The 115,343-nt window shown below is 39.6% G+C and carries 108 protein-coding genes and 1 riboswitch (2 of these 109 only partly in view); of the genes, 48 read left to right on the top strand and 60 right to left on the bottom strand.

Going from position 1 to position 115,343, the window contains the following annotated elements; translation table 11 throughout:
* Positions 1 to 385, top strand: the final stretch of a protein-coding gene (locus H9L23_RS21155; protein WP_187592187.1) for a bestrophin family protein. The gene continues 506 nt to the left of window position 1, outside the view; 385 of the gene's 891 nt are visible here — the last part of the coding sequence; its start codon lies beyond the left edge, outside the window; its stop codon occupies positions 383 to 385.
* A 144-nt stretch (positions 386 to 529) separates the two neighbouring features.
* Here H9L23_RS21155 and H9L23_RS21150 read toward each other — a convergent pair whose 3' ends face one another.
* The 4 genes from H9L23_RS21150 to H9L23_RS21135 form a co-directional block, all read right to left on the bottom strand.
* Positions 530 to 1,072 (bottom strand): TlpA family protein disulfide reductase, encoded by a 543-nt coding sequence (locus H9L23_RS21150; RefSeq protein ID WP_187592186.1) that lies wholly within the window; start codon positions 1,070 to 1,072, stop codon positions 530 to 532.
* 68 nt (positions 1,073 to 1,140) lie between these two features.
* Positions 1,141 to 2,427, bottom strand: coding sequence for a hypothetical protein (locus H9L23_RS21145; RefSeq protein WP_246474755.1), 1,287 nt, complete (start codon positions 2,425 to 2,427; stop codon positions 1,141 to 1,143).
* A 154-nt stretch (positions 2,428 to 2,581) separates the two neighbouring features.
* The gene (locus tag H9L23_RS21140) at positions 2,582 to 3,109 is read right to left on the bottom strand and encodes a hypothetical protein (protein WP_246474754.1); all 528 of its coding nucleotides are present in this window, start codon (positions 3,107 to 3,109) and stop codon (positions 2,582 to 2,584) included.
* Positions 3,102 to 3,659: an RNA polymerase sigma factor gene (locus H9L23_RS21135; RefSeq protein ID WP_187592185.1), complete on the bottom strand. Its 558-nt coding sequence runs from the start codon at positions 3,657 to 3,659 to the stop codon at positions 3,102 to 3,104. Before H9L23_RS21135 ends, H9L23_RS21140 begins: the two co-directional genes overlap by 8 nt.
* A gap of 547 nt (positions 3,660 to 4,206) precedes the next feature.
* Here H9L23_RS21135 and H9L23_RS21130 point away from each other — a divergent pair.
* From H9L23_RS21130 to H9L23_RS21115, 4 genes are all read left to right on the top strand, one after another.
* Positions 4,207 to 4,611 (top strand): hypothetical protein, encoded by a 405-nt coding sequence (locus tag H9L23_RS21130; RefSeq protein WP_187592184.1) that lies wholly within the window; start codon positions 4,207 to 4,209, stop codon positions 4,609 to 4,611.
* 12 nt (positions 4,612 to 4,623) lie between these two features.
* The gene (locus H9L23_RS21125) at positions 4,624 to 5,208 is read left to right on the top strand and encodes a DUF6882 domain-containing protein (RefSeq protein ID WP_223191004.1); all 585 of its coding nucleotides are present in this window, start codon (positions 4,624 to 4,626) and stop codon (positions 5,206 to 5,208) included.
* A 104-nt stretch (positions 5,209 to 5,312) separates the two neighbouring features.
* A complete protein-coding gene (locus H9L23_RS21120; RefSeq protein WP_187592183.1) occupies positions 5,313 to 5,537 on the top strand; it encodes a DUF2798 domain-containing protein in 225 nt (74 codons plus the stop codon).
* Between the two features lie 32 nt (positions 5,538 to 5,569).
* The gene (locus H9L23_RS21115; RefSeq protein WP_187592182.1) at positions 5,570 to 6,139 is read left to right on the top strand and encodes a Crp/Fnr family transcriptional regulator; all 570 of its coding nucleotides are present in this window, start codon (positions 5,570 to 5,572) and stop codon (positions 6,137 to 6,139) included.
* A gap of 32 nt (positions 6,140 to 6,171) precedes the next feature.
* On the opposite strand, the gene H9L23_RS21110 is transcribed toward H9L23_RS21115, so the two are convergent.
* Positions 6,172 to 6,528, bottom strand: coding sequence for a helix-turn-helix domain-containing protein (locus H9L23_RS21110; protein WP_187592181.1), 357 nt, complete (start codon positions 6,526 to 6,528; stop codon positions 6,172 to 6,174).
* Positions 6,529 to 6,530: 2 nt separating this feature from the next.
* Entirely contained in the window at positions 6,531 to 6,860 is a 330-nt protein-coding gene (locus H9L23_RS21105; RefSeq protein ID WP_187592180.1) for a type II toxin-antitoxin system HigB family toxin, read from the bottom strand.
* Between the two features lie 135 nt (positions 6,861 to 6,995).
* Here H9L23_RS21105 and aspS point away from each other — a divergent pair, with 135 nt between their 5' ends.
* Positions 6,996 to 8,741 (top strand): aspartate--tRNA ligase, encoded by a 1,746-nt coding sequence (aspS, locus tag H9L23_RS21100; RefSeq protein WP_187592179.1) that lies wholly within the window; start codon positions 6,996 to 6,998, stop codon positions 8,739 to 8,741.
* 216 nt (positions 8,742 to 8,957) lie between these two features.
* Here the strand turns inward: aspS and H9L23_RS21095 are convergent, their stop codons facing one another.
* From H9L23_RS21095 to H9L23_RS21065, 7 genes are all read right to left on the bottom strand, one after another.
* Positions 8,958 to 9,395, bottom strand: coding sequence for a hypothetical protein (locus H9L23_RS21095; protein ID WP_187592178.1), 438 nt, complete (start codon positions 9,393 to 9,395; stop codon positions 8,958 to 8,960).
* The gene (locus tag H9L23_RS21090; RefSeq protein ID WP_025142263.1) at positions 9,382 to 9,759 is read right to left on the bottom strand and encodes a phage holin family protein; all 378 of its coding nucleotides are present in this window, start codon (positions 9,757 to 9,759) and stop codon (positions 9,382 to 9,384) included. Before H9L23_RS21090 ends, H9L23_RS21095 begins: the two co-directional genes overlap by 14 nt.
* Positions 9,760 to 9,813: 54 nt before the next feature.
* Positions 9,814 to 10,080: a YtxH domain-containing protein gene (locus H9L23_RS21085; protein ID WP_025142262.1), complete on the bottom strand. Its 267-nt coding sequence runs from the start codon at positions 10,078 to 10,080 to the stop codon at positions 9,814 to 9,816.
* 71 nt (positions 10,081 to 10,151) lie between these two features.
* Positions 10,152 to 11,201, bottom strand: coding sequence for an AI-2E family transporter (locus H9L23_RS21080; protein ID WP_187592177.1), 1,050 nt, complete (start codon positions 11,199 to 11,201; stop codon positions 10,152 to 10,154).
* Between the two features lie 38 nt (positions 11,202 to 11,239).
* Positions 11,240 to 12,682: a sigma-54-dependent transcriptional regulator gene (locus H9L23_RS21075; protein ID WP_187592176.1), complete on the bottom strand. Its 1,443-nt coding sequence runs from the start codon at positions 12,680 to 12,682 to the stop codon at positions 11,240 to 11,242.
* Between the two features lie 168 nt (positions 12,683 to 12,850).
* Positions 12,851 to 13,630 (bottom strand): enoyl-CoA hydratase/isomerase family protein, encoded by a 780-nt coding sequence (locus H9L23_RS21070; protein WP_187592175.1) that lies wholly within the window; start codon positions 13,628 to 13,630, stop codon positions 12,851 to 12,853.
* A gap of 3 nt (positions 13,631 to 13,633) precedes the next feature.
* Positions 13,634 to 14,053: a cobalamin B12-binding domain-containing protein gene (locus H9L23_RS21065; RefSeq protein WP_187592174.1), complete on the bottom strand. Its 420-nt coding sequence runs from the start codon at positions 14,051 to 14,053 to the stop codon at positions 13,634 to 13,636.
* A 247-nt stretch (positions 14,054 to 14,300) separates the two neighbouring features.
* Here H9L23_RS21065 and H9L23_RS21060 point away from each other — a divergent pair, with 247 nt between their 5' ends.
* Positions 14,301 to 15,956, top strand: coding sequence for a glutamine--tRNA ligase/YqeY domain fusion protein (locus tag H9L23_RS21060; RefSeq protein WP_187592173.1), 1,656 nt, complete (start codon positions 14,301 to 14,303; stop codon positions 15,954 to 15,956).
* A gap of 295 nt (positions 15,957 to 16,251) precedes the next feature.
* Here the strand turns inward: H9L23_RS21060 and H9L23_RS21055 are convergent, their stop codons facing one another.
* Positions 16,252 to 17,088: an N-acetylmuramoyl-L-alanine amidase gene (locus H9L23_RS21055; RefSeq protein WP_187592172.1), complete on the bottom strand. Its 837-nt coding sequence runs from the start codon at positions 17,086 to 17,088 to the stop codon at positions 16,252 to 16,254.
* Positions 17,089 to 17,202: 114 nt separating this feature from the next.
* Here H9L23_RS21055 and H9L23_RS21050 point away from each other — a divergent pair, with 114 nt between their 5' ends.
* Positions 17,203 to 18,885, top strand: coding sequence for a dipeptidyl-peptidase 3 family protein (locus H9L23_RS21050; protein ID WP_187592171.1), 1,683 nt, complete (start codon positions 17,203 to 17,205; stop codon positions 18,883 to 18,885).
* Positions 18,886 to 19,370: 485 nt separating this feature from the next.
* On the top strand, positions 19,371 to 21,815 hold the full coding sequence (locus H9L23_RS21045; RefSeq protein WP_187592170.1) for an outer membrane beta-barrel protein: 2,445 nt from the start codon (positions 19,371 to 19,373) through the stop codon (positions 21,813 to 21,815).
* A gap of 131 nt (positions 21,816 to 21,946) precedes the next feature.
* Here the strand turns inward: H9L23_RS21045 and H9L23_RS21040 are convergent, their stop codons facing one another.
* The 6 genes from H9L23_RS21040 to H9L23_RS21015 form a co-directional block, all read right to left on the bottom strand.
* Positions 21,947 to 22,441 carry a GNAT family N-acetyltransferase gene (locus tag H9L23_RS21040; protein WP_187592169.1) on the bottom strand — a complete coding sequence of 165 codons (495 nt, stop codon included), beginning with the start codon at positions 22,439 to 22,441 and terminating at the stop codon, positions 21,947 to 21,949.
* Positions 22,438 to 22,998, bottom strand: coding sequence for a thiamine pyrophosphokinase (locus H9L23_RS21035; RefSeq protein WP_187592168.1), 561 nt, complete (start codon positions 22,996 to 22,998; stop codon positions 22,438 to 22,440). Before H9L23_RS21035 ends, H9L23_RS21040 begins: the two co-directional genes overlap by 4 nt.
* A gap of 63 nt (positions 22,999 to 23,061) precedes the next feature.
* Positions 23,062 to 24,354, bottom strand: a complete 1,293-nt coding sequence (locus H9L23_RS21030) for a hypothetical protein (protein ID WP_187592167.1) — start codon at positions 24,352 to 24,354, stop codon at positions 23,062 to 23,064.
* Between the two features lie 59 nt (positions 24,355 to 24,413).
* A complete protein-coding gene (locus tag H9L23_RS21025) occupies positions 24,414 to 25,058 on the bottom strand; it encodes a thiamine phosphate synthase (RefSeq protein WP_187592166.1) in 645 nt (214 codons plus the stop codon).
* A 112-nt stretch (positions 25,059 to 25,170) separates the two neighbouring features.
* Positions 25,171 to 27,615, bottom strand: coding sequence for a TonB-dependent receptor (locus H9L23_RS21020; protein WP_317175266.1), 2,445 nt, complete (start codon positions 27,613 to 27,615; stop codon positions 25,171 to 25,173).
* Between the two features lie 1,014 nt (positions 27,616 to 28,629).
* Positions 28,630 to 29,160 (bottom strand): AAA family ATPase, encoded by a 531-nt coding sequence (locus H9L23_RS21015; protein WP_187592165.1) that lies wholly within the window; start codon positions 29,158 to 29,160, stop codon positions 28,630 to 28,632.
* A 435-nt stretch (positions 29,161 to 29,595) separates the two neighbouring features.
* Here H9L23_RS21015 and H9L23_RS21010 point away from each other — a divergent pair, with 435 nt between their 5' ends.
* Entirely contained in the window at positions 29,596 to 29,913 is a 318-nt protein-coding gene (locus H9L23_RS21010; RefSeq protein WP_187592164.1) for a carboxypeptidase regulatory-like domain-containing protein, read from the top strand.
* 212 nt (positions 29,914 to 30,125) lie between these two features.
* Positions 30,126 to 32,963 carry a carbamoyl-phosphate synthase large subunit gene (carB, locus tag H9L23_RS21005; protein WP_187592163.1) on the top strand — a complete coding sequence of 946 codons (2,838 nt, stop codon included), beginning with the start codon at positions 30,126 to 30,128 and terminating at the stop codon, positions 32,961 to 32,963.
* 170 nt (positions 32,964 to 33,133) lie between these two features.
* Here carB and H9L23_RS21000 read toward each other — a convergent pair whose 3' ends face one another.
* Positions 33,134 to 34,441 (bottom strand): M20/M25/M40 family metallo-hydrolase, encoded by a 1,308-nt coding sequence (locus H9L23_RS21000; protein WP_187592162.1) that lies wholly within the window; start codon positions 34,439 to 34,441, stop codon positions 33,134 to 33,136.
* 247 nt (positions 34,442 to 34,688) lie between these two features.
* Positions 34,689 to 35,813 carry a DUF4407 domain-containing protein gene (locus tag H9L23_RS20995; RefSeq protein WP_187592161.1) on the bottom strand — a complete coding sequence of 375 codons (1,125 nt, stop codon included), beginning with the start codon at positions 35,811 to 35,813 and terminating at the stop codon, positions 34,689 to 34,691.
* Positions 35,814 to 35,941: 128 nt separating this feature from the next.
* Between H9L23_RS20995 and H9L23_RS20990 the strand changes: the two genes are divergently transcribed.
* Both H9L23_RS20990 and H9L23_RS26445 read left to right on the top strand, forming a co-directional pair.
* Positions 35,942 to 36,259 (top strand): rhodanese-like domain-containing protein, encoded by a 318-nt coding sequence (locus H9L23_RS20990; protein ID WP_025142242.1) that lies wholly within the window; start codon positions 35,942 to 35,944, stop codon positions 36,257 to 36,259.
* Between the two features lie 125 nt (positions 36,260 to 36,384).
* Positions 36,385 to 36,582, top strand: coding sequence for a DUF6358 family protein (locus H9L23_RS26445; protein ID WP_223191003.1), 198 nt, complete (start codon positions 36,385 to 36,387; stop codon positions 36,580 to 36,582).
* Here H9L23_RS26445 and H9L23_RS20985 read toward each other — a convergent pair.
* The gene (locus tag H9L23_RS20985; protein WP_187592160.1) at positions 36,560 to 37,591 is read right to left on the bottom strand and encodes a dipeptide epimerase; all 1,032 of its coding nucleotides are present in this window, start codon (positions 37,589 to 37,591) and stop codon (positions 36,560 to 36,562) included. The genes H9L23_RS26445 and H9L23_RS20985 overlap by 23 nt on opposite strands.
* Before the next feature lie 78 nt (positions 37,592 to 37,669).
* Between H9L23_RS20985 and H9L23_RS20980 the strand changes: the two genes are divergently transcribed.
* A complete protein-coding gene (locus H9L23_RS20980) occupies positions 37,670 to 38,806 on the top strand; it encodes a hypothetical protein (protein WP_187592159.1) in 1,137 nt (378 codons plus the stop codon).
* A 161-nt stretch (positions 38,807 to 38,967) separates the two neighbouring features.
* Positions 38,968 to 39,951: a hypothetical protein gene (locus tag H9L23_RS20975; protein ID WP_187592158.1), complete on the top strand. Its 984-nt coding sequence runs from the start codon at positions 38,968 to 38,970 to the stop codon at positions 39,949 to 39,951.
* 302 nt (positions 39,952 to 40,253) lie between these two features.
* Here the strand turns inward: H9L23_RS20975 and H9L23_RS20970 are convergent, their stop codons facing one another.
* From H9L23_RS20970 to H9L23_RS20960, 3 genes are read right to left on the bottom strand one after another with little or no spacing between them, the layout of a single operon-like run.
* Entirely contained in the window at positions 40,254 to 40,856 is a 603-nt protein-coding gene (locus H9L23_RS20970) for a rhomboid family intramembrane serine protease (RefSeq protein WP_187592157.1), read from the bottom strand.
* Between the two features lie 5 nt (positions 40,857 to 40,861).
* On the bottom strand, positions 40,862 to 42,601 hold the full coding sequence (locus tag H9L23_RS20965; RefSeq protein ID WP_187592156.1) for a M14 family zinc carboxypeptidase: 1,740 nt from the start codon (positions 42,599 to 42,601) through the stop codon (positions 40,862 to 40,864).
* Between the two features lie 30 nt (positions 42,602 to 42,631).
* Positions 42,632 to 43,273 carry a hypothetical protein gene (locus H9L23_RS20960; RefSeq protein WP_246474753.1) on the bottom strand — a complete coding sequence of 214 codons (642 nt, stop codon included), beginning with the start codon at positions 43,271 to 43,273 and terminating at the stop codon, positions 42,632 to 42,634.
* Between the two features lie 149 nt (positions 43,274 to 43,422).
* Here H9L23_RS20960 and pepT point away from each other — a divergent pair, with 149 nt between their 5' ends.
* From pepT to H9L23_RS20945, 3 genes are all read left to right on the top strand, one after another.
* The gene (gene pepT, locus H9L23_RS20955; protein ID WP_187592155.1) at positions 43,423 to 44,676 is read left to right on the top strand and encodes a peptidase T; all 1,254 of its coding nucleotides are present in this window, start codon (positions 43,423 to 43,425) and stop codon (positions 44,674 to 44,676) included.
* Between the two features lie 196 nt (positions 44,677 to 44,872).
* Complete coding sequence (locus tag H9L23_RS20950; RefSeq protein WP_187592154.1) at positions 44,873 to 45,739, top strand: aldose 1-epimerase family protein; 867 nt, start codon at positions 44,873 to 44,875, stop codon at positions 45,737 to 45,739.
* Positions 45,740 to 45,833: 94 nt separating this feature from the next.
* Positions 45,834 to 46,265 carry a DoxX family membrane protein gene (locus H9L23_RS20945; protein ID WP_187592153.1) on the top strand — a complete coding sequence of 144 codons (432 nt, stop codon included), beginning with the start codon at positions 45,834 to 45,836 and terminating at the stop codon, positions 46,263 to 46,265.
* 158 nt (positions 46,266 to 46,423) lie between these two features.
* Here H9L23_RS20945 and H9L23_RS20940 read toward each other — a convergent pair whose 3' ends face one another.
* Positions 46,424 to 46,990, bottom strand: coding sequence for a Crp/Fnr family transcriptional regulator (locus H9L23_RS20940; RefSeq protein WP_187592152.1), 567 nt, complete (start codon positions 46,988 to 46,990; stop codon positions 46,424 to 46,426).
* Positions 46,991 to 47,166: 176 nt separating this feature from the next.
* Between H9L23_RS20940 and H9L23_RS20935 the strand changes: the two genes are divergently transcribed.
* Positions 47,167 to 47,829: a DUF1349 domain-containing protein gene (locus H9L23_RS20935; protein ID WP_187592151.1), complete on the top strand. Its 663-nt coding sequence runs from the start codon at positions 47,167 to 47,169 to the stop codon at positions 47,827 to 47,829.
* Positions 47,830 to 48,032: 203 nt separating this feature from the next.
* Here H9L23_RS20935 and H9L23_RS20930 read toward each other — a convergent pair whose 3' ends face one another.
* Positions 48,033 to 49,331 (bottom strand): leucine-rich repeat-containing protein kinase family protein, encoded by a 1,299-nt coding sequence (locus H9L23_RS20930; protein ID WP_187592150.1) that lies wholly within the window; start codon positions 49,329 to 49,331, stop codon positions 48,033 to 48,035.
* Positions 49,332 to 49,889: 558 nt separating this feature from the next.
* Positions 49,890 to 49,978, top strand: a riboswitch (TPP riboswitch).
* Between the two features lie 64 nt (positions 49,979 to 50,042).
* Here H9L23_RS20930 and thiS point away from each other — a divergent pair.
* The 7 genes from thiS (at position 50,043) to moeB (ending at position 56,443) form a co-directional block, all read left to right on the top strand.
* Positions 50,043 to 50,261: a sulfur carrier protein ThiS gene (gene thiS / locus H9L23_RS20925; protein ID WP_187592149.1), complete on the top strand. Its 219-nt coding sequence runs from the start codon at positions 50,043 to 50,045 to the stop codon at positions 50,259 to 50,261.
* 124 nt (positions 50,262 to 50,385) lie between these two features.
* Entirely contained in the window at positions 50,386 to 52,269 is a 1,884-nt protein-coding gene (gene thiC, locus H9L23_RS20920; protein WP_187592148.1) for a phosphomethylpyrimidine synthase ThiC, read from the top strand.
* A gap of 6 nt (positions 52,270 to 52,275) precedes the next feature.
* Complete coding sequence (locus H9L23_RS20915; RefSeq protein WP_187592147.1) at positions 52,276 to 52,884, top strand: thiamine phosphate synthase; 609 nt, start codon at positions 52,276 to 52,278, stop codon at positions 52,882 to 52,884.
* A 2-nt stretch (positions 52,885 to 52,886) separates the two neighbouring features.
* Positions 52,887 to 53,522, top strand: coding sequence for a thiamine phosphate synthase (locus tag H9L23_RS20910; protein WP_187592146.1), 636 nt, complete (start codon positions 52,887 to 52,889; stop codon positions 53,520 to 53,522).
* 11 nt (positions 53,523 to 53,533) lie between these two features.
* Positions 53,534 to 54,304, top strand: coding sequence for a thiazole synthase (locus H9L23_RS20905; protein ID WP_187592145.1), 771 nt, complete (start codon positions 53,534 to 53,536; stop codon positions 54,302 to 54,304).
* Entirely contained in the window at positions 54,291 to 55,415 is a 1,125-nt protein-coding gene (thiH, locus tag H9L23_RS20900) for a 2-iminoacetate synthase ThiH (RefSeq protein ID WP_187592144.1), read from the top strand. The genes H9L23_RS20905 and thiH overlap by 14 nt, the downstream gene beginning before the upstream one ends.
* Complete coding sequence (gene moeB, locus H9L23_RS20895) at positions 55,409 to 56,443, top strand: HesA/MoeB/ThiF family protein (RefSeq protein WP_187592143.1); 1,035 nt, start codon at positions 55,409 to 55,411, stop codon at positions 56,441 to 56,443. Before thiH ends, moeB begins: the two co-directional genes overlap by 7 nt.
* 60 nt (positions 56,444 to 56,503) lie before the next feature.
* Here moeB and H9L23_RS20890 read toward each other — a convergent pair whose 3' ends face one another.
* From H9L23_RS20890 to H9L23_RS20815, 16 genes are all read right to left on the bottom strand, one after another.
* Positions 56,504 to 56,872, bottom strand: coding sequence for a hypothetical protein (locus tag H9L23_RS20890; RefSeq protein WP_187592142.1), 369 nt, complete (start codon positions 56,870 to 56,872; stop codon positions 56,504 to 56,506).
* Between the two features lie 51 nt (positions 56,873 to 56,923).
* Positions 56,924 to 57,097: a hypothetical protein gene (locus H9L23_RS20885; protein WP_187592141.1), complete on the bottom strand. Its 174-nt coding sequence runs from the start codon at positions 57,095 to 57,097 to the stop codon at positions 56,924 to 56,926.
* Between the two features lies 1 nt (position 57,098).
* Positions 57,099 to 59,303, bottom strand: coding sequence for a peptidase domain-containing ABC transporter (locus H9L23_RS20880; RefSeq protein ID WP_187592140.1), 2,205 nt, complete (start codon positions 59,301 to 59,303; stop codon positions 57,099 to 57,101).
* A 16-nt stretch (positions 59,304 to 59,319) separates the two neighbouring features.
* Entirely contained in the window at positions 59,320 to 60,273 is a 954-nt protein-coding gene (locus H9L23_RS20875) for an LLM class flavin-dependent oxidoreductase (protein WP_187592139.1), read from the bottom strand.
* 12 nt (positions 60,274 to 60,285) lie between these two features.
* The gene (locus tag H9L23_RS20870; RefSeq protein ID WP_187592138.1) at positions 60,286 to 61,533 is read right to left on the bottom strand and encodes a lanthionine synthetase LanC family protein; all 1,248 of its coding nucleotides are present in this window, start codon (positions 61,531 to 61,533) and stop codon (positions 60,286 to 60,288) included.
* On the bottom strand, positions 61,530 to 64,637 hold the full coding sequence (locus tag H9L23_RS20865; RefSeq protein ID WP_187592137.1) for a lantibiotic dehydratase: 3,108 nt from the start codon (positions 64,635 to 64,637) through the stop codon (positions 61,530 to 61,532). The genes H9L23_RS20870 and H9L23_RS20865 overlap by 4 nt, the downstream gene beginning before the upstream one ends.
* Positions 64,638 to 64,647: 10 nt before the next feature.
* Positions 64,648 to 67,068 carry an outer membrane beta-barrel family protein gene (locus H9L23_RS20860; protein ID WP_187592136.1) on the bottom strand — a complete coding sequence of 807 codons (2,421 nt, stop codon included), beginning with the start codon at positions 67,066 to 67,068 and terminating at the stop codon, positions 64,648 to 64,650.
* An 80-nt stretch (positions 67,069 to 67,148) separates the two neighbouring features.
* Positions 67,149 to 67,382: a class I lanthipeptide gene (locus tag H9L23_RS20855; RefSeq protein WP_187592135.1), complete on the bottom strand. Its 234-nt coding sequence runs from the start codon at positions 67,380 to 67,382 to the stop codon at positions 67,149 to 67,151.
* Positions 67,383 to 67,412: 30 nt separating this feature from the next.
* Positions 67,413 to 67,643, bottom strand: a complete 231-nt coding sequence (locus H9L23_RS20850) for a class I lanthipeptide (RefSeq protein WP_187592134.1) — start codon at positions 67,641 to 67,643, stop codon at positions 67,413 to 67,415.
* A 35-nt stretch (positions 67,644 to 67,678) separates the two neighbouring features.
* Entirely contained in the window at positions 67,679 to 67,909 is a 231-nt protein-coding gene (locus tag H9L23_RS20845) for a class I lanthipeptide (RefSeq protein WP_187592133.1), read from the bottom strand.
* 24 nt (positions 67,910 to 67,933) lie between these two features.
* Entirely contained in the window at positions 67,934 to 68,167 is a 234-nt protein-coding gene (locus tag H9L23_RS20840) for a class I lanthipeptide (RefSeq protein ID WP_187592132.1), read from the bottom strand.
* 49 nt (positions 68,168 to 68,216) lie between these two features.
* Positions 68,217 to 68,450, bottom strand: coding sequence for a class I lanthipeptide (locus H9L23_RS20835; protein WP_187592131.1), 234 nt, complete (start codon positions 68,448 to 68,450; stop codon positions 68,217 to 68,219).
* Positions 68,451 to 68,476: 26 nt separating this feature from the next.
* Positions 68,477 to 68,707 carry a class I lanthipeptide gene (locus H9L23_RS20830; protein WP_187592130.1) on the bottom strand — a complete coding sequence of 77 codons (231 nt, stop codon included), beginning with the start codon at positions 68,705 to 68,707 and terminating at the stop codon, positions 68,477 to 68,479.
* 26 nt (positions 68,708 to 68,733) lie between these two features.
* The gene (locus H9L23_RS20825) at positions 68,734 to 68,967 is read right to left on the bottom strand and encodes a class I lanthipeptide (RefSeq protein WP_187592129.1); all 234 of its coding nucleotides are present in this window, start codon (positions 68,965 to 68,967) and stop codon (positions 68,734 to 68,736) included.
* Positions 68,968 to 69,175: 208 nt separating this feature from the next.
* A complete protein-coding gene (locus H9L23_RS20820) occupies positions 69,176 to 69,394 on the bottom strand; it encodes a hypothetical protein (protein ID WP_187592128.1) in 219 nt (72 codons plus the stop codon).
* A gap of 2 nt (positions 69,395 to 69,396) precedes the next feature.
* The gene (locus tag H9L23_RS20815; RefSeq protein ID WP_187592127.1) at positions 69,397 to 69,552 is read right to left on the bottom strand and encodes a hypothetical protein; all 156 of its coding nucleotides are present in this window, start codon (positions 69,550 to 69,552) and stop codon (positions 69,397 to 69,399) included.
* 173 nt (positions 69,553 to 69,725) lie between these two features.
* On the opposite strand from H9L23_RS20815, the gene H9L23_RS20810 reads away from it, so the two are divergent.
* A complete protein-coding gene (locus tag H9L23_RS20810; RefSeq protein ID WP_187592126.1) occupies positions 69,726 to 70,760 on the top strand; it encodes a sensor histidine kinase in 1,035 nt (344 codons plus the stop codon).
* Positions 70,747 to 71,484: a LytR/AlgR family response regulator transcription factor gene (locus tag H9L23_RS20805; RefSeq protein ID WP_187592125.1), complete on the top strand. Its 738-nt coding sequence runs from the start codon at positions 70,747 to 70,749 to the stop codon at positions 71,482 to 71,484. Before H9L23_RS20810 ends, H9L23_RS20805 begins: the two co-directional genes overlap by 14 nt.
* Here H9L23_RS20805 and H9L23_RS20800 read toward each other — a convergent pair whose 3' ends face one another.
* Positions 71,485 to 74,385 (bottom strand): lantibiotic dehydratase, encoded by a 2,901-nt coding sequence (locus H9L23_RS20800; protein ID WP_187592124.1) that lies wholly within the window; start codon positions 74,383 to 74,385, stop codon positions 71,485 to 71,487.
* Positions 74,386 to 74,885: 500 nt separating this feature from the next.
* Between H9L23_RS20800 and H9L23_RS20795 the strand changes: the two genes are divergently transcribed.
* Positions 74,886 to 75,437 (top strand): hypothetical protein, encoded by a 552-nt coding sequence (locus H9L23_RS20795; protein WP_187592123.1) that lies wholly within the window; start codon positions 74,886 to 74,888, stop codon positions 75,435 to 75,437.
* A gap of 53 nt (positions 75,438 to 75,490) precedes the next feature.
* Here H9L23_RS20795 and H9L23_RS20790 read toward each other — a convergent pair whose 3' ends face one another.
* Entirely contained in the window at positions 75,491 to 76,528 is a 1,038-nt protein-coding gene (locus H9L23_RS20790; RefSeq protein WP_187592122.1) for a hypothetical protein, read from the bottom strand.
* A 378-nt stretch (positions 76,529 to 76,906) separates the two neighbouring features.
* On the opposite strand from H9L23_RS20790, the gene H9L23_RS20785 reads away from it, so the two are divergent.
* The 15 genes from H9L23_RS20785 to H9L23_RS20715 all read left to right on the top strand — a co-directional run bounded on the left by H9L23_RS20785 (position 76,907) and on the right by H9L23_RS20715 (position 92,273).
* Positions 76,907 to 77,104, top strand: coding sequence for a hypothetical protein (locus H9L23_RS20785; protein WP_187592121.1), 198 nt, complete (start codon positions 76,907 to 76,909; stop codon positions 77,102 to 77,104).
* Positions 77,105 to 77,176: 72 nt separating this feature from the next.
* The gene (locus H9L23_RS20780) at positions 77,177 to 78,823 is read left to right on the top strand and encodes a tetratricopeptide repeat-containing sensor histidine kinase (RefSeq protein WP_223191002.1); all 1,647 of its coding nucleotides are present in this window, start codon (positions 77,177 to 77,179) and stop codon (positions 78,821 to 78,823) included.
* 11 nt (positions 78,824 to 78,834) lie between these two features.
* Positions 78,835 to 79,500, top strand: coding sequence for a response regulator (locus H9L23_RS20775; protein WP_187592120.1), 666 nt, complete (start codon positions 78,835 to 78,837; stop codon positions 79,498 to 79,500).
* 1,091 nt (positions 79,501 to 80,591) lie between these two features.
* The gene (locus tag H9L23_RS20770) at positions 80,592 to 80,924 is read left to right on the top strand and encodes a YegP family protein (protein ID WP_187592119.1); all 333 of its coding nucleotides are present in this window, start codon (positions 80,592 to 80,594) and stop codon (positions 80,922 to 80,924) included.
* An 11-nt stretch (positions 80,925 to 80,935) separates the two neighbouring features.
* On the top strand, positions 80,936 to 82,000 hold the full coding sequence (locus H9L23_RS20765) for a type I restriction endonuclease (protein ID WP_187592118.1): 1,065 nt from the start codon (positions 80,936 to 80,938) through the stop codon (positions 81,998 to 82,000).
* A 497-nt stretch (positions 82,001 to 82,497) separates the two neighbouring features.
* A complete protein-coding gene (locus tag H9L23_RS20760; RefSeq protein ID WP_187592117.1) occupies positions 82,498 to 82,827 on the top strand; it encodes a hypothetical protein in 330 nt (109 codons plus the stop codon).
* 516 nt (positions 82,828 to 83,343) lie between these two features.
* Positions 83,344 to 83,796, top strand: a complete 453-nt coding sequence (locus tag H9L23_RS20755; RefSeq protein WP_223191001.1) for a DUF6804 family protein — start codon at positions 83,344 to 83,346, stop codon at positions 83,794 to 83,796.
* Between the two features lie 32 nt (positions 83,797 to 83,828).
* On the top strand, positions 83,829 to 85,160 hold the full coding sequence (locus tag H9L23_RS20750) for a beta-carotene 15,15'-monooxygenase (RefSeq protein WP_187592116.1): 1,332 nt from the start codon (positions 83,829 to 83,831) through the stop codon (positions 85,158 to 85,160).
* Positions 85,161 to 85,172: 12 nt separating this feature from the next.
* Positions 85,173 to 86,018, top strand: coding sequence for a hypothetical protein (locus H9L23_RS20745; RefSeq protein ID WP_187592115.1), 846 nt, complete (start codon positions 85,173 to 85,175; stop codon positions 86,016 to 86,018).
* A 59-nt stretch (positions 86,019 to 86,077) separates the two neighbouring features.
* Positions 86,078 to 86,290: a hypothetical protein gene (locus H9L23_RS20740; protein WP_187592114.1), complete on the top strand. Its 213-nt coding sequence runs from the start codon at positions 86,078 to 86,080 to the stop codon at positions 86,288 to 86,290.
* On the top strand, positions 86,272 to 86,796 hold the full coding sequence (locus H9L23_RS20735) for a thermonuclease family protein (protein WP_187592113.1): 525 nt from the start codon (positions 86,272 to 86,274) through the stop codon (positions 86,794 to 86,796). Before H9L23_RS20740 ends, H9L23_RS20735 begins: the two co-directional genes overlap by 19 nt.
* A gap of 246 nt (positions 86,797 to 87,042) precedes the next feature.
* Positions 87,043 to 87,864 carry a hypothetical protein gene (locus tag H9L23_RS20730; protein ID WP_187592112.1) on the top strand — a complete coding sequence of 274 codons (822 nt, stop codon included), beginning with the start codon at positions 87,043 to 87,045 and terminating at the stop codon, positions 87,862 to 87,864.
* Positions 87,857 to 88,303, top strand: a complete 447-nt coding sequence (locus tag H9L23_RS20725) for a hypothetical protein (protein ID WP_187592111.1) — start codon at positions 87,857 to 87,859, stop codon at positions 88,301 to 88,303. Before H9L23_RS20730 ends, H9L23_RS20725 begins: the two co-directional genes overlap by 8 nt.
* 24 nt (positions 88,304 to 88,327) lie before the next feature.
* A complete protein-coding gene (locus tag H9L23_RS20720; protein WP_187592110.1) occupies positions 88,328 to 89,119 on the top strand; it encodes a hypothetical protein in 792 nt (263 codons plus the stop codon).
* A 1-nt stretch (position 89,120) separates the two neighbouring features.
* Entirely contained in the window at positions 89,121 to 92,273 is a 3,153-nt protein-coding gene (locus tag H9L23_RS20715) for a DEAD/DEAH box helicase (RefSeq protein WP_187592109.1), read from the top strand.
* Between the two features lie 183 nt (positions 92,274 to 92,456).
* Here H9L23_RS20715 and H9L23_RS20710 read toward each other — a convergent pair whose 3' ends face one another.
* Complete coding sequence (locus tag H9L23_RS20710) at positions 92,457 to 93,479, bottom strand: MrcB family domain-containing protein (protein ID WP_187592108.1); 1,023 nt, start codon at positions 93,477 to 93,479, stop codon at positions 92,457 to 92,459.
* Positions 93,480 to 93,701: 222 nt separating this feature from the next.
* On the opposite strand from H9L23_RS20710, the gene H9L23_RS27140 reads away from it, so the two are divergent.
* The 3 genes from H9L23_RS27140 (at position 93,702) to H9L23_RS20695 (ending at position 95,739) form a co-directional block, all read left to right on the top strand.
* Positions 93,702 to 93,845, top strand: coding sequence for a YegP family protein (locus H9L23_RS27140; RefSeq protein ID WP_187595543.1), 144 nt, complete (start codon positions 93,702 to 93,704; stop codon positions 93,843 to 93,845).
* 566 nt (positions 93,846 to 94,411) lie between these two features.
* Positions 94,412 to 94,690 carry a helix-turn-helix domain-containing protein gene (locus tag H9L23_RS20700; RefSeq protein WP_025142201.1) on the top strand — a complete coding sequence of 93 codons (279 nt, stop codon included), beginning with the start codon at positions 94,412 to 94,414 and terminating at the stop codon, positions 94,688 to 94,690.
* 404 nt (positions 94,691 to 95,094) lie between these two features.
* Positions 95,095 to 95,739 (top strand): DUF6266 family protein, encoded by a 645-nt coding sequence (locus H9L23_RS20695; protein WP_187592107.1) that lies wholly within the window; start codon positions 95,095 to 95,097, stop codon positions 95,737 to 95,739.
* An 880-nt stretch (positions 95,740 to 96,619) separates the two neighbouring features.
* Here H9L23_RS20695 and H9L23_RS20690 read toward each other — a convergent pair.
* The 13 genes from H9L23_RS20690 to H9L23_RS20630 form a co-directional block, all read right to left on the bottom strand.
* On the bottom strand, positions 96,620 to 97,330 hold the full coding sequence (locus H9L23_RS20690) for an OmpA family protein (protein ID WP_187592106.1): 711 nt from the start codon (positions 97,328 to 97,330) through the stop codon (positions 96,620 to 96,622).
* 11 nt (positions 97,331 to 97,341) lie between these two features.
* Positions 97,342 to 97,995: a TerD family protein gene (locus tag H9L23_RS20685; protein ID WP_187592105.1), complete on the bottom strand. Its 654-nt coding sequence runs from the start codon at positions 97,993 to 97,995 to the stop codon at positions 97,342 to 97,344.
* Entirely contained in the window at positions 97,995 to 98,561 is a 567-nt protein-coding gene (locus tag H9L23_RS20680) for a TerD family protein (RefSeq protein ID WP_187592104.1), read from the bottom strand. The genes H9L23_RS20685 and H9L23_RS20680 overlap by 1 nt, the downstream gene beginning before the upstream one ends.
* 27 nt (positions 98,562 to 98,588) lie before the next feature.
* Positions 98,589 to 99,875, bottom strand: coding sequence for a hypothetical protein (locus H9L23_RS20675; RefSeq protein WP_187592103.1), 1,287 nt, complete (start codon positions 99,873 to 99,875; stop codon positions 98,589 to 98,591).
* Positions 99,875 to 103,783, bottom strand: coding sequence for a hypothetical protein (locus tag H9L23_RS20670; protein WP_187592102.1), 3,909 nt, complete (start codon positions 103,781 to 103,783; stop codon positions 99,875 to 99,877). Before H9L23_RS20670 ends, H9L23_RS20675 begins: the two co-directional genes overlap by 1 nt.
* 6 nt (positions 103,784 to 103,789) lie before the next feature.
* On the bottom strand, positions 103,790 to 105,433 hold the full coding sequence (locus H9L23_RS20665; RefSeq protein ID WP_187592101.1) for a hypothetical protein: 1,644 nt from the start codon (positions 105,431 to 105,433) through the stop codon (positions 103,790 to 103,792).
* An 18-nt stretch (positions 105,434 to 105,451) separates the two neighbouring features.
* A complete protein-coding gene (locus H9L23_RS20660) occupies positions 105,452 to 105,790 on the bottom strand; it encodes a hypothetical protein (RefSeq protein WP_025142192.1) in 339 nt (112 codons plus the stop codon).
* Positions 105,791 to 105,818: 28 nt separating this feature from the next.
* Entirely contained in the window at positions 105,819 to 107,357 is a 1,539-nt protein-coding gene (locus H9L23_RS20655; RefSeq protein WP_187592100.1) for a hypothetical protein, read from the bottom strand.
* Between the two features lie 1,109 nt (positions 107,358 to 108,466).
* The gene (locus H9L23_RS20650) at positions 108,467 to 108,931 is read right to left on the bottom strand and encodes an SRPBCC family protein (protein WP_187592099.1); all 465 of its coding nucleotides are present in this window, start codon (positions 108,929 to 108,931) and stop codon (positions 108,467 to 108,469) included.
* A 1,041-nt stretch (positions 108,932 to 109,972) separates the two neighbouring features.
* A complete protein-coding gene (locus H9L23_RS20645) occupies positions 109,973 to 110,896 on the bottom strand; it encodes a TIGR01777 family oxidoreductase (protein WP_187592098.1) in 924 nt (307 codons plus the stop codon).
* A gap of 4 nt (positions 110,897 to 110,900) precedes the next feature.
* A complete protein-coding gene (locus H9L23_RS20640) occupies positions 110,901 to 111,716 on the bottom strand; it encodes a DUF393 domain-containing protein (RefSeq protein WP_187592097.1) in 816 nt (271 codons plus the stop codon).
* 173 nt (positions 111,717 to 111,889) lie between these two features.
* Entirely contained in the window at positions 111,890 to 112,396 is a 507-nt protein-coding gene (locus tag H9L23_RS20635; RefSeq protein WP_187592096.1) for a GbsR/MarR family transcriptional regulator, read from the bottom strand.
* A gap of 69 nt (positions 112,397 to 112,465) precedes the next feature.
* The gene (locus tag H9L23_RS20630) at positions 112,466 to 113,545 is read right to left on the bottom strand and encodes an alginate lyase family protein (protein ID WP_187592095.1); all 1,080 of its coding nucleotides are present in this window, start codon (positions 113,543 to 113,545) and stop codon (positions 112,466 to 112,468) included.
* 129 nt (positions 113,546 to 113,674) lie between these two features.
* Here H9L23_RS20630 and H9L23_RS20625 point away from each other — a divergent pair, with 129 nt between their 5' ends.
* Positions 113,675 to 115,343, top strand: the 5' portion of a protein-coding gene (locus H9L23_RS20625) for a YfhO family protein (RefSeq protein ID WP_187592094.1). The gene runs 827 nt beyond the window's last position; 1,669 of the gene's 2,496 nt are visible here — the first part of the coding sequence; the start codon lies at positions 113,675 to 113,677; the stop codon falls past the right edge of the window.

The following is a 115,343-nucleotide window of genomic DNA, read 5'->3' as shown; positions in this document are numbered from 1 at the left end:
TGGTTTCCGCTTTATAGAAATTAACGAAATGCTGACCCGTTTTTCTGATTCGATGGGGATGAGTGAGCGGATTAAAAACACGATATTTCCAACAACCTATACTTATTTAACCAAGGTGTTTATCTGGCTGTTTGTGGTTACTTTTACCCTTGTAATCAGTCAGGATGCCGGACCTGCAGCCATATTTTTGGGCTGGCTGATCGGTTTCGTTTTTGTATCTACACAGATTAATGGAATGAGTTTGGTTAATCCTTTCGAAAATAATTCGGCAGGTGTTCCGCTTAACCAGATCACCAGGACTATCGAAATCAATCTTTTACAGATGTTGGAAGAAGATGATATTCCCGAGCCTGTTAAGCCCATAAATGAAGAATACGTACTTTAAGCTTTTGCTGTTTTCTTACCTTTAAAGATTACAATAATCGCGGTCAGAACGGCTTTGGGGTAAACCAATTGTATTATATCAATAAATTGGTAAGGATATTTGTCCTGATCCATGGCCTGTGTCCTCACGGGCCATTAAAACCTATCAAATCCCTAACTCAGCCTTTAATTTTTCTTCAAAAAGGACCGATTTCGCTTTAAACTGAGGATCTGTAAACGAAATATTGGCCGTAGCATAAATGATTTTTCCATCCTTGCCAACCAAAATATTCGATGGAAAACCGTGATTGATGTTTAACCTGCGGATTTCATCCTTGCTCAACGATACAATCTCATATTTGTAGCCACTCTTTTTCTGAAAAAGTTTAGCGTTTGCAGGGAGATCGTGTGTAATGCCTATAAACCTTACACCATTTTTGCCATATTTTATTTGTAGTTTATTTAATTCTGGCATTTCGGCAATACACGGTGGGCATTTTTCGAACCAAAAGTTAATCACTGTTACCTGATTTTTTAAATCAGCACTGCTGAATGCTTTTTTGTTAACGGTTAAACCTTTAAAATCCGGCAGCTCTTTGCCTGCTAAATCTTCGAAAAAGGTTTCCTGTGTGGCCCACTTAACTTGTGCCTCTTGGGCCAATACCGGTAAAGCAAAAACAGAAAGCAGAATAATAAGGTAAATTTTCATCTGCAATAAATATAAAAAAAGTCCTACCAATACGGCAGGACTTTATAATTTGTTTGGTTTGAAAACGCTTATTTAAAGGTAACGGCTCCATATTCGGTTTTAACCGACACCGTTGAAGCTCCTCCGCTACCAATCTTGCCCGAATATTTTTTGGTTTCATCATCCTTGCTTACAGTGGTCGATGTTACGTTTGAGCCATATTTAAAGCCAGCATAAGAGGTAGAAACATTAAAAGTTCCATTATATCGATCTGCAAAACCAAGGCTTACACCTACATATTCTCCACCGAAGCTGAAATTTCTGCAGGATGGTGTAATTTCGTTTACACTTAGCCGGTTGTAATCCATATTGATATTCGCATCACCATTTAAGGTGCCTAAAGTAACATTAGAATATTCTGCATTTACCGCAATTTTACCGGCTGAAGCAATATTTAAGTCGCCATAAGCTTGCTTGGCAACCGTATTTCCCCTAACGGTATTGATGTTTACTTTTGCATATTCCGAATTTAAAAGTAAGTTGCCGCCAATAGTACCAATGGTTAAACCCTTACCATACTGCACTTTAATATCGGCTGATTTTCTAATCGTATTAATGTTTACCGCAACATATTCTGCATCAAGCTCTAAAGTGCCAACAGCCCCAATTGTAACCGGACCATTATATTCGTGTTTTACTACGGCTGCATTAAGGTCTTGAATATCACATTTACCATACTGTACATTAATGTAGTTGTTGGTATTGCTTAGATTACCTGCAACCAGATTTCCATACTCTACTTTTAAAGAAGTTGGGCCAGCAAAGTTGCCCATTTCTACATTGCCATACTGTTGAGAAACGGTTAGGGGATTTACTGCAGGCATGTATACCGTATAAATTACTTTAATTTCTCTTCTCCAGGTGGTTACCCCGTTTTTAACACTGCGGCCATAACGTCCGTTCCTATCGCCCATGTTGGTTTTAACAGAAACTACATCTCCATTTTTAGTGGCGTCGATATTCACACCGTCAATCAACCTTTGTACATCGCTATCCGAATTGCTGTAAACTTTAATATCTACATCAACCTTTACTTCTTTCCTATCCCAGGTTTTAATGGTGATTGATCCGTATTGGTTGTTTAAATTAACCTTATCGTTATTGTCTACACTAAAACTCTTGCTATAAGACTTAGAACGTTCAGCGTCGCTTCCTGTTTGTGTTGATTTGGAATAGCTGACCATTGCCAATGAAGTAGGTTGAGCAGAAGCTTCTGCAACTGCTTTTTCAGCTGGACTATTTAGCGCAATTTCTTGCGCATTGGTTTCTACGGCGATTAAAGCCATAAAGGCCAGAAATATTTTTATTGTTTTCATGTTGTTAATTGTTAAACATTTAATGGCTTAAAACCTGCCGGCTGGTAATAAGAAATGTAAATGTGGTGAGCGTATCCTCCTGGTATCAAGTAGCGCGAATCGGGTATCAAAACTGATTCTGCCATTATTTAATTTCGCTTTTGCTGCTTTAAACTTAAATCTGGTTAACCCTTTTATAATCGTCAACCTGGTTAATAATTAATAATTGTTGCTTTAATAACTGTAGCTGTATTTCGCGGTTTTTAACCATGGCCTTTACCACAAAAGTTTGGTTGGGCGAGGTTGGCAGCTCTGCTTTTAACCTTTCATAATCTTCATCAAGTTTTCTCAGGTCGGCAGTAAATTTTTTGTACAATTCAGGGTTTGCCGAGGCAAAAATGGCCAAACTGTCTCTTTTTTCGGTAATCAATCCCGCAAAGTGGACTTCTTTTTTTGCATAAGAAGCACTAACGTCGGCTATTTCTAAATCTTTGTTTTGTAACCTTCCGGCGTACAGCCAAACTAAACCGAAAACCACTACGATGGCTGCTGCTGCACTCATCCATAAGTAGAGCTTTACAGGTTTTTTTTTCTTTTTTGTGTCTAATTCCTGTTCAATTTTTGCCCAAAGCCCCGCTGATGGCTCCATAATATCAAAAGCCTTGCGGTTATCCTTTACAAAGGTTTCTAATCTATTATTCATCTCTCATCCCTTTCTGTTCTAAAATACTTTTTAATTTCTTTTTTGCCCTCATGTACTGTGTACGACTGGTGTTTTCACTTATTTTTAAAATGTGTGCAATCTCTTCATGGTCGTAACCCTCTAAAAGGTATAAACTCAATACTACCCTGTAACCATCTGGCAATTGGGTAATGGCCTGTCTTATTTCATCGGCCTGCAACCGCATCTCACTGTCATCAAAACTATCTTCGTCCGATACTTCCGATATTTCATCCGTACTTACAAATTCCATCTTGCGTTTACGCAGGTAATTGATGGATTTATTAATCACAATCTGCTTTAGCCAAAGCCCGAAGGTGGTTTCCTGCCTAAAATCAACAATTCTGGTAAAAGCATCCAAAAATGCTTCCTGTAAAACATCTTCAGCCTCTTCCTCATAATTTAAAATGCGCAGTGCCACATTATACATGGCCTTTGCATACAGCTTGTACAATTCAAACTGTGCTGCGCGGCTGCCCTGCATGCATTTTTTTACGAGTTCCAGGTTTTTATCGATGTATACGGCTTCCAAAATTTCGAATATTCTGATTATAAGACATGGGGGATTTTAAAACGTTGCATCAAGGTAGAAAAAAAGTTTAGAAATATGTTAAACTAGTATTAAGATTAGAATCAGCTGTGGTTGTTGTGCTTAGAGATGATGTATATCGCTAATATCAAATGCTGCCTTTTCGTTTCCAGAATATGAAAAATATTTTATGATTAATAGGAAATGAGTGGTTCTGTGCTTTTGGCATTTTCAGCCCTGCTTTCCCTCCAGCCAATTTGAAGGAAATTGGCGTCCGTCCAATCAGGTTTATTTAACCTGGGCCAGTGCAGGAAAGCCAAACCGCTGTTAACTAAACCCGAAAAAAGCGTGCATCCCGATTTTTTCCAATCGGGATAAAGCGGATGGCGGGACTACAGCACCTGTGAAACGCTACCCTTTCATTTCCAAAACCTAAAAATAATTATACTCAATACAAAACAAGCAGTTTCACATTCTAACATTTGTGGAAAATCAGCTCCCTAATCATCATAAATTTGAAAACCCTGATACAAACCATTAACTTCATGCCATGGAAACCGATTTAATTATTTCAGCAATTAACGAGCTACACCAAAAAGCAAACCTGGCCTTAGAGAATAAAGATGCAACCGCGTATGCAGCCATGTTTGATGATGGTTTAAACTTTACTCCGTATGAAAAACCAAACATAAACAAACGCGATTTTACCATCGATTTAAAAAAATATTTGAGCGGGATTAAAGAAATCCATTCCAGTTATTACCGGATAAAGTCATCTATGGAAGATGATGTTTTTACCGAAAAAATTGCCCGTAAATCGGTTCTTTTAAAACCTAAAATGCTCATTTTATCTAAAAAACAGACCATCCAGACGGAAGAAATATACCACTGGAAAAATATTAAAGGAGAATGGAAGGTAATTGCTCTTGAAATTGTGCTGGAAGAAAAATACTAAATCTTCGTTTATATGCTAAGACAATTAAGTTTTTATATCGCAATACTTACAATGTTTTTTGCAAGTTGTAATAATAGATCTACTTCGAAAAAAATTAATCTCTTAGATACAGTTTCATTCGAACAGCTTTCCAAAATTTCATGCGAATATCTTAAAAAACAGCAAGCATATTGTGAAGAGAAATATAGAATTGGCCAATATGAAAGATGGGATTATGATCAGTCAACAGGTAAACTCATATTTAGTAGTAAGGGGATACAGAAACTTATTATTGACTATGAAGAGGTGGGGTCTGTTTCTTTAAAATCTAATACCTGGTTGTGGGCCTGGGATAATTCTTACATAGAAGAAAAAGTAAAAAAAGATATAATAAAAGTTAGAGGGTACGGTATTAAAAGAGGTTTTGAAAGTCTATTAAATGCTAAATGGTCTGCTGATATAGTAGATGGCTGGGATATGGCAGCAATTTCTGCATATATTTTAAAAGCTAAAGGTGTTTATAGAGTCCCGGGGCGGGATAATAAATTATTTTCATTTATGCTGTTCAAAAAGATTACAGTTATAGATTCTTTACCCCAAAAAGAAATTGTAAAATAAATATTGAACCTATATCTTAAATTTAAGGCTTCTTATTTTTTTGACCTAAATCAAAGGTTAGGCCTTTTAATACCTGCATTTTTGCAGTATTAGAAAAACATAAAATGAAAAAAGAACACTTTAGATACATCAATACCTTGTTTGTGGTAATCCCCATGACTTTAATTATGGCTTTTGTAGGTTTAATGCGCAATTATGGTTTTGGCGAAGATTGGGTTTTGAAATTTTTAAAAGCATGGAGTGTAATGTTGCCGGTAGCCTATTTTGCTGCCTTTATCATTATCCCCAACGCAAGGAAGCTGGCCGAAAAAATCACTTCGAAAACCTAAACATGATTATATTTGGTTAAGCCTAAATTTAAATGCACAAACAGCTTTCAGATTATATAAGAGAAAAAATCACAATCAGCGATCCGGATATGGAGACTGCATTCTCTTTTTTCAAAATAATGGAAGTGAAGAAGAATGAAGTCCTGATTAGTCCGGGCGAAACAAGCCAACGGATTTATTTTGTCGGCAAAGGCTGTTTGCGGATTTTTTTCTTAACTGAAGGTGGTACCGAAGCCACCAGGCATTTTGCTTTCGAAAACCAGTTTGCCACTGCTTTGGTCAGTTTCATTACCAACGAAACTTCAAAAGAATTTGTGCAGGCGATAGAAGATACCGAACTGTATTACATTTCGCAGGCCGACTTTTATTACCTGCTTAAAATTATTCCCCAATGGGAGAAACTTTACCGGCATTACCTAGAGTATGCCTACGTAACCAATACCAACAGGCTGATGTCGTTTATTACGCTCGATGCCACTGAACGTTACCGCCAGCTGCTGGCTCAAAACCCAAACGTGGTGATGCGTATGCCGAACAAAATGGTTGCCTCTTATCTGAATATTTCTCAGGAAACGCTGAGCAGGTTGAAATCAAAAGCCTAGTTGTATGATGTGCTATTATTTCTGCAAAATATTTATGCAGAATGAAGAAATACGTCAGATGGAATGCTAAAATAGTTTTTAAGTTTTTGAGCCATCTTTAAAGTGATATCTCTTTTTCCTGATAGTACGGCAGATACATGTCCCTTGCTTCCGATTAGGGGTTCTAAATCTTTAGCTTTTATCCCCATTTCCTTCATTTTATATTTAATTACTTCTAAGGCATCTAATTCTGGTAGTTGATAATTTTTTTCATCAAAATCTTTTATCAGAACAAGTAATAATTCTAGCTCATCACTTTCAGGTGTGTTCGGTGTGGCATGAAAAATTTCCATCAATCTCATTGATGCTTTATTATAATCGGTTTCGTTTTTTAATATTTTCCAGTTCATCGTTATAGATCATTATCCGTTAAAATTCTAGTATCAAAGGCAATTGTTTCAACATCGATTTTATCATATTCCTTGTGTGTTCCAAACCAGATCACATAACAAGCCTGTTGTATAAAATTTACAGACACTACCAATCTAAAATCGTTGCCTTTAATGTTAAAGATAACCCGGTTGTTTGCTACAATACTTGCATTACCATATACATTTTTAAGCTGATTAAAATTATCGAATCGTATCTTGCTAAATTCATGAAACCAAACTAATAATGGCACTTCTGCTAAAGGGTAAGCTTTAACATAATACAAAATAGTTTTCTTCACTAAAATTTTCATTATCCAAATGTAACCAAAAGTTTTCAAAATGCAAACTTTTATAATTGCTGAAATACCTACTTCAAAAACCTTCAGCTATAGTGCCAACTTTAAAACAAAATCGGTATTTTTGCCGCTCAATTTAGATTACTATATATGTTAAGAACAGTAACTTGTGGTGCATTAAACCTAAACAACTTAGGCGAAAGTGTTACGCTATGTGGTTGGGTACAAAAATCAAGAGATTTGGGCGGTATGACTTTTATCGACATCCGCGATCGTTATGGTATTACCCAGTTGGTTTTTAACATGGACGATAATAAAGGGCTTTGCGAAACTGCGCGTACTTTGGGCCGTGAGTTTGTAATCAAAACGGTTGGTACGGTCGTAGAAAGAAGCAACAAAAATCCTAAAATGTCAACCGGTGATGTAGAGATTAAAGTTTCTGCTTTAGAGATTTTAAACGCTGCAAAGTTACCTCCGTTTATGATCGATGATGAAACAGATGGTGGTGATGAGTTGCGTATGAAATACCGCTATCTTGATTTACGTCGTAACCCGGTACGTAATAACCTGGTGTTGCGTCATAAAATGGCACAATCGGTTCGTCGTTATTTAGATGCTTTAGATTTTATCGAGGTAGAAACACCTGTATTAATTAAATCAACACCAGAAGGTGCAAGGGATTTCGTAGTGCCTAGCCGAATGAACGAAGGCGAGTTTTATGCTTTGCCTCAATCTCCGCAAACCTTTAAACAATTGTTGATGGTTTCTGGATTTGACCGCTATTTCCAGATTGTAAAATGTTTCAGGGATGAAGATTTAAGGGCCGATCGTCAGCCGGAGTTTACGCAGATTGACTGCGAAATGTCGTTCATTGAGCAGGAAGACATATTAAATACTTTTGAAGGATTGATCCGTACTTTATTTAAAGAAGTACGCAATTACGATTTACCAGAAGTACCGCGTATGCAATATGCAGATGCAATGCGTTTATACGGTTCTGATAAGCCGGATACCCGTTTCGAAATGCAGTTTGTTGAGCTTAACGATTTGGTAAAAGGAAAAGGTTTCCCGGTGTTTGATAACGCTGAATTAGTGGTAGGTATCAATGCAAAAGGCGCTGCAAGTTATACCCGTAAGCAATTAGATGAGTTGACTGATTTCATTAAACGTCCACAGATTGGTGCTACAGGTTTAATTTATGCCCGTCATAACGATGATGGAACGATTAAATCATCGGTAGATAAGTTCTTTAACGAAGAAGACCTTAAACAATGGAGCGAGGCTTTCGGAACAGAAAAAGGCGATTTATTGTTAATTTTAGCGGGTTCTACTGATAAAGTACGTAAACAGTTAAATGAGCTTCGTTTAGAAATGGGTAACCGTTTGGGTTTACGTGATAAAAATACATTTTCGGCCCTTTGGGTATTGGATTTCCCGCTTTTAGAATGGGATGAAGAAACTGAACGCTATCATGCCATGCATCACCCGTTCACTTCGCCAAAACCAGAAGATATTGCCTTATTAGATACTGATCCTAAAAATGTGCGTGCCAATGCTTACGATATGGTAATCAATGGAACCGAAGTTGGTGGCGGATCTATCCGTATCCACGACCGTGCTTTGCAGGCGTTAATGTTCAAACATTTAGGCTTCAGTGCAGAAGAGGCGCAAAAGCAATTTGGTTTCTTAATGGATGCTTTCGAATTCGGTGCACCTCCACATGGTGGTATTGCTTTCGGTTTCGACCGTTTAACTTCAATTTTTGCTGGTTTGGATTCTATCCGCGATGTAATTGCTTTCCCTAAAAATAACTCAGGCAGGGATGTAATGATCGATAGTCCGAGCACGATTGACGAGAAACAATTGAAAGAATTGAAAATTAAAACGGATTTGTAGGTTCATTAGTTCACTGGCCAGTGGTTCATTAGTCATTGGTCATTAGTTCATTAGGCTGGGAGCAGAATACTTAGTTTGCTAAAGGCTAATGATGAATAGCCATGATTTATAAATACTTAATCAACATGAAAAAGCCTCAGAATTTTTAAATCCTGAGGCTTTTTTATTTAAGGTCATTTTGGCATTTTGCTCACTAATGACTAATTAACTATTGAACTAATACGTTTCACTATCTGGCGGGATGCCATAATCAATAAACTTCTTATCCTTTTTTTCTTTCTTTTTGCCAAACCAGCCTTTAACAGAGTTAAAAATGGCCGACAAATGTTCTGCATCTAACGATTTACCTACTTTGCCTGAAACCAGTCCAACAGCAGCTTTGGTTAAAAAGCCAGCACCTCTGAATATCGTTTTATTCATAAATATTGGCAAAAGCAATGACATAGCCGTGCCGCTGATGTTTAGCTTTTCGTCGGCTTTGAACAAGTTATTAGGCGTAGCATACTTTTTAATCAGTGCGCCAAGCGTAAACTGTTTAAAGAAAGTTTTAGTGTCCGATTTAAGCATATTCTGCTTAAGTGTATACTCAACCTTAAGTTCTAGTTTTCTGGCTTGCAGGTCGCTTAGGTTTCGAATGTCTTTATAGCTTCTCATCTTCCTCCTTATCTGCAAGTTTATCAAAGTATTTTCTAATCGCTACATTAATAATTGCTTTTTCAATGTATTTATCCTTGGTTAAATAAACGATTATGGCCAGTAAAATATAGAACAATGAAACACAACCAAAGCCTCCTGCATAACTGCCCAAAACGCTCGAAAGGTATAGTGCCAATGTTACTGACCCAAATAAAAAGGCCAAAATAAAGCAAACAATAACAGCGGTACTGGTTACCAGGTCGGCAAAAATTTTGGATGCTTTTTCTACAATATAAAGTCTGGTATACTCTACCCTGGCCTCTAAAAAGCCTTTAGCATCGTCTACAAGATCTTCAATACTTTTATCTTTATTCTCCTGCATAATTCAGATGAGATTTAACCGGGCAAAATACCCGGTTATGCAATATTTTATTTATTAAGCGTGTTCTACGTCGTCGCTGTATTCTTCTTCTACGCTTCTCAATTTGGTTTTGATAGAGCTTACCACTTTATCTTTGAGGCTGGCCAGGTTGTTAATTTCATCAGCAGCTTTATCTTTGATAGAATCGCCCAGATCTTTTAACGATTGGCTTAATTTATCGCGTGTTTCATCACCTTTATCTGGTGCGAACAAAATTCCTAGGGCTGCACCGGCAGCTAGTCCAGCTAAAAGGGCAACTACAACTTTTGAGTTATCATTCATAATCAATGTATTTTAAGGGTTAACAATTATGTACAATATAAAACTACTACATTATTTATTGCTAAGCTATATTATAACTCGTTATGCTCATTATTTGTTTTAATTCTTTCCAATCTTTCTGATGCGAGCGTACTGGTTTCGTAAATTTTAATGAGCAAAATAAAATAAGATAATAGCAGCGGGCCAAAAACAAGGCCCAATATTCCGAATAAAGGAATACCAATAATTACGCCAATTACTGTAATAATGGGGTGAATATTTCCAACTTTTTTCGCAATCATGAACCGGAGCACGTTATCGATGTTAATAATCACCACGAAACCAAAAATAAGCATGGCCCATCCGGCAAAATTATTACCATTTGCAATCTGCAAAATGGCAGCTGGTACAAAAATAACAGGAGGGCCCAAAACAGGAACAAAGGAAATAAATGTGGTTATAACGCCCCAAAAAATGGGGTCTTTATACCCTAAAACATAAAAGGAAAGGCCCACCAACGAGCCCTGTACCAAACAGATCAATCCCTGGCCCAAAACATTGGCATAAGTGGTGTTGCGCATTTCATCGCCAAAACGAAGTGCATTCTGTTCTCTAAACGGAGCATATTTGATTAAAGAAAATTCGAATTTTTTCCGCTCGATCAACATAAAATAGAGTAAAAAGTACATCACCAGTAAACTTAGTACAATATTTACTGCACTTGATATTAGCGAGGGGAAAAGCTGCGTTGCCCAGTTCCCCAGTCTGTTCATACCATCCTGGATGAGCTCCTGGTTGATTTTAATAGGGATAAGGTGCTGTAATTTGACCAAAAGGTTTTTAAAAAAGATCTCGTTGCTTCGCAGTTCCGATATTTTGCTGATTACCATGCTGCTAAGGGCATAAAATGGTAGTACAATCAAAATGATGCTAATGGTAATGAGGAAAATGGCCACTAATCTTTTATTCCATCCCTTATTTTCGGCCAGGTGGATATAAGCAGGCCTCATAATGGTGTACAATACCAAAGTGCTCAGGATGGCACTAAAAATACTCTGCAACGAATAGGCAATTAAAACTCCAAGCGCAATAATGATAACAAGGTTAATGTTGTTACGCTGTTTATAAGAAAATACTGACATAATTCGGGATGCTTGGGATTATTCTTTAAAATGCTAAATCAGCCCATTTTGTTTTGTCGATTTTCAATTTGCTGTTCTTCGTTAAGGTTAATGGCCTTTATTTTATTGTAAAGTGTTTTTCTGTCGATCTTCAATATTCTCGAAGCCTTTGCTTTATTAAAGTTAACTTCCCTTAAAACAGTTAAAATTACAGTGTATTCTGCTTCTTTAGTCGTTTTTTTGAGGTCTTGGGCATTATTTCCCGATTTTTTTAGAACTGGCAATTTTTTTTCGCGGTGAAGGATTTTAGCAGAACTTACTTTTTCAAATTCCAGTGGCAAGGCAGCTATTTCAATCTGATGCCCGTTGGTGAGTAAAGCGACCCGCCTGATTACATTTTTGAGTTCGCGTACATTACCCGGCCAGTTGTAATTTAAAAAACAATCTTTAACCTCTTTAGAAAAAGAGATGATGTTTTTGTTAAGTTCTTCATTTGCTTCTGCCAGGAAAAAGTCTGCGAAAACGAGGATGTCTTCGCTTCTGTCTTTTAAAGAAGGAACATTGATCGAAAATTCGTTAAAACGGTGGTATAAATCCTCCCTGAATGTTCCTTTTTGTATACAATTTTCGAGGTTTTCATTGGTCGCAATAATAATCCTCACGTCGAGGTTGATTTCTTTTGTGCTGCCTACCCGTTTAATTTTACGCTCCTGTACGGCCCTGAGTAAAATGGCCTGGGTTTCGTATGATAGGTTGGCTACTTCATCCAGAAACAAGGTGCCCCCGTTGGCCTGTTCAAAATGCCCAATCTTCGTGGATAACGCCCCTGTAAATGATCCTTTTTCATGTCCGAAAAATTCGCTTACAGCCAGTTCTTTGCTTAAAGAGCCGCAGTCCATAGCCACAAATGGTGCGTTTTTACGTAAACTGTTTAAGTGAATGGTTTTGGCCACACATTCTTTCCCGGTGCCGCTTTTGCCATGTAAAATGATGCTGTAATTGGTTGGTGCAACCAGGTTAATCTGTTCTAAAAGTTTTATAGAAGGTTTGCTATTGCCTTCAATATACTTAGGGAAATTAGGTATTTCGGGAATATTTGCAGCTTTATGATTGGTATGATGGTGCTTTTTTAATGCTCTTTGGGTTTCCAGCGCCTTGTTTACGGTATTCAGGATCTCATCCGGATAAAGCGGTTTAACAATGTAATCGTAAGCGCCAAGTTTAATCAGCTCTACAGCAAGCCTGATATCCGAATAACCAGTAATAATGAAAACACCTGTGTTTGGGTAATTTTCTTTAACATATTTTAAAATTTCCCTGCCATCCGTATCATCAAGGCGATAGTCGCATAAAATAAGGTCGAACTTTTCAATGCTCAATATTTCTACTGCTGCAGTGCCTGTTGTAGTATTGGAAACCTCGTATCCGTTTTTAGTAAGGAATTTGGAGAGTAATAAACCGATGTTTATTTCATCGTCGATTATAAGTATTTTGTTTTTCATCAATAGGATTTTTTATTGCTAAAAGAACCCTAAATAATTTAGTAGGATGAGTCAAAAATATTTAGAATTATGCATTTTGAACCCTGCATAATTACTAAAAAATTATGATAGTGGGAAATATTTTCTACACTTTTGATTTTTTAAAATAGAATTAATACTACAGGGCTGTTAATGCCCTGTAAAATTGGCTTTTCTTTTTTCTACAAACGCGTTAACGCCTTCCTTAAAATCGGCAGTTTCAAAGCATTTACCAAAAGCTTCAATTTCTGTAGCATAACCATTAACATCATTTAAAGATGCAATTACTGATTTTATAGCGGCAGAAATGGCTAATGGGGCACGTTGCTTAACAACATTAAGGATTTCTTCTGCTTTGCCAATTAAATCTGGTTGTGGAACAACATGGTTTACCAGTCCAATTTTTTCCGCTTCTACAGCCGTAACCATGTTAGCCGTTGCAATAAGTTCAATCGCCTTTCCTTTTCCAACCAGCTGCGTTAAGCGCTGGGTACCACCATAACCTGGAATTAAACCCAAGGTAACTTCCGGCAGGCCCAATTTTGCGTTATCGGATGCGATACGGATGTGACAGGCCATGGCAAGTTCCAATCCGCCGCCCAATGCGAATCCATTAATTGCCGCTATAAATAGTTTTGGCGAATTTTCGATGGCGTTAAATACCTCGTCTTGTCCGCGTTTTGCCAGTTCTTCTCCTTGTTTGCCACTATAATCTGCAAATTCTTTGATGTCTGCCCCAGCAACAAAAGCTTTTTCGCCTGCCCCGGTTAAAATAACGCCTCTTACTTCAGCGGTTTTGCCTGCATAAGCAATTACGTCGGCCAGTTCGGTCAAAGTATCTTTGTTTAATGCATTAAGCGATTTTTCGCGGTTAATGGTAATGTATAAAATGTTTGCTTTTACTTCTGTGATTAAATTCTGGTATGCCATAGCTTAAAAATTTCTGTTTTCAGTAACCCAATTTTGAATATATTCTACAATACTTGCCATTGTTGTGCCCGGAGGAAATAATTCTCCAACACCCAGTTCGGCAAGTTTTAAACGGTCGGCCTCTGGAATGATCCCTCCTCCGGTTAACAACACATCATCCATCTGTTTTTCTTTCATAAAATGGATTATTTTTGGAAAAACCGTCATGTGGGCACCCGAGAGTATAGAAATACCAATAGCGTCAACGTCTTCCTGGAGGGCCGTATTTACCACCATTTCTGGCGTTTGGCGAAGGCCGGTGTAAATCACTTCCATACCGGCATCGCGTAGAGAGGTTGCGATTACCTTAGCGCCCCTGTCGTGGCCATCTAAACCAACTTTAGCCACTAAAACGCGTATAGGCCGATTTAATATTTTGCTCATAAATGAATATTAAGTTGCTGTAAATGTATTGATTTTATTGACGAATAGAGAAATTAGATCATGGTTGACGGTTCATAGCCGGGGCTTTTACCCACAGGGTGATGAGAAATAATTATCCACAGCCATTTATCCACTCAACAAAGTAATTCAAATGCATCTAAATATTAACTGTGCGCTAATAAACCGTTAATCATTGCATAAATACGCTCAATCTTTTTACATTTGCATTCCTAATTTACAGGTTTTTATGAGTGAAGAGAAGTCATTGAACTTTATTGAAGAAATTGTTGAGAACGACTTAAATAGTGGTAAGTATGAAACTTTGGTTACGCGTTTTCCACCGGAGCCTAATGGTTATCTGCACATCGGCCACGCGAAAGCAATATGCTTAAATTTCGGACTAACACAAAAATACGGCGGTTACACCAACCTGCGTTTTGATGATACCAATCCGGTAACGGAGAAAACAGAATACGTTAACAGCCAGCAGGAAGATATCAGGTGGTTGGGTTTTAACTGGAAAAATGAATTGTACGCATCAGATTATTTTGATGAGCTTTATGGTTTTGCCGTAAAACTGATTGAAAAAGGTTTGGCTTATGTGGATGAAAGTTCTGCAGATGAAATTGCTGCTTTAAAAGGCACACCTACTGAACCTGGTCAGGATAGCCCATACCGTAACCGTACTGTTGAAGAGAACCTCGACATTTTTACCAAAATGAAAAATGGCGAATTTGCCGATGGTGCTTATATTTTACGGGCTAAAATCGATATGGCCAGTCCGAATATGTTGATGCGCGATCCGATTATTTACCGCATTAAACATGCCGAGCATCACCGTACCGGCAACAAATGGTGCATTTACCCGATGTACGATTTTGCCCACGGACAAAGTGATAGTATTGAAAACATCACCCACTCGATTTGTACTTTAGAATATGTTTCGCACCGCGAACTCTACGATTGGTTTATCGAAAAGTTAGAGATTTTCCCTTCGAAACAATACGAATTTGCCCGTTTAAATCTTACCAGCACGGTGATGAGTAAACGTAAGCTGTTACAATTGGTTAATGAAAACCTGGTAAATGGCTGGGACGATCCACGCATGCCTACCATTTCGGGCTTGCGCAGAAGAGGATTTACGCCAAAAAGTATCCGTAAGTTCTGTGAGCGCATCGGTATCGCCAAACGCGAAAATTTAATCGAGTTGAGTTTGTTGGAGTTCTGTATCCGTGAGGACCTGAATAAAACGGCTAATCGTGTAATGGCAGTTTTAGATCCTATCAAGCTGGTAATTACCAACTACGAAAAAGGAACGGAAGATTTAATCGGCGAAAACAATCCGGAGGCAGAAGACGGAGGAGGTACACGTGTAATTCCTTTTAGCAATGAACTTTGGATCGAGCGCGAAGATTTTATGGAAGTGCCGGCAAAAAAATGGTTCCGTTTGGCGCCAGGTGCAATGGTACGCCTAAAATTTGCTTACATCGTGAAGTGTGAAGATTTTGTGAAAGATGAAAACGGAAATGTTACCGAAATCCGTTGTACTTATATTCCGGAATCGAAAAGCGGAAGTGATACCAGCGGTATCAACGTTAAAGGAACCATTCACTGGGTAAGTGCACCACATGCTAAAACCGCAGAAATCCGTTTGTACGACCGTTTATTTACTTCGGAAACACCTGATGCAGAAGAAGGCGACTTTAAAGATTATTTAAATCCTGAGAGTTTAACGGTTCTACCTAATGCTTATATCGAACCTGCTTTAGCAGATGCCGATTTAGAAGGCCGTTACCAGTTTATCCGTAAAGGTTATTTCTGTTTGGATAAAGATTCTACTGCTGATAGATTGGTTTTCAATAGAACGGTAACACTGAAAGATACATTTAAGAAGCCAAACTAGTTTTTACCTTTTTGGCCACTGATAGGCACAGATGAACACAGATTAATGTGATTTGTCTGTGCTTTTTTGTTATTTAGGTTAATCGGTTAATTGTTTGAATTGGTTAACTGGGTAGGTTCATTCGTCATAAGCCATTGGTTCATTGGTAGGTTGTAACGCCAGATAATTCCATCATCCATTTTACATCTTCCATCATGAGCCCCAATGAAGCGACACAAATTTGCCTACCAGGGTGTTTTGCATCTAAGCTTCGGACCTCCGTTCTCTGACTTTCGGACTTATTTACGCTATCTGCTTAATACTTCGTATACACATTATACAATACCAAAATATCCACTGGTGTTAAAGTTGGCGTAATATCACTCTGTATAAAATGGATTTTAAAAGCTGTAATTGCTGCGGGCAGGTTGCTGGTGTCGTAACCGATGTATTTTAAAGCCATTTCTGTATTAAAATCCAATGGTGGGTTTTTCAGCACATCATCATACCAATAACCGAAACCTTTATCGGCCAGTTTTTTCCAGGGGAAGTTTTTCGGATCGTTTTTGCGTTTAGGTGCAATATCAGCATGACCGATAAAATTTGCTGTCGGGATGTTATAGGTTTTCTTTAAGGTAGCCAATAACTTCAGCAAACTATTAATCTGCGCATCAGGCCAAGGGTCTGTTAATCCGTTGTTATCCAGTTCAATACCTATCGATGAAGAATTGAGGTCGGTATCTTTGCCCCATTTGCTTATTCCGGCGTGGTTGGCACGGAGGTAATCGTTAACCATGTGTACCACTTTACCATCTCTACTCACAACATAATGCGCACTGGTACCTGCTTTGGTAGAGAAAAATGTTTTGATGGTTTGTGCCAGACTATCCTGTGCCGTATGGTGGATTACCACAAAATTAGGCTTACGTATCCCAAAATTTACAGAACCAACCCAGGTTTGATTTGTTGCTTCTAATGAATCGTAAAGCTGACCTGCCGGAGGAGTTGTACTGATTATTTTCGAAAAATCTTTTGCCTTTTCTTTATATATTTTTTCTGTTGCAGCGTATTTATTGGTACTGCAGGCTGATAAAACGAGTACGAACGATAAAGTAAAAAAGGCTGATGATTTTGATAATCTGGAAAATAACATGGGCATGAATTGTTAGCAAGTTGAAGTTACAAAGTTATGCTAAACTTCAGGCAATGCATCAAACTTTATACAAAGCTTTCAAAATTTACTAATTTAGCACCGATATACTCTAATATGAAGAATTTATACAAATCAACCCTGATTTTCTCTGTACTGGCTATTGCGGCCGGATCGATCTCATCCTGCACAGGGGATAATAAGCCTGCCGATGGAAAGACTACCGCAACCGTACAAAAAGATAGTTTAACCAATTATGTTGCACAGCGTTTGGCCATTTACGAAAGGGTTAAATTGACTACCAATATCAATCAATTAAGTGTTAACGACCGTAAAATTTTGCCTTTATTAATCCAGGCGGCAGAAATTATGGACGAATTGTATTGGAAACAGGCCTATCCGCAAAGGGATAGCTTACTGGCTACCATTAAAGATGAAAAAACACGCGACTTTTTAAATATTAACTATGGTCCATGGGATAGGTTAAATAATGATAAAGCTTTTGTTGAAGGTGTGGGTGTTAAACCTGAAGGGGCATCATTTTATCCTTATGGAATTACAAAAGAGGCAATTGAGAAATCTGATCTTGCCGATAAATTTGGGGCTTATTCTGTGGTTCAGAAAGACAGCGCAGGCAAATTAACTACCGTTCCTTACCACGTTTTATTTGCTTCAGAATTACAGAAAGTAAGTTCTCTTTTAAAACAGGCTGCTTTGATTACCGAAGATGCAGGTTTGAAAAAATATTTAAACTTAAGAGCCGATGCGCTGGTTACGGATAATTTTACTGCCAGCGATTACGCCTGGCTGGATATGAAAACCAACGGTTTGGATATCATTATCGGCCCGATTGAAAACTACGAGGATAAACTTTTTAATGCCCGGACCAGTTATGAGGCTTATGTTTTAATTAAAGATAAAGAGTGGAGCAAGCGTTTGGCCAAATATGTAAAAATGTTGCCGGAGTTACAGAAAAACCTGCCTGTTGCAGCTAAATATAAAACCGAAACCCCGGGAACAGATTCTGAGCTGAATGCCTATGATGTGGTTTATTATGCGGGAGACTGTAATGCGGGATCGAAAACTATTGCTGTAAACCTTCCGAATGATGAGAAAATACAACAGGAAAAAGGTACCCGCCGTTCGCAGTTAAAAAATGCGATGCAAGCTAAATTTGACAAAATTTTAGTGCCTATTTCGAAAGAATTAATAGATGCAGATCAACAGCAGTACATTAAATTCGATGCTTTTTTTGCCAATGTGATGTTTCACGAAGTAGCACACGGTTTAGGGATTAAAAAAACCATTACAGGAAAAGGATTTGTGCGTGCCTCCTTAAAAGAGCAATACAGCTGGTTAGAAGAAGGTAAAGCTGATATTTTAGGTTTGTACATGGTAACTGGTTTGCTTAAAAAAGGCGAATTGAAAGGTGATATTAAAGATTATTACACCACATTTATGGCGGGCATTTTACGCTCGGTACGTTTTGGTGTTTCTGAAGCACATGGAAAAGCCAATATGCAATGTTTTAACTATTTCCAGGAAAAAGGTGCTTTTGAACGTACTGCTAAAGGTACTTACAAAGTTAATTTCGAAAAATTTGCAACTGCCATGAACGATTTAAGTGCATTTATCATCACACTACAAGGTAATGGCGATAAAGTTGCGGTAGAAAAGGCACAAAAAGAAAAAGCAATTATACATCCGGAACTTCAAACCGATCTTGACCGTTTAACAAAAAAGAATATCCCGGTTGATGTTGTTTTTGAACAAGGAGTTGATGTACTTGGAGTAAAATAGAAATTCTTACTCGAAAAAAAAGGCCATAGGTATGCAGATGTAAACTTGTTGATCTGTGGCTTTTTTTACTTGGTTCATTTGTTCATTTGCCATTAGTTCATTGGTAACTGCAACTTAGCCAATGGTTCATTTGTTCACTGGTCATTTAGTTAATTGTTTAAACTGGTTAATTGGCATGATTCAGATTTGAGTATTGCCAATTGCCAACTGAAAACTTCTTAGTGTCTTCGTGCCTTTGTGGTGAAAAGATCGTTCATTAGTAACTGCGAACTTCTAACTCTAAACTTCGGTCATCGGACCTCTGACTCCGGACTTTTTCAAAATCCTTGTAACCTTTTCAAAAAACGGTCGTCTTACCTATAACTAAAGAATAGAAACCTTTCGTTTCTGAACTAAACTAAAATATCGGGCTTTAATGAGAAAATGCATAAACATGTGTTATGGAAATCTTTTTGCCTAATTTTTTTACCATAATAAAACCGAGAATGAAAATATTATACGCGATATCACTTTCCTTAAGCCTCTTTTTAACCGCTTCAACGGCTTTTGCACAAACCAATCCTAAGCCAAACATCAGCGGGGTAATTTTAGATGAGAATAAAAAACCTGCCGATTATGTTACCGTTGTACTTTTCAAATCGGCTGATTCGAGCATCGTTAAAACGGCTTTTACTGATCCGAACGGAACTTTTGGTTTTACCGTGACGAATAAAGGAAGCTACTTTTACAAAGCCAGTAATATGGGCTATAAAACCTTTAAGAGCAAAATCATTGTTTTAACGGAAGATAATCAAAAGGTAGATTTAGGTTCGGCACAGCTTGTTGCAACTGCACAGAATTTAAAAGAAGTGAGTGTGGCGGTAACCAAACCATTGATCGAAAGAAAAATGGATAAGATCGTAATGAATGTTTCTAACAGTGCAATCATGACGGGTTCTACTGCGCTCGAGGTGTTGCAAAAAGCGCCTGGTGTAACTGTCGATCAGAATGATAAAATATCGATGATGGGCAAACAGGGTGTACTGATCCAGCTTGATGGAAAACAGACTTACATGAGCAGTGCCGATGTGGCCAACCTGCTCCGTAACATGCAAAGTTCGGAAATTGAAAGCATTGAGTTGATCACCAATCCTTCCTCCAAATACGATGCTTCTGGTAATTCGGGGATCATCAATATAAAAACCAAAAAAAGCAAAAATGGTGGTACAAATGGTAGTATAAATGGAACGGCTGGTTACGGTAAAAATTTTAGGGGTAACGCGGGCTTAAATCTTAACCATAGAACACAAAAACTGAATATTTTTGGTAACTACAATTATGGTAAAAATGAACGTGAAAACCAGATTGATATCGATCGGATTTCTAACGGTAAAACAAAGGATACCTATTTTATGCAGGTGGGCAGCAGTCTTAGAAAGCAACAGAACAACAACTTCAAGGCTGGTTTAGATTATTTTATCGATAAAAACAATACCATTGGTGTATTGGTAAACGGTTACTTTAACCACGGTACAGAGGCCTCGGTAAATAATACGTTAATAGGCCCGTCATTTCAAAAAACAGATTCTATATTGATTTCGAATACGTTGCAAACCAATAAGTATAACAATCTTTCTTATAACTTAAACTATAAATCGGTTCTAGATACTGCCGGGTCGGAAATTTCGGCCGATGTAGATTATTCAAGATACAATGGAAATGATGGATCGAAATATGATAACGATTATCTGTTCGCAAATGGTGACAGGATGCGCCCTATTGTTCACACCAGAAACAACACGCCTTCTGTTATAGATATTAAAGCTTTTAAGGTTGATTATAATGTTGCATTGAGCAAAACGGTTAAACTTGAAGCAGGTGTTAAAAGCAGCTGGGTTAAAACCAATAACGATCTACAAGCGGAAGAATTTGTAAACAATAACTGGCAGAACGATGTACGCCGGAGCAACCAGTTTATTTACGATGAAAATGTAAACGCAGCCTATACCAATTTAAACAAGCAGTTTAAAAATACCAGTGTACAAGTTGGTTTAAGGGTAGAACAAACCAATTCGAAAGGGAATTTAATTACCACAAATACTGTTGTTGAGCGGAGTTACTGGGATTTCTTTCCAACGTTGTTTGTTCAGCAGAACCTTTCGAAAAACAACCAGCTGGGTTTCTCTTACAGTAGAAGGATCGATCGTCCGAGTTACGATGCCTTAAATCCTTTTGTGTATTACCTGGATCAATATACCTATAACAAGGGTAACCCCTTTTTGAACCCACAGTATACTAACAATTTCGAAGTGAGTTATACTTTGTTACAAAAATACATGATATCTATTGGTTATAGCAGGGTTAACGACGTTATTATGGAGGTACTTTTGCCAGATACTGCTCAAAAAGCTTTATATCAAACTAATGCTAACATTGCCAGAAATATCAGTTATAATGCCAATTTGAATATACCCGTTCAGGTTACCAAATGGTGGCAGATGAATAATAATTTAAATGTTTTCTACCTGAGTTTCCAGGCACCAGATTTGGCTGGGAATGAATTAAAAACAGCAAAAACATCTTTTCAGTTTAAAACCCAACAAACCTTTACCATTATGAGTGGTTTTACTGCAGAACTGAATGGTAGTTACGAATCGCCTCTTTACTACGGTACTTTTGCCATCAGGCCCCGCTATTCCATTGATGCTGGTTTAAGCAAAGCATTATTTAATAAAAAAGCGAGTTTGAAACTGGCTTTATCTGATGTGTTTAATACCTATAAAACCAATTTATCGAGCATATACTCTGGTTTAACATACGAAGTGCGCCAAAAGAACGAAAGTCAGATCGGTAGGATCAGTTTCACTTACCGTTTTGGTAAAAACGAGATTAAACCAGCACGCCGCCGCTCAACAGGTACTGAAGCTGAGCAGGGAAGGATGAAGAATTAGTAAGGTAGTTAATGCGATGATCGTCATTCTCGCACAGGCGGGAATCTTAATACAATAAGCTTTAAGATTCCCAATTAACCCGATAGCTATCGGGTTGGGAATGACGATCCGACTATATCCGTCGTCAGAAATTAAAACTTATATTCCATTACATAATCGTCCATAAAATAACCCTCGCCGATATCAAGTTTTACCGATTCTTTAATGGTAAAACCTCCTTTTAGGTAGAAGTCTTTGGCTTTATTATGTTTATTGACATTAAGTTGTAGCGCACTTCCGCCGGCATCTTTTACCTGGTTAAATACCTCGTTAATCAAAATTTTGCCTACGCCTTTACCGTGAGCAGAAGGCAACACATAAAGTTTGTGCAGTTTGTATATCCGCTCTTCATGCCCGGTGATAGAATAACCTGCAAAACCGAATTGATTTTCACCTTCTTCGGCAATCAGGAAAATATGTCCCTCCATCAATTGTTTCAAGAGTTCGCCCCGGTTATACATTTTATCCAGCATGTAATCAATCTGTGCCTGCCCGATGATATCAAGATAAGTTGATGGCCAGGTTGCTGCAGCAATATCCCTGATGATTTCTAAATCTTCTTCTTTTGCTTTTCTAAGGGTAATCATATCGGTTCGCTGATAAAAATAGGTTGTCCGGAAAATGTAAATTCTACAAAACCGTCGTTAACCACTTTAAAAATTTCGTCTTCATCCTGCATCAGGTTAGTTACTTCTAAATATCGGTTTCCGTGAATCAAAAATTCACTTCCTGCTGGTTTCCAAACGGAAAAACCCGATTTGATGGGGTAATGTTTGGCCATTTCAGTAAATACGACAATATTGATTTTATCTTCAAAACCTGCGTATTTTTCTAAGTCGAATTTTCGCGTAATTACGTTTACGGCAGGATATTTCTCTTCGTAGAGGTAATTAATCGCCACCATTAGCGCATCAACCGGACCCTGGATTACTTTAGTGTTTTCCTGTGTTTCAGTTTGTGTTCCGTTTACCAGAACATCAACTTTTAAACCCAGCGATAAGATTTTATCGTAGTTTTCTGCATTGACCAAAAGCGTAGGACTCCATTCTAACAGCTGACCTAAAAGCTCTTCGTTAAAATTTCCAAGCTCTTCTATAAATAAAGCTGGCTCTTGTTTTTCTTTTACAATATGGTGTGAAGACATACTGCGAATATATAAATTTCACATTAAGTAGCATGCATGAAGAATCAGCTCCAGGTAAAATGATTATCGGTTGTAAGGATATTCATTTACCCAGTGGAAGCCTCTGTTAATGAGCCTGAAATCTTTGAGGTCTTTCTTTTTAAAACTCACCGAGATAGAATCTTTATCTCTCAAACCAGAAATAACAAGTTTGTCTTTCCCGATCACATTATAGTTTAGCACATATTTCAATGAATCTTTAGCCGTTGATTTCAATACCAGTTCTTTCTTTTTTTTGTTAAATACAGTGGTGAAATTGGTGGTGCTGTCATTCATTTTTTTAACCCTCGCATATCCTTCATAACTGATGATCATCTGTTTCCAACGGGTACTGTCGGTAGTTAATGGCGGTAAGGTTGTGCCTTTAAGCCTCATGCTTTCTACATTATAAATGCCATATAAAAATGGTTTTGGGGCTGCACTGCCATAAGTTTTTCTTTGCTGCATGACTGTGTATAGCAAGAAAACAACTGAAGCTGTGATGTACAGGTATTTTACGCCATAAGCCGAAATATAAAGCCATCGCTTTTTAAATGTTGGGCGGTACATCTGATCAAGCTGTTGGCTTTCGTATTTAATAAAGAAACGGTATAGTTTAAAGAAATGGGGTGCCAAAATAAAGAGACTCATTACTACCAGTGCTGTAGAGAGTAGTTTTACAGGAACATCGAAAAAATAATTCATCGACATTACATGGGCGGTTGCGGCTAATGAAAGCAAGGCACCAACAATTACTGTTCTGCGGAAAAACAATAAAACGGCAGAAACTTCTACAATTCCCATAAAGAGGTTGTAGCCTTTAGAGAAACCGAGGAAAGTCCATGCCAGGCCCATTGGTGAGGCATCACCAAAAGGTTGAAGTAGCCTGTTTAGTGAAGGATCGGGAAACTGGAGCTTGATTACTTTTACTGCACCATATAATAATAAGGTAAAGCCCAGGTAAAACCTTACCAATACCACCAGCCAATAATAGGCTGCGTTGTAGCTTTTACGTTTGCGATCTAAAACCGACCAGATGATACAGCCTATTACTGAAATGAGAAACATAAAAAGCAGCAATACCCAATCGTAAGAAGTATCGCCACTACCATTGGTGTGGATGCTAAAATCGTAATTGTAATGAATAATGTGTTTGGAAAACCAGGGAATAAAATCGTGCAGCAGTATGCCAGGCAACTGCAGTACACTCGACAGCACCATGAAAGCACCGTTATTGTTCAGGATAATAAAAAGCGATAATAACAGAAAAAAGAACCTAAAGGAAACTTTTTTATAAATATTCCAGGGAGAGTTGGTTTGAAGCGCGTTATCAGACATATTGGTTTGGGTTTACACCAAAACTAAAAATTATCTAATGGGCATCAAACTATAAAATGTTAATTAACAGCACTTTCTTTAACTAAACTGTAAAAATCTTGATAGGCTTCTATAAAATCATCAGCGAAATTAACCGCTCCGGAAACGGCTATTCCATAAATACCGGTCTGCATTAAAGCCTCTACGTCGTAAATTTTGATGCCTCCTACCGCTAATACGGGGAGCTCAATAGCTTTGTTCTGCAATTCCTTTACGGTATGGTTGTAAGCTTGGATATCTATAAGCGCATAATTGTTGGCTTTGGTTTCGCTTACTGCATACGGACCATAACCGGCATAATCAGCACCTTCGCTGGCCAGCCTGATTAAATTTTCGATGGTATTTGCCGAGCCGCCCAATGTGATGTCATTGCCCACCAATTTGCGCAGGGCGATAAAATCAGCATCCATATCCTCGATGTGAAAACCCTGTATATCTGCCTTTCCGTTTAAATGAACATGATCGGTAACGATTAAAGTGCTGCCCCAATCATCGCAGATCTCTGCAATGGCATTGATGTCCTGCAGCAGCTCTTCATCCGTTTTACTCAAACAACGGTATTGGATCCATTTTGCACCCGCCTCGCAGGCTTGCTGCGCCTGTTCTATGTGGCTTAGGTGTGGAATATCGTGTGTGATGTACTGAAATTTTTCTATGTACTTCATTAGGATTTGTAAGATTAAAGGATTTTATGATCAGAGGGGCAAGATAAACAAAATCGCCATTGAGCGATGATCTTCCAATGGCGATTTTAATGATTTTTAGCTTTGGTCTTTCTTAAAACTTAACGTTGAGGCTTAGCAAAAAGTTGGTGCCTGCCTGTGGGTAAAAAAAGTTTTCGGTTATTCTGCTCCCTCCAGATTGGTAACCATAAGTATAACCGTTGCTTTCGTATTTTTTGTCTAAAATGTTATTGACCAATAAACCAAGGTTAATATTTTTAACGCCGGCAAATTTAAAATCGTAGCCTAAACGGGCATTATTTACCCAGTACCCGTTAATGGTTCTATCATTGTTTTGCGTATTGTCTAAATACTGTTTGCTAACATATTTGCTTTGTAAAGCGATAGCAAAGCCACTGATAGGTTTATATACCACCTCGCCAAAAAGTACCGTATTTGGAGAAAACGAAATGTCGGTAAGATTATAGTCGTTTACTACCTGTCCGCCGTTATCGTAATCATCGTAATATTCGGTAAAGTTTTTGATTTTGTTACGGCTAAACGCAGCATTGACATTTACAATAAACTGTTTGCTAATGGTATAAGAACCATCCAGCTCTACCCCTAAACGATAACTCTTGTCTACATTCTGGCGGAAGTTTCCACCAACATCGTTTATTTTTCCAGTTACCACCAACTGGTTTTTATAGAACATGCCATACGCATTGGCACCAATATTAAATTGATCATTTTTAAAACGGTAACCTAATTCTACATCGTTCAGGCGCTCCGGTTTAGGGGTAACACCTACTGTTGCATCGGTATAATCGTCGCGGTTAGGCTCTTTGTTGGCCACACTGAACGATGCATACACATTGCTCTGCGGATTGATAAAATAGGTTGCGCCAAATTTAGGATTAAAGAAATTTAGGGTTTGGTTAATGGCCAGCGTATTCAATTTGTTTTCTGTTCCGGCAATATCATAATACACACGGCGGTATTGCAGATCCGCAAATAAGCTTAGGGCTTCAACCGGACTGTAGTTTACCTTACCATAAACGTTAAAATCGGTTTTGAAACCATCGTTATCGTAATAATGCCTGTCAATGTTCCCATTTGAAGCATATTGTGCCCAGATTACCTGCCCAAAATGTGCACCTTTATATTCGTTGTAAGCACCGCCCAAAGTAAAGTTTAAATTCTTTTCGGGTACATAATTAAAGGCATAGGTAACTCCATAAAAATCATTATCTAACCAACGGCGGCGAATTAAATCGGTATTGGTAACCGGAGTTCCTCCTGGAATAACAACCGGATTTAAGCCATAAGCGGCCAATTTATCCTGTACCCTGTATTCTTCATAATAACCTTCTCCTTTAGTATAGTGTAAGGCGCCATTAAAAGAAAACTGATCAGAGAACTGTCTGGCATAAATTAACTGATAGTGGTTCTGTGTATAATTATCCGTCTGGTTATTATAAAGGAAACTATTGTAAGTTCTGCCCGAGTTTAAAAGGTTTGCTGCATCTTCGGTACTTAGTTCGTTTCTGGCGATATAGGCATTCATCCCGGCCGCATCATTTTCTAAACGTGATTGCGGGATTCCGTTCCACGATTGATAGGTTTTCTCATTTCCCGAAAAAACGTTTACACGCAATAAATCTTTATTTCCATGGTAGGCACCAGATAGAAAATACGATTTTAGTAAAGATGATCCGCGGTCTACATAACCATCAGAACTAATTCTTGATAAACGCCCGTCAAAACTAAAACGGTTATTAATTAAACCCGTACCAACCTTTACCGTATTTTTCCAGGTGTTGAAACTGCCATAAGTGCTGTTTACTTCTGCATAGGGTCCTGTTTCGCTGGCAGTAGTTTGGATGTTCAAACTCGCGCCAAATGCACCTGCCCCATTGGTTGAAGTACCTACGCCACGCTGGATCTGCACATTATCAACCGAAGAGGCAAAATCGGGCATGTTAACATAAAATGTTCCCTGGCTTTCGCTATCATTGATTGGAATGCCGTTAACTGTAACGTTGATCCTGCTGTTATCGCTCCCGCGAATACGGATTCCGGTATAACCCACACCAGCACCGGCATCGGAGTTGACCACCACCCCAGGCGTATTTTGCAGGATAAAAGGCAGATCCTGTCCGAAATTATTCTGCTGGATTTCCTCTTTACTAATATTTTTATAAGTAGTTGCAGATTTGTCTGTGGCGCGGGTTGCACGCACAATTACCTCGTCAGCTAAGAAATTTTGTAGCGACAAACTGAAGTCCAGGGTTGTGTTCTGTGTAAGTTCTACCGTTTTTTCTGTGGATTTATAGCCAACATAACTTACAACGATGGTATATTTTCCGTTCGATAAGTTTGTAATGGTGTAGTTTCCGCTGGCATCACTTACAACCGCTGTTTTTTGATTTCTCAATTTAACAGTAGCGCCAGGGAGTGCCTGCTGGTTTTGATCGGTTATTTTGCCTGTAACCGAAAACTGTGCCGATGCAAAGAACGGTAGCATTGCAACAAGTGCTGCAAAAAGTAAATTTTTCAATGTTTTTGTTTTTAGTTAAACCCATCGGAAAAGGGGCTTCCCCGATTTCAGTTAAACTTCCATAACTCCAATCCCTACGCCGGCATTACCCGGATCAGGTGCATTCGAGGTTGATGGCTGGAGGGTTTTAAGGCTGATGGGGTTTACCCTCTACCTTTTTTTACCTTCTGCCTTTTACCTCAAAATGGGTATGATCTCAGCCTGTTTTTGTGTTTATTTAAACAAGGCACCCCTAATGATGTGGCAAATGTAGAAAATCTTTGGCAATTCGAACGGTTTTTGCTGTATTGTGTGGCAAATGAGCAAAAATTGACAGTGGAATTGGAAAATTTGTTGTGTTTTAGATTTTGAAAATGAAAGGTTCTGTGTTTTTGGTATTTTCAGTCCCGCTTTACGTTCCAAGTCCTCTCCCGATGAAAAATCGGGACCCGGTCTTTTCACTTTATCCGATAGCTATCGGATTGGTTTTAGGTGGGCCAGGCTGGTAGAAATATTAACGGATAATCACCAAACGTTCCTACGGAACGATAAATGCCAATTATGCAATTGGCTACCCATGAAGCGTCCCGTTGGGACGGCAAAGAAAATTATATAACAGATTAACCCATAGATTATCTCTTACAAGATGAATTGGCTATGGAATGGTACCGGATAGAGCATTCACAGATCGTCCCAACTGGCAATGTCATTAAGTTGAAGTTTTTGACCACAGATAAACATGGATTTTTACATTTGTGTATATCCTTTTTATCTGTTGTTAAATTATTTTCATCCGTGCCGTCCCATCGGGACGCCACTTGGGTAGAAAAAAAAATGTTAGTTTTTTTTTCGTTCCGTAGGAACGTTTCGTGTTTTGGCATCAGGGTAACAAACCCCTGTTTAATAAACCCGACAGCAGCGAACACGAATCCCGATTTTTCATCGGATGAAGTAAAGCGAATGGCGGGACTGCCGGCGGCCAAAAGCTACTGACAATTATTTTCAAAAAAAAATGAAAGTATCCTTTTTGATTTCCTATCTGCTCGAAAAATCATCAATCGCTTTAATGGCATTTTCTATTCTTTCATCACCCGATCCACCAATAACTTTATAATTGGCATTAAGCGCCTGCAGTTCCCTGTGCCAAACCTGCATAAAATATTCACGTTTATCAGGGAAATCACGCAGCGGATCATCCTGCCAGGGTAAATCGATGTCCATTAGCAGGTAAAGGTCGTACGGCCTTTCAGGCAAAGCATCGAGCACCACCTTTGGTGTTTCGCCAAGCACTTCATCGCTCCAGATTTTTACGGTAATAAAAGTGGTATCGCAGATGATAAAATCGCTTTCAGTTACAGCTAAAATAGCATCTTCGAGCGCAACCTGCCCGTAATACATATTTTCTTCATCCTGCAGCGTATAATCCGTAACCAGGTTTTCGCAATAATAACGGGCATATTCTGGCACCCACGAAACTTTATAATGTTTTGCCAACAACTGAGATAGGGTAGATTTTCCCGTACTTTCCGGGCCAACGATAGCGATCTTTTTAATATTTTTATTCACGATAAAATTTTCTGAATACAATCAAATGTAAAGGAAAAAGCCTTAAAAGAAAAAATCCGGTTGAGGAGGGCTCCTCTAACCGGATAATAAACCAAACAAACTATTTATGAAGAAATCCTCATGGCGGGTAACTAATCCGCGGAGGAAGCTTTAGATCATTGTCTAAAGTATATACAAAACGCATATATGTTCTGCTTATTACAACATTATTGCCAATATTCCGATCATCACAACTTCGTGACTTAATTCTGACGCGTGAGGCTATTTTCTGTGAAATCTTTTAACACTAATTAACATTTGCGGTAATATTGTACATATTGATTTTACATCCGTGTATAATTTATAGTACATTATATGTTTTGGGTGTTCATTATTTAAAACTATTTGTACAAAATGGTGTTATTTATTTCGGACATTACACTAAAACGGTATACCATGAAAAAATTATGTGTTGTATTATCATTGGTAATTGTATTTGCTTTAGGCGCCATTGCCTTTACAAATATTAAACTGGGCGGAATAATCGGAAAAATAAGTCCTGCTGATGCCGCTTCCTCTATCACGCTTGTAGCTGCAACAGACACGCTTAGAGCTGAAGTAAATCAGGGCGTTTTTACTTTTACCAACCTTAAACAAGGCGTTTATAATGTAGTTATAAAAGCCAATGCGCCGTATAAAGATACTGTGATAGAAAAGGTTGCCGTAAAAGATAGTGCCACTACCGATTTAGGCGAAATTAAATTGCAACAGTAGTGAATTTTACAAAAGAAAAATCTAAAAAGGGGGTTCAATAAATCCTCTTTTTTATTTTAAAAAAATCAGCTTAAAATCCCTCTAAAGATGTATCTTTGCATCCCGACAGAACAGTTGGGATTTTTCTTCTTACAAGCACAAAATCTCGTTGCTTTCAGGGTATTTAAAATACCCAAATACTTTAGAATTTTAATTATTGTTTAAGCTTTATCATGCCTAAAGACACTTCCATCCGCTCAGTACTGATTATAGGATCTGGACCAATTATCATTGGCCAAGCCTGTGAATTTGATTACTCGGGTTCGCAAGCGGCCCTTTCTTTAAAAGAAGAAGGGATTACCGTTTCCATTATCAACTCCAATCCGGCTACCATCATGACGGATAAGGTTATTGGTGACCATGTTTACCTGCGCCCGTTAACTGTTGATTCAATAGAGGTTATTTTACAAGAGCACATCGACTCTGCAGATTTACCTAGAATTGATGCGGTACTTCCTACAATGGGAGGGCAAACTGCACTAAACCTTTGTAAAGAAGCAGAAGAACGTGGTGTTTGGGAAAAATACGGTGTTAAAGTAGTTGGTGTAGATGTTGCTGCGATCGAAAAAACAGAAAACCGTGAAGCTTTCCGCCAGTTAATGGTTGATATCGGTGTAGGTGTTGCAGAATCGAAAATTGCCAACTCATTTTTAGAAGGTAAAGAAGCCGCACAAGAAATCGGCTATCCATTGGTTATCCGCCCATCATATACCTTAGGTGGTTCTGGTGGTGGTTTTGTGCACAAGAAAGAAGAATTCGATGCGGCGTTAAAACGCGGTTTAGAGGCTTCGCCAACACACGAAGTATTGGTAGAGAAAGCAGTTTTAGGCTGGAAAGAATATGAGCTGGAGTTGTTAAGAGATAGCAACGATAACGTAATCATTATTTGTTCGATCGAAAACTTTGACCCGATGGGTATCCATACGGGAGATTCGATTACCGTTGCACCTGCAATGACCTTATCTGATCGTTGCTACCAGGAAATGCGTAACCAGGCGATTAAAATGATGCGTGCAATTGGTAATTTTGCAGGTGGCTGTAACGTTCAGTTCTCAGTTAACCCTGCAAATGACGAGATTATCGCCATCGAAATTAACCCGCGTGTATCGCGTTCATCAGCATTGGCAAGTAAGGCAACCGGTTATCCAATTGCAAAAATTGCGGCTAAACTAGCTATCGGTTATAACCTGGATGAAATTGAAAACCAGATTACCAAAACCACTTCAGCCTATTTCGAGCCTACTTTAGATTATGTGATCGTTAAAGTACCACGTTGGAACTTCGATAAATTTAAAGGTGCGAACAAAGAACTTGGCTTACAGATGAAATCTGTTGGTGAGGTAATGGCCATCGGTCGTACTTTCATTGAAGCGCTACAAAAAGCTTGTCAGAGTTTAGAGATTAACCGTGCAGGTTTAGGTGCAGATGGCAGACAGGTTCGCAATATTGAAGAAATTATGGATGGTTTGGAGCATGCTTCATGGAACCGTTTGTTCTTAATAAAAGATGCCATGGTAATGGGTGTGCCTTTGGAGTCGATCCGTAAGGTAACCAAAATAGATAAATGGTTCTTAAACCAGATTCAGGAGCTTGTATTGCTTGAAACTGAATTAAAAAGATACTCTTTAAATAACATCCCTCAGGATTTCTTCGTAACGCTTAAACAAAAAGGTTTCTCTGATATTCAGATTGCCTGGTTGTTAGGGAACGTTACCGAGGATGAAGTGTACGATCGCCGTAAGGCTTTAGGCATTAACAGGGTGTATAAAATGGTTGATACCTGCGCAGCAGAGTTTCCGGCTAAAACACCATACTACTACTCTACTTTCGAAGAAGAGAACGAGTCGAAACCATCAGACAAGAAAAAAGTAATTGTATTGGGTTCTGGTCCTAACCGTATTGGTCAGGGTATTGAATTCGATTACTCTTGTGTACACGGTTTATTGGCCGCAAAAGAATCGGGTTTCGAAGCGATCATGATCAACTGTAATCCTGAAACAGTTTCTACAGACTTTAACATGGCCGATAAGTTATACTTCGAGCCGGTGTTTTGGGAACATGTGCGCGAAATTATCGAGCTGGAGAAACCAGAAGGTGTAATCGTTCAGTTAGGTGGACAAACCGCCTTGAAAATGGCTGAAAAATTAACCGAAAAAGGAATCAAAATTATCGGAACATCTTTCGAGAACATGGACATCGCTGAAGACCGTGGACGTTTCTCTGACCTGTTGAAAGAATTAGATATTCCTTATCCAAAATATGGAGTTGCAGAAAACGCTGAAGAAGCAATCGTTGTAGCAAACGAGGTAGGTTATCCGGTATTGGTTCGTCCGAGTTACGTATTGGGCGGACAAGGGATGAGCATTGTAATCAACGATGAAGACCTTGAAAAAGCAGTAGTAAAATTACTGGGCGATTTACCGGGCAACCGCGTATTGATCGACCACTTTTTAGATAGAGCAGAAGAAGCAGAATCTGATTCAATTTCTGATGGTGACGATGTTCACATTGTAGGTATGATGGAACACATTGAGCCTGCAGGTATCCACTCAGGAGATTCGTTCGCAGTATTGCCAACCTTTAGCTTACCAGAAACGGTAACTAAGGCGATGGAAGAGTACTCGATCAAAATTGCAAAAGCTTTAGATGTACGCGGATTGTTAAATATCCAGTTTGCCATTAAAGATGAGAAGGTGTATGTAATCGAAGCCAACCCAAGGGCATCACGTACGGTTCCGTTCATTGCAAAAGCTTACGATGTACCTTATATCAATATCGCGGCTAAAATCATGTTAGGCGTAGCAAAACTGAAAGATTTCACAATCGTGCGCAAGCTAAAAGGTTATGCGATTAAAGAACCGGTTTTCTCTTACGAGAAATTCCCTGAAGTAGCGAAAGAATTAGGTCCTGAAATGAAATCTACAGGTGAGGCGATCCGTTTCATTAAAGATTTGGAAGATCCTTATTTCCGCAAGCTTTACAAAGACAAATCGATGTACCTGAGCAAGTAATCTGCTTACGAAGGTTTATAAATAGCAATGGCCAGTGATTTTTCACTGGCCATTTTTTATAATATTGTATTTGGCGGCTCGTCATTCCCAACTCGATTGGGAATCTTAAAGCTTACTGCATTACGATTCCCGCCTGCGCGGGAATGACGACCGTTTTATAACTGCCCCTTTTATTGCTTCAACTTCGGAATCCTGGTTGGTGTATCAGCCCCGTTTACGATGGTAACAGCGCTTTTAGCAATGGCTTTAATGGTAGAAAGAATATTTTCAACGTCCAATGAACTGTATTCGTCTTTCACACTGTGGTACAATTTATCGATATCGATTTTATCGGTACTGATGGTGTGTGCAGGAACACCTAAAGCCGCTAAAGTAGCATTGTCGCTTCTATAAAATAAGTTCTGATCTGGATATGGATCCGGGTGGAAAGTAAATTCGGTTCCAGCCAGGTTTTTCTGTAATATCTTTCCGAAATCAGATCTTTCGTAACCAGTAATAAAGGCTGTGTTTTTGCCAAATTTAGAGTCTTTACCGATCATTTCGATATTAAACATAGCCACAACATCATCAGGATTTAATTTTTCTGAGAAATACCTTGCGCCAAAACCACCAATTTCTTCTGCTGTAAAAGCAACGAAGATCAGAGTACGCTCGTTATTTTTTTGTGCTTTGTAATATTTTGCCAGTGCAATCATCGCTGTAGTACCCGATGCATCATCATCGGCGCCGTTAGCAATACTGTCGCCTTCTACAGGTTTTAAGAAACCTAAATGATCATAGTGACCAGAGAAAACCACAATTTCTTTGGCTTTAGATTTACCTGGAATTACACCAGCCACATTGAACAAGGGCATTTGAGTTACCTTGCTTTTAAAAGTAGCCGAAAAATCTGTTGCGGCATCTTTACCTAAAACAAAAACCTGTACAGCACTTGTGGTTGCCCTTACATCTTTTTCATCAACAGTTGCGGGTTTACCGAAATAACTTCTGTAACGGTTAAAAAGATCAGCAAATTTGCTGTCTACCAATACAATCTGATTCTTCCCGGCACCCATCATTGTTCTTAATTGAGCTACAAAAGGTTTCTCAGGATCTAATTTAACAACGATGGTATTCGATTTATCAAGTGTAACACTTTCCGCAGTTACGCCCGAAACAATTAAATTTTCTGGTGCAATTTCTTGCCCATCTATTTTAACACTGGTACTTTGATTGGCAACCTGGTATTTATTAAAAGTCTGGCGGAATGTTTTTTCACCTGTTAAGGGCTGCAGACCGATTTTTTTAAATTCTGATTCAATAAATGTCGCTGCTTTATCAATGCCTGGGGTAAATGTTGCACGCCCCTGCATATCATCTGCACTTAAAGTTTTAATCAGGTGATCGGTGTATTCACGGGTGATGATTTTATCAATGTTTTGCGCTTTAAGCTGCAAACTTGCCATCCCGACAAGGGTAAAGAGGAATATTTTCTTCATATAATAAGTTATAGAGGGTGAATTTAGGGAAAATTAAGGTTTTTGACTGATAGTTCTGCGATTTTTAGTGATGATTTATTGGTTAATGGTTTGATGGTTTTTTTGTTCATGTTATGATTGCTCATGGTTAATAGCTAATGGTTTATTGTGTATTGCTTTTGGCCATGATCTATGATCCATCTAACCATGAACTGTTTAATTATGGATCATTCGCTACCTCATCCCTCTTACATTATCCATCTTCCATCTACTCCCCGTCCCAATCGTATTTCTCCAGATCGCGGTAAGCTTTTCCTTTTATAATTTCTTTTTTCTTGGTTGATTCGGAATCGACCCTGGTTTCGTGAATATTATCAGCTACTTCGAAATGAAAATCCTTGTCCTTTTTAGAGTGATAGATCGCCACCTCATCACCATCCGATATGGCGTAATCATAAGGTCCGCGGGCACTCATTAGTTTTACAAACACCGGCAAACATTCGAAGAAAATAAACAGTAGCCCGATAAAAGTAACTGCAATGGCCGTATTGTTATCGCTGGTGCCATCTACATTAAATTTAAGCTGACCTAAAGCCCAGTTGCGGTCGGCAAAACCTGCAATATCCGATAAGCTATCTAACTGTTTCTTAGTATATAGTTTTTCGGTAAACAAACCATCAAACTCTTTGCGCTTATCAACAAAACTTTCTGATTTATTGATGGCAGCTTTTAACGAATCAAGCTCGGTTGTACGCTGTGTAATTTCGGCTTCTTTACGTTTGGCATAAGGTCCATAACCCATTACCCCTGATGTTTCGGTGGTTTTATTGCCAAAAATCTCAAAATTCAGCTTTTGTCTGTCGGCTTTAATGCCTTTTTCGAGCGAATCTCTGGTCGCTTTCTGTAGGTTTAACCTGCCAAATTCTACCTGGTATTTCTTCTCGAAAGCTTTGTTTAAGGTATCAATTTTAGCGCGCTGCCCATTCAGGTAACTTACTTTTAAACGTTCTTTGATTTCTTTATCGAAGATTTTCAGCTCGATTGGCCGCGATATTACCATACCGATCATAATGGCCAGTAAAATACGTGGTGTAGCCTGTAGCAACTGTTTATTGGTGCTTGCACTTTTATTGATACTCGAAACGATGTAACGGTCCATATTAAAGATGGCTGCACCCCATAAAAAGCCAAAAACAATGGCGAAAATTACGGCCAGATCGGCACCTTTAAATACAAAATACATGGCATAACCGCCAGAAAGTGCGGCAAATAAACCCGTGAAGAAGATTGTGGCACCAATGCCGGTATATTTATTTTGTTCCGAAGGGTATTTTTCCAGCGTTGGGATGTGCGCACCAGAGCAAAACCAAAAGAAACGGTTCAGGTTGTCCATTTGTAACTATTTATATTTAAACGCCTAAGGGTTTCAGTTGTTACAGTTTTGCGCAAAATTTTATGGCATTTTTTTGATGGGGAGTGTAAAGCTGATTTTCCTATATTTGCATAAATACATTTAATAAAATGAAAGAAATATCGGTACAAGAACTAAAAGAGAAAATCGATAACAAAGAAGATTTTCAGTTAATTGATGTCCGCGAAACGTTCGAATATGAAGTTTCCAATCTTGACGGGGAAAATATTCCTTTAGGAGGGATTTTAATCGAGGCCGACAAGGTTGCTAAAGATAAACCGGTAATTATTCAGTGCCGTAGCGGAAAAAGAAGCGCAGCAGCTGTAATGCAGTTAGAGCAACAATACGGATTTGACAATCTTTATAATTTAAAAGGCGGCATTTTAGCCTGGCAAGAAGCTTTTGATCCGAATATGCAGGTATATTAAAATAATTATTGAATTTTGAATGAGAGGATGAATGAATTAGTTTAAGCTAATCTCATTCACTCATTCAAAACTCATTCATTCTATCATTTAATTCTTCACTCATTCTATCATTCAATCCTTCTATTGTGGGTAAAAAATTTGCTTTAAATATCTTCTATAACCTGGCCATTATCCTTTCTATTTTTGGATTGGTTTGGTGTTATAATAATCATAAATATATTCCCGCCGCATTTTTAGTTGGCGTGGCCTGCTGTTTATTTTATTTTAAGTATCAGTTAACTAAAGAGCTTAGAAAAAGCTTTAAAGAAAAAGATCCGAAGTAATACCTTCCAGTCCTAAACCGGGTAAATTTTTGAGGATATATTTTCCGTTCTCAAAAGCCGGATCGGTAAATGGATTATTTTTAGTGAGCCAGGGTCCGTCTAAATCAGCCCAATTACATAATGGCGCTAAAGCTGCTGCGGCTAAAGTTGCGCAGCTGGTTTCACTCATGCAGCCAATCAGCACTTTCATGCCAAAAGATCGGGCTTTTAAAATCATCTGGTGACCTTCGTACATGCCACAGCTTTTCATCAGCTTTACATTAATGCCGTGGTAAGCGCCTCTTAATTTATCCATATCTGCTAAACGCTGCACCGCTTCATCTGCCAGTAAGGGAATCGGACTACGTTCGGTTAACCAGGCATTTCCATCCAGGTTGCTTTTATCCATGGGCTGCTCAATTAATACCACGCCTTGGTTATGCAGCCAATAAATTAAATCGATTGCTTTTATTTTATCGGTCCAGCCCTGGTTTGCATCCACATAAAGCGGTACGCTCGTCATGCTGCGGATGGTTTCAATAATTTCCTGGTCGTTATCCCTGCCCAGCTTCACTTTGATCACTTTAAATGCTTCGGCATCTTTCAGTTTTTCGCGGATTACTTCCGGTGTATCAATCCCGATAGTATAAGAGGTTACTGGCATTTTTGCCGGATCGGCACCATAAATTTTGTAACAGGGTTTATTTAAAAGCTTGCCCTGAATGTCATTAAGCGCAATATCAATGGCTGCTTTAATGGCCGGTTGACCAGGAGCAAGGCTATCTAAATAAGCGATAATTTCTTCAAAGTTGAATGGGAACTGGATTTTATCCCAGTTTACCAGTTTAAGAAAACTGTTCGCACTTTCATAGCTTTCGCCCATATATGGCACCATAGAGGCTTCGCCATAACCCGCAACGCCTTCATGTTCAATCTTTAATAACATTAAAGGTGTACTGGTTCGGGTAAATTTCGAAATTGAAAAAGGATGTTTTAACGCTAATTCAAATTGCTTGCAACTAATTTTCATTATCAATCGTCTTCTAAATAAATGAGGTAATTGTCGTCTTACAAATTATCTTTGTTTATTAACGCAAATATTCCTGCCATGAAAAACATTTCAAGATTACGGTATTTTATTTATTTATCCTTAATAATTATTGGAGGATGTACCACAGGGAAAAAAGCCTTGCAAAAAGGTGATTATGATGCTTCGGTTGAAAAATCGGTAAGCAGGTTGCAAAATTCGCCAAAAAACAGCGAGGCAATGGAAGTGTTGAAAACCGCATACGGACTGGCTTTGCAGGATCATTTGCGGAAAATTGAAGAAGCCAAAATGTCGAACGATTTATTCAGATGGGAATCGGTGATGTACGATTATCAAAAAATAAATCAACTGGCAGATGATATCAATAGCTGTCCGGCCTGTTTGGCCATTGTTCCAAATCCTTCAAAGTACATTGCCGAACTGGCTGATAGTAAATATAATGCTGCTGGCGCGAGGTATAGCTCTGGTTTAGGCTTTTTAAGGGAAAACAACCGTCAGGCAGCTAAAAAAGCATATTACGAGTTTGAGAAAACACTAAATCTTCAGCCTAACTATAAAGATGCCAAAGCCAAAATGGAAGATGCTTATTGGGCAGCAGTAACAAGGGTTGTGGTGCAGCCAATTATCGTAAACAGTGGCATGTACAAATTAAGCGCTGATTATTTTCAACAGCAGATCGATCAGTATATCGCAAAATACTCGAGAAATAAGTTTGTGATTTTTTACGGGGAAGAACAGGCTACCAGTCAAAAAGTTGTTCCCGATCAGGTACTAAGTTTGAACTTCGATGATTTTGTAGTTGGACAGACTTATGTAAAGGAAAGGGTTGAAAAACTAAAACGGGATAGCGTAGTGATCGGTGAAACCCGTGATAAAAAACCGGTTTATGGTACGGTAAAAGCCACCTTAAGCATTTTTGAAAAGAACATTTCCTCTTCAGGCTTACTGGATATGAGCATTACCGATTGGAAAACAAGAAAACTGGTACGCCAGCAGAAATTTCCTGGTACTTATATTTGGAGGGATAGCTGGGCCAGTTATAAAGGCGATGACAGGGCTTTAAGTAACCAGCAATTGGCCATCACCAGAAGAAAAGAACAATTGCCTCCACCGCCAAGTGCATTGTTTTTAGAATTTACCAAGCCGATTTATAACCAGTTGGTAGATGATATTGGGTATTATTATAATAATTACTAACCACCTCACCCTATTAGCGAATGTGGTTTCACTTGCTGCAGTAACGTCCCTCTCCTGAAGGAGAGGGAGACATTGGACATTGCAATACCATTCACGTAAATAGGGTGAGGTTGTAATCCCTGCGTTAAAATAAAACATCGTTGCTTAGCCCTAAAAATATAATGGCTAATATTGCAGTGATGAATACCGGCTTATACAATCCTTTCCAGAATTTCGATTTTTTATATAAAACCTGCTTTTTAAGCGGAAAAACCTTTAATTCACCAGTTATTCAGGTGCCTTTACTCCCGAAATGGTTGTTGGAGCAGGCGGGTTTAAGCGGCGAAGAGCAGATCCAGTTTTTGGATGAAAGCATCCGTTCATACAACACCCTGGTGATTCCGGTAAACAGCGAGGTAAATGAGCAGTTTTTAAATCCCCTGGAAGATAAGATCGAAGCGGCATTTGCAAAGGGTTATGATGCGGTTTCTACACTGCCCGAACTGGATCTTTTTAACTGGATCGGTAAGTTCTTATATGGTTTTGTATACATCGAAATGCATTCGGCTTTGCGCAAAGAAATGACCGCTGATGGTTTGAATATGTCGCAATCGTTAATGATGAAATTTGCCAACCTGAATTTCATGATGCAGAACCTGTACACCAGTTTGGAGTTTGAAGATTTCTCGCCATGGTCTATCACGATAGTAAAGTTAGAAAATGGAGAAACGCCATTTAGCTTTCGCGATGAAATTAATACGCTGACTTTCTCACTAAAAATGAAGGATTTTGGCATTATCGCCTGCCTGCAGGATAATGGCACCAATAAACGTTATCATCAGGACATTATCAGCGAAGTAAAAGGTAAATCTTTAACTGCAGAACAGTTTGAGGAACTAAGTGCCCGTTTTTATTATTCGGCCTACCTTTTTAACCGTTTACCCGAATATACGTTTATGCCTGTTGAAGGGACTATTTATATTGAAGCAATGCCTCTACGTGGCAACATGACCAAACCGCTTTTTGATGTTTGGCAAAATAAAATTTATGCGCAGGTACTGGAGAATTTCTGGAAACCCTGGGGATATGTGGTTTTCGAGATTATTAAAAATCCTGATGAGCCGATGAGTTTCTTTGAGAAACCTTATTTGCCTACAGCGGGGTAGTTTTTTGCGTACCATCATTCCCAGAGGTCAGTTTTTTTGTAAAAACAGAGGAGTTTAAATCATAGATTTTTCTAAGGATGTCGTCATTGCGAAGCCGATTTTTCATTGGCTGAAGCAATCTTTATCGCAACTTGGAAAGATTGCTTCGTCGTTCCTCCTCGCAATGACGCCCGATTTTTTGGAATCCGTCATTCTTAACTTGATTGGGAATCTTAAACCGAAAAATGTTATTGTATGTTGCATTAGGATTCCCGTTTTCACGGGAATGACGATTCTTCCCAATTGATATTACCTCCCGCCTGTTAAAACATGGCAATAAAATTCTGTAAAATACCCGGAACGAAAATAATGGTAAAAATCAATCCGGTTAGCGCTCCGAAAAAGTGTGCATCGTGGTTGATGCCATCTCTGGAGTTTCTAGAGGCGTAGTAGCAGTATACAAGATATAGTATTCCGAAAATATAGGCAGGAATATCGAATGGGATGAAAAGTATTCTTATTCCACTTTTCGGACTAAACAAAATAAAGCTGAAAAGTACAGCACTAATTGCTCCTGATGCACCTAAACTATTGTAATTAAAATTTTCCTTGTATTTAAATATCGTTGGTACATCACTGAGGATGAGCGCCAAAATGTAAAGCAAACCGAACAAGAAACTGCCCATTAGCCGTTCTAAAGTAAAAGCAAATGCAACGAAAGTAAACATGTTGAAGAAAAGGTGCATCCAATCGGCATGTATTAGTCCGCTTGTTATCACTGTCCAAACCTTGTGGCCTCTTGATACGCTATACGGATGCAGCATAAACTTTCCATAAATCGAATGATCGTAGAAAGCGTAAAGACTGGTAATAATGGTAAAAACGAAGATTAAGGATGCAACTGGTGCGATATTGAAGTATTCCATTAGTGCTATTTTAAATCAAGTTTTACGTCTGTAACCAAACGGGCAACCGGATATCTGTTATGTGTTTTTTCGTAATAATCAGAATTTTTATACACAAAATCAAGTTGTGCAGCACCATTCTTTGCAAATTCAGGATCAGATGACTTTTTAGCTTCCAGTTTACTTTTCAGTTCCGGGTTGTTTTTGAGCAGTTCTGTTGCGGTATCTTCAAATACATAAGCCGAATAATGCTCTTTCATATCCAGAATAGAATCGAAAAAATTCCAGTTGAAATAAGAATCGGTGGCCTGAGGTTCCAGTGTTTCTATAATATAACGGTTAACAGGCTGGTTAGTGTACACCACAAAGTCGCCGGCATAATACTGGAGGTTCTGTTTTACGGTATTCAATTTTACGGCCGAATGCAGGTAATGTCCTTCGTAAGGTCTTGTGCCTGTTTTAAAATCTCCGATATAATAACTTTCTACCACAATTTTCTGATCGGCTTTTAATTCGCTGATTTTAACATTGTTCAGTTTAAGCAGGGCAATTACACGGTCCCAGGCTTTTGGAATAATATAAGCAACCGGTTTCTGAACAGAAACTGCTGGCTCGAATTTATTCCATTCTTTTATGGTTTTGGTGTAAGGCTTGCTACGGTCGTAATATAAACGGTCGGCACCGCTTACTGTACTGGGTTTTTGTCCGGCCTCAAAACCTTTAAAGGTTAAATCGTTTACTTCTGTTTTATTTAATTTCCATTCTAAAGGAAATTCCTTTTGCGCAGCAACAGCTTCATCGGCTTTACTTTTATTCTCGCCGATAATTTTGGCATCTCGTTCAACAATCCTGATGTAGCTTTCCAGAAGTTTATAAGTGGCATCCACACGCAAATCATACGATTTTAGCATGTGCGTTTCAGGCATAAAGCCAATGGTATTATGAAGTGTGGTATAACCTGTTGAGTAACGCGGAGGATCAATAAATCCGGTTATTCCGGTTTCCGGGGTTTCGCCGATCGAGTTTACATAAGGAATCATCGGATAACCTGCTTTGTCCATGTCTCCGTAAAGATCAGGTACAAGGGTTTTGGTTAAATAGCCAGCAAGTATAGGGTTCAACTTATCCTTTTGCGTCGGAATAAGCGTCATCACATATTGATAATCGGCACCATTACTGGTGTGTGTATCTACAAAAATTTCGGGCTGCCATGTATTAAAAATAAGTTGAAATGCCGCCGAATTTTTCGAGTCAGTTTTAATAAAATCGCGGTTCAGGTCGAGGTTTTTGCTGTTGCCCCTAAATCCGTAAGCAACTGGTCCGTTTTGGTTGGCTCTCGAAGTACCAGTACGGTTAAAGCTTCCGTCTATATTATAAAGCGGAATAATGCAGATGACCACATCTTTTGGGAGTTTACCCGCTTTAAGCAGGTCGCGGGCCAGCATCATCGAAGCATCTACTCCTTCTGGTTCGCCCGGGTGGATCCCGTTATTAATCAATAAGATTCTTTTATTGCTTTTTCGGATCTGCACCGGATCGAAAACCTTATCGCGTGATAAAACTAATACATGCAAAGGTTCTCCGAAATCTGTACTTCCATAGGTAAGTAGCCTGGCTTCCGGGTGATTTTTAGCCAGGTTTTCGTAATAAGATATTGCTGCAGTGTAGGTTGTGGTTTCGGTTTTGCCGCTTAATTCGAAAGGTGTTTTTTGTGCGATGGCTTTTAGCCTCATCGATAGCAAACATAACACAAAGAGTTTTCTCATGCCTTAAAGCTAAGAAATGAAATGCTGTTATTAAAGTGTTTTACGATAAGATTTAATCCTTCCCAACATGTATTTAAAGCCTATGGTATAGGAGTTATAAACATCAGGGGAATAGTTTTTAAATTTCGTGCTCGAGTCGTTATAACCATCCAAACCTTCTCCAAAAGTGAAGTTCGATTGTGCATTGATGTTGATGATATACCGCATGTAACCGTAACCATCGTTGATGAAATAGTTAAAGCCGAAGTTTAAAGGAACTGCCATGTTCAGGCTTTTGTCAACACCAGGAAAAGGGCCATAACCAGGATCATATTGCGCCCAGCTAGGCTTATACCTTACAATGTCGGTAATGTTATTGTTGATTACGCCAATACCCAATCCCAGGTACAGGCCGCGGATGTTGTATAAAAATTCACTTTTATCATAATCCACGATTTCGCCAAGCATTAATTTTACATTCGCGGTAATGGAAGTATATTTGTTTACAAACTGGCGGTTATGCGGATCGGTTTCAATGTTACCACCCTGAACCATTCCATACTGCCCCTCGAGTCCTATTGTTACAAATGGGGTGATATGATAATCGAATACGCCATAAGCTGTGTAACCAAAACTTCCTTTGTAAACGTCGGTATAAGATTTGTTCACTCCACCACCAAAACCGTACGACATTTTAAAATAGTTTGACTGGGCAAAAGAAAAACTTCCAATAAAAACAAGCAAAAGGGTTATATAAGTAGCTCTCAGCAAATTAAAAATCATATCGTTTTTTTACAAAAATAATATGTTTATCGAATATCTATAACTTTTACCTTTGAATTATGAGCACATACAGCAACTTTAACAAAACCTTAGAACAGCGTTTTATCAAATATGCAAAAATTGATACGCAATCGGATCCAGATTCTCCTACTTGCCCTTCAACTTCAAAGCAAAAGAATTTAGGAAGAGAATTGGTACAGGAATTATTGGAAATCGGTGTTTCTGATGCAGAAATGGACGATAATGGCTATGTGTATGGCACTATTCCTTCAAATTCGGATAAACAATTGCCTGTGATTTTTTTCTGCTCGCACATGGATACTTCGCCGGATTGTAGCGGTGAAAATGTGAAACCGATTATTCATGACAAATATCAAGGGCAGGATTTGATCTTACCCGACGATCCTAAAATTGTAATCAAAATGGCCGATCATAAAGATCTGAAGCACCAGATTGGCAATGATATTATTACTGCCAGCGGAACCACTTTGTTGGGCGCAGATAATAAAGCAGGTTTAGCCGAAATTATGGAAGCCGCGGCTTTTTTTATGAAAAATCCTGGTGTAAAACACGGAACCATTAAAGTGTTTTTCACCCCTGATGAAGAGATTGGCCGGGGGGTAGATAAAGCAAATCTAAAAAAACTAGGTGCCGATTTCGGTTATACCATTGATGGTGAAACACTGGGCTCTATTGAAGATGAAACATTTTCTGCAGATGGTGCCACCCTTAAAATTTATGGCGTAAGTACCCATCCGGGCTTTGCAAAAGGAAAAATGGAAAGCGCCATTAAAATCCTCGCAGAAATTTTAGACACCTTGCCAAAAGATACGCTTACACCTGAAGCTACGCACCAAAAAGAAGGTTTTATCCATCCGGTAAGCATGCATGGGCAGGTAGAGGAAGCTGAAGCACAGTTTATCATCCGCGATTTTACAAATGAAAAACTTGCTGCACACGGACAGTTTTTAGAAGAAACAGTAAAACAGGTAATGGCGAAATATCCAAAATCGAGCTATACTTTAGAAATTAAAGCCCAATACCGGAATATGAAAGAGGTGCTTGATCAGCATCCAAAAATTGTACAATATGGAATTCAAGCCATTGAGCGTGCAGGTGTGGTTGCCAAGCAGCAAAGTATTCGTGGCGGTACCGATGGATCGAGATTATCGTATATGGGCCTACCTTGTCCGAATATTTTTGCAGGAGAACACGCTTTTCACAGTAAACAAGAATGGGTAAGCGTGCAGGATATGGAAAAAGCAGTACAAACGATTATTAATATTGCATGTATCTGGGAAGAGAAGGGTTAGTTAGTTTTGAGTTGGGAGTCATCATTCGCTTTAAACTCAAAACGCTCGATTTATAGAATGTTTATTCAAATAAGGATACCGTTCTAGGGCGTAATGAACTCCAAACACTCAACTCTGAACTCCCAACTGAAACAGGATTCATTTTTTAATAAAAAACATATCTTTCCGAACATCTTTTTCCTAATTTAGATTGCAAATGATTACTCTCGAAAACGACTATATAAAAGTTAGCCTGGCGGCTAAAGGCGCAGAACTTCAAGGCTTATTTAGCAAAGAAACAGGATTGGAATATTTATGGAATGCCAATCCTAAATATTGGGCAAAGCATAGTCCCGTTCTATTTCCTATTGTAGGTTCCTTAAAAAACAACAGTTTTAAATATCAGGGTAAAAACTATGAATTGCCAAGGCATGGTTTCGCGCGCGATCATGTTTTTAATTTCGAAAAAATAAGTGAAACTGAAGCAGTTTTTACTTTGACGCAAACGGATGAAACCTTAAAAATTTATCCATTTTATTTTGGATTGAAGCTGAAATATCAATTGATAGACCGCAAGCTGAACTTAACTTACGAAGTAATTAATACCGGTACCGAAGAACTTCTGTTTTCTTTAGGGGCACACCCTGCATTTGCAGTTCCTAATACACCTGATACGGTTTACGAAGATTATTACCTTGCCTTTAATACCGACGAGAAATTAACATATTGGAAGCTGGATGATGGTTTAGTAGCAGATGAAACCGAGAGCATTGAGTTGAGTTATCATAAATTAAACCTTAAACACGACCTTTTCTACAATGATGCATTGGTGTTTAAAACGCTGCAAAGCAACTGTATCAGTTTATTGAATACCAAAAATGATTACGGTCTTCACTTTCATTTTGAAGATTTTCCATTCTTTGGGATATGGGCTGCTACCGATGCACCTTTTGTATGTTTAGAGCCCTGGTGCGGTGTGGCCGATGGCGTTAACCACAATCAGGAACTGGAACATAAAGAAGGTATTGTTAAGTTGGCTTTAGGCGAAAAGTGGTCGAGGTTTTGGGAAGTAGAATGTTTTTAGGCTGATTTTTCGAAATAGCTCATTTCTTAATCTGGTTTAAGAAAGTTGTGATAGATAGGTGCTAAATTGCGGATATCCTATTCACTTAAACAAGATGAAAAACACACCACATTTTGCACAATTATTTCTTAGGCTCGCTTTGGGCGTAGGTTTTATCCTTCCTGTTATGGACCGCTTTGGCTGGCTCGGAGCTCCAGGTTCTCCAACTGTGGGCTGGGGCAACTGGTCGATATTTGTAGATTACACCCATTCTCTCATGCCTTATTTAAGCCGTACATTGGCCAATGTTATGGGCATTATTGCCACCGCTGGCGAATTGATTTTCGGGTTATTGCTCATTATTGGTTATAAAATTAAACTGGCCGCTATAGGTAGTTTTTTACTTACGCTTGCCTTTGCCTTATCGATGTTGATTTTTGCGAATTACAGGGCGCCCTTTAATTATTCGGTTTTCGTGGTAAGTGCTTCTAGTTTAGTGTTGGCAAGCTTGCCAGGCTATAAGTTGAGTGTAGATAGCGATAAATAAGAGTTTTTAACCACAGATGTACACAGATAAATACAGATTTTGGAGTTGATCTGATCATTGGAGCAGCGCTAAGAGAATCTCTATTATACACCCAACTCTGTGTACTCCGCGCCTTTTTTCTGTGGTCTTTGTGGTAAAAAAGCCAAAGCACAGAAATTTTAAAGCGATAACCTGCTCAAAGTTTCCCTGGTTACCCCCAGATAAGAAGCTATAAGGGTTTTCGAAATCCGTTTCTGTAAAGATGGGTATTGGTTACGCCATTGTTTGTAACGCTCGCCTGCATTATTGCTCAATAAGGCCAGTACCCGTTTTTGCAAGGCCATATTCCCCGTAGTATATTTTTTTCTAAAGAAATATTCCATTTTCCGGGATGAGGCGCAAAGCTTTTCTTTATTCTCAAAAGAGATGGAAAGCGTTTCAGTGTCTTCAATGCAATCTACATTTAAAGTTGCCGGCATGCCCGTGTTAAAAGCATTCGGATCGGAAAACCACCACTCTTCCATTGCCAGTTGTAAAATATATTCTTTGCCCTCATGGTCGGTATAAGAAGATTTTACAATGCCTTTCACTACAAAATGTTCCTGACTGGCAACATCTCCTGCCTGAATAATGTACTGGTGCTTTTTGTATTTCCGTTTGGTGAAAAAAGATCGGGCATATTCAAACTCCTCATCTGTTAAACAAACGATCTGATGAATGTGCGCTCTTAAAAAATTTGTTTCCATGTTTCTCTGATACCAAAGGTAATATTTAATGAAGATTTATAATACTGGTACAATTGCTACCCAATACAGGCGTGACAATCATCACATAAAAATAGTGATGTATGTCCTTTCCAAAAGTTTAACCCTGCATTATGTTTGCAGTACACAAACACACAATAACCAACTATAACACACAAATGAAACTTAAATTACTCACCTTAATTGCCATCCTATCTTACTTTATTTCTCAAAAAGCAAATGCCCAGAGCCTGGCTAAAATGAACTGGTTTAATGAACCAGATAAATGGGAAATTAAAGATAAAAATACCTTTAGCATGTTTGTTCCGGCTAAAACCGATTACTGGCGCATTTCGCATTATGGTTTCACAGTTGACGATGCTCCTTTTTACTATGCCACTTATGGGGGAGAGTTTGAAGTGAAGGTAAAAATTACCGGAAATTATGTAACCACTTTCGATCAGATGGGGCTGATGCTCCGCATAAATGAGGAAGAATGGATTAAAGCCGGAGTAGAATTTGTTAATGGAAAACAAAATGTAAGTGCTGTTGTAACGCATAAAACCAGCGACTGGAGCGTGGTAGAACTTGAAAAGGCACCAGCATCAATATGGATGAAAGCCGTTAGAAAACTGGATGCAGTAGAAATTTTCTACTCTTTAGACGATAAAAAATATACCATGATCCGTACCTGTTATTTTAAAGATAATGCGCCGGTGATGGTAGGTCTGGTAGCCGCCTGTCCTGATGGTAAGGGTTTTAACGCCACTTTTGAAAATTTCAAAGTAACAACTACTCCCGATCAACGCAGGTTGGATTGGGCCAAAAAACAGCAGAATTAATCTAGGTTTTTTGGCTAGCGAGATCGTCATTGCGAAGCCAATTTTTCATTGGATGAAGCAATCTTTAATGCAAAGTGCTAAAGGCATGAGAGATTGCTTCGTCATTCCCAACCCGATAGCTATCGGGTTGATTGGGAATCTTAATGTAAAATGCTTTAAGATTCCCGCCTGCGCAAGAATGACGACCTTTCTAGCAATTGTAATTAAATCTGAGCCAACTGATCAACTAATTCATTAAAACCCGGTCGCTCTAAAGGCACTGGAACCAAACAGGCATCCCTAAGTTCGCTTACCGTTTTATACACTTCCTCACCAACTTCTTCATCTTTTAAAGAAAGCAAATCATCGAGCAGATAACCATAAGCACTTACTTCAATCCGCTCCAGTGCCTGCGCCGTTTTAGCTGTGTTATCGTAAAAACTAGCCGCGCCAAAATCGCCAAATAAAGTACTGCCATCCTCATCAATTAACGTATTGTGTGCATATAAATCGCCATGCATAATGCCCGCTTCATGTAATTGAGCCGCTAAGGAAGCAATGGTTTTAGCGATACTGATGATCTGTTTTTCAGAAAGTTTCCGATCAGCAGGAAAAACATCCCTGGTGCAGCTTTCTAAACTTGGTGGATTGCCGAGATTGTAAAAATGATGCGGAATTAAATCCATCACCAGTCCTTTTTTATCTTCCGGATGGAAGGCAATCTGTCCGATCAGGTTGACTAAACCCGGGTGATAACCGGCAGCAATATAAGCTGTCATTTCATCTTCTGGCAAACCGTCGCTGGTTACATTGCCCTTAAATATTTTAACTGCTACTTCGCTGGTTTCTTCTCCAATGGTTCTGTTGGCTTTCGAAATCACGCCCGAAGCACCTTCTCCCAACAAATGGCTGATTTCTAAATCATGCCAGTTGATCAATGAAAGGGTTTCGACAGCAGTCGTTTTGCTAAAATTATTCCCTGAAAATGCAATCCACGAAAGTTTTGGCAGTTGCGTAATCCATTGAGGCAATTCGTGCAGTTTATTGGCTGCAATGCGTAAAAGTGCTAAATTATGGCAATTGATCAATTCTTCGGGCAGTATGGATAAACGGTTACCTGAAAGCATCAGTTTTTGCATCTTTTTGCAAAGGCCAATTTCCTTAGGCAGTTCAGCAATGTTGTTATTTGTTAAAATTAACCAGCGTAAATTCGGGTTGATCGACTTCGGAGGTACGATTTCAATCCGGTTAGATTTAAAACCGACAATATCCAGTAGAGGGCAATCGGCCAGTACTTCTGGTAAAACTGTGAAAAGATTTTCAGAACAGAAAAAAATCCTCAACTTTTTTAACCGGCCAAAATCTGTAGGCAATGAACTTAATTTGTTAAATGATAAATCCAGCACTTCCAGGGTATCGGCCAGCTCGAATATTTCCTTCGGAAATTCGGTCAGGTCTTCGGAAAGTTTTAACGATACCGCGCCCTTTATTTCGCCACTTTTTAGTGCTAACAGGTTTTGCATAGGTGTACTGGGTTTTATAATTTGGAACGAAGATAAGGCTATATATTTATTTTAAAGATGAATGGTATGTTCAACCTGTACCTGGTTTAGAAAATATTCATCATGTGATATAACCAGAAGCGTTCCCTGATATTCGTTAATGGTAGGCTCATCCAATATAATCAGATCGGGCGATTGGTTGCTGATGGGTTACATTTTATCCAAAAACATTGGAGAGAAATAACTTGTTTGTGAGGTATCGTCATCTCGACCGCAGTGGAGAGATCTTTTAACATAGTCCAAAGATTTCTCCGTTTCGCTGCGCTTCAGTCGAAATGACGCCCCGATTTTTTGAAATCAGTAATTCAACGAAGGATCTTTATTCAACAGATTTTGGTTCTGTATTGCATCGGTTAAAGATTTGCTTCGCAGAGCCTCCGGGTTCTTCACTGCGTTCGGAATGACAAAAGTGGTATTAGTAATCCTAATACAGTTATAAACTATGTTGTTAAATTTAATATATAGATTTTATCTATATCAATTTTTATTTGCATTAGAAATTTAATCGCATATATTTACAAAAAACTTTAGGGGTGCCTACGTGCTGAGAAATACCCTTTGAACCTGATGCAGTTAGTACTGCCGAAGGGAAAAGTGAAAGCAATCTAATATTGCTGTCTTTTCGATCTCCATTTTGGGGCAATCTCTATAGTTTTTCCAATTTTTTAAAATATGGAAGTAACTATCAACAATCAAAACTACCTGCTCAACGAGGCCTGTTCCATCGAACAGATGCTTGCTGCTGTCATTTCAACCGAGACGAATGGCCTTGCCATTGCCGTTAACCAAACCATCATTTCCAAATCTGTTTGGGATACGCATGTATTAAACCCAGGCGATCAGGTTATACTCATTAAAGCCACTCAGGGGGGTGATAGAAGGATTGAATGAGAGAATTTTGAATGATGGAATGGGAGATACTTTACATTCAATTCCCTCAATCACTCATTCATTCAGTCGCTCACTCATTCATTCCCTCATTCTCTCCTTCAATAAATCAATCATTCATCTTAATATGAAACAAGAAAAAACACCAAACCAGGAAGTCATCAGCCGTAGTCCGTTTCCGGCTTCACGCAAAATATTTGTGCCTGGAAAAATCCACGATATCCAGGTGGCCATGCGCGAAATCAGTTTAACCGAAACTAAAATTCACAACGGATTTGGCCTGACCGAACCCAATCCACCCGTAACCGTGTACGATACCAGTGGCCCTTATACCGACCCAAATGCGGTTATTGATGTACGGAAAGGAATTCCCAGGCTAAGGGAACAATGGATTAAAGACAGGCAGGATGTTACGCAGCTTGATCAGTTATCTTCTGCTTACGGGCAACAACGCCTTGCAGATGACAAACTTGATGCTTTGCGTTTTAATTATATCAATAAACCTTATAAAGCCCAGCCGGGTGCCAATGTATCGCAGATGCATTATGCTAAAAAAGGCATCATTACGGCCGAAATGGAATACATTGCCATCAGGGAAAACCAGCAGATCGAACTGTTAAATGCTCAATTGGGCGATCAGCACGAGGTAATGAATCACCAGCATCAGGGTAATAGTTTTGGTGCCAATACTCCAAGGGGATACATTACGCCAGAATTTGTACGGGATGAAGTGGCCGCCGGACGTGCGGTAATCCCTTGCAACATTAACCACCCTGAACTCGAACCGATGATTATCGGCCGTAATTTCCTGGTGAAAATCAATGCCAATATTGGTAATTCCGCGGTTACCTCTACCATCGAAGAAGAAGTAGAAAAAGCTGTTTGGGCCTGCCGTTGGGGTGCAGATACCATTATGGACCTTTCTACGGGAAAAAACATTCACGAAACCCGCGAATGGATTATCCGCAATTCACCAGTACCCATCGGTACCGTTCCGATTTATCAGGCTTTGGAGAAAGTAAATGGCAAAGCCGAAGACCTGACCTGGGAAATCTTCCGCGATACACTGATAGAGCAGGCTGAGCAAGGTGTAGATTATTTTACAATCCATGCGGGGGTACTGCTCCGTTATGTGCCATTAACCGCTAAAAGAATTACCGGAATTGTTTCGCGTGGCGGATCGATTATGGCTAAATGGTGCCTTGCCCATCATAAGGAAAACTTCCTTTATACCCATTTTGAGGAAATCTGTGAGATCATGAAAGCTTACGATGTGGCTTTTTCTTTAGGTGATGGTTTAAGGCCTGGCTGTATTGCCGATGCCAACGATGCCGCGCAGTTTTCGGAGCTTGAAACCTTGGGCGAACTGACCAAAATTGCCTGGAAACATGATGTACAGACCATTATCGAAGGACCTGGTCACGTGCCAATGCACCTCATCAAAGCCAATATGGAGAAGCAGCTTGAACATTGTTCGGAAGCTCCTTTTTACACTTTAGGACCCCTGACTACTGACATTGCGCCGGGTTATGATCACATTACCTCGGCCATTGGTGCGGCTATGATCGGTTGGTTTGGAACGGCCATGCTGTGTTATGTTACTCCAAAAGAACATTTGGGTTTACCGAATAAAAAAGATGTGAAAGATGGTGTAATTACCTATAAAATTGCCGCACATGCCGCCGATCTGGCTAAAGGTCACCCAGGCGCGCAATACCGCGATAATGCTTTGAGTAAAGCGAGGTTCGAATTTAGGTGGGAAGACCAGTTTAATTTATCGCTCGATCCGGATACGGCAAAAGAATTTCATGATGAAACCCTGCCTGCAGAAGGTGCCAAGATTGCGCATTTCTGTTCGATGTGCGGGCCAAATTTCTGCTCGATGAAAATTACACAGGATGTGCGCGAGTATGCTGCAAAACAAGGTGTAGCTGCAGATGAGGCTTTAGCCAAAGGCATGGAGGAAAAATCGAAAGAGTTTACCGAAAAAGGAAGCGAAATTTATTCTTAGCCAGTTATGGAACTGATTGTAATAGCAAAGCCAACGGTTTTTAAAGAAGAAAGTAACCTGATCAACCAGCTTTTCGAAGCTGGTTTACAGGTTTTTCACCTGCGCAAAGAAAATGTTGATAAGGTAGCATACCAGAAAATTATTGACGGCATTTTGCCTGAGTATCATCCGCGTATTGCTCTGCATCATTTCCATTCGCTGGCTAACGATTACAATATCCATCGGATCCACCACACCGAAAATTTCAGGAAGGAAAGGAATAATGGGAAACTGCCAGAAAATAAGACCTACAGCACTTCCATCCATCATTTGGCTGATATGGAACAGATTGGGCAATACGATTACAGTTTCTTTGGTCCGGTGTACAATAGCCTGTCTAAGCCTGGTTATCAGGGCGTAATTCCGTCAGATTTCCGTTTGGAGAAAAAACAAGCCGCCCCGAAAATCATTGCCCTTGGCGGTATCAGTTTAACCGAAATCGACCAGGTTAAAGCAATGAATTTCGATGGCGTTGCACTATTGGGTAGCATCTGGAATGATCCTTCCCAGTCTGTAACTACTTTTAAAAAAGCACATGCAAAATGCCTTGCTTATGCTCAAAATTTAACAATATAACCATGATTCAGCCCTTACAATATATCTCGCAAGCCCCTAAAACAGGTACGCATATCGACGCCATTAAGCAGGTGCTAGAGGCCGGTGGAAAGTGGATCCAGCTCCGCATAAAAAACCAGGCCGAAGCCGAAATCCTGCCTTTTGCAAAAGCTGCGCAGGCCTTATGCGAAAGTTATGGTGCCAAACTCATTATAAACGATTATCCGCACCTGGCCAAAGCCGTAAATAGTTATGGCGTGCATTTGGGGCTGCAGGATATGCCTGTTCTGGAAGCCAGAAAAATTATCGGCAAACACCAGATCATCGGAGGTACCGCAAATACTTTCGAACATATCCGGCAAAGGGTAGCTGAAGGAGCCGATTATATCGGTTTGGGCCCATTCAGGTTTACCCGTACAAAAGAAAACCTGAGTCCGATTGTGGGTTTGGAAGGTTACCAGAAGTTAATGGAAAAAGTGAGGAAAGCAGGAATAAGTATTCCCATTATCGCCATTGGCGGCATTGAAGCAGCAGATATTCCGGCTATACTCGAAACCGGAATTTACGGAATTGCCATCTCGGCAGCGCTCACCAACCAAACACAAACGGCTGCGGTTCTTGAAGAAATCAGCAGTAAATTCAGTATTCATTCGATTTAAAAATTAAAGATATGTTAACCATAGCAGATCAAACCTTTAGCTCCCGCCTTTTTACCGGAACCGGCAAATTCAGTTCAGCAAAAGAAATGGAAAGCGCCTTAATCGCCTCGGCCTCCGAACTAGTTACCGTAGCGCTTAAACGTGTAGATTTAAAAGGAAAAGACGACGATATCCTCCATCACCTTAAATATCCGCATATTAATTTATTGCCCAATACGTCTGGTGTGCGTAATGCAAAAGAAGCCGTTTTTGCCGCCCAACTGGCACGCGAAGCCTTAGAAACCAATTGGATCAAACTGGAAATCCACCCCGATCCGAAATACCTCATGCCCGACCCGATTGAGACCTTAAAAGCCACTGAAGAACTGGTTAAACTCGGTTTTGTGGTGCTGCCTTATATCCATGCCGATCCGGTATTATGTAAACGTTTGGAAGATGTGGGTACCGCAGCGGTGATGCCATTAGGCTCCCCAATTGGCAGTAATAAGGGATTAAGAACGATCGATTTTTTAGAGATTATCATTAGCCAGAGCCGGGTGCCGGTAATTGTGGATGCAGGTATTGGAGCGCCATCTGATGCGGCTAAAGCCATGGAAATCGGTGCCGATGCCGTTTTGGTGAATACTGCCATTGCCATAGCTAAAGATCCGACCAATATGGCCATTGCCTTTAAGATGGCTGTAGAAGCTGGTAGAATGGCTTTCGAATCTAAATTAGGCGCGCAAACACATTATGCTGCGGCAAGCAGTCCACTAACCGCATTTTTAGATGAAGAGTTTTAACGAAATAATCGAATCCTACAATTGGGACGATACCAAAGCCAGTATTTATGATAAAACGGCTGATGATGTTGAAAGAGCTTTGAGCAATCCACAGCGGAATCTGGAGGATTTTAAAGCGCTGATTTCTCCCGCAGCATTGCCTTATCTTGAGGACATGGCGCAGATCAGTCAGCGTTTAACTTTAGACCGTTTTGGCCGCGTGATCCAGATGTACATTCCGCTTTACCTCTCCAACGAGTGTAATAATATATGTACCTATTGTGGTTTCAGTTACGACAATAAGGTAAGGCGCAGAACGCTCAATCCGATGGAAATTATGCAGGAAGTGGCCGTGATTAAAGGTATGGGCTACGATCATGTATTATTGGTAACAGGTGAAGCTAACCAAACGGTACATACCGATTATTTTAAAAAAGTATTGGACCTGATCAGTCCGCATTTTGCCCATATTTCGATGGAAGTGCAGCCGCTGGATGTAGCCGATTATGAAACCCTGATTCCGCATGGCTTGAATACCGTGTTGGTTTATCAGGAAACCTATCACCAGGACGATTACCGTAAACACCACCCTAAAGGCAAAAAATCAAACTTTCTATACCGTCTAGAAACTCCCGATCGCTTGGGGCAGGCAGGCATCCATAAAATGGGATTGGGTGTGCTGATTGGCCTGGAAGACTGGCGGACTGATTCATTTTTTACGGCCCTGCACCTATCCTATCTTGAAAAACAATATTGGCAGAGTAAATTCAGTATCTCTTTCCCAAGGTTACGCCCTTTTAGTGGTGGTTTGGAGCCAAAAGTGGTGATGAATGATAAAGAATTGGTCCAACTGATTTGTGCATACCGCTTATTTAACAGCGAAGTAGAACTCTCTATTTCTACCCGCGAAACGCAGGCATTCAGAAATCAGGTAATTAAATTGGGGATCACGGCCATTAGTGCGGGTTCTAAAACCAATCCGGGTGGTTACGAAGTAGAGCCTCAATCCTTAGAGCAGTTCGAAATATCGGATGAACGTTCGGCACAGGAAATTGCAGCGATGATTAGAAAACAAGGTTACGAACCGATTTGGAAAGATTGGGATATGAGTTTGATCAGTAAATCATGTTAATAAAAGAAGAACTGAGCCGCTATAACAGGCAGATGATTTTGCCCGAATTAGGTTTAAAAGGGCAAGAAAAGTTAAAAGCCGCCAAATTATTGATCATTGGTGCCGGCGGATTAGGCTGTCCTGTATTGCAATATTTGGCCGCAGCCGGTGTCGGAACAATCGGAATTGTAGATGATGATGTGGTAGAACTGAGCAACCTGCACCGGCAGATTTTATATAACCATACCGATATCGGTCTATCGAAAGCAAAAACTGCTGCAACAAAACTCAAGTTACTTAATCCGTATATGGATTTCACTGCTTATCACGAACGTTTTACCGCTGATAATGCGATCGCTATTTGCCAGAATTATGAGCTGGTGATCGATTGTTCGGATAATTTTACCACCCGTTACCTGGTTAACGATACCTGTGTGAGTTTAGAAAAAACACTCATTTTCGGCTCCATTTTACAGTTTGAAGGTCAGGTTGCGGTATTTAACCATCATGGAGGGCCAAATTACCGGGATCTTTATCCTGTACCCCCAACTGAAAACATTACCTGTGTAGAGGGCGGAGTAATAGGAATTTTGCCTGGAATAATCGGGTTATATATGGCCAACGAAGCGATTAAATTAATCTGTGGCATTGGCCAAACCCTTTCAGGAAAATTAATGACCATCGACGCATTGAACAATACGGTACTCGTATTCAAAATTGCGCAAGAAAAACAACCGGAAATGGTTAAAAAAGAGGTTATAATTGAAACTACGAAAGAAATTGATAAAATAACTTTAGATCAATGGCTTTCTGAATCTCCTGATGAAATTTTTCTGATCGATGTACGAGAAGATTATGAACACGAGGAAGGGAACATTGGTGGAATGAATATTTCCTTATATGAATTAACAGCTTCTCTTGAAACCATTCCAAAGAATAAAAAACTGGTGTGTTATTGCCAAACCGGGCAACGGAGCAAAATGGCAGTGCAATTATTGGAAGAGGTTTACAAAGGGGAAGTGTATAGTTTGATCGGTTCCTTAGGTTAATTGTTGAAACCGGTTAAACTGTTGTAAAATGCCAAGCAGCCTAACCGATTAAAAATTCTACTATGGCAATACAAAACTAAGGCTATAATGCGCAGTCTTATTAGTTTTGTCAATAGTAGAAATAGGTTTTTGATCTACTAGAACAGATGCCAGCTGTTTATCTTTTGAATCGACAGTAAACTGAACCTTTTGTCCGGATTTTATATTTATGCTTTTTTCCCATTCACCAGAAATATTTTCTAAAGTTTTCTGGTTTCCGCTTTCGTCAGTAAAAGTTACCGTAGCACTGCTGCTTGCCAATACTTTGTAGGTTACATTGTAACTGGCTTTCGTTGCTATGTTAAGCGGTCCTTTGTTCATTTCGTATGTGCCGTAAGAGCAAGCACTCAAAAATGTAATTATTAAAATGTAAATAATATGTTTTTGCATGATATTAAATTTTGAATATTTTAAATGAAAGACTTCCTTTAACTATTTCGGTTATACGAAATAGTTAAAGATGCTTAATATTTTAATATCTTCTTTAAAAAAATAAGTCAGGATTGAAACAATAATTATTGCCAACATAATCCCTGAACCAAAACGGACAATGCCTTTGGGCTTTTTGTTGAGGATATGCCTGATATCTGCGCTCATTTTATCTTGAATTTCCATATTATTTTATTTTCTCGAGTTGATTATTAATTAAATTGAAATAAGCCCCTTTATTGTTCATTAGCGTTTCGTGGTTTCCCGATTCCAATATCCTGCCATATTCCATTACAAATATCTGGTCGGCATTTTTAATGGTGCTTAACCTGTGCGCAACAATAACTACCGTCCGGTTATCGAAGAAATCCCTCAGGTTGTTCATGATGGCCTGCTCATTATTAGAATCGAGCGCATTTGTAGCTTCATCAAAAAGCAAAAGTTCAGGGTTTTTATAAACTGCACGGGCAATTAATAGCCGTTGCCGTTGACCTTGCGATATGCCATTTGCACCAATTCCAATTTCGGTTTCAACACCTTTTGGAAGGTTGTAAACAAAATCACCAATGTTGGCCATTTTAATGGCATCATGCAAACGGCCTTCGTTTATCTGCTCAAAGCCGAGTGCAATATTTTTAGCAATGGTATCTGAAAAAATAAACCCATCCTGTAAAACCGTTCCACAGAGGTTACGCCATTGGCCAACATCTATATCATCCAGTTTTTCGTTGCCAATATGAATGGTACCGCCAGTTGGATCGTACAATTTAAGCAAGAGTTTTAGCAAGGTGGTTTTGCCGCTTCCACTCAAACCCACTATGGCTGTAATTTTCCCTTTGGGAATGACCAGACTCAAGCTATTAAAAACGGCCTTATTTTCAAACCCAGGATAGCTGAACTGCAGATTCTGAATGGAAATATCGCCAATTAAATGATCTATTTCTACATATTTTCCCGTTTCTGGCTGCTCATCCTGAATCTCATGTATCTCATTTAATCGTTCCAGGCTCATTTTGGTATCCTGATACGATTGTAGAAAGAAAATCAATGATTCTATTGGTGCAATCAATTGACCTACAATAAACTGGATGGCGAAAAGACTTCCCAGACTGATTTCTCCCCTAAGGGTCATAAATGCAGCCACAAAAGTAATCCCGATGTTCCTCATTTCGGTAATTACCAATGAACCGGCCTGTTGATATTGGTTATAGGTAAGCCCTTTAACCCTTACCTTAAACTCTTTTACAATCAGCGATTCCCATTCCCATCTTTTCTGGTCGGCAGAATTACTGATCTTAATGTCCTGAAACCCCTCTATCAGCTGAACAATCTTACTTTGTACCGAAGAGTTTACCTCAAATCTTTTTTGATCGATTTGCCGGCGTTTATTAAAAAACAGAAATACCCAGCCTACATATAAAATGCTGCTACCTGCAAAAATCAGGAATAATATACTACTGAAATGGAATAGAATAATGCTTAATACACAGATATTGAAGCAAGAAAATACAGTAGTTAAAGTATTGCTGGTTAAAAAGTTTTCTATCCTCGTATGGTCGTTAACCCGCTGCATCACATCACCCTGTTTACGGGTTTCGAAGAAAGATAATGGCAGGTTAAGTAGCTTGATAAAAAAGCTGACCAAAATATTGAGGTTTACCCTTACACTCACGAATAATAAAATCCACGATCTTACAAATTCGATAAAAGATTTGGATGCAAAAACCACTACCTGCCCAATAAGTACCAGATAAATCAGGTTTACTTCTTTGAGTTTTATCCCCCTATCAATAAGCAACTTGCTTAAAAAAGGTAAACTCAGTTCCAGGATCGAGCTGGCCACTAAACCTATCAAAAGCTGTAAAATCAACGATTTGTGCTTTTTCAGATAACCCAAAAGCTTCCAGAAACTTACATTGGTCTGTGCTTCCTGCTCTTCCTGATTCAACTGTTCCAGATCTGCATCAGGTTCTAAAATAAGGGCATATCCTTTTTCTTCTACGGCATTCCAATGCTCCAGAAAGTCAGCTCTGCTTATTTTTACCTTTCCCTGTGCCGGATCGATAATCACAGCCTCATCTTTGGTCAGTTTTTTCAGCACCACAAAGTGGTTGGTTTTCCAATGGATGATGGCAGGCCAGATATCAGCATTAATAAGGTCGGTATAATGCAGTTTTACGCATATTGCATTCATGCCGAACTTTTCTGCTGCTACTTTAAGTCCTAAAAATGTACTTCCGTCTCGGTTAACCCTGCAGGCCTGTCTGATGGTATTTAAGGTATATGATTTGCCGTAATAGCGTAATACCATGCGAAGGCAGGTTGGTCCGCAATCTTTTGTTTCCAACTGGCGGTATATAGGAATCGATGGTCTATAGTTTAGTTTAAACATGGGTAGAGTTTTTAAATTAGGCCACTAACTGTTGTTTGTTTTGCATGCCAAAAACCTCGCTGATCCAGGCCATACTTTCCCTCCTGTAGTCGGGATCGCGGGCAATATCATAGAATATGACTTCGTCAGCGTCATACTGTTCCGCATAGGCCGACATCTTATCGAACAGTTCCTGTGGTTCGCAGCAAAGTCTTGTTGTGGGTTCTACAAAGTCAAATTCTGCTTCTGAAAGTGCTATCACCTCTTCTCTTTTTGCTTTACTCGGACTGGTAAAACCAGCCAGCGCAATATTAACCTCTGGTAAACGACCGTATTGCTTGTAAAAATCTTCACGGTAGGCTTTTAGGTTGTCTAAGCCTTTTTCGAGGTTTACACCTTTATGGAAAAGGGTACGGGAGCAGTTTAGCTGATTGCTTAGGCTAGCCTGATAACTACCCGGTGAGCCGCCAAGGTTCCAGAGAGAAGGTATCGTACCTTTGTATGGAGAAAGTATGAGCCCATTTTTAACATGTTCATCTTCATTGTTTAGTAAACTGCTTATAGCCGCTATCTGATTTTGGATATTTTGTACACCTTCTTCATAACTGGTAATTTTAGGCTGACTGAAATAAGGTAAAAAATTACTTCCGGGAGTGCCTTTAGCGAAACCCAGATCGATGCGGTTATTGAACAGGTTATTGAGCATCTTATAACTGGAAGCCGTTCTGATGGGGGAAGTATAACCCACCAATACCCCTGCTACACCTACCCTTATGGTATTGGTGTTACCACAGATTAGCGGTAAAAGCATATCAGGGCTAAACCATGGCGAGTTGGCGGAGGTAATAAAATGCTCGCCGTACCACAAACGGTGAAAGCCTAGTTTTTCTGCCAGTATAGCATCGTCTATAACGCTTTCGATAATCGAAAGACTATCTATCTTTTTGGATCTTGTACCAAAATCCATCAAGCCAATTTTTTTAATACTCATAACCTTTAATTTTTAAGATAAAAGAAACATATCGGTCCAATTTGCAGCAATATCATCATGTTCGGCAGCTGCCAGCACAAACATTGCCCCGCTAACCCCTTCCAGTAAACCGAGTGAACTTGGTTTGTTCATAAAGTCGGGATTGTTCAGGTCTTTTTCTAAATGATCGAGGGTGCTATCCAACCATACCTGTGCAGCCTCCTGATAAATTGTATGCCCCGAAAATTGATAAAGACGGTTTAAAAAGAGGGCTATACCAGAAGTACCGTGGCAGAAGTGGGAATTAATTTTTATGCCCGATGCAGGTACCGTAATTAAACCCGCGGCCATGGTTTTACCAATCTGATCGGCAATATCAGCATAGGCTGCGTTTTTGAAAGATACGCTACTTTGATACAGTAGCCATATTGCAGCAAGATCACCATAACACCAGCTGTAATTTTCTGCATAAAAATCACCGTCAATCAATTCTTCTTTGGTAAGTTCTTCATTAACCAGCAGTGGAAAGGCTGATAATGAAATGTCTTCATTTCTTGGATGATAATAGTGGAGAAAAAAATCCAAACTCTGTTGAATGGCAGTACCAAGTTTCTCTTGTTCAATACCGGCATTATAAATATTCAGCATCACCAATAAAATACCAGCATTTCCGTGCGAAAGGCTCATGTTGGTATTATCTGTATTTTGGAACTCTTTTACCGTGCTGTTGGGGAAGCGCAACCCTTTTTCATCAATTACTGCAAGTGTAAGGAGTTGATCTACCAACACACCAAGGTATTTTTCACGATTCGGATCACCTTTGCTGCTTAAAAGGTATAACATCTGGCCACTGGCGCCATGTAAAAAATCAGTGTTTTCTTCAGTAAGTAACCGCTTTGTATCTTCAAAAATCAGTTCGTTAATGGGTAGTACCTCTTCTAAAAATACTTCATCAAGATACTCTTGTTCTACCAGCTTTTGGATCAGGAAATAAAAACCGGAAAGACCGCTGCAGAAGGTCATGTATTTACTTGCCATATTATCCTGAGTGTTATAGGATTCAATCAGTTTTTCTAAAGCAATGTAAGCTTCGCTTTCTCCTTCAGGAAAAGCCTTTAACAGGCTAAAATAATAATAAACAATACCTGCATAGCCATTAAACAAATTGCCGTTTGTTATAAAATCCGGCTGATTTTCCTGATCGTGCAGCAAATGTTTAATCTGCTCAAATACCACTTTAAAACGGGTACTCATCACTGTTTCTGCTTGTAAGGTGCTCATATTTTTGTTTTTTGACGGTGAAAGGTTGATTTATAATACATTAAAAGAAAATCGTAAACTACCAGTTCATGTACGCGCTGTTTGGTTTTGAACAAACGATTCATATTCATGTGGATATAGCTGATTAAAAAGTTGTTCAGGTTCTGATCGATCAGTCCTTCTTCAATTTTCTTTTTGATGGCCTGAGCCAAAGGGATAATTTCGAAACTTCTGTACTGCAAAAGGTCTGAGCCCGAAAAATCATTCCCTGCATCCAGGTGGTTGGCAATCAGTTCTTTGCTGAACCGGTATTTCTGTGATAACTGTTTGATCAATAAAGCATCCGAGTTAAACTCCTGGTGAAACGAAGCCGATAAAACTTCCATTACTTTCAACTTCTCTGCAAGGGAAAATTCAAAGTCGTTCAATAAGCTGTCGATAGATCTGATGCCCCAAAGCCAACGCAGTTGCTCAAAGTTTTCTATCATATCCCTGCGTGATAAAAAGCTTGATACAGCCAAACTATCATGATAAAACAATTGTTCGCTCAATTCGATACCTGCTGCGCTATAACGTTCAATTTCGCGCTCGTATGTATCAAACTGTATTTTCCAAACTAAACCTGTTTCCGAAAGGATTTCGAAAGCTTTATTGATTTCGCGCATTACCGTACCTAAGCCATCTATTGGCGTTACATGTACCCTAAACCTCAGGTGTGGCTCCGGATCTGCATACCTGATAAAAAACCATTGGTCTATTAAACCTGCATTTACCAGTTTCTTGCCAAGCGCCAACAGCTCGTTTCCAATTAACTGATCTGCGGTTTTTACACCGGTATAAATTTTTGCATATAACCATTCCTCTCCGGGAAAGTATTGCCTTTTTACATGGTTATCATTTTTATGGCTAGGATTAAACACAGGTGCTGGTCTTTTTTTATCGTCTTTTCTGGTTAATAGGGCAACAAACTGATTGTTTACTGCTTTTGCATCTTCATCTTTTAAAATAGAACCCGTAATGGGTAAGTATTCTTTCAATACAATCTGGCTACGCTTTTTACAGGCTGATAACCAGGCTAGTATTTCGATCCGGTTACTTTGGTGCACCAACAGCTCATTATCCTCATCTGCATAAATAAAAGCTGCGGGGAGATCCCATTTTTCAAAAAAGCCTTTTAGCTTCTTTTCATGGGCCGGAGCATTGGTTTCTAAAATCTCTTTAATGTCATCCGCATTTAGATACCAGGAGGCTAAAGAAAGAATTACCCCTTTATATTTGATTCTTGGGATTTTAAAAATGCCCAGTTTTGGCAATACCTCTAAATTTAAGCCTAGCCAGTATTTATGATCTGCGCCCTGTAAATCACCTAAAAAATGATATACCGGTAATGCATTCATCCCGTAGTTATGTGCATTGCTCAACCTTGGTATGATTGCTTTGTTTAAACGTTTGCTCCTTAAAAAAATCTGCCCATTACGTACTGAAACCATTAAATCGCTAAGGCTGATTTCGCTCTCATCGGATGTACTGCCCGCCAATACCGGAATCTGGTAATCCCTAAATTTAGGCCTCGAAGCAATATTGCCGTGGCGGTCTTCGGGCAGGTGTGCCACCTCGGCTACTATTGCATCTTCATAGTAGGCATTTTCAACGCCATTAATATCCTTTAAGATCTGCTCAAATTTTTTATCGCCATAACCGAATCTGCCGATCATGCAAGCTCCCGTAGGCCATCCGCAATGTTCAAGGTAAATGTGGTCTTCTTCCCCTCCGTTCAGCCTAAAAATAATGGAGAAACTTGGCGGAAGTTCTGATGGATTGATATTAAGGTTGCCCAGATCGTGCTGATCAATATTCAATTCTGAACTCGTAGGATTGCTGGTTAAATAACCAATAAGCCATTTACTCAGGTCGGTATATTGTGTTTCCCTGATTTCGCTTGGTGTGCCGGACGAAAAAACCATCCGGTGTACCAATGGCGCTTCTCCGGCTAAATGTGTGTTTGAAGCATAACCAATACCCGATTCAGGATCCAGTGCCTGTAATAAAGGGATTTCCTGTTCATCATAACGGTCGGCAAAGCGGCTTTTGAATGCCTGTAATTCTTTGTTGTTGTGTTTTGGTGTAACCTGGTTTAAAAACTGAACTGCTTCCATCAACTTATCGGCATAAACATTACTCAACGTTTGTGCTGAACCATCTTTATAAAGATCGATCTGAAACATACTTTCGCTGTTAAATTCGATGTTCAGTTCCTGTAGTATTACAGAGATTTCTTCTTTTTTAATAATGGTATTGATTTCCTTAGCCAGGATCTCTTTAATTTTTATAAATGCTAAAAGATAGGTCTTAGCATCATAGTTACCACTGTCTACCGTTGTAACTTCAGTTAAACTATCAATAATCTGGTCTAAAAAATCAGGACCGCTTACCCTTGGTTCGAGGTTACTGAGTAAAATCTGGCCATTAATCAGCTCATCTAAAAAAGTATTGGCCTCTTCTGTTTCTACCTCAAACGAGTCTTCAATAAAGGCAGCAATAACATTGTAAGATTGTGCAGTATTACAAAAATCAATAATTTCCTGAAGGTATTCAGAGCCACTTACAGCTGATACCGTATACTTCCGGTAGCCCAATGTTTTGTAATCAACCATCCTATAGTTTCCATCGATATCATACAAAGTTTTATTAACACTATAGTTTAATGATTTTTTGATGTTTTCATTTTTCAATACATAACGGAAAACAGTGCATAGCAATCCCATGTCCAGGCGGGTATGTTTACTCATGGCACCAAGTTCTATCTGCGTATCCGCTGCCCACGCAATTGGTGCACAACCTGCAAAAAGGCCAAAAGGGGTAGCCCTGTTTTTGGTTCTGTTAATGTATTTAGATAAGGCTACTTCTATTTTTTCGAGTTTTTTAGGATCTGTGATGGTATCGATCCGGAGTACAGCCTCATATAAATCTTTAGAAGCGATCCATAAAGCCTCCATAAAAAAATCATCTTTGATGAACTGATAAATCAGCTCTTTGGTGATTTGCCCCTCATTGTGGTAAGATGGAAACCGGAGCATCAGATCTGGTAAGAACTGGTACTGCTCGCTTAGTGTGTCCTTTTTCATAGTTTGCTGTTTAAAAACCAATTGGGTTCGTGCTTCCTTCTTTGGTATCGTTATCTTTAATATTGGTTCTACTCTTTTTATTTACCTTATCGTTACCAAACTGGTAGCTAAATCCAAAGGTTAAGCCCCTGCCATAAACGGTCTGGATGTTCTGATTGGTTAAGCCACCATTTATGTTGAGCATATTATATTCCATCTTACTATTTAATGGATTAATTACCCCAACACTGACGTTGATCCTGTCTTTCATAAATGATTTGTTTAAACCGATAGATGAAGTGTTGGGCAGCTCGGTTCTGCTCTGGAAAAAATAGTTATTCGAATACAGGTAATACTCTGCCTGAAGATTATAACCACCTTTAAAGTTATATGTGCCTATAAAACTGCCATTAAAGTTTAACTTTTCATTATACGTAGCGTTAAATGCCGCATCATTGGTTGAGATCAGGTTTAAGGTACCGCCTACAGTTAAGCTCAATGCTTTGGTAATGGTAAGGTTTAAATTGGCCGATGTACCGAACTGTTTGTATGAGCCGATGTTTTTATAAGAAATCTGGTTAATGTTGTTTACCAATTGGTTTACACGTAAAATATAGTCAGACCAAAAGTCGGCGCTGGCATCAACATATAAATATACTTTGCCTGCATTGTGAGAGAAGGCCATACTCAAGCCATTTTTATGTTCGGGCAAAAGATCGGGGTTACCTTGCGATACCGTGTTTGCATTTACAAAATTTTGGAAGGGATTGAGAAAGGAAATACCTGGCCTCGAAATTTTGTAGCTATAGGTTAAGCTGATCATTCCGTTTTTAAGGTTTTTGCCAATTACGTAAGTCGGTAAAACACTGTTAAATCCTCGACTAACATTGCTGTTTGTTGATATGAATTGAGCATCGTTCTGTGTTCTTTCATAACGTATACCGCCAATCATTACCCATTTTTTTGGTAAAGCGAGTTGTACCTGTCCGAAGGCAGCATATATGCCCTGATCGTAAGCATATTCATCAGTGCTTGCTGTTGTTGATTGGCTGCTCATCATATTTTGATACTGCGAATCGAAATGTCTGTTTGTAATTTTAAGGCCGGCCTGTAATTTGTGCTTGCCCAAAGGAAACTTGTAATCTGACTGTAAGATCACTGTACGCATGGTATTGTTGTTATTGCTCAGCTCCTGTAAAGTAGATGGTGCTGTGCCGGATAGATAATTATTAAAACTATTGTTTAAATTATCCTGTTTGCCTGCGGTAAAAAGTGCGCCAATCGTAAATTCTTTACCGGGTTTATCCAGTTTAAGTTTGTAATCTACATTTGCCGATAAACTTTGAGATTTAACCACATTATCAGAAAAGCGGTTGAATAAATTTGTAATGCCCTGATCGTTAATGTTCGTCTGCAATGCCTGACTGAAAGTATAGGGAGAATTAGAGGCCGTTAAGCCTGCGTTTAATGATTCGTTCTTGCTGATGTCGTAAAACAATCCGCTATTTACATAAACAGGGTTGCCATTGTAGCCTAAATTTCCTTGTTGGGCCTGCAAAAAATTGTTCCTCGAGTAAAGTTGGTTGCTAAAGCCCTGCGTTTTAAAATTGGTATAACTGCCATTAAGCGAAAAATTAAGCTTGCCGACGCCGTAAGTAAAATTTAAAGTAGGTTTGGTATTATAGCTTTTACCGATTGTAGATTCTACACCCACCGTAAGGTTGCCGCCTAAAGAAAACTTATTTTTGGTTATAATGTTAATGATACCTGCCAAACTTTCGCCATCGCTGGCAGCACCTGGGTTGGTAATCACTTCTACGCTTTCTACATTAGCCGTTGGAATCATTTTAAGGGCCTGATCTACAGGGATGGCATAATCCGTAACCGAACGACCATTAACCTGTACTTGTACTTTTTCGCTCCCTTTTAAAGAAGGAACACCTTTAAAATCGACCGTAACCAACGGGACTTTTTTAATCACCTCACTGAGTGATTTGTTTTTTGCCATCGGATCGCGGTCTACATGGTAAACGATCTTTTCGGCAGTATTTTCGATAATCTTTCTTTTGGCATAAACCGAAACTTCATTTAACAGTTCTGTTTTAATTTTTACATTAAACACCTTGCTAAATACATGGTCTGGACTGGCCGGTATAGCCAGATTAAAAACCTGATTTTCATTGCCCATATAAAATACCTTAACCTGATAGGTTCCTGCTTTTATTTTTACTTCAAACTTTCCCAAGGTATCGGTAAGGGCTTGCATCACCTGTTTTTGGCCATTATTTATCACAACCTGTGCATAAATAAGTGGTTCTTTCGTAACAGAGTCGATTACCTTACCGGTAAATTTTAAGCTTACGCTATCTATCACATTAGCCGGCGCCTGCGCCTGAACTGCAATAGTGCCTGTACTTAAAAAAACGAGGATCAATATTATATATGTTTTCATAACTTATCGTATTGTGCAGCAAATGTTAAATTGCATGCGGTTAAAAGCATTGCCGGTATTTGCCGGCAATGCGCATTGGTTTAGCAACTACATTTACATGTACTTGATACCGGACAGGTTTGTGATGCGATAATAGATTGTTTACCGCAACTTCCTCCATCAACAGCCTCAGCAGAAAGGATCGGAATGTCGATAACAACGGTAGAACCATCTGCAGCAGCCTGGCCACCAGATACTAATTCCATTTGCTCTTCATTAAGTTTTGCTACTGTTTCTTTGTTCAGTGACAGTTTGGTTTTTAATTGCTTTTTCATGTAATGATGTTTTTTATGGTTAATGATTAATTATTTACAGCTACAATCGCAGGTACTGCTTACCGGACAGGTTTTAGAGGCGATAATGGATTGTTTACCACAGCTATCACCATCAACCGCAGATGATGCTTCGATGCCGATTACCACTGTAGAGCCTGCCAGTGCAGCCTGTCCGCCAGCTACTAGTTCCATTTGCTCATCGTTAAGCCTGGCTACTGTTTCTTTGTTAAGAGAAAGTTTTGTTTTGAATTGTTTTTTCATGTTTTTAATGGTTTTGTATAGAGATTGATTAATAATTAGCAACTACAGTGACAGGTACTGCTTACCGGACAGGTTTTAGATGCGATTATAGACTGCTTGCCACAGCTATCCCCTTCAGCAGCCGATGCTTCCGCTTCGAAGCCGATTACTACAGTTGAACCTGCAGCTGCGGCCTGGCCACCAGCTACCAGTTCCATTTGCTCATCGTTAAGTCTGGCTACTGTTTCTTTGTTAAGAGAAAGTTTTGTTTTGAATTGTTTTTTCATGTGAGAAGATTTTAGGGTTGATAATTAACTACAATGACAATCGCAGGTACTAGTTACCGGACAGGTTTTAGAAGCAATGATCGATTTCTGACCACAGCTGCCACCATCGGCAGCTTCAGCTTCTAAGCTAATGCCAACCACAAACGTAGAACCATCTGCGGCAGCCTGGCCACCGGCTACCAGTTCCATTTGCTCTTCGTTAAGCTTTGCTACTGTTTCTTTGTTAAGCGCAAGTTTGGTTTTGAGTTGTTTTTTCATAAGATTTGATTTTTATAGTGAATTAAATTGTTTTTGCTGTTTTATGCGTTTAGCAGCCAGGGCAGTTACAGGTTGCGGATGCCGGACAAGTTTTGGAATTAACAACAGACTTTTTACCACAGGTATCTTCTTCTCCGGCACCATTTGCAAGGTCGAGCCCAATTACAATAGTCGCATCGGCTCCTATTGCCTGTCCTCCGGCTACCAGTTCCATTTGCTCATCGTTTAGTCTTGCCACTGTTTCTTTGTTGAGCGAAAGCTTAGTTTTTAATTGTTTTTTCATGGTGATATAGGTTTGATAGGAATTAATTATTCGCACACACACAAGCAAGAGCTTGTAGCCGGACATGTTTTTGAAACCTGAAAAGTTTGCGGGCCACAGTTGCCTACATCTCCCAGCGCTTCTAGCTCGGTCTTTACCGTGACAGCCGATTCGATATTTAGCCCCTGTCCACCGGCTATAAGCTCCATCTGTTCATCGTTTAACTTGGCGATGGTTTCTTTTGCTAAGGAAAGCTTGATTTTGATTGATTTTTTCATGGCGATTGCTATAAATTGTTGTTTAATTATTCGCAGCTACAGGCACATGAGCCAGTTGCCGGACAGGTTTTTGATTTCAATATTGTTGGATTGCAACTGTCTTTTTTACCGTCCGAATTGCTTAATTCCTCAGTAATTATAATGGTGGTACTTTCACTGCTCGCAGCGTATCCACCGGCAATAAGTTCCATTTGCTCCTCATTCAGTTTAGCAATGGTTTCTTTAGCTAAGGAAAGTTTGATTTTAGGCTGTTTTTTCATGTTTAATGGATGATCGAATGAATGATAAAACTTGCCAGGAGAAAGATAAAGAGCTTAGGGAATGGTAGATGGCCATCCCCTAAGTCATCTTAATTTGACCCCTTTTTCGAGCGCTTTCATAGGTAGAATTTGCTTTTAGGGCTTAATGTATCTATATATACAACTATGTATTTTTCCCATCATGCCAATACTGGCCTTCAGATGAAATTTATAACAAGCTGTCTTCCTGACTTACACGTTTGTGGTACTGGCTACGTTGCACTGCATGCATTAAAGCATAACCCGACATTTGCCCCTCAAAAGGAAGGTTTAGCGTAAAACGGATATCATCTTCTGATTGGCCTCCGCCAATCATATCACTTAGTTCATCCGATAGCACAGTCGCTGTGCTTTCAAGTCCTAGTTTTTTTAATAATGTTAAGTTCATAATTAAATGCCTGTTAGTGTTGATGTTATGACTGTTTCTGTTGGAAAGTAATTTCCGCGTTGATTAAAAACCATTGTTTTTGCAGACATACTGCGATTAAGAATCTGAATTTGTTTAACTTCGATTTGTGGTAGCGAAACTTTAATTTGATTTTTCATAGCTTTATGGTTTGTTGTTGATATAAATGTGGGGTTTGTTGAAAAACTTGCAAAATATTTTGTACCAATGAGCGGTTTTGAATGACGAATGAGTAGCTATAAAAGGACAAGTGAATATTCCATTTTCGGAAGCAGATACATCTGGATTATAAATGAGTAGAAAAAATGTCGGTATGCACATCCTATTATGGATGGCCTATATCCTGTATGAAATACTGATCAGTTATTTTGCCGGGCTGGATCTCCGGCCTATTTACACGTTGTTGTCTTTTGTGATAAATGCTGCTGTGTTTTACGGTGCCTGGTTGGGCTTTACCTTTATTAAGCAGCGGGTTACCTCAATAACACTCAGGATAATTAGTGTTGTATTTGGTACAGTATTGATTCTTGTCGTTTCTTCAGCATTAAAGATTTTAATCGAAACTGCAGCTTACCATAAAGACATTGCGCTTTATTTAACCCGTTACCAGATTACTGCCCTGATAATGCGTTCACTTTATTTTTATGTTATTGGCATTGGATTTAGTTTTGCCCACCTGGCCGCTAAAAGAGATAGGGAAGTTTACCAATACAACCTCGAAAAGCTTGAGCTGATACAAGAACAGGATCGTTTAAAAAGGAATGCCATACAAGCTGAACTTAATTTGGTTAAATCGCAGATAAACCCTCATTTTGTATTTAATACACTTGGCTTTTTACATGCCAAAACATATAAAGCACTTCCCGATGTGGCAAAATCGATACTCATGTTATCAAATGTAATGCGCCATGCTTTAACAGGCAGTGAAGATGGTTACAGTACCCTGGAAAGTGAACTGAGTTACATCCATGATTTTATTAAAATACATGATGAAAGAAATGAGTCACTTAACATACAATACGATCTGGAGAAAAACACTGGTAACAGTAAGGTAATTTCGCTCATTCTCATTACGTTGGTAGAGAATATTTTTAAACATGGTGTAATTAAAGATCCGTTAAAGGAAGCCATTCTAAAAATCGGGGTAAAAGCAAATGATCTTCATTTTTACTCTTTTAATTATAAAAACAACAACAAAAAAGTGCACTCCAATAAAATAGGTATCCAATATGTAAAGCAAAGGCTAAACGAGGTATTTCCGGGTAACCACAACCTCAGCATTACCGAAACAGAAGAAACCTATGAATGTAAATTAACCTTTCCCCTAAAACGATATGAAACAACTTAACTGCATCATTATTGATGATGAGCCCTATGCGCACAACATTTTAAAAGATTATGTAAATAAGGTTCCATTCCTCAGTTTGGTGGGTGTATTTACCAACCCGATAGAGGCTTTGGTTGAGATTAAAAGCAATAATATCGACCTGCTTTTTTTAGACATCAATATGCCCGAATTATCGGGTATCGATCTGATCAAGATGCTGCCACAGGGTATTGAGGTAATTATTACCTCTGCTTACAGTGAGTTTGCCGTAGCTGGTTTCGAAAACAATGTTCTGGATTATTTGCTTAAGCCCTATTCTTTCGACCGTTTCTTAAATGCCACCCAAAAAGTACTCGATAAACTGATGCTTCATTCCTTAAAAAAGGATCAGGAAAATAAACATAACGTAGCTAAAACCGATGCATTTTATCTAAAAACAGACCGGGGCAAAATTGTAAGGATAAATTTTGAAGATATCGTGTATATCGAGGGGCTAAAAAATTATTGCTCTGTTTTTACTGACACGCAGCGCCATGTATCGTTGGTAAGTATGAAATCACTTGCAGATGGTCTGCCGGAGGGTGAGTTTATCAGGACCCATAAATCGTACATTATTGCGATTAAAAAGATTAAATCCATTGATGGCAACATGATCTTATTCGATAACATTACAGAAAAGGTGCCCATTGGAGTAACCTATCGGGATAGCTTTTTTTATATGTTGAATAAAACGCTTTATAAATAATTATCGTTCTGCCCTTGCCAAACCAGATTTTAACTGTTTAACCATCATTCCGTATAAAAGGCACTCGTGCAGCCGCTGTTGATTAACGAAATATCGGTTTATCAGCATGTGGATCAACCCTGCCAAAAACTTGTCGTTCCAATCTACTTTTTGCTGCTTCAGTAGTGCATCTATTTCACTGCGCCTGTTGGTGAGCAATGCTTCATAATCTTGCGCCAAACCAGGAAGGATTGCTCCGTACTTTCTGAACAACTGGTCAATCTGTATTTTAATTTCCTTGCTGTCCATTTCCTTTAAAAAGAACGTCAACTGCGTTTCCGCAAACTTTAACTGTACCGAAGGGTCGGTGCTCTTGCGCGATAAATAATCTTTCATCACCCAAAAAATAATCAACCAGCCCTGTTCGGTATAATCATTGTTTTCGAAAATCGTAAAAATGTGGGCACAAAACCTGCTATCAATATCGAACAGGCTTTCTGCCAATGCAATTTGCTCGGCACCATAACGTTCAATTTCACGCTCATAGGTATCCAGTTGAATATTGCTGATCTGTTGGTGCATAATGAAGGGGTCTAAAACCGCTTTAACCAAAAAATAGGCCTGTTGAAAATCTGCTGCTTTGTGGAGCAATATCCGTAACCGTAAATGGTGACCGTGTTCATAATACCGTATAAAAAAACACTTTTGATAGTGGAGTACCCCTGAGTTTTTATCGAGTAATTTAAACAGCGCTATTAAAACCTCCTGGGCAGTGTTTTCATTTAAAAATATTTTAATGTACAGCCACTCGCTACCTGGAAAAAAGTGGCGGGTTACCGTACCATTATTTGGCTGATAGCTCGCCTTTTTTACTTCGGCCATTGCAAAAAGCGGTGCGGCAAACTGATGTGCATAGCGCTTGCCGGCTTCATCCTGTAATATCGGTTTCATTTCATGGTGCAAACATTCTTTCACTACCAGTTCATTAACAGTTTTTGAGGCCTCCTTTAAAAAAACATCAACTGAAAGTGGATTAGCAGAATCGATCAGCAACTCATTATCTCCGTTTACAACATAAAACTTGGCTGGTATCTTCCATTCTTGTCTAAATTGTTCAAATGCTTCTCTACGGAGTTGATCATTAGTTTGTTTTTTGATGAGTTGAAGTAGGTTTGCATGCGCAAATTTCCAGGTGGCCCGGTGTAAAATAAGTCCGAAGGTGGTATCTACCCTCGGAAAAAAAACAAAATCTTTTGCCAGCCTGCCCCAGTTAAAGGTTAACCCATTTGGCCCTGTTTGGTGTTGTATATCACACAGAAAAGTATATATAGGATGTTGTGAGCGGTTATAATTATAGGCACTGCTCAATTTGGGAATAATTTCCTGCTGCTTCTTTTTCGAAAAAAGTTTAAACAGACCGTTTTGCAAAGTTACCTCAATTTCGTCGAGGTTAATCACTTGCTTACCGTGAGCATGGTCTACATATTGCATTTCGTGCGACCAAAACTGAGGGTGCGACATCACATTAGCCGAACGTTCTTCGGGTAAGTGGATAATTTCTGCATAGATGACTTCCGGATTGGCCAAGGTCTCTTCCATTGCCATTTCCATTGCCAATTGTTTAATTGCTGAGCTGGCATGGGCATATCTTGCCAAAAGGCCTAAACTTCCTGTACCGGGTACCAGTTCGAGGTAGATCCGTTCCTCATCAAAAAGTTGAAAAACCGCAGCCATATTATGCGGAAGATCAGCTAATGGTTTATCCTGCACAAAATCTTCTGGCAGGGTAAAACTATAATGACCACCAACATTGGCCAATGTTAATACCTTAAGTAGTTTTAGGTTGGTTTCGGTATAGGGTATCTGCTCTGTTTGCTTATTTAAACTGGTAATTAAACCTTCGGTAAGTAAAGTTTCTTTATTGTGCCACTGTCCATATTCTATTCCACTATCCGGATCAAAGGCGGCCAATAGTGGCACACTTCTTCCCTGATACCGTTGTAAAAATTGAGTTTTAAATTGTTTTAACCTTTTATGAGGTTCAAAATCAGTTAAATTGTTCAGGAGCTTAATTCCACGCAATAGCTTGATTTGTAAATTGCTATTAAGACTGGCTGCTTGCAGGCTATTTATTCTCGTAACATGAAAACAATTATTAGGCGTTTCACCAAAAAGTTTTTTAAGGTTTGTTTCTATTTGTAAGTAGTCATCAATTACCGCTTCAGCTGTGCCATTTACAGTAGCAGTTTTGTCTAAAATAGATAGGGTATATTGTAACTCTTTATGTATGCCAGCAGGCCAGGGATGAGGTAAATAATCAGGAAACTGTAGTCCGATACCTGGTTTGCCCGTATAAGTCAAAAACTGAATCTGGATCAACTGTTTGATAAAAGCAAATGATTCATCAGCATCGAAATCACCAAGAAGTAAAGCAAGCTCCTGGTGTGTTTTGGCATTTCCTTTTAGTTTAGCCACCAATTGAGCAATAATATCATTGTACGTCAGTGCAACGATTTTGTACTCGCGTTCGCCATTGATGCTTTGATAAGTAATAAACTTATACTGTTTGCCTTGAAGATAAATGGTGTTATTGAGTACATAAGTTGCACCTGGATGTTCTGCTTCTACAAGCATAGCTAACTGTTCGTTAACAGCCGCATCCAGGGTAATATCCCTTTTAAAACCAGCCTCTAATACCAAATGTTGCGGAGTTCCCCATTGTAATGATGCACAGCCCGCAAATAAACCAAAAGGAGTAGAGCGGTTACTCATCCGGGCCAGGTATTTATAAAAGCTCTTTAACAGGCTTTCTCTTTTAAAATCGCTCACTTCGGCTACATTATTGAATAGTTTATCCAGGTCATTATAAAGTGATTTGCTGGCCAGATAGATGCTCTCCCGTATAAAAGGATCTTTCCACATTTGCATAAGAGATTCTGGCTGCAAATTGGTCTCCATGGGCAAAGCGGCCGACCTAACAATTAAATGTTGGTAGAAAGAGTATTTCACGAGATGGCGTAATAATTAGGATGTAAAAATAGGTTTGTTGTTCGGCTTGTTATTGTGTTAACAATCAAACACTAAGATAGCAAAAAATGCGGATTTGTCTATTGGTTATTCCTAATTGCCCGGCAAGGTTAATAGGTTAAATTCGCATCTCGCCTCAAGCGAAGTGCTTATCAGTTCTAACCGAAATTTCGCAGAGTCTGGGCAAGGAGAACACCAGGCTAGTTAATTATCTTAATGTGCTTAACTTCTTAATGGTAAAAACATCTTTTGTAAACCAACTCCCGACTCCCGACTCTGGATTGATCAATCGGTTTATCCACTCCAAGCCCGAAACGCTCTGCTCCAAACTCAAAAACGGCTCAATCTTTGCTCCTACCGAAGCTTAAATTTAATAAGGAAAACCCATTTAGATCATGAACACATTACAAGCACTATCCCAAAAATCAAGATTCGCTACTTTAATCCTCTTAACTCTTTTTTTCTCCGCCTGCTCCGAAACCCCTGAACGTTTCTTCGACATTGCCATCCTGAACACCAATATGATCAACGATTTTGCCAGCGCCGATCTGGCCCGTCATATTAACGATGAAACTAAAGAATATCCTGATATTCCATCCAGTAAAAAGAAAGGCGACGAAGCTGCCACTAACCTCAATAACAAAATATTATACCTCGAACAATCGCTCGAAAAAGTGAAAAAACTTTCGGCATCAGGTGATGAAGAAAAGGAAATTAAAGCCCTTTCGCAACAATTGTACGAACTGGTAATACCCGTTTATAAAAATGAATACCTGGCTTACGCTAAATTATGCGATAGTAAAGGCAGTCAGGACGCTAAAGATGAAATCATTAAAAATATCGATGAAAAATACGGAGCTCGTTTCGAACAACATTTTAATGCATTAATGGAAAAAGGCAAAGTATATGCCCAGGAACACAATATCCAGGTAAACTGGGGAAAATAAAACTATTCTTAACCTTTAAAACTCACCTTTATAGCCCAATAGTAACTAAGTTATTATTGGGCTATTTGTTTTAGTAAATCCTGAATATGACTATTGCTCGTTTCATTCTGATTGCCAACTTTAATTTTCTTTTTGGTCTTACTCGCTCCGATACCACAAAGACTTACAAAAAGAGCTGCACATAAAAACCATACTAAACGGGTAAGCATATACCTGTAATTGGAAGTATACTTGGTTAAAATTGTGTTTGTAAGTGGTTTGAGTACTCTTTGTGTATCTAAAGGATATGCACCGCTATCAGTAAAATATTCATGATCTTTTACAAAACCTTTGTACCACACTTTCCCCAACGAATAGCTGGTTAGGGTATCTGATAGATTAATCTTCCTTTGATGCTGTAACTTTTTAAGATTTAATGGGATTATCGTAGCATTAACAATTTGTGCATTACATTTTACCGGCTCGTAATGATCCTCATTCCAATACATACATTTCTCATCTTCTTTTGGCATTCGAACTGAAGCGGTACTAGTTTCCCAGGCTACAAAAGAAGTGGTTCCAATCAATAGCAAAATGACACAGGAAATGGTGATGTAGCGAGGGGAGAAACGCGGAATATAGATTGGCTTAGGTCGAATTGGTCCCTCATCATCTGGAGTTGATGTCGTCGTTGTTGTTGTTGTTGGAGGAAAGAGATCATCTATAGATATCCCACCTATTTTAATTGTTTTATCAGCACTCAAATAATAAGAACTGCTCGGCCTAGGTTCCAAATCTATTAACCATGCTAAAAGATCGGTATTTCTCTCTTCAGTTGTAACTGTTCCACCAGTAATATGGTTCCAAAGAGGTCTAAAATCATCAGGCTCAGATTCGTTTAATTTTTTTTGGATATCGCAAACCATTCTATCTACATCAAAAAAAGTTGCAAGTATATCCAGGTCTTTTGGATCGTGCCTACTTTCGTAAACCTTTAAACACGCGCTTCTTAATTTAGTAGTTGTTTCTCTAGGCAAAATTGCATATAGCTTCCCATTATCCCTCATCTTTTTATAGGCGGCCAATACTATGTCTTGATAATCTTCAGGCATTTTTCAAAAAATTTAATCGTAAAAATAGAAATGGAATTTCTGGAATCCTTACGGGTTTCCGGAATTCTTTGGAATTTAAAAAGAATTCTTTAGAATCTTTGGAATTATCTGAAAACTAGCGATTTGAAGCCTGGATATTTGTCCCAACAATTAATTCAAGCAACGATTCAAACGATAATCCAAGCACGAACTAAATGTTAAAAACGAGTAGAAATCGCGGTCGTTATTAGCCGGTTTGGGAAGCAGTTATTAGCTCCCGCGACAGACACTCACCACTTCCCAAAAATTTCAGAAGGCCTTCTGATTTACAGTTTGTAGCAACCCCCACGCATGGGGCGTGGGGAACTACGTGTACATCACTTTTTAAATTTTTGAATCATGTTTTTACCATTATTTATTGCTATCCTTTTAGGATTTGCAAACCCTTCAAATACAAATAACAATTGCAGCCACAACAGTGGTACAGTAGTAAGCACCAACGATACCGATCCTGGCGATACCGACCCAGGAGATGGTGGCGACAATGGTGATGATACAGGGGGCGAAGGCGCACATGTGCCACCTAAAAACCCATAGATCATTAAAAGAAGGGCAGCGTAAAATACTGCCTTTCTTTTTTTATATTTGATTACCATTAATCGCTCAATCTTGAAAAAATCCTACTTATTTACGTTTTTAATTTTGATAGCATTTGCCTGCAAAAATAAAGAAGACATTAAAAATTCTAGCAAAGATTCAAACTATGATATTGCAGAATCATTCTTTGGTAAAAATAATGATTCTGCTTTTTACTATTTTAGTAAGGTTACCACCACTCCTAAAGATAGTTTACAGGTTGCTATGGCCTATAATTATATGGCTGTTATACAATCTGATGCCGGAGATTACTTTGGAGGTCAGGAAAGTTTAATATCATCACTTAAATTTCTGAGTGAACGAAAAAAAACGGACTTCAGCTGTATATCCTCTGATTATAATGAGCTCGGATTAAATAGTATTAACTTAAAAAAATATGATGAAGCGATAGAATATCATGAGCGCGCTATAAAATTCTCCAATAATGATGCTTTTAAATCGATGTTCTTAAATAATAAGGCATTGGCCTATCAAAAGGCGGGAAATTATAATGCATCAATTAAAATCTATTCTGATGTCATTTCAAAAAATATCAAAAGTAAAAAAGAATACGCCAGGGTGCTTTCTAATCTTGCTAAAACTAAATGGCTTCAAAACCCAAATTATAATGCAGCTCCTGAGTTTCTGAAAGCACTACATATCCGTGATGTTGAAAAAGATCAATGGGGTCAGAACGCCAGTTACGCACATCTTGCAGATTACTACGAAAAGAAGAAGCCAGATTCAGCATTAATATATGCTCAAAAGATGTATCTGATTGCAAAAAAATTAGTCAGTCCGGATGATCGTCTTGAAGCACTTCAGAAATTAATTAAGTTAAGCCCAGCTAAAGAAACGAAAGATTATTTCAGTATTTACGAAAAATTAAATGACAGTGTACAAACCGCTCGCAGTGCCGCTAAAAACCAATTTGCGCTAATCCGTTACGACACGGAAAAAAGCAAAGCCGATAACCTCGTGCTGCAAAAAGACAATGAAGGCAAAAGGTATCAGATCATCATACTCATCATTGGTATTCTTTTACTCACTATCGCTGGTACCCTTTGGTATAAAAAAAGAAAACAAAGATTAGAGCTCGAAGCTCAAAACTCCATCCGTGAAAATAAACTCAAAACCTCTCAAAAAGTACACGATGTAGTTGCAAACGGATTGTACAGGATCATGAATAAACTCGATAATCAGGAAAGCTTAAAAAACAATCCTATTGTTAACGAAATAGAAGAACTTTATGAGCAATCGCGTGATCTTTCTTACGAAAAGCCAAAATCGAAAAACCAACCTTTCAACGAAAAAATATCCGAGCTGTTAAAATCCTTCGCTTCCGAAAATACAAAAGTAATACTTGTAGGAAATTCAGCTCAACTCTGGGAAAAAGTATCCGAACAGGCGCGGGAGGAAATAGAACATATCCTTCAGGAACTGATGGTAAATATGGGCAAACACAGCCGGGCAAGCGATGTGGTGATCAAATTTGAACAGGCACAAGAAAAAATAAATATCCATTATACCGATAACGGCATCGGCATTTTAGGTGAAGTACACCCTAATAATGGACTCACAAATACGGGAACCCGTATTGATGCAATTGGTGGTACAATTACCTTTGATACCAAAGTTGAAAAGGGGCTTAAAATCCAAATCTCTTTTCCGGTTTCCTAATTGTATGATATATGTTTAAAAGAATACTTATTGCCGAAGATCAAGAAACACAGAATATTTCGCTGCAAACAACCTTAGCTGATCTGAGTATAGAAAAACCCGAATACGTTTATTATTGTGACGATGCGCTTACCTGGATAAAAAATGCTATCAGAGCAGAACAGCCTTACGACTTGTTGGTTACTGATCTATCCTTTGTAGAAGACCATAATAAACAAAAAATTGCCGGTGGTGTTGAACTTATACAAGCTGCGAAAAAAGTACAACCCGGTTTAAAAATCCTCGTATTTTCTGTCGAAAATAAAACTGCTGTAATCGATATGTTATTTAAAGAATTGCATATTGATGGTTATGTACGAAAAGCCCGTCACGATGCCCAATACTTAAAACTGGCCATAAACGCTATCTATAACGATAAAAAATACCTTTCGCCTGATTTAAAACTGGCCAGAAAAGAAAATAATTCGCACGATTTTACAGACCTGGATATCGCCATCATTTCTCAACTGGTTGATGGAACACCCCAAAAAAACATTCCTTATTATTTGCAGGAAAACAATATTAAACCCTCTGGCCTAAGCAGCGTTGAAAAGCGTCTGAATTTGATGAAAGAGGTACTCGGTTTCTCCAAAAACGAACAACTGATTGCTTATTGTAAAGATGTAGGGATAATTTGATGAGTCCTGAGTCTTCAGTCCACAGTCCGGAGTCAACTGATTTCAGTTAATTCCGCTCGCTTGTCATTCTAAGGGATAATTTATTGCATAAAAATCGATATTGATGACAGAAAAATCCTGGCGCAATGATAAGCCGCTAAAAGTCGTCATTGCGAGAAGGCTTTTTCAGCCGACGAAGCAATCTTACAACGATCGCTACCTCGCGTGCGCATTAAGATTAGCTTCGCTGAGCACTTCGTGGTTCCCGCCTGCGCGGGAATGACGACCGCACTATTGAAGTCTGTCAATGGTAGCATAGTGTCGAAGGATCTTTTTCGATGGAAAGTGAATCTTAGCCGTTCAACAAGCGCTGTGCTCTCCGTGCCCTTCTCTGTGGTTCTCTGTGGTTAAAAAGCGCTTGTCATCATGAGGGATAATTTATTGCATAAAAATCGATATTGATGACAGAAAAATCCTAGCGCAATGATAAGCCGCCAAAAGTCGTCATTGCGAGAAGGCTTTTTCAGCCGACGAAGCAATCTTACAACGATCGCTACCTCGCGTGCGCATTAAGATTAGCTTCGCTGAGCACTTCGTGGTTCCAGCCTGCGCGGGAATGACGAACGCGCTATTGAAGTCTGTCAATGGTAGCATGGTGTCGAAGGATCTTTTTCGATGCAAAGTGAATCTTAGCCATTTAACAAGCGCTGTGCGCTCCGTGCCCTTCTCTGTGGTTCTCTGTGGTTAAAAAAAGGCGCTTGCCATCCTGAGGGATAATTTATTTTATATAAATCAATATGAATGACAGATGGATAAGAAGCTGAATGCGCTCAAAGCATCGTCATTTCAAACGCAGTGGAGAAATCTTTTAAATTTGATTTCGATAACTTGATAAATAGATCTCTCCATTTCGCTGCGCTACAGTCGAGATGACGACTTTTCTCTTGGATTCTGTCAATGATAGTGGAGTCAAAGGATCTGTGGTAAATAGGGCTAGTGTTTGGATCAGTTAACCAATTTCAACAATTAACCAGTTAACCCTCGCACTACGGTTTCCCGTAAGGATCCACTACATTCCTCCCATACTTTTGAGCTGCTAAAAAAACTTAACTATGGGAAAATTTATCATTACCAAAAGAACAAACGGCGAATACCAGTTTAACCTTGAAGCATCAAACGGCAGGGTTATCCTCACCAGCGAAGGGTACACGGCAAAAGCATCTTGCCATAAAGGAATTGAATCGGTTAAAACCAATGCCCCAACCGATACCAGGTACGATAGAAAAACCGCCAAAAACGGTTCATGCTATTTCAACCTTAAAGCTGCAAATGGCGAAGTTATCGGGACCAGCCAGATGTACAGCACTGCCGAAACGCGTGATAATGGCATCGAATCGGTTAAGGAGAACGCGCCGAAGGCATCAGTAACAGATGAAACCATTTAATGCAAAAAGTTATGGATCTTAAATTAAAGTTAGAGCAGCTTCATCAGCGTGTGGTCGGATTAAAAGATCAGATCAATACCGAAGAAGCCACCAAAAATGCATTTGTAATGCCTTTTATCCAAATTCTTGGCTATGATATTTTTAACCCAACAGAGGTGATTCCTGAACACATCTGCGATATCGGCACCAAAAAAGGAGAGAAAGTAGATTACGTGATCCGTAAAAACAACGAACCCATCCTCATTTTCGAGTGTAAACACTGGAAAGAAAGTGCCGATGCCCATAATTCGCAGTTGCACCGCTATTACCATGTTTCGAAGGCCAGGTTTGGTGTATTAACCAACGGTACGGTTTATAACTTTTACGCCGATCTGGAAAAGCCAAATATTATGGATGAGAAACCTTTCCTCACCATCGATATTGAAGACCTGAAAGATAATGCCATTAAAATCCTCGAAAGTTTTACCAAAAACGAATATAATTTAGAAACGATCCTCGATTCGGCCGAAGGTTTAAAATACATCAAAGCCATCAGGAAAGAATTTGAAAAAGAAATCGATACCCCTTCCGATGAAATGGTGAAATTACTGGTGAACCGGTTTTTCGACAAACCCCTCACCGCAAACCGGATGGTCGCTTTTAAAGAATACGCCAAAAAAGCCCTGGCCATTTCCATCAACGAATCAATCAGCGACCGTTTAAAATCAGCCCTGAACATCAATGAGAAAATCGAGAAAAAGGATGAAGGTAAAGTGATTCATGTGATCGAAGATCCTGAGGCTTCAAAAATTGTAACCACTGAGGAAGAACTGGAAGCTTTCCAGATTGTAAAAGCAATATTGCGCGAAAAGATTCCTTCCGCTCGCATTGCCGCCCGCGATACCCAATCTTACTTTGGGGTATTACTGGATGACAATAACCGCAAACCCATCTGCAGGTTCCATTTTAATACCGCCAATAAATACCTCGAAACTTTTCAGAACGGAAAAGATGCGGGTGAGAAAAAACAGTTGTTTAGCCTTGATGAGCTCTACAATTATAGGGATCAGCTCCATCAAACCATAGCGAACTATTAATTAACCGCTCCACTCTCACAAAAATGCAGGGGTTGCTTTTTGATCTGTTTTGGGAACAGACAGGGCAACCTCTCATTTTAAATACGAAAAATCCTCGGCGATTTGTCACCCTGAGGGATAATTTTTTTTATAAAAAGCAATATGAATGCCAGAAGAATCTTCGCGCAATGATAAGCGCCAAATTCGTCATTGCGAGAAGGCTTTTTCAGCCGACGAAGCAATCTTTCTGGCAAGGATCGCCAGCAGGAAAGATTGCTTCGTCGTTCCTCCTCGCAATGACGACTCTTGTTATTTATTCTGTCAATGGTAGCGGAGTCGAAGGATCTTTCACGATAGGAATGAATTATAGCGATTTAAACCCTCTGTGTTCTCAGTGTCTTATCTCAGTGGATCTCGGTGGTTAAAAAGAGCGCTTGTCATCCTGATCGGATGAAGCCGAAGGATTACCCTAAGGTTAGCCGTAAGGAATCCGTTTTTAGCCTGAATACCTTAGCGCTATGAAAAACCTCATCATACTGCTGTTACTCACCTCCGCGATAGCCACCGCACGTGCACAGAAAGTTTTAACCTACCAGTTAATGGAACCTGGTTTTAACAACAAAGTAATTAATGGAACCATCAGCGAAGTTTATACCACCAAACGTTATGGAAAAACTTTCTGGTGGGTATGCATCGGGAAAGATACCATTATCCACGTATGGCCCAGGCACCTCGATACGGCCACCATGAAACCCGGCATTACCCGAACATTTATATCTATTAAACGCCTCGATAACAACTGGTGGAAGAAAGAAAAATCAGAAGATTATATTAAGCCGAAGGAATAATTTATTTCATAAAAATCGATATGATTAAGGTATAATTTGTTTTTGTGCCTCACGGCACGGTCCTGCCTCGGCTCGCCGCCGCCGAAGGGCTCCTTCTTTTTGGCGTCAAAAAGAACCAAAAAACGCCGGCTGAAAATTTTTTTCAAAGGCAATGCATGGCTAGTTCTGTGACTGCCGAAAAATTTGTTAGGCCGGAATTAAGTAGAACGGGGATACGGTGTTATGGCCTAACTGGGTGGAAATGCATATAGTTTATAAAGCCTTTAACAGGTTATGCAAATAATAACATCAATTGCAGGAAAGCCGAGAACCACGTAGTGCTCAGCGAAGCTAAATCTATCTAAGATAGATCTCTCCATTCCACTGCGTTCCAGTCGAGATGACGACTTGTTTTATTAATTCTGTCTCTGGTATTCTATTTTCTTAATCGCATTAATGGTAGTTTCTCGTTTTACGGGTTCCCGTAAGGAAAGCCCTCTTAATCAGGGTACTTTTGAATCATTAAACAACAATAAAATGATCACGAAGGATCCGGTTAAACCATCAGTTGCGAAAAAAGATCAGCACAATAGCGGTGTAATGCTGCCAAGGCTCGTAGGTGCCATCTGTGCCATTGCCTGTTTTGTTGCCATATTAAGATTGCCGATAGGGTATTACACTTTTCTCCGTACCATCATTTCATTAGGGGCATTAGTATTCATTTACAGCTGGATCAAACAAAAAAACTACGCTTTAACAGTCGTTTTTATACTCATACTCATTCTTTTTAATCCCCTGTTCCCCATTTACCTTCATCGGAAAAGCATCTGGATCCCACTTGATATCATCACCGGACTATTGTTTTTAATCATTGCCTTTTATAAGAAAAGTGAACCTGCAAAACAAGAAGAAAAAGCGGCTGAAATTTTACCCGTTCAAAAAACATACTCCAGAGACCGGATTGTTTCGGCAAAAAGAGAAATACAATAATCACATCATAAATCAAACTAAAACTTAATGTTATGATTGCCCAAATAGAAGAATTTTTTAACCCAAAAACAGCCGATCCGCCTCAGGATGAAAATGTGGAGATTAAGGAGCCTGTTACCGAAGAAACCGAGGAAGTAAGAAAAAGAACTTACCACGAAGCGGGTTTCAGAGACGGATCTAGAAACAGTGGTAGCCCGCTAGCGCTTTCGATATGTTTGAACGCCATTTACGCCAGGTTCCAAAACGAAGAAAAAGAACTGGTAGAAAAGCAGCAGCTGGCTAAAGAACCTTATATCAACGAGCAGAAAAGTAAAGAAACCGAAATCAAAACACTGGTCATCAGTAAAGAAAGTAAGGAACAGCAGATTAACAAGGTGGAAACCGATATCAGGGCGGTAAAAGATAATATTGAAGAGTTAAAATTCGAAATTAACGACCTGCCCCGGAATCCTGAAAAATACCACATCAGCGCTTCAAAAGGTGCTTCAAGCAAATTCTGGATCGGTTTAATCATTCTCATGCCTTTAAGCCTGTATTTATTTACCTTTTACATTTCTACCTCTTATTCTGCCTTTTTTAAACTGTTGGATGCGAATAGTGTCACTGTCGTTATGAACATTCTTGATGCAAAAGCTTTTGAAAAGGCCTGGCATGATGGTTCGCTGGAAGGTTTATTTGTCACCTTTATCCCTTTTGTGTTCCTGGGTTTGGGTTATTTGATCCACATGTTCGGTGAGGTTAAAAGCAGATGGAATTATTTCAAAATCGGAATCCTTTTTATCACATCCCTTTTATTCGATGCTATACTAGCTTACCAGATTGAAGAGAAGATTTATGAACTGAATAAAACTGCGGAAGATGACAAATTTGGAATTTTCGTTGCCTTTGGCAAAATCCAGTTCTGGGGAATCATCTTTGCGGGTTTTGTGGTGTACCTTATCTGGGGCGTAGTGTTCGATTTTATTATGAAAGAACACCGGGAGAAAGACAAAATCAAACACGAACAGCTGCGGAGGAAAAAAGACATTCAGATCCATCAGGATAGGATAAGCGATATTGAAATCCAAAAAGCAAAATTGATAGAAGAGCTTAGCGACATCAAAAAAAGTTCGCTGGAGGCGCAGGGACGTATTATTACATTACAACGGATAATTGATGCCGTAATTATTCCCACGAAGGAGTATGTTTTGTACGCTTCGGAGTATATGAAAGGCTGGATTACGTTCGTGAGTGAAAAGCTTCATATTTCAATGCATGAAAAAATTGTTCTTCAAACTGAATGTATTGCCTGTTACAACGAAAACCTTAAAAGCGTAGGGGCCAGCGAAGATTCGCAAAATTCTGTTTACGTCACTACTTTATAACCACCAGGCATCATGAAGCACACATTACTACACATATTACTGCCGCTCTTAATTACAGCTGCTTTTGTGAAAGAGGGTAAAGCCCAGCAACCAAAACAGAACCTCAACATCAGCTTTTTACTGGATTTATCGGATCGGATAGATCCTAAAAAGAATCCCGGGATTTACCAGCGCGATCTGCAATATATAAAATCAGTACAAAAAGCATTTACTAACCATGTAAGGGGAAAAAAGATGCTCCTGTTAAAAGACCAGATGCAGGTTTTCTTTAATCCCCTGCCCAATATCCCCAATATTAATCAGCTTAGTGAACAGTTAAAAGTCGATTTTAACCCCAAAACCAGTAAAAAGGATTTTCTGAGTATAGATAAGGTTTATGCCGATAATCCTGCTAAAATTTACCAGAGCGCTATTAGAGACCATAATTATGTTGGTTCCGATATCTGGAGGTTTTTTAAAAGCAATGTACAGCTGTATTGCATTAAACCAGCCCATCGGAATATTTTAGTAATACTAACCGATGGTTACATGTATCATAAAGCCAGTATTATGCAGGTAGGAGGCAAAAGTTCTTACATCACCCCAGAGTTTCTGAGTTTTAAAAAGCTCACAACTGCAGATTACCAAAGTATTATGAAGAAAAATAACCTTGGGTTTATTGCTTTTCCTTATAATTTAAAAGAACTTGAAATTATTGTTTTAGGTATTAACCCATCTGTTAATAACCCTTACGAAGAAGATGTGATCAAACAGTATTGGAGCGATTGGTTTAAAGCAATGAAAGTGAAGAAATTTGATTTACTAACAAATGATCTGCCGGCTGCATTAGGCCCTGTTATACAGCGGATTATTGAATAGCTAAATTATTATTATTACAATTAAATATCCATTTATTTTTCTCAAATCATCCCCTCATCATGAAAACACTCTCCTTACTCATCTTCTTCTTTGCTAACATGATTACCTGCAAAGAAAGTACAACCGTATATATCTGCAACAGTCCCGGCGCTAAAAAATACCACAACACTTCCGATTGTCGTGGTTTAAGTAACTGTACTTATAAAATTGTAAAAGTGGATATCGAAAAAGCCAAAAAAGACGGCAAAACATTATGCGGCTGGGAAAAGTAAGCCTGCTGCTGTTGTTGCTCACGCTTCAGTCTTGCTTTATCCAGCCAGCTGGAAATAAAGACATCAATTATAGTAATCTGGTTTTTACAGCCAGAGTCATCCGGATTTTAGATGGCGATACCATGGAGGTATTATATCAGGACCAGCCCATTAAAATCCGTTTGGCACATATCGATTGTCCTGAGAAACGTGGCCACCAGCCTTTTGGTGCCAAAGCCAAACAAGCCCTTTCCGACCTGTGTTTCGGGCAAATGGTAACCGTTCAGGGCCAAAAATACGACCGTTATAAAAGATTGATCGCCGTAGTAATTAACGATAAAAAACAAGTAATTAATCAGGAAATGGTTAAACTGGGTATGGCCTGGCATTTTAAAAAATATTCAAGCGATCCGCTGTATGCGCAGTTGGAAATTACCGCAAGGAAAAATAAAGTAGGTTTATGGCAAGAGGCTGATGCGGTAGCACCATGGGAGTGGCGTGGAACAAAGCACAGCTTGGCAAAGTAAGTTTGTAAACTTCAGCTCCATCCATCTAGATGATGCTAGGGAAAGTTTTATTTAAATAACTATCTGATTAATAGTGTTTTGGAAGGCGTAGGCCCGATTCGCTAACTTTAAAGTGGCCCGTTCTGTCTTTATATCTTGGCGTAGATTTGGGTACCCACAGCAACCAATACGATAAGAGGTATCAATATTCACTTGGTTTTGGTAAAATTCACTAAATAGTTTAGATTAGCATAAATTGCCGCACTCATGTTAAAGTTTCAAAAGTTAATTGACAGATCCTATTTCAGGGTCGATGATCCCGACCATCCCTTCGCATATTCCGGACCCGATATTTTGCTCTCCGATGCCGGACAACTGACGGGACTTTTTATTCCAACGCCTGAGGAGCAGAATTCCAGTAACAAGTTGTTGTTGCGGCTAATGAATGCCAAAATTGCATATCCCGCAACCACGGTCATGACCCTCGTCTTGGAGCCCGATACGAAGCTGGAGTACAAGGGGCAATTTGACAGGGATTTCTTCGACTTAGTTGTTGAACCAGGTGATCTAAAAAAGCTGAAATCCATCTTAAGGGAAACAAAGCCATCCCATAGCCTGAAAGAATTCAAGCACACTCAAAAACAGCTCTATGTGCGCCAGTCTAATGTCCAGATCAATAACTTGAATTATATCGCAAAGGTAGAGTTTAGTCAGAAAAGGGTAACTCCCTTTGCCGAGGAAGAAAGGCTCTCCTATTATAACTATCTGGAGCAAAAGACAGAAAAAGTGAGGTCCAATATTTACTACTTTGAGGAATCTCTAGTAGGTTTCAAAAAACTCACGACGCGGCCTGACCTGGTAGAATTAGCCCCATATTATGACTTTGTGCTCAGGTCTGAACTGTATATGCAGGATAAAATTCCTGTTTTTAAGGAAAGGTTTATGCCCAAATGTCTAAGTCTCAATGAACTTCCAACCAGTAAATCCGATCCCTCGAAACCCATGAGGCTAGCGAGCCTTTTCGGATGGCTCATCGGCAATATCAATACTAGAAGAGAATTACAGTTTAGACTAGGTATCTATGAGTGATCAGAAAAGCAGAATCAATACCATTGTGGCTTTGTTGAACTCGAATCCCAACTTATCAAACGGTAATCTAAACAAGGTTAAGGCCGAGCTTCGCCAAGTGATCGATGTACATTCCATAACGCCAACAAGAAGAAGAAACCTGATGAAAGTTCTGCATTCAACCATGGCACTGGATTGCACTCTGAATGCTTTTGTCTCCTTTCACCACATAAAAAACAACGCCAATTCCATTGGACAGTATCTGGTGCAACTGACCAATCATAATTTACAACATTTAGCTACATTATCTCCGTCTGAGCGTTCGAGATATCAGCATTCAATAGCAAGATTGAGAAATATGCATCTACATACAGCCGACAGTTATCCTGCCAATGAACAGGAAGTCAACACTATTATTGCCGAAATGCAGACTCTCATCTCAAGACTGGCAACCCTATAAGCATTATTAACCAATCATCAAGCAATGCCTGTCAAACTTATCCATATCGATTATTCACCACTTCACAATGAGGTAGAACTGGAAGTGGAAAACGAGGCCTTGCTCGCCCAGCACGTCGCTTATCTGATGCTCGGAAATCATCTGCACGTTCAGCAGATCCTAGCCTCTAAAGCAGGTTTCGTGCCGCCGAACAATGATACCGCTATCGACCTGGCGATCACTCGCCTGAACTGGGCCACTGATGAGGACCGATACAAAAGAGACGGATGGGTGTATCAAATGATCAATTGGATCGCCATAAACCGTGAAAATGTAGGAAAGAAATTTTTTGTTCAGCTACCCCATGACGCGCCGGCCCAGCATGGCATAGATGGTGTGGCAGTAATCCTAAAGGATGATGATGAACTCGAGCATATCATTATATCAGAAGATAAATACACCAGTAATCCAAGGGAAACAGTAAGACTGTTGGTCTGGCCCGACTTCAAAGAATTTGAAAAGGGGACCCGTAACAATCAACTGGTGGGTAGGGTGACTTATATGCTGCAGCATCTTGACCGTGATAAGCTTTTGTCCACGATCAGCGCAGACATTTACAGAAACGAAATCCGAAAATACCGAGTAGCGATAACGCCTGACAGAGTAACCAATAAGCCGCTGTGGCGCCGCAAATTATTCAAAGACTATGAACTTACGGTAACGGGGAACGATGTGCAACGCAGAAATAGCCTCACTTTCTATCAGGCTGACATCCGTCAGTGGATGGAGGATTTCTGTCCCCAGGTTTCCGCTTTTCTCCTAACGCTAAAAAGTTGACATGTACAATTCTATAACTGAAGAAAATATCAGGTCCATCCCAAGGGTGGGTAACATAGATATCTCCAGGTTGCCCCAGGAGCTAACTAAAATTTATGCAGAAATCATTTCTGTAAGGAATAATTTATCCCTGATAAATCAAACAGACGGTTCATTTTTGGAAAGCACTAATATGCTTCGGACTCTGGCGAATAATTTAGAAACACTTGTAGTCAATGTCCCGGAAATTGAAAGCAAAAGGGCGGTAGCATTCGTCGCTGCCACGGCAAGATATTTATTGCTGCAGATCCGTGATTACACCGATTTGGACGCCAGCGTCACGGAATTCGATCGGGACCAGATTCCTGAAGCGATTTCCTCTATGGTACTGTTCCTTATCGGAAACAGTCCGGCCGATGCAGCAGAGGTCTCACGGTTTGCGATGCAGGCGTCCATCCATGATGACATAGCCTCTGTTCTGATGAAGGCAATTATACATCTGGCCAAGGGTGAAATGCAACATATTGTAAACCTGACCGTTTCCCAGAAGGCCTACGGTGCGGACGATCTGGAGCAGGAAGCAATAGACTATCTCTGGGAATGCCTGCTTGATGGGGTAAAAGATCTGGCAAGAGAACTCTTGGAGCCCGAATATGTGAATGATAATACTGCTTTTTTTGAAAAGGTGATCCAGCTGGCCGTGTTTATACCGGGTTATCGGGAATTGTACAACAATGACAGTTTATATGCCGGACCATATCATTTGGCAAAACTTCTAAATATTCTGAGCAATGATCTTTTACTCAGGGGTATAGTGAAAGTTCCTCCGCCGATTGACACCGATCCGGAACTCTGGACTGCATTTCTTGCCCGAATTGCAGGAGAAAGACCCTATTTATGGGAGAACCACTTCGATGCAGTAAAAACCAATTTTCTCAATCCAGGTTGTTCAGCGGTACTGACCTTTCCAACCGGTGCGGGCAAAAGTACCCTTGCTGAACTGAAAATCGCATCGACTCTGCTCGCTGGGAAGCGCATTATTTATCTGGTGCCCACCCATGCGCTCGAAGATCAGGCTAACAGTAACCTATTGAGAATATTTGAGGGACTTATCCCAGAGAATCTCATGGAATTTGATCTTGAATATACAGATGTTGAGGAGGGCCAGTTACCGAAAATCGCCGTCATGACACCTGAAAAATGTTTGACACTTATTAGCGTGAACGCCGACGATTTTGAAGATGTAGGCCTGGTCATTTTTGATGAATTCCATCTTCTGCACGGGCGCGAGGAAAAAAAGGATAGAAGAAGCATTGATGCCATGTTCTGTTTGCTGAGGCTTTTTGCCGAAGCTCCGCAGGCGGACTACCTGCTAATATCTGCAATGGTGGAGAACGGACCGGAAATCGCAAGATGGGTCGCCTCTGTTACAGGCAGAGAGTGTGTGGTATTCGACTCCTCATGGAAACCGACCCGTCAGCTGCACAGTTGTTTGATGTACCAAGAAAAGGAACTTTCTGAACTTCATGCATTTCTGAAGAAGTCCCAGAAGGAAAGTACCAATGCCAGCCCAGGTGCGATTGTTAAAAGAGCTTTAACAGCGAGCCCCTTCACATTTTTCAGTCTGAGAAATAAATGGGACTCAAAATCTAGTGAAGATTATTATATTAACAGCATTTTAGCCAACAAGATCTCCTTGAGCGCAAATGCTCAATGGAACTTAACAAGCAACCGCAATGAAGTAGCCGCAGAATTTGCGGTCTATTTTGCTGGTCAGGGGATCAAGACTCTGGTATTTGTGGATGATCCGAAAATTGCAAAAAGTACCTCCAGAAAGATATCGGCGAAGCTGGCGGATGCGCCATTTATAGTATCCGATCTGAGAAACCGTTATCCCCAGCTTTTTGAGGCTCTGGAATCGGAACTGGGGGATATCGGCTTTTCCTTCATCTCCAGCGGTAGGACAGCTGTGCACCATGGTAATCTGTTACCCATTGAGCGCAGACTCAATGAGATCTATTTTAAACGTCCGGACGGAATCAATGTTGTTGTCGCAACCGCAACATTAGCACAGGGAATTAACCTTCCAGCTGAAGTTGTGATCATGGCCGGAGATGACCGTTTTGACGAAGATTCGGGATACCGCGAAACGATCGACCCCCAGGAAATCCTCAACGCGGCAGGACGTGCGGGCAGGGCGGGATCATCCGCTCAGGGCATGGTACTGCTTATACCCGGGCAGATTGTTCAGTTCAAGGAAAATACCCTTTCCTCCAAATGGTGGGAGCTCAGGGAAAAGGTATTCTCCAACAGTGACCAGTGTTTGGTTATCAGCGATCCCTTGACCGGCCTTTTGGATAAGCTGGCCACAAGCAGTCAGGAGTTAAGTGCAGAACAGAAAAATGTTATATTCAGGCTTAGCCTGGTCCCGGATACAGAAACCTCGATCAATACAATATTTCAAAAGTCCTTTGGCCGATACAAGGCAATACAAGCAAACCAGGAGCAATCCTATGATCAAAAGGTTCAGCGGCTGGTCGAGATTAAAACAGAAATCGAAGGCGAGGTAATGAACAAAGACTGGGTCCGTCGCGTGAGTTTAAAAATGGGACTCGAGCCACAATTTGTGATCCAGATTGGTAATTTTGTAGACGATACCGGAATAGATGTGTTAGCGGAATTTTCCCTGGAAGAAATCATTGTTCTGGTAATGAACTGGCTCTGTGAAGAGCAGGGGCGTATATTTCGGTTTTTTACAGGTACTGCCATTTATGGGCAACTGGCAAAAGCGCTCGATATTCCGGTCACGCATGCCGATCAGGAAAAAATTTTTGAAAAGCTTACCGCTATAGAGCCTATTTTACTGGCTTATATTCAAGGTGAAAATTATGTTTCCATACAGAACTTGATCACCTCAAGGGCAGAGGACAATCTAGACAGGGCACGCAACTTTTGCCTCAAACTTGTTCCAAATATCAGCTTTATTTTTGGAGTGATAGCGCTGGTGATCAGAGAGCAGACAATTGACAATGAGGGTTCTGCAAAGGATATCCCGTATATATTGCGTGCACTGGCAAGCTTAATTCGGGAAGGACTCAATTCAGAGCAAAAACTTAGGCATAAAGTCCAATATCCCTATCTATTAAGAACCCAGATACATGAACTATTCCTGTGAAATATTGGGAGCGCTAAAAGTAGCCACTGGTTTTCAGCTATCGTGGCCATCTCTTTGGCCTAAATTGGTCACTAGATTTCGCTTTAAAGTGACCACTTGGTTCATTTTAAGCGTCTGAAAACAAGATTGAAGGCAATATAGGTGTTAGTATATATAGATTCTAGTATGAAATTTTTAATAAACTTAAAACCGATATTGCTTTCTATGGTAGGCTAAATATTCCTGCTGCTTTTTATTGAAACTTCCGACATTGGTCTCTTGAAGATTCCAATTTTTAAAAATATCTTTTGCCTCATCCTTGATTAGAACTTCACCGTTATCACTAAAGCTTATAAAACCTTTATCAAAAAGTTTATCAACATGAGGGCTTAAAAGTAGGCCGTTATTTCCATCAAGTTTTTCTGTATCGTTCGATTTGCTCCAGGGTTTGATGTGACTAGCAATTAAGAAAGCGATATCAGAAGTCCCTGTGATTCTACAACTTTTCTCAATGCTAACAACACTTTTTCTGAATTTGCCTTGGCCTAATCTGGCGTCGATTAGTCTTTGCTTTTGTGTTGGGGTTCTCTCAGAATTATTAATTTCCTCTACTACATCTTTTTCTTCTTGGGCGGTAGAGGTTAAATTTTTAGTGGCTACCAGTTCGGAGTATATGGATAACATGAGTTTTAAGTCCCTAACCAATTCATCTTCTTGAGGAACATTAGCGAAGCTATAAAATTTAGAAATGATATTTCCAGCCTCGTAGTCTCCTGGCAAATGGCTTTTGGTGTTTTTTCCCTTTCTTAAATCAATATTTTCTGAGGAAAATAATTGAGCGTCATAATTTATTTGCGTTCTTAAAGAATCTGCACGCTTTTTCAAAACATTTCTATAACCCTTTTTAATCTCTTGTTTGACTCTTGTAACGCCTTGATTTAGTGTTAAATAAAAGCCGGTCATATCTTCTCTAAATATATAAACAGGATAATATCCATCTTGGGTGCTTTTAGTTACAAGTACATCGAGTATGGCAACCCAAGGGCAGGCAACCCAACGGCTTTGGCCAGCAGAACCTTTGAAAATATATTTGTCTGACTCTTCAATAATATCTTTTATTGATTTCCGAAAACTATTTCGTAATAAATCAGCTATTGGATGGTCTGTAAAATTTCCTTGGGATGCAGGAATATAATGTTCTAGAACATTAATGAAAAATGAACGCATGATAAAATAGGGATGAGGGATGATTTAAATTTTTATTCTGAAGAGCTAAAGGCTTAATATTAAACTTATGTTTCTATAATTGCGGGATTATGGTAATTAGGCAATGGTGCCGTACTATGGTTTTGCAATCCCAAGGTATGTATCTTTTTCCGAATAATATAAGGTATCCCGTAAAGATGCGGTTGGCAATTTTACCTTTAATTTAAAGCGACCAATCACGAGATCATCGGCTGGAGCGAGAACTATACTACTGCCGCTAACAGTGAAAATAGCATTGATGGCATTAAACGCAATACCCCCCGATGCTTAATTGGCAGATCTCTCTTCATAAAAATGCGGTTTAATTATTTTGTTAAACCGCTGTAAATGAATGTATCCTCCTTCAAAAAATGAACCATTCCTGTTGTTGAAAAATAAATCTTTTGTAACCTTTAGCCTAACATACTTTGCGAAACTTCCTGTCGTTATACAAAATATACAGCGTCGTTTATTTTGCTGTTTAATACTAATTAAACTTACATTGATGGAAAAACGAATTCAGGTTTTTATCCCATCCCTAACAGTTAAATCATCCCGATATGTGCATGCGCTCTCAGTTGATGCACGCTGCAGGCGCCCGCAAAAGGTGCCATGCATCAGGTATTGTATTGGCCTGATCGGCCTGAGCCGGGGCTATCCATAAGCCCACGCCGAACCACAATTTACACATACCACACACATAATGATAATTAACCCGAATTAGCTGATGATTAAATACCGGTTGATTTTTGTTTACAGACAAAATCCAATTATAAATAACCATTTTAATGAGATTTTAGCGGTTTCAAAACGATTGGTTTAACTTCAGCACAGGAACGACTGAAACATTTTTAGAACCTGAATGTCCCTAAAAGTTTAGCAGAATGTTTTCATGTTTTTTAAACACTATATACATGAAAGATTATGAAGCGCTTGTACAGATTTTGTACAATATTTATCTCGTACTGAATAAAGAAAACCGGCCTTTTACCTTTATCGATCTCTTTGGCAGCCCCAACGAGCAGCTTACCCGCCAGCAGGTAAAAGATTACCTTAAAATAAGCGAAAGCACTTACAAACGCAAGGTAAAAGATGGCACTTTAAAACCCATAAAATTACCGGGCGGCGACCGTTTTTACCTGAAAGACCTGTTGGCCGCTTATTTAGAAAGCCAAAGAAAAGGACGCATTTAGGTACTGATCCTGTACCTGTTTTTTAAGTTTTGCAGGTACCAGGTTAAGCCCATGTTTACCTTTTCTGTACCTGTTCTCTACCCTTTGCTTACCTGTTCTTTACCTTTTGTTTACCCCGGCATTACCTGTTGTTTACTCAAAAGGTAAAGCCGGGGTCTTTTTATGCCTGCAATAGGGTTAGGCGCTACAGCAGCTGTCTGCTACCGTGGGATAATGATGCCTGTAAGTAAGGTTTTAAGGGTTCATTTTGGCTCAAACTTACCCATAATGGGTTCAATTTGGCCCATTAAAGTCTAAAATAATACATCATGAAAGGCTGTAGCTAAGTTTGGGTATGGATTTAAAACTCCTGATAAAAAGGAGGATCCTTAATTAAACATCTTTTCACTTAAAAAAAACTGATCATGGCAACGTATTCAAAAGGCGCCAATGGCGCATTCTCAGGTAAAGTAGGCAGTATTGTGGGTAGCAACTGGCGTGGGGTAGATTATCTTAAAAGTCTGCCGAAAAAAAGCAATAAGCAAAGTTCCGACCTTCAGCTGGCACAACGGCGCAAATTTGCCCTCGCCCCAATTTACCTCAGCCCAATTAAAGACATTTTAAATATTGGTTTCAAAGATAAACAGCTCAATAAAACCACGGGTTACAACGCTGCGGTAAAGATTTTTTTAAACAATGCAATTGTTGGCGATTATCCTGATTTTACAATCGATTTTTCGCAGATCGTACTCAGTAAAGGTTCGCTCTCGGTTTTCCATGGTTTAAGTGCTGTTTTACAGGGAACCGATATTGTGCTTAGCTGGCAGAGCATCTCGAATCGTTACAATGCTTTCGACGATGATATGCTGATGGTGGTATTGTTTAACGATACCAAAAAAATGTACCTCGTATACGAAGATGCGCAACGGGCAGCTTTAACCTACACGGCAATTGTAGGTAATACCGCTGCAGGCGATGTGTTTTATGCCTGGGCCTTTGCTGTTAAGCGCGAAAACAATGTGGTCTCTAACAGTCAATACCTGGGCAGTTTTACCATGCCGCAGGCATAATCATTAAACCCTGCCTAACTGGCGATTATACCCGGTTGGAGCAGGGTTTATTAAATTTTTGTTTTTCTCGAGCTACACTTTCCTCACTGCCGTTTTTAATACCGAAAGGAGAAAAAGGATCAGAAATACGACGATCACAGGCGCAAAAACTTCTAACCAGCCTATCCGCCCGAAAATGATTTTGATGATAAAGAGGATGCTGCTAAAAAGCATCGGATTAAAATTTCTTTAAAACCTCTTTGTTTTGTTTTCTTAGTTCTTCTTTTTGTCATTAATTCTTTTTAATAATTAACTCATAACTTGAGTCTGATTAATCTTTATGAGTTTTAATATGTTTTAGCTTCTTTTTCCTAATGCGATTGTCATCCTGTCCCGAATGTTCCTATCGTGTGGACACATTTTTTAAGCACTATATACGGCACTATGCTAGCTTGCTTTGAAATAACACAGCCCTTACCCAAGTACGCCCGTCAATCCCAAGGGCCAGGAAAATCAAAAAAACAGGCGTACAGCAGTACAAATGGCACTAACAAACCTAAAACGCAGTGGTTTTGTGTTTCATGTTTGCAAAGACTTTTCACCCGGCCCTACCAAACAAACCCCGAAGGGCTCAATCAGACAAAGAAATCACACTAAATGCCTGATTAAACAAAGTGCCACTGTTTTTTTGATGTGTATGGGGATTGTGTAAAAGGCCCATTGCTGGATTGACAAAGCATTTTTGCATACTTTTGATGCCTCAAAAGTTTGATGCCTTGCGGCATAGGAGCAAATAATCTAATCTAAATATTTGTGTCCACACGATAAGAATAGGTGAAGTCACTCATAGACAAAGCTAACAGAATACACCTTAAGGGCATATTATTAATTCAATTCAGATTTATAAAAAGGTAATTTCAACACGCCTGTTCCTTTTCCTCCCACTAACAGTATGATTTGAAGCAACCGGATTTTCAATACCCTTTCCTGCGGTACTTATCCGGTTTGCTTCAATATTTAATACCGTTAAATGATTTTTGAATGCATCGGCCCTTGCCTGCGAGATCTGCTGATTTAGGGCTATCGGACCATCGCTGCTGGCATAACCATCAATATGAACGGATGCTGTAGGGTTTTTGATTAAATAAGCGACAATGTATTTAATTAAAGTTTTGTTGCTGCTTGCAAAAGATGATGAACCCTGAACGAATGTTACCGGCACACTATGGTTTAAAGCTTTGAGCGCTTCATCTGGTGATTTGGCAGGGGCTGCATCAACACTGGTTTTACTGATCGAATCTTCTTGTATCTCCGTTGATTTTACCTTTGCTACAGCAGTGGTATCCATACCGCTAACTTTTTCTTTTGCTGGTGTAGCAGGTACAACAACCGAAGCCGGATCGGAAGAAACGTTTGGTGCAGGTATTTTTGCTGCAGGATCTGTTTTGCCTGATGCATAATACCAGAAACCGCCGGCAACAACCAGTATCCCTAATAAACCGATTAACCAGCCGCTCGATCGGCCAGCGGGTTTTTCGACCTCTCCTTTTGAAAGATCAAATTTGGAGGACTCTCTTTGGAAGCCATCATTTTTATTTAAATCGAATGCCATAATTTTATTTTTTAGGTGTACATATCAACTAAAGTTTGCAAACTGCCCGTATGTGCCCTGCCCATGGCTTCAAACTCCCAGCTTTCGCCAACACGGAACAAACGTCCAAATTCTACCGCATCTTCATTGGTATATTTGTCTTTCAGGTCGTAACGCAGTATTTCAGCGCCATTGCTTTCGTCCACAATCCTGATGTAGCAGTCGTTCACTTTTCCAAAATTCAGGTCTAATGTTCTCCGGTCTTTTTTATTGTCGTGAGGATATTTACAGATCGTACAGCATATAATAATCTGTTCGATTTTATCGCTGACTTTGGATAAATCGATAAACATATCTTCATCATCGTCGCCATCACTTCTGCTCCCGTCCGGATCATCAATGGCGCCGATAATTGCCCCGTCTTCCGTAAATGGCCTAAAGAGGCCTTTCTCTACCTTATCCTCAATTTTATTACCCATACGGATTTGCCCGTAAAAGGTAAAGTACGAATCAGAAGGGATTTTGAAATCGCCACCAATCGAAAATGCCGAAACATCGAGGTCGAACTCCGGACCGCCGGGTTCTTCGTTAGGATCCCAGCCCATTCCTATTTTTACAACGGTTAATCCAGGCGCTGCCTTGGATAGAGAGAACCTGTCTCCCTTATTTAAATTAAAACTGCTCATTATTGATATAATTCTATTAGTGTATTTAAACCGCCTGAAAAGGCCTGGCCAAGGGCTTCTACATTCCATGCGCCCCCGTTTCTGGAGATGGAAGCAATCATCAGGGAATCTTCATTGGTAAATTCCTCTTTGAGCAGGTATTGGCATAAAACTGATTTATCGGCATTATTCCTGATATTGATATAGGAGTTTTGAACATGGCCAAAATGGTGACCCCTTTCTTCACTCTGATCAATGGTTACGGCGAAATAAAGGAACTCCACTTTCGGATCTATTTTGGATAAATCGATATGGATTACCTCATCATCTCCATCGCCTTCGCCACCCCTGCTATCGCCCGGGTAATGGGTAGAACCATCAGGGCTCGTGTTGTTGTTGTAAAAAATAAAGTATTCATCAGCAAGGAGTTTGCCGTTTTCGCCCAGCATAAATACGGAGAGGTCGAGATCTACCGGGTGCCCGTTTACAACAGCGGTATCCCAGCCCAGCCCTGCAATGAGGTGATTTAAGCCCGGTTCTTCCCCGATCAGGGAAACGGGTTTTCTTTTTTCTATTTGTATAGCCATTTTGTTAAGTTTTAGATTTTATACGCGCTAACTTTTTTTGGGAGGTAAAGGCGGTGGTTTTACCGGATTGTTTTTAGTATTTGGTGTTGCTTTTATTTCGGGTAACCTGGGGATGTTTACCGGTTTTGGAACATCGCTTTGCTTTTTGGGTGGTAACGGCGGAGGCAGTTTTGGTGTTGGAAGGGCTGGCCGCGGCAGTACCGGAGGCGCAGTGGGTACTTTTGCTTTAACGCTATAACCGGCATTGGCAATGGCCTCAAAAATAGCCAGCATGGTATCTTTAACATCAACAGGCTGCAATGCGATAACATGATGATACTTTTTAAGCAGTTTATCAGAAAAATACGGGGTGCTGATTTCTTCTGACCCAAGCAGGATCATTACGCCATCGGCCTGTAAATTGTTAGCCCTCAGCAGATCGTCTGTTGCGGCAAAAATCATCCCGTCATTGGCATAATATTGCAGCCTGTCATTCAGGTTTCTTTCCCTAACATTAAACCAATACTGGTTTCCATCAGATAGTTCAGCTTCGCCTTTAATAATCGGACTGATGTTTTGGAGTAAAGCCGCGCAGAACGGTAACAGGAAAGCGATTTCGGTATCTTTATTAATCGACAGATAAGAATTTTGCAGGATGATATATTCTACAATCATATCGGCCAAAATTTTTACCCTGGGGTCGGCACCCTGACCTGGCAGTTTGGCCGATCCAATCGGTTCGGCTTTTACACCTTTGTAAAGGTTCAAATAAAGTACATCATCAATGCCATTCATGAATAAAATAGCCTTGTTGTTTGATAAAATCTGCTTTTGGGTAAGTATATTAAAAAGGGTATGGTGATATCCAATGCGGTCTAAATTAAAATAGCCAGCCTCCTGAAACAGATTTTCAATCAGCGATTTCTCATTGGCTTCAATATCATCCTCAAATAAAAAACGCAGAGGGAACTGCTGCCTGTACGATTCGATAGAATCGGATTTATATAATACGGTGTTTAAAAAGTGCGATAAATATTGTTCAACACCATAATAAAAGAGCTGTTTAACCGGTTTTTTGTTGCCATATATACTAAAATGTTTTGTCGGATCTTTTACAATTTCAAAATAGTTACCATAAGCATACGGATCGTTTTTGTAAAAGCGTTCCCTGGCGGCGGCACCAAAAATAAAATCGTTGCCATTTACATAAAAGTATAAGGGAATCTCGTTCGATTCCCTCATTTTTAATGGGGCATAAGGGTTACTGTCTGATTGATACCAGAAAGTAACCGTCCGCTTCGATATTTTTGCCAATACACAGAATCCCATCGCCATTATTGTTTTTGAATGCCCTTAAGCAGGTGTTTTTCGAAGAATTTCATCCCTTCCAGAATGATAATCGGCGCTACATAATCGAAATCTTTCTGATCATCGTGTTTCCGCTTTTGCGCTTTAATAAAATCCGGCTCTCCTTTGATGTAGTTCTCGATGTTCATATCCTGAAAACCGGCCATAAAATCTGTCGCATTCATTTTTAAACCGAACATGCTGGATGATACCTTGTAAAACAGATCCGCAAAATCCATAAATCTTGGGCAGTGCGGTTTGCCTTCCTGTGGCAGGCAGATAAAATGATTGCCAATGTGCTCCAGCATTTCGGGTGTAATGGAATTGGTTGATTCGAGGTATTTAAATTCGCCATTTGGCGTAACCACACAGAAATTATCTTCGCCCAGAATCTCAATGGCCTGTTTGTTGGTCGGCACCAGAATGCTGGTGATATTGGTTGGAATGGCCAAACCTTTCGATACTTCGTATTTAACATCGGCATTGTCTGTTCCCCGTTGCGAATTGATATCGATTATTTTTAACGGACTGGTGGTAATCGGACTAATGGTTTGTTTGGCCACTGCTTCTCCGCCCATCCCCCTGATAAACATCTGTGTATAATAATCATCGGCTGCGGCCGGATTTACTGCGGTAAACCAATCGAATATCCTGGCTCCTTTGCCTGCAAATGCAATTTTTATTTTAGGGGGAATGGCTTTAACCGCTGGTGGTGCATCTTCTGATTTTACAATTTCATTCCGCAGTTTATAAGCCAGCTGACCTGCGTAAAACATAATCAGGCCGGTAACGTAAAGGTTAATGCTCATCATTTCCTTACATTCGGCAGCGATCAAAAGATAAAAAGTTTCAAAATCTGAAGCTTCTAAACGGTCAACAACCTGTTCGAAATAATAGGGTGCGGTATTTTCGTTAAACTTAGGTGTGCCGGAATTTAGTCCCTGAATGGATATTTTTTTCTTTTCGCAGATCCTGAGCAGCACGTTTTTAAAGTTGGGCGAAAATTTAGTGGCCTGTGCTACACGTTCAGCCGCAAAACGGATGGAGTTCTGTTTAATCATTGCCTTTCCACCTTCCATTTGGCACAATGCGGTAATATCTGTTGTACTGCCACCAATGTCGAAACAAAGCACCAGTTCTCCGGGATTAATGGAGTAACCCCCATTTGGGCGCACCAGGTAATTGGCTACAGCGCAGGCTTCGGATAAGGATTCTTCGTTGCTTAATTTTTTGAAATCGAACCTTACCGGACCAGTTTCGGTTTTGATATCTACCGCTGTAAGTGTTCTTTTAGCCTCATTTCCCCATCCTGTTGCAACAGCCTCTTGCGGTTGTTCGCCCCAGGCGCTATTGCTGGTACCTGTTGAACCCCATGCTGGTGTTGTGGCGGCAGGTGCTGAAGCCTGGCTGCCCCAGCCACCCGATTGAGTTGCGGGAGCCCCCCAGCTGCTGCTGCCTGATGTATCGCCGATATCAGAAAGATCGGAAGGAGGGAAGGTTTTTAATTTAACCTGGCTTTCAATCGGTGATATTTCTTTAAGCGAATCCCAAATACCCCTGTATTCACTTAATAATTCTTTACCCATTGATGAAGGGTACGACCATTTTAAGGTGTGCGGCTCATGTCCTTCAATAAATAACTGTGCATACACATGAAGCAGTAAGGTACTTAAATAGGCGGTTTTGTAACTCTTGTCAATCTGCTGGGTAGACCATTTCATATTGTACACCAGCTCGGCCCTGCCAATGCGGTTATAACCTAAAATGTAGCGGTTGTTTTCTGCATTTTCGATCGGTAGGTTTTTTTCAAAACAGGGGAAACCACCCTTTACGGCCTGGGCCATTAAGGAGTTAACCTGGATGTTGCCATCGTTCACAACCCTTCTCGAATCGTGGATGGTTAATACAGATTTGATGGAATTGGTGAGGATTTCGTCGTTCTGAAAAAAGAAAATTTCATCTTCCACCGCAGGCCGTTCGTCATTGTTTTTGCTGTCGCTGGCCAGCAATGATACCCTTTTGTTGGTGAGTTTCAGGTTTTCGCAAACCTCGTTCCGCTGATCGGAAAAATAAGCGATAGAAGAATTTGTACTGCCAAAATCAACACCTAAAAAGGCCGGCGACAATGTCCTTGGCGCGTTTAACATATTCACCGGTAAAGCCTGCGTATTGCCCGAGCCATCGTAACGGATAATTCCAAAACCACAATCAACCCCTGCATGTGCAAACTTTACACCTTTAAAAGGTTTATTGCTTTCGTATATCTCGTATTTGTATTTATTGTCGGCCACCGCATTATTGGATGCGATATGCAACTGCGCTTTAATATTGCCGTATTTTTCGGAGATTACCGCTGCCTTTCCATTATTGGCCAGGTATAAAGGAATACCCTTTTCATCCAGTACGATCCTGAAAAAATCGTCGTCCACATTTCCGATAAATGGCGTGGCCTGGAACTTGGCATCGTTATGCGGTATTTCGGAATACAGAAAATAGCGGTTCCATTGTTTGGAAATAAAATTAGGCCACATTAAAATGTCCTTACCACTGATTGATTCGGAGGTTACTTTATAAATTACCTCTTTAACAATTTCGTTCCCAGTTTCGGTATATAATTTTAACTGAACAATCAAACGTTCGCCATCTTTATCCGTGGGGTCGTAAATGGCGCTAATCCGCGATTTTACGTTCGATGATTCTGAAATGCCCACCAATGCATCAAGTGTAGCACCAAAAACATTTAGCGCCAATGGTGTTAATGGCAAGGTAAAATAAGCGTAACTATTCAGCTGTCCTTTGGTTTCGGCCGCCAGTAGCAATATGGGTTTGGTTTTCAGGAAATTACGGGTTTCCATGCCATCCCTGCCAAAATCGATCTGTGCAATTTCGGTCGTATCCGGAAGCAGTAAATCTTTCGGATCGAACAGGATACTTCCTTCTTTCGATTCGTTGTAGATAATCCCCTCCGAGCCGAATAATGCTGTAGAATAGTTAAAAAGAAGGCTAAAAGGATAATTGAACAGGGAGCCCACTTCGGGTGGGGTAGATTTATCGAGTTTAGGGTATCCCTTTGCCTGCTGATAAATAACCATATCATTCATCCAGGCCTGGATACAGGTAGAAATATTGCCATATTCGGGCCTGATTAGCTCTTCTACACCGGCATAATTTAACCTGAATCTTTCAATATTATCCAGGATGTGTTTGGCGTAACCATAAAGGGTGAAAAGTTCCTGCGGATTAATTTCCGATTGTAAAGGATCGATAAATTTTCCATTCTGTACGTTGATAAAGGGAAATTTTTCCTTAATCTGATAGGATACTGAAGTAAAAACAAAACTATCAGGAGAGGTTCCGCCGATAACATTGCCTTTAAAAGAAATGACATCAATAAAGGGTATTCTATCTGCATTATTGGCCAAAGATTGATCGCACCATAAAGGTTTACGCTCAAATAACATATTGCCAAATGCGCCCGTAGGTTCGTATAGGTTTGCAGTTGTACTTAAATGCCCGCCGTCTGAATAAGATAGATGGATTCTATTTGCTTCTATATCTTTATAGTTTAAAGCTATACAGCTGATCAAGCCTTTCCATTCGCTGATCAGGGATTTATAGAATAACATCAAACCTGAGGCTTCGGCGTCTTTATCGCGGATATTATCTATAGCATTTTTGAATAAATTGGCCCGGGCAAATACAGAAGGTATGCCAGATACAATTGTTCCGATATTTACAGCAGAATTACCGTCCTGATCTACAGCGATTTCGGGTATCAGGATGTTTTTGGTAAATACTTCAAGCTGGGGGATTTTATCCCAGGCAAATTCGACACCGTTCGGCTCTGTTTTGGGATGAACTTTTATGGCCAGTGCTTTGATTCTTTTATCTAACATGGTGCTTTAGTTTATATCGAAATTTTGTGAAATGGTAAGTGCGTTAAAAATGTGCGCGAGGAATTTCTCTTTGGTGGTATTTACTTTCTGCTCCTCTTTTGGGTTGGTGTTGATCAGTTTTTCAACAAAAAGATCATAACGGTCTCTGAAAAGGCCTCCTTTACTCCAATGGTGTTTTTCATCCAGGAAAATGGTGCCGACATCCAGTTTTTTTAGTTCAGTAGGGTTATCCGGGAATGCCTTGCTATCGAAAAGGAACCTGCCCGGGGCAACGGAATTCCTCACCTGGTAAAGCCAGCCCGGTATAAATTTGGCATCTTTAAAGGTGTAGGCAAAAAGTTTAAAATACTCGTTGATGTCTTTACACTCCGCATCGGTAATGGTACTGTACTGATTGAGTTTTTGGTTTTCGCATTGTTTAATGAAACCTTTTATACCGGCATCATCAAAAGCCCCACCGTTTTTGGTTAAAGAAATGTGCGCCAGCGAGAAAAAAGCACCCAGTTTATTTACAAATATTTCGCCCGATTTATTTTCGTTGCCTATAAAGTCGTCAAAAGAAAAATTGAACGAATTATCTTTAAATTCTACTGCTTTATAGAGGTAATCGGCCTTTGCGCTGTTAAAACCATCATTACGGGTAAAGAAATCGTAAGCGGCACAGGCACATAACAACTCTGTAATGTGGCATGGATTTTTCTGTTCGCTTCCGCCAGTGATGGTCTGATTGGAAACATTGTTGCCATCAATTTTTTTGCTTTCTATGGGCCAGCCGATATGGTAAAGCAGTTTATAACATTTCTGAACGGTAGGGTCGCTTTGGTAAAACTGCAACGCTGCCTGACTGTTTAGTGGAAAAAACGACGAATCGGCGATTACGCTATTGGCTTTGCTGGCTTTCTGTTTATCATCGGGTTTATTAAAAGTGAAATACTCTGTTAATAAGGTAGAGCCAAATTTGGCCTTAGCAAAATCGATACTGGCATTGCCGTTAGAGCGGATTTTTACAAAATCCTGTAGTGCTTTGGGGATTACCGGAATAGATGATGCACCTGTACCACCGAATATAGAACCAAAAATAAAAACCCTGGCATTTGCACCTGCGCCCTCCAGTTTACCCATAAAAGTATCCAGTTCGCGTTCCTGCGATTGTACCGCAGCACCTTTGATGATATTGCGGGCGGCTTCTACTATGCCATGGTACATCAGCATCGAACCTAAGTGGGTTTGTGCCCGGTAGCCATGATCTAAAGCAAATTCCTGTACCGAACTATTGTCTAAAAACAGGTCGGATATTAATTTATTGGCTTTCTGCTGCTCGGGCGAACCTGTGGTAATTTTGGTAATGTTTTTATAAGTTTCTCTTCCAGGACCAGCATAATTGGTGAAAAACCGGTGTAAATTCAGTTTGGCTGAAAAGAAAGTATTTGCATTTGGTGTTCCGCCAACACTGGTGCCGGTTGTTTTGATCCGGTTGTAAAGGCCGATCAGTTCTTCAACCCGTCCTTTGTTCCCGTTATTTTGATCGGTATCGAGCGTGAGGATTTCGATTTCTTGATTGTCGAACATCCCGATTCCACATAAGTGTGTAAAGGCTTCCAAACAGCGCATCCCGGTACCGCCTATGGCGATTACGAATAATTTATCCATTGATGTTTTGATTAGGGATTAAAACCAGTGTCCGATTTTTCCGGTGGCAAATATTTTGCTCATTACAAAACCGATGATGATGTAGAGTATAAAACCGATAGCTGTACCGATACTCAAGGCCGTTACATAATTATTCAATACCATAATATTTGCATCTGGTTTGAATACATAATAACCCAATAGAAAACAGACTGCCGGATTTAAGATGGCTAGTACCCAAAACCAGGTTTTGCGTGCCTGTGGGTCTTTGGGATTACTTCCCCCTTCAAACTTGATGGCGTTTGCAATGATGGCCGATAAAAGAAGAAAGATTAATGCGGTGATGATCGAGATGATGTAAGCTGAAGTTGATTCCATTTTAGAGTTTATTTTTAATGATTTTGGATTACTGTTTAGTTTTGATGTAGTACGAATACACTACTTTATCTACAGGTTTAAGCTCCTGTAAGGTGTTTTTGATCGATTCTGCTAAAGCGGTATTAGGGGTGTTTTTAGCATTTACCCACTCGAATTTGGACATTTTAGTGCCCTGTAGATTTGGTGTGGCCGTGTTTGATAAAATATCTACCTTAACTAATCCATCAGGATTATGGATGTTGGCTACACTGAATTTAGGGTCGAAAGCAACACCAAGTTCTATATGTTTTGGGTTAGATGCCCTGGTATTGGTAAAAAGGGTCTGGTTGAGGGTAAAAACCTCATTAAGCGGGTTAGATGCCTGTGTTTTATAAACCCATTGTGCCTTTAATTTTCCGTCGGTATCGTAACATGCCAGTGCAATTGCATCCTTTTCCTGATCAGAAAACTTGGCCTCGCCATTACTCCCTTTGCTTAATTTGGGTTGGTGTTTTTTAGCTTCCTCTGCTTTGGCAAAATTTTCGAAATCGGTGGTCACATCCGAAACTTTTACACTGAAATTTCCAAAAGTGTAACTATCCTCATTACTCAGATCGATAAAAAGTTTCCTGAAGAAATCGTTAAACTGATTTTGGGCTGCGTAAGTGCTGTGGAGTTGATCGATGTTTTTCCAGTCTAAGCCGAGTGGATAATACTCAAAGTTCTGCCCGTCTTTAAGGCCGTTGATGTAACCCTCTTTTAAATCGAGTACATTTCTGGCTTTGTCTGATTTTGCACTTTCATCATAAAAAATACCACCCGATTTTTCTGAAGGATATGCTGTAGATAGCTGATAAGCACTGTTCGATAAATCAAACCTGGTTGTTGATGGGGCAAGTTTTGATTCGAGTTTTGAAATCATACTTCCTGCATCCGGATTGGCACAACTGAATATGGTAAAGTAAAGGTGTTTATTCACCTTGCCTTCTTTATAATCTGCAATAAAAAAATGGACAGCATTACCTTTTTCGAGCCATTTAGAGAATGGGATTTTAAGAAAAGCAGTATTGGTAACTTCTATGTTTTTTTGCCACTCTTCGAAATCGGTAATCAGGAGGGCATCGCTGTTACCGTCAACAATTTTTTCTACTGTTGCTTGCAAAGGTGCCCAAATATCAGCGTATTGTTTTGGGTCGCTTACCTGTTGCCCCAGTTCGGTAGTATTGGCTACGTTGAGTAATGATATTTTGTTGGAGCCTAATTTGTAAACTTCAAACTGTTGTGCGAGAACGGTGTTGAAGCAGGCCGACATCATGCTTTTAATCGTAGGATCGTTAAAAGCCTTATTTATTCCAGATGAGAAATCAATATAAAGTGCCGGAGTACCTCTTTTCGGATTATTGCCCTGGGTTATGGCCTTATTGTATACTTCGATACGTTTTCCTAAATCCTGATCATAAGGGTTGAAATTTGTAGCAGCGAATGGATCTTCTGATTGGGATCCTCCGGAACCTTTACATGCTGAAATTGCAAATAAGCCCAGTAATCCCATTATCCTGAAGAAGTTCAGGGTATTGCCTGTTTTCATAATTTATACATTTTAATGCTTTTAGTATTGTTTAGTTGATCAAAAGTATAAGCACGGCAACGGCAATCCTTACGGAAAACCGTAAAGGGTAAATTATGGGAGTAAAAAATTGGGATGATGGTTTAGATGTGCCTGTTTATTTAAGTTTTAATGCTGCATCCTGTAAAAACTCAGGTGATCTTAGGTGACTAAGGTGGTTATAAAATAAATATAGCGTGGTTTAATTTACCACCTTAGTCACCTTAGAACATCTACGCTGTTAAATGGCATGAGCCAATTGCACAAGGGCGTTATCGATATAAGTAACATAAGGGCATATAAGCTTATATGTTCTTAAATGCCTTACATGGTGATAAAAAATGCGTTAATTTTTAGTCTTTCAGTTTATCGTTTCAATTCTGTAAAACTCAGGTGCTCTCAGGTAATCCCAGGTGGTTATAAAAATAAAGATTGCGCGGTATAATTTACCACCTTAGTCACCTGAGAACAGCTAAGCTGTAAAATGGCATGAGCCAATACAGGATTGTAGATAAGGGGTTTTACCATATTAATATAAGGACATGCATGCTTATATGGTGCTTAAATGTCTTATATGGTGATAAAAAATGCGTTAATTTTTAGTCTTTCAGTTTATCGTTTCAATGCTGTAAAACTCAGGTGCTCTCAGGTGACTCAGGTGGTTGTAAAATAAAGATTGCGCGGTATAATTTACCACCTTAGTCACCTGAGAACAGCTAAGCTGTAAAATGGCATGAGCCAATTGCAGAATTGTGGATAAGGGGTTTTACCATAATTAATATAAGTACATGCATGCTTATAAGGTGCTTAAATGTCTTATATGGTTGGAAAAAGCGCTGATTTTTGGTCTTACAGTTATCGTTTCAATTCTGTAAAACTCAGGTGACTCAGGTGGTTATAAAATAAAGATTGCGCGGTATAATTTACCACCTTAGTCACCTGAGAACAGCTAAGCTGTAAAATGGCATGATCCAATTGCAGAATTGTGGATAAGGGGTTTTACCATATATTAATATAAGTACATGCAAGCTTATATGGTGCTTAAATGTCTTATATGGTTGGAAAAAGCGCTGATTTTTGGTCGTTAGTCTTTATGCTCTCCGCTTATCGCCCTCCGCTTCACGCTTCATTACCTCATTTCTTTCCACTAATAACCGCTTCATATAACGAGTTAAGAAAAGTTTTTCAGCCAGCCATCCTAAAATGCCTAATGGTGCTTTAAACTCAAAAATGTCGGTCATTTCGGTTTGTGTGCCGATAGTTTTAAACAAGTGTTGGTGATGAAGTTTATTAAAAGGTCCCCTCATCATTTCATCGGTAAAAGAATTTGGGTAATCCATAGCTGTAATTTTATTGGTCATTTCGAAATAAAGGCCAAAATGTTTGGCCCGCCAGGTAACCGATTCATGGAGCTTGATCAATCCATTTATTTTTCCGGCTATTGCTTTTTCTCCGGAAGCTTTCATCGACTGCACATGAAGATCGATATCTCTGGATAGATCAAAACACTGCCCGATTGGTGCATTCATTAATGTTTTTAAAATGATGGTATACATAATTAATTCGTAATCATTGTAATCTTAATTTTTTCTGCCTACGCTCTTGGGCTTGCCTCGGCTCGCCGCCGCCGAAAGGGCTCTTTCTTTATCCTTGATGATAAAGAAACAAACAATCAAGGCTTGCATCCTTCCTTGTAAAAAGCTATGGAAATCTCTATTGCGGCAGTATCCAGGCTCTTACCTTTACTTTATCCCATCGCTCCCGCTTGATCCTGCCTTGGGTTGTGGTGTACGTGGGGTAGTGCAAAGATTTCAATGCTTTTTCCTACGGAAATCTGCTATGCCGAATTGCATCATGCAGAGGAGTTCCTCATCAAAGATGTTTTATAGATCGAAACACCACTCTATAAGCACATTGATTATTGTTTTTAAAATGATGGTAGGCATAATTAACGTTTGAGTATTTATCCCCGCTTGATCCTGCCTTGGGTTGTGGTGTACGTGGGGTAGTGCAAAGATTTCAATGCTTTTTCCTACGGAAATCTGCTATGCCGAATTGCATCATGCAGAGGAGTTCCTCATCAAAGATGTTTTATAGATCGAAACACCACTCTATAAGCACATTGATTATTGTTTTTAAAATGATGGTAGGCATAATTAACGTTTGAGTATTTATCTATCGGGTATATTTTTAAGAATAGTTTGAGGCGCTATGCTAACTTGCTTTAAAAAAACCACTGTATCTACCGAAGCACTCCGTCAATCCCAGGGGCCGGACGAAAATCAAAAAACAGTTGCAAAACAGAACCAATAGCAGTACCAAGCCTTAAACGCAGTGGTTTTGTGTTTCATAGCTTGCAAACACTTTCAACTCGCTGTGACAAACAAAACGAAGTGCCGCTGTTTTTTGATGTGTGTAAGGATGGTGTAAAAGGCCCATTGCTGGATTGACAAAGCGCTTTGGCTACTTTGGCGCTCCAAAATGCGTAGCATTCTTGAACACAATTAAAAACAATTATAATTGGTGAAAAACTAGAATGCCTCCGCGGCAAAGAGCGGTAAAAATAAATATTGCACGCATAATAATAAGCCCTTCGCTTATCGCTCGCCGCTCAGCGCCCTCATCGCCTCATCAATCTTTCCATACTTAAATTCAAAACCACTATCGAGCAGCACCGCCGGTTTAACCCACCTGCTTTTTAAAATCAGTTCCGTTTCTGTTCCGATAACTTTTGCACCAATGGCTAATAACCAGGCAGGAGCAGGCAGGCCAAAACTACGACCAAAAGCTTTCCGTATGCTGTGCATAAAAACATGGTTTTTTACCGCCTCTGGAGCCGTACAGTTTACAACTCCTTCAATTTCTGGATGATTAAGCAACCATTCAATGCTTCTGGCGGCATCTTCTTCGTGGGTCCAGCTCATGTATTGTTCTCCATTGCCCTGTTTACCACCCATGCCCAGTTTAACAAGGTTAAGTAAACGAGGAAACGCCCCATCTTTCAGACCTAACACAATGCCCATCCTAAGCGCTATTTTTCGGGTATGAGGTGTTTCATTTTCGAAAAAACTTTTCTCCCAGGCTTTGCAAACTTCAATAGAAAAACCATTACCAATTTCACCCGTAAACTCATCTTGTGGACGGTCTTCCGCATGGCGGTAAATAGTGGCAGAAGTAATGTTGATCCAAAGTTTTGGTGGATTTTCCATTTCTTTGATCGCTTTGCCTAGTAAACGGGTAGGGATCAATCTTGAATCGAAAATCTCTTTTTTGTTTTTTTCGGTGTACCTGCAGTTTACATTTTTGCCGCAAAGATTCACCAATAAATCTGCCCCTTGCAAGCTGTGGGCCCAATCACCCATGGTTTTGCCATCCCATAACATGGTTTTGATATTGCCGGTTTCGGCTTGTGGTTTTCTGGCCAGGATAATCACTTCATTAGCCAGACTGCTAAAATGTTTCGCCAGTACGCCACCCAAATAACCATTTCCACCTGCAAGTATAATTTTTCCGTATTTCATGATGTTATAAACTTAAGATTAATCCCAAAACAATTAAGCGGTATAATGCCCAGCTAATGCTCATTAACCAACCTAAACTTAATAATTTACTCCTGCGGATATGTTCTAAAAACATCAGTCCCGCAACCATTAAAAAGTATAACGGAAAAAATAAAGGTGGAAAGCTGAAGTATTTTGCCAGGATTGTAATCGGCAAGAGTAAAAGTGAACCTGCAAAAGAAATGGTCATCATATTGCCCAGGTAATCCCAAAGTTTCTCTTTCCGGTAAAAACTTATGATAGCACCCTGGAAAAATAGCTGTCCACCACAGATGAAGTATTCACGATATTTACTGCCCAGCGGTACAAAAGCGGTAAGCAGATGCGCATAATTTGTTAATATATAAGCAGTAATCAGCCAGGTGAAAAGCAGATAAGCGATACGGTAATGGAGTTTAAAAGTTGGTTGTATCGTATTTTCTTTAACCTCAGCCGGGATAATCACTTTGCGGTTGTAAGAAATAAAAGCATAAAATTTGCGCATCAGATAAATAAATGGACCGAACAAAAACAACGGCCTAAAGAAGGGCATGGCGTGTGCAATAATTTTGAATAAACTTTGGATGCCATAGGTAACTTCGCCGGTTTCGGTATTTACGAGCGCAATCTCGTTGGCAGCCCTTTGCTGATCTACTAATGGACAAATGTTTTGTGGCATTTCCTGGTAAGCCTCTCTACCATCTTGTGCCAGCATACCTGTTTTTACAAAAGCTTTGGTATAGGCATAACACATCGGGCATTCATTGTCAAATAAAATCACATGGTTTTTAAGCGTTCTCATTTTATTTAAATTTTAATACTTTCAATAAAATATGAAAGATAGGTTTAAAAAATTAAGCCGAACTGTAGGTAAGGCTTTTTGGGTTTGAGGTGTAAGGTTTAGGTGAATTTGTCTTGCTACTTGATACTCCTGTCTCAAATCTCATGTCTAGTATCTCAAATCTCCCTCCTCATCTACTTAAACACTTTCATCACCGAACCCCAGAACCAACTTTCTTCCGCCTTAAGCATGGTTTCTAAAGTTTTATCTACGTTTCCGGCTAATTTATTAATGTCTTTGATCGATTTTTTGAAAGTAATAAACTCAGGGTCTTTCTCATCGCCATTAACCGTAGAAAGTTCGTTCAAAATTTTTAAAACAGGTTCCAGTTCTCTTTTTTTGCGCTCTTTGGCTACCTGACGGGCAATATTCCAAACATCCTTATCCGCAAAAAAGTATTCTTTCCGCTCACCGGCCTTATGTTGCTTTTCAATCAGTCCCCAGCCAATCAGGTCGCGGAGGGTCATGTTTGCATTGCCCCTCGAAATGCTGAGCTGCTCCATAATTTCTTCGGTGGTTAATGCTTCAGGCGAAATTAACAACAGCGCATGTACCTGGGCCATGGTGCGGTTAATTCCCCATTCTGAGCCTAATTTGCCCCAGGCTTCTATAAACTTTAATTTTGCTGCTGCTAATTCCATATACAAATATAAAGTTATTTTTAAACTTTCAAAAATTATTGAAACTTTATTTAATTTGGAAATATTTTATTACTTATGCTTTACTTCGTCGAGTACCCTTTGCCAGTTATTGGCGTTTCCACCTACATTTTTCAGCAGATCGTTTTGTGCAGGATCAAAATAAACCGATAACCTTAAAACGGGCAAAGCCAAACTGGGTTTAAACATGCTTCCCGGTGCAAAGCCTGGTTCGTTATTTTTGGCCCTATCACGGTCGAATTTAACCGTGGTATTTACATATTCTTCGTGCTGCTTTTCGCCTTTGATATACGGGATCAGCCATTCTACAGATTTTCTGATCGACGAACCTTTCGGCGATTCGTAGGTGTAAAAATTGGCCCCCTTTGCCCGGTCGATCATAATGGCCAGTTTTAACATCGGTTCCAGATCGTAAATATGGTAATGCATGGCATCACGCTCCTTAAAATCCAGACTGGTGCCATCAGCATAGAGATTAATGTTGATGTGGCTTTTCAGGTTGTCGATCGTCCAGGTGATCAGTTCCTGGTTATTAAGTGCATAACCAATTTCTCCAATTACTTTTAAACGGTGCGCATTCCAGTTGTTAATAGCCGTGCCCCTGCCTGGTTTCATGCGTTTGCTGTTAATTTCAGCCCAGGCCGTTTCGCTCAGCCATTGCTTAATCTGTTTTTTATCCGCAGTTGGGATGTCTTGTTTGATCAGGTCATAAGCCTCAACCACGGGATCGAGATTGGTATCATCTATGGGATCGCCATTGGGTTTGTTGGTTTTTGCCCATGCCGAAAGAAATTCTACACATTTGTTTAAATATTTTTGATCACCGGTGATCCGGTACTGTAAAGCCAGCGCAGAAATTTTATTCATATCCGCCAGGGCCAGCTGAGTTTTCAACTTCTTCGGATTTCCCTTTAGTAAACCTTCCGTCCTGATGGTATCAATAGGGTTGGGCTGTTCGCTCAGGTATTTTAAAGTCGATTTTTCGAAGCCCTGATATAGTTTTTTGGTTTCTTCATCGTTTTTGATCCCGCTTTTCAGCTTTGCGGTTTCAGCGGTGGTTAAACTTACAATCTGCCCGAACGAGGCAAAAGACAGGGAAGCGAGCGCGATTGTAACAACAAACTTTCTCATAATAAATGGGTTGAATTTTTATTCTCTGCTACAAATCTAATTTTTTATTCAGCACGCATTTAATTTATTCCTTTTTTATACCGCCCAATTTTTTATTTTTGACGTTCGTTTAAACTTAAACAAACCTTAATGAATAACTGGTTTAATAAAAATGGCGTACACCTGGCCATTATTGCATTTTTTGTAGTCATCACTTTTGCCTACTTCAGTCCTGTTTTACAAGGCAAAGCGCCACAGCAAGGCGATGTTTTGCAGGCCAAAGCCATGCAGAAAGAAATTATGGATATTAAGGCTAAAGATGGTAAAGGACCACTTTGGACCAACCAGATGTTTGGCGGTATGCCCGCTTATCAGATCTGGGTTCAGTATCCGCTTAACATTACTACTTATGGTATCGATGTAATTAAAGGCATATTTCCTGATCCGGTAGGAACGGTTTTATTATACCTTTTAGGTGCTTATTTATTATTCTGTGTACTAAAGATAAATCCATGGCTGGCGGCTGCGGGTGCCATTGCCTTTGCTTTTACCTCTTATAATTTTATCATTATAGCAGCAGGGCACAGCAATAAAGCTTTGGCTATTGGCTTCTTCGCTCCTATTTTAGCAGCCATCATCCTCACCTTAAGGGGAAGATATTTGGTTGGCGCAAGTTTACTGGCGCTGTTTATGGCTTTGGAGATCCGTTCGAACCACATCCAAATGACCTATTATTTATTTATAGCGTTGTTTATTTTAGGTTGCATCGAGCTTTACCATGCCATTAAGGCAAAACAGCTTCAAACGTTTGGTAAGTCGATCGCTTATATTGTTGCTGGTATTTTCTTATCAGTGCTTGTAAATGCGGGTACGCTGTGGACTACTTACGAATATGGTAAAGAAACCATCCGTGGTAAATCTAACTTAACAACCGATAAAGCCGAACCAGCAAATGGTTTGGATAAAGAATATGCTTATCAATGGAGCCAGGGTGTTGGCGAGAGTTTCTCGTTCCTGATCCCGAATATTTATGGGGGTGCGAGCAGTATTGATGAAATGATCAAACCTGAAAGTAATACTTATAAAGCGGTAGAGAAAAATCTTCAGGGTGTAGATCCGCGTCAGGCCATTGGTTATGTTGCACAGAATTTGAACACTAACCAATATTGGGGCAATAAACCGGGTACATCTGGTCCATATTATTTTGGAGCAATTATCTGTTTCTTGTTCGTTTTCGGCTTGTTTATTGTAAAACACCGTTGGAAATGGTGGATCCTGGGAACCAGTATTTTGTTGTTGTTCTTATCATTCGGACAAAATCTGCCATTTATTTCAGATATCTTTTTTGATTACCTGCCAGGTTACAACAAATTCAGGGCAGTTGAATCTATTTTGGCTGTTGTTGGCTTCCTGGTTCCATTATTGGCAATATTGGCCATTAAAGAAGCCCAGGATGGTAAATACGGTCAAAAATATTTGGTACAGCGTTTAACATGGTCTGCAGGTATAACCGGGGGATTCGCATTGATTATTGCGGTAATCCCAACCGCATTTTTCAGCTTTACACAGGCTAACCAACCACAGGTTTTAGATGCATTGGCTCAAACCTTACAAAATAACCGCGCTGCGGCAATGGAAATTTTAAATGGCATTGTTGCTGACCGTGTAGCGTTGGCCCGTGCTGATGCGTTACGTTCGTTGTTGTTTATCGCGGTAGGATTTGGTATTACCTGGGCCTTCATTACTAAAAAAATGAACATGCAACTGGCCTTTGGCTTATTGGCTTTGTTTGTACTGATCGATTTATGGCAGGTAGACC

It is taken from the genome of Pedobacter roseus (genome assembly GCF_014395225.1).
GTDB classification, from domain to species: Bacteria; Bacteroidota; Bacteroidia; order Sphingobacteriales; family Sphingobacteriaceae; genus Pedobacter; species Pedobacter roseus.
This window is presented reverse-complemented; position numbering and strand designations above follow the sequence as displayed.

Excerpts from the sequence above, each read along its gene's own strand:
- H9L23_RS20825 (WP_187592129.1), bottom strand. The coding sequence starts at position 68,967 with ATGAAAAAACAGCCTAAAATCAAACTTTCCTTAGCTAAAGAAACCATT.
- H9L23_RS20745 (WP_187592115.1), top strand. The coding sequence starts at position 85,173 with ATGAAGCACACATTACTACACATATTACTGCCGCTCTTAATTACAGCT.
- H9L23_RS20785 (WP_187592121.1), top strand. The coding sequence starts at position 76,907 with ATGTTTTTACCATTATTTATTGCTATCCTTTTAGGATTTGCAAACCCT.
- H9L23_RS20740 (WP_187592114.1), top strand. The coding sequence starts at position 86,078 with ATGAAAACACTCTCCTTACTCATCTTCTTCTTTGCTAACATGATTACC.
- H9L23_RS20970 (WP_187592157.1), bottom strand. The coding sequence starts at position 40,856 with ATGGAATACTTCAATATCGCACCAGTTGCATCCTTAATCTTCGTTTTT.
- H9L23_RS20695 (WP_187592107.1), top strand. The coding sequence starts at position 95,095 with ATGGCAACGTATTCAAAAGGCGCCAATGGCGCATTCTCAGGTAAAGTA.
- H9L23_RS20770 (WP_187592119.1), top strand. The coding sequence starts at position 80,592 with ATGGGAAAATTTATCATTACCAAAAGAACAAACGGCGAATACCAGTTT.
- H9L23_RS20875 (WP_187592139.1), bottom strand. The coding sequence starts at position 60,273 with ATGAGTATTAAAAAAATTGGCTTGATGGATTTTGGTACAAGATCCAAA.
- H9L23_RS21075 (WP_187592176.1), bottom strand. The coding sequence starts at position 12,682 with ATGAAAAACAAAATACTTATAATCGACGATGAAATAAACATCGGTTTA.
- H9L23_RS21090 (WP_025142263.1), bottom strand. The coding sequence starts at position 9,759 with ATGCAGGAGAATAAAGATAAAAGTATTGAAGATCTTGTAGACGATGCT.
- H9L23_RS21040 (WP_187592169.1), bottom strand. The coding sequence starts at position 22,441 with ATGATTACCCTTAGAAAAGCAAAAGAAGAAGATTTAGAAATCATCAGG.
- H9L23_RS20755 (WP_223191001.1), top strand. The coding sequence starts at position 83,344 with ATGATCACGAAGGATCCGGTTAAACCATCAGTTGCGAAAAAAGATCAG.
- H9L23_RS20910 (WP_187592146.1), top strand. The coding sequence starts at position 52,887 with ATGATTCAGCCCTTACAATATATCTCGCAAGCCCCTAAAACAGGTACG.
- pepT (WP_187592155.1), top strand. The coding sequence starts at position 43,423 with ATGAGCACATACAGCAACTTTAACAAAACCTTAGAACAGCGTTTTATC.
- H9L23_RS20890 (WP_187592142.1), bottom strand. The coding sequence starts at position 56,872 with ATGCAAAAACATATTATTTACATTTTAATAATTACATTTTTGAGTGCT.
- H9L23_RS21035 (WP_187592168.1), bottom strand. The coding sequence starts at position 22,998 with ATGTCTTCACACCATATTGTAAAAGAAAAACAAGAGCCAGCTTTATTT.
- moeB (WP_187592143.1), top strand. The coding sequence starts at position 55,409 with ATGTTAATAAAAGAAGAACTGAGCCGCTATAACAGGCAGATGATTTTG.
- H9L23_RS20885 (WP_187592141.1), bottom strand. The coding sequence starts at position 57,097 with ATGGAAATTCAAGATAAAATGAGCGCAGATATCAGGCATATCCTCAAC.
- H9L23_RS20860 (WP_187592136.1), bottom strand. The coding sequence starts at position 67,068 with ATGAAAACATATATAATATTGATCCTCGTTTTTTTAAGTACAGGCACT.
- H9L23_RS20865 (WP_187592137.1), bottom strand. The coding sequence starts at position 64,637 with ATGAAAAAGGACACACTAAGCGAGCAGTACCAGTTCTTACCAGATCTG.
- H9L23_RS21130 (WP_187592184.1), top strand. The coding sequence starts at position 4,207 with ATGGAAACCGATTTAATTATTTCAGCAATTAACGAGCTACACCAAAAA.
- H9L23_RS21050 (WP_187592171.1), top strand. The coding sequence starts at position 17,203 with ATGAAGAATTTATACAAATCAACCCTGATTTTCTCTGTACTGGCTATT.
- H9L23_RS20735 (WP_187592113.1), top strand. The coding sequence starts at position 86,272 with ATGCGGCTGGGAAAAGTAAGCCTGCTGCTGTTGTTGCTCACGCTTCAG.
- H9L23_RS21030 (WP_187592167.1), bottom strand. The coding sequence starts at position 24,354 with ATGTCTGATAACGCGCTTCAAACCAACTCTCCCTGGAATATTTATAAA.
- H9L23_RS20820 (WP_187592128.1), bottom strand. The coding sequence starts at position 69,394 with ATGAACTTAACATTATTAAAAAAACTAGGACTTGAAAGCACAGCGACT.
- H9L23_RS21150 (WP_187592186.1), bottom strand. The coding sequence starts at position 1,072 with ATGAAAATTTACCTTATTATTCTGCTTTCTGTTTTTGCTTTACCGGTA.
- H9L23_RS20675 (WP_187592103.1), bottom strand. The coding sequence starts at position 99,875 with ATGGCGATGGGATTCTGTGTATTGGCAAAAATATCGAAGCGGACGGTT.
- H9L23_RS20815 (WP_187592127.1), bottom strand. The coding sequence starts at position 69,552 with ATGAAAAATCAAATTAAAGTTTCGCTACCACAAATCGAAGTTAAACAA.
- H9L23_RS20660 (WP_025142192.1), bottom strand. The coding sequence starts at position 105,790 with ATGGAATCAACTTCAGCTTACATCATCTCGATCATCACCGCATTAATC.
- H9L23_RS21105 (WP_187592180.1), bottom strand. The coding sequence starts at position 6,860 with ATGAAAATTTTAGTGAAGAAAACTATTTTGTATTATGTTAAAGCTTAC.
- H9L23_RS20960 (WP_246474753.1), bottom strand. The coding sequence starts at position 43,273 with ATGTCGTACGGTTTTGGTGGTGGAGTGAACAAATCTTATACCGACGTT.
- H9L23_RS20720 (WP_187592110.1), top strand. The coding sequence starts at position 88,328 with ATGCCTGTCAAACTTATCCATATCGATTATTCACCACTTCACAATGAG.
- H9L23_RS20810 (WP_187592126.1), top strand. The coding sequence starts at position 69,726 with ATGCACATCCTATTATGGATGGCCTATATCCTGTATGAAATACTGATC.
- H9L23_RS20945 (WP_187592153.1), top strand. The coding sequence starts at position 45,834 with ATGAAAAACACACCACATTTTGCACAATTATTTCTTAGGCTCGCTTTG.
- H9L23_RS20855 (WP_187592135.1), bottom strand. The coding sequence starts at position 67,382 with ATGAAAAAGCAATTAAAAACCAAACTGTCACTGAACAAAGAAACAGTA.
- H9L23_RS20845 (WP_187592133.1), bottom strand. The coding sequence starts at position 67,909 with ATGAAAAAACAATTCAAAACAAAACTTTCTCTTAACAAAGAAACAGTA.
- H9L23_RS20710 (WP_187592108.1), bottom strand. The coding sequence starts at position 93,479 with ATGCGTTCATTTTTCATTAATGTTCTAGAACATTATATTCCTGCATCC.
- H9L23_RS20765 (WP_187592118.1), top strand. The coding sequence starts at position 80,936 with ATGGATCTTAAATTAAAGTTAGAGCAGCTTCATCAGCGTGTGGTCGGA.
- H9L23_RS20650 (WP_187592099.1), bottom strand. The coding sequence starts at position 108,931 with ATGTATACCATCATTTTAAAAACATTAATGAATGCACCAATCGGGCAG.
- H9L23_RS21095 (WP_187592178.1), bottom strand. The coding sequence starts at position 9,395 with ATGAGAAGCTATAAAGACATTCGAAACCTAAGCGACCTGCAAGCCAGA.
- H9L23_RS21000 (WP_187592162.1), bottom strand. The coding sequence starts at position 34,441 with ATGAAGAAAATATTCCTCTTTACCCTTGTCGGGATGGCAAGTTTGCAG.
- H9L23_RS20630 (WP_187592095.1), bottom strand. The coding sequence starts at position 113,545 with ATGAGAAAGTTTGTTGTTACAATCGCGCTCGCTTCCCTGTCTTTTGCC.
- H9L23_RS20795 (WP_187592123.1), top strand. The coding sequence starts at position 74,886 with ATGAACACATTACAAGCACTATCCCAAAAATCAAGATTCGCTACTTTA.
- H9L23_RS20665 (WP_187592101.1), bottom strand. The coding sequence starts at position 105,433 with ATGGATAAATTATTCGTAATCGCCATAGGCGGTACCGGGATGCGCTGT.
- H9L23_RS20870 (WP_187592138.1), bottom strand. The coding sequence starts at position 61,533 with ATGAGCACCTTACAAGCAGAAACAGTGATGAGTACCCGTTTTAAAGTG.
- H9L23_RS20635 (WP_187592096.1), bottom strand. The coding sequence starts at position 112,396 with ATGGAATTAGCAGCAGCAAAATTAAAGTTTATAGAAGCCTGGGGCAAA.
- H9L23_RS21045 (WP_187592170.1), top strand. The coding sequence starts at position 19,371 with ATGAAAATATTATACGCGATATCACTTTCCTTAAGCCTCTTTTTAACC.
- H9L23_RS20990 (WP_025142242.1), top strand. The coding sequence starts at position 35,942 with ATGAAAGAAATATCGGTACAAGAACTAAAAGAGAAAATCGATAACAAA.
- H9L23_RS21080 (WP_187592177.1), bottom strand. The coding sequence starts at position 11,201 with ATGTCAGTATTTTCTTATAAACAGCGTAACAACATTAACCTTGTTATC.
- H9L23_RS20645 (WP_187592098.1), bottom strand. The coding sequence starts at position 110,896 with ATGAAATACGGAAAAATTATACTTGCAGGTGGAAATGGTTATTTGGGT.
- H9L23_RS20750 (WP_187592116.1), top strand. The coding sequence starts at position 83,829 with ATGATTGCCCAAATAGAAGAATTTTTTAACCCAAAAACAGCCGATCCG.
- H9L23_RS20655 (WP_187592100.1), bottom strand. The coding sequence starts at position 107,357 with ATGAAAACAGGCAATACCCTGAACTTCTTCAGGATAATGGGATTACTG.
- thiS (WP_187592149.1), top strand. The coding sequence starts at position 50,043 with ATGGAAGTAACTATCAACAATCAAAACTACCTGCTCAACGAGGCCTGT.
- carB (WP_187592163.1), top strand. The coding sequence starts at position 30,126 with ATGCCTAAAGACACTTCCATCCGCTCAGTACTGATTATAGGATCTGGA.
- H9L23_RS20680 (WP_187592104.1), bottom strand. The coding sequence starts at position 98,561 with ATGGCTATACAAATAGAAAAAAGAAAACCCGTTTCCCTGATCGGGGAA.
- H9L23_RS21125 (WP_223191004.1), top strand. The coding sequence starts at position 4,624 with ATGCTAAGACAATTAAGTTTTTATATCGCAATACTTACAATGTTTTTT.
- H9L23_RS20840 (WP_187592132.1), bottom strand. The coding sequence starts at position 68,167 with ATGAAAAAACAACTCAAAACCAAACTTGCGCTTAACAAAGAAACAGTA.
- H9L23_RS20690 (WP_187592106.1), bottom strand. The coding sequence starts at position 97,330 with ATGGCATTCGATTTAAATAAAAATGATGGCTTCCAAAGAGAGTCCTCC.
- H9L23_RS20975 (WP_187592158.1), top strand. The coding sequence starts at position 38,968 with ATGGCTAATATTGCAGTGATGAATACCGGCTTATACAATCCTTTCCAG.
- H9L23_RS20905 (WP_187592145.1), top strand. The coding sequence starts at position 53,534 with ATGTTAACCATAGCAGATCAAACCTTTAGCTCCCGCCTTTTTACCGGA.
- H9L23_RS21120 (WP_187592183.1), top strand. The coding sequence starts at position 5,313 with ATGAAAAAAGAACACTTTAGATACATCAATACCTTGTTTGTGGTAATC.
- H9L23_RS20760 (WP_187592117.1), top strand. The coding sequence starts at position 82,498 with ATGAAAAACCTCATCATACTGCTGTTACTCACCTCCGCGATAGCCACC.
- H9L23_RS20880 (WP_187592140.1), bottom strand. The coding sequence starts at position 59,303 with ATGTTTAAACTAAACTATAGACCATCGATTCCTATATACCGCCAGTTG.
- H9L23_RS21025 (WP_187592166.1), bottom strand. The coding sequence starts at position 25,058 with ATGAAGTACATAGAAAAATTTCAGTACATCACACACGATATTCCACAC.
- H9L23_RS20835 (WP_187592131.1), bottom strand. The coding sequence starts at position 68,450 with ATGAAAAAACAATTAAAAACTAAGCTTTCGCTCAACAAAGAAACAGTG.
- H9L23_RS20800 (WP_187592124.1), bottom strand. The coding sequence starts at position 74,385 with ATGTGGAAAGATCCTTTTATACGGGAGAGCATCTATCTGGCCAGCAAA.
- H9L23_RS21070 (WP_187592175.1), bottom strand. The coding sequence starts at position 13,630 with ATGGCATACCAGAATTTAATCACAGAAGTAAAAGCAAACATTTTATAC.
- H9L23_RS20915 (WP_187592147.1), top strand. The coding sequence starts at position 52,276 with ATGGAACTGATTGTAATAGCAAAGCCAACGGTTTTTAAAGAAGAAAGT.
- H9L23_RS20950 (WP_187592154.1), top strand. The coding sequence starts at position 44,873 with ATGATTACTCTCGAAAACGACTATATAAAAGTTAGCCTGGCGGCTAAA.
- H9L23_RS20685 (WP_187592105.1), bottom strand. The coding sequence starts at position 97,995 with ATGAGCAGTTTTAATTTAAATAAGGGAGACAGGTTCTCTCTATCCAAG.
- H9L23_RS21010 (WP_187592164.1), top strand. The coding sequence starts at position 29,596 with ATGAAAAAATTATGTGTTGTATTATCATTGGTAATTGTATTTGCTTTA.
- H9L23_RS20850 (WP_187592134.1), bottom strand. The coding sequence starts at position 67,643 with ATGAAAAAACAATTCAAAACAAAACTTTCTCTTAACAAAGAAACAGTA.
- H9L23_RS21110 (WP_187592181.1), bottom strand. The coding sequence starts at position 6,528 with ATGAACTGGAAAATATTAAAAAACGAAACCGATTATAATAAAGCATCA.
- H9L23_RS20700 (WP_025142201.1), top strand. The coding sequence starts at position 94,412 with ATGAAAGATTATGAAGCGCTTGTACAGATTTTGTACAATATTTATCTC.
- H9L23_RS20715 (WP_187592109.1), top strand. The coding sequence starts at position 89,121 with ATGTACAATTCTATAACTGAAGAAAATATCAGGTCCATCCCAAGGGTG.
- H9L23_RS20935 (WP_187592151.1), top strand. The coding sequence starts at position 47,167 with ATGAAACTTAAATTACTCACCTTAATTGCCATCCTATCTTACTTTATT.
- H9L23_RS20730 (WP_187592112.1), top strand. The coding sequence starts at position 87,043 with ATGTTAAAGTTTCAAAAGTTAATTGACAGATCCTATTTCAGGGTCGAT.
- H9L23_RS21055 (WP_187592172.1), bottom strand. The coding sequence starts at position 17,088 with ATGTTATTTTCCAGATTATCAAAATCATCAGCCTTTTTTACTTTATCG.
- H9L23_RS20940 (WP_187592152.1), bottom strand. The coding sequence starts at position 46,990 with ATGGAAACAAATTTTTTAAGAGCGCACATTCATCAGATCGTTTGTTTA.
- H9L23_RS21145 (WP_246474755.1), bottom strand. The coding sequence starts at position 2,427 with ATGAAAACAATAAAAATATTTCTGGCCTTTATGGCTTTAATCGCCGTA.
- H9L23_RS20775 (WP_187592120.1), top strand. The coding sequence starts at position 78,835 with ATGTTTAAAAGAATACTTATTGCCGAAGATCAAGAAACACAGAATATT.
- H9L23_RS20995 (WP_187592161.1), bottom strand. The coding sequence starts at position 35,813 with ATGGACAACCTGAACCGTTTCTTTTGGTTTTGCTCTGGTGCGCACATC.
- H9L23_RS21140 (WP_246474754.1), bottom strand. The coding sequence starts at position 3,109 with ATGAATAATAGATTAGAAACCTTTGTAAAGGATAACCGCAAGGCTTTT.
- H9L23_RS21060 (WP_187592173.1), top strand. The coding sequence starts at position 14,301 with ATGAGTGAAGAGAAGTCATTGAACTTTATTGAAGAAATTGTTGAGAAC.
- H9L23_RS20805 (WP_187592125.1), top strand. The coding sequence starts at position 70,747 with ATGAAACAACTTAACTGCATCATTATTGATGATGAGCCCTATGCGCAC.
- H9L23_RS20980 (WP_187592159.1), top strand. The coding sequence starts at position 37,670 with ATGAAAAACATTTCAAGATTACGGTATTTTATTTATTTATCCTTAATA.
- H9L23_RS20790 (WP_187592122.1), bottom strand. The coding sequence starts at position 76,528 with ATGCCTGAAGATTATCAAGACATAGTATTGGCCGCCTATAAAAAGATG.
- H9L23_RS20725 (WP_187592111.1), top strand. The coding sequence starts at position 87,857 with ATGAGTGATCAGAAAAGCAGAATCAATACCATTGTGGCTTTGTTGAAC.
- H9L23_RS21085 (WP_025142262.1), bottom strand. The coding sequence starts at position 10,080 with ATGAATGATAACTCAAAAGTTGTAGTTGCCCTTTTAGCTGGACTAGCT.
- H9L23_RS20930 (WP_187592150.1), bottom strand. The coding sequence starts at position 49,331 with ATGCAAAACCTGTTAGCACTAAAAAGTGGCGAAATAAAGGGCGCGGTA.
- H9L23_RS20640 (WP_187592097.1), bottom strand. The coding sequence starts at position 111,716 with ATGAGAACGCTTAAAAACCATGTGATTTTATTTGACAATGAATGCCCG.
- H9L23_RS20670 (WP_187592102.1), bottom strand. The coding sequence starts at position 103,783 with ATGTTAGATAAAAGAATCAAAGCACTGGCCATAAAAGTTCATCCCAAA.
- H9L23_RS20985 (WP_187592160.1), bottom strand. The coding sequence starts at position 37,591 with ATGAAAATTAGTTGCAAGCAATTTGAATTAGCGTTAAAACATCCTTTT.
- H9L23_RS21065 (WP_187592174.1), bottom strand. The coding sequence starts at position 14,053 with ATGAGCAAAATATTAAATCGGCCTATACGCGTTTTAGTGGCTAAAGTT.
- aspS (WP_187592179.1), top strand. The coding sequence starts at position 6,996 with ATGTTAAGAACAGTAACTTGTGGTGCATTAAACCTAAACAACTTAGGC.
- H9L23_RS20830 (WP_187592130.1), bottom strand. The coding sequence starts at position 68,707 with ATGAAAAAATCAATCAAAATCAAGCTTTCCTTAGCAAAAGAAACCATC.
- thiC (WP_187592148.1), top strand. The coding sequence starts at position 50,386 with ATGAAACAAGAAAAAACACCAAACCAGGAAGTCATCAGCCGTAGTCCG.
- thiH (WP_187592144.1), top strand. The coding sequence starts at position 54,291 with ATGAAGAGTTTTAACGAAATAATCGAATCCTACAATTGGGACGATACC.
- H9L23_RS21115 (WP_187592182.1), top strand. The coding sequence starts at position 5,570 with ATGCACAAACAGCTTTCAGATTATATAAGAGAAAAAATCACAATCAGC.
- H9L23_RS20965 (WP_187592156.1), bottom strand. The coding sequence starts at position 42,601 with ATGAGAAAACTCTTTGTGTTATGTTTGCTATCGATGAGGCTAAAAGCC.